109 protein-coding genes, 1 tRNA gene and 2 riboswitches (2 of these 112 only partly in view) are annotated in these 109,813 nt (G+C 65.7%); of the genes, 60 read left to right on the top strand and 50 right to left on the bottom strand.

The genetic code is table 11. From position 1 onward, the window contains the following. Both ACZ1A1_RS01640 and ACZ1A1_RS01635 read left to right on the top strand, forming a co-directional pair. A protein-coding gene (locus ACZ1A1_RS01640; RefSeq protein WP_463618486.1) for a copper resistance CopC/CopD family protein crosses the window boundary here: on the top strand, positions 1–1,199 show its 3' portion. Its footprint begins 400 nt before the window's first position; 1,199 of the gene's 1,599 nt are visible here — the last part of the coding sequence; its start codon lies off the left edge, out of view; it ends in the stop codon at positions 1,197–1,199. A 72-nt stretch (positions 1,200–1,271) separates the two neighbouring features. Next, positions 1,272–1,601 (top strand): hypothetical protein, encoded by a 330-nt coding sequence (locus ACZ1A1_RS01635; protein WP_409529963.1) that lies wholly within the window; start codon positions 1,272–1,274, stop codon positions 1,599–1,601. 21 nt (positions 1,602–1,622) lie between these two features. Here ACZ1A1_RS01635 and recX read toward each other — a convergent pair whose 3' ends face one another. Beyond that, positions 1,623–2,183 (bottom strand): recombination regulator RecX, encoded by a 561-nt coding sequence (gene recX / locus ACZ1A1_RS01630; protein ID WP_463618485.1) that lies wholly within the window; start codon positions 2,181–2,183, stop codon positions 1,623–1,625. A 295-nt stretch (positions 2,184–2,478) separates the two neighbouring features. Here recX and ACZ1A1_RS01625 point away from each other — a divergent pair, with 295 nt between their 5' ends. From ACZ1A1_RS01625 to ACZ1A1_RS01610, 4 genes are all read left to right on the top strand, one after another. Continuing rightward, the gene (locus tag ACZ1A1_RS01625; protein ID WP_313192058.1) at positions 2,479–3,306 is read left to right on the top strand and encodes a transporter substrate-binding domain-containing protein; all 828 of its coding nucleotides are present in this window, start codon (positions 2,479–2,481) and stop codon (positions 3,304–3,306) included. A 66-nt stretch (positions 3,307–3,372) separates the two neighbouring features. After that, positions 3,373–4,653: an NAD(P)/FAD-dependent oxidoreductase gene (locus ACZ1A1_RS01620; protein ID WP_463618483.1), complete on the top strand. Its 1,281-nt coding sequence runs from the start codon at positions 3,373–3,375 to the stop codon at positions 4,651–4,653. Between the two features lie 52 nt (positions 4,654–4,705). Further along, entirely contained in the window at positions 4,706–5,677 is a 972-nt protein-coding gene (locus ACZ1A1_RS01615) for an amino acid ABC transporter permease (RefSeq protein ID WP_119255429.1), read from the top strand. Continuing rightward, entirely contained in the window at positions 5,667–6,554 is an 888-nt protein-coding gene (locus ACZ1A1_RS01610) for a DMT family transporter (protein WP_463618482.1), read from the top strand. Before ACZ1A1_RS01615 ends, ACZ1A1_RS01610 begins: the two co-directional genes overlap by 11 nt. A gap of 3 nt (positions 6,555–6,557) precedes the next feature. On the opposite strand, the gene ACZ1A1_RS01605 is transcribed toward ACZ1A1_RS01610, so the two are convergent. Then, positions 6,558–7,385 carry a PfkB family carbohydrate kinase gene (locus ACZ1A1_RS01605; protein WP_463618481.1) on the bottom strand — a complete coding sequence of 276 codons (828 nt, stop codon included), beginning with the start codon at positions 7,383–7,385 and terminating at the stop codon, positions 6,558–6,560. 139 nt (positions 7,386–7,524) lie between these two features. Beyond that, entirely contained in the window at positions 7,525–8,538 is a 1,014-nt protein-coding gene (locus ACZ1A1_RS01600) for an SIS domain-containing protein (protein WP_463618480.1), read from the bottom strand. A 197-nt stretch (positions 8,539–8,735) separates the two neighbouring features. Between ACZ1A1_RS01600 and ACZ1A1_RS01595 the strand changes: the two genes are divergently transcribed. From ACZ1A1_RS01595 to fdhA, 13 genes are all read left to right on the top strand, one after another. Beyond that, on the top strand, positions 8,736–9,467 hold the full coding sequence (locus tag ACZ1A1_RS01595; RefSeq protein WP_463618479.1) for a GntR family transcriptional regulator: 732 nt from the start codon (positions 8,736–8,738) through the stop codon (positions 9,465–9,467). 105 nt (positions 9,468–9,572) lie between these two features. After that, positions 9,573–10,469, top strand: coding sequence for a CHAD domain-containing protein (locus ACZ1A1_RS01590; RefSeq protein ID WP_463618478.1), 897 nt, complete (start codon positions 9,573–9,575; stop codon positions 10,467–10,469). 132 nt (positions 10,470–10,601) lie between these two features. Then, the gene (locus tag ACZ1A1_RS01585; RefSeq protein ID WP_313192065.1) at positions 10,602–11,015 is read left to right on the top strand and encodes a Rid family detoxifying hydrolase; all 414 of its coding nucleotides are present in this window, start codon (positions 10,602–10,604) and stop codon (positions 11,013–11,015) included. Between the two features lie 3 nt (positions 11,016–11,018). After that, entirely contained in the window at positions 11,019–12,140 is a 1,122-nt protein-coding gene (locus ACZ1A1_RS01580; protein WP_463618476.1) for a PLP-dependent cysteine synthase family protein, read from the top strand. A 116-nt stretch (positions 12,141–12,256) separates the two neighbouring features. Continuing rightward, positions 12,257–13,486 carry an aromatic ring-hydroxylating oxygenase subunit alpha gene (locus tag ACZ1A1_RS01575; protein WP_463618475.1) on the top strand — a complete coding sequence of 410 codons (1,230 nt, stop codon included), beginning with the start codon at positions 12,257–12,259 and terminating at the stop codon, positions 13,484–13,486. A 175-nt stretch (positions 13,487–13,661) separates the two neighbouring features. Continuing rightward, complete coding sequence (locus ACZ1A1_RS01570) at positions 13,662–14,516, top strand: methylenetetrahydrofolate reductase (protein ID WP_463618473.1); 855 nt, start codon at positions 13,662–13,664, stop codon at positions 14,514–14,516. A gap of 85 nt (positions 14,517–14,601) precedes the next feature. Beyond that, a riboswitch (cobalamin riboswitch) is annotated at positions 14,602–14,816 on the top strand. A gap of 99 nt (positions 14,817–14,915) precedes the next feature. After that, positions 14,916–17,255, top strand: coding sequence for a 5-methyltetrahydropteroyltriglutamate--homocysteine S-methyltransferase (metE, locus tag ACZ1A1_RS01565; RefSeq protein WP_463618472.1), 2,340 nt, complete (start codon positions 14,916–14,918; stop codon positions 17,253–17,255). Continuing rightward, positions 17,252–18,070, top strand: coding sequence for an acyl-CoA thioesterase (locus ACZ1A1_RS01560; RefSeq protein WP_463618471.1), 819 nt, complete (start codon positions 17,252–17,254; stop codon positions 18,068–18,070). Before metE ends, ACZ1A1_RS01560 begins: the two co-directional genes overlap by 4 nt. Before the next feature lie 26 nt (positions 18,071–18,096). Continuing rightward, positions 18,097–18,313: riboswitch (cobalamin riboswitch) on the top strand. A gap of 245 nt (positions 18,314–18,558) precedes the next feature. After that, positions 18,559–18,780, top strand: a complete 222-nt coding sequence (nrdH, locus tag ACZ1A1_RS01555; protein WP_119254306.1) for a glutaredoxin-like protein NrdH — start codon at positions 18,559–18,561, stop codon at positions 18,778–18,780. Positions 18,781–18,790: 10 nt separating this feature from the next. Then, on the top strand, positions 18,791–19,189 hold the full coding sequence (nrdI, locus tag ACZ1A1_RS01550; protein ID WP_313192071.1) for a class Ib ribonucleoside-diphosphate reductase assembly flavoprotein NrdI: 399 nt from the start codon (positions 18,791–18,793) through the stop codon (positions 19,187–19,189). Beyond that, complete coding sequence (gene nrdE / locus ACZ1A1_RS01545) at positions 19,186–21,390, top strand: class 1b ribonucleoside-diphosphate reductase subunit alpha (RefSeq protein ID WP_463618470.1); 2,205 nt, start codon at positions 19,186–19,188, stop codon at positions 21,388–21,390. The genes nrdI and nrdE overlap by 4 nt, the downstream gene beginning before the upstream one ends. Positions 21,391–21,405: 15 nt before the next feature. After that, the gene (nrdF, locus tag ACZ1A1_RS01540) at positions 21,406–22,395 is read left to right on the top strand and encodes a class 1b ribonucleoside-diphosphate reductase subunit beta (RefSeq protein ID WP_463618469.1); all 990 of its coding nucleotides are present in this window, start codon (positions 21,406–21,408) and stop codon (positions 22,393–22,395) included. A 326-nt stretch (positions 22,396–22,721) separates the two neighbouring features. Then, complete coding sequence (gene fdhA, locus ACZ1A1_RS01535; protein WP_463618468.1) at positions 22,722–23,912, top strand: formaldehyde dehydrogenase, glutathione-independent; 1,191 nt, start codon at positions 22,722–22,724, stop codon at positions 23,910–23,912. A 46-nt stretch (positions 23,913–23,958) separates the two neighbouring features. Here the strand turns inward: fdhA and ACZ1A1_RS01530 are convergent, their stop codons facing one another. Then, the gene (locus ACZ1A1_RS01530) at positions 23,959–24,582 is read right to left on the bottom strand and encodes a histidine phosphatase family protein (protein ID WP_463618467.1); all 624 of its coding nucleotides are present in this window, start codon (positions 24,580–24,582) and stop codon (positions 23,959–23,961) included. 208 nt (positions 24,583–24,790) lie between these two features. Here ACZ1A1_RS01530 and ACZ1A1_RS01525 point away from each other — a divergent pair, with 208 nt between their 5' ends. The 3 genes from ACZ1A1_RS01525 to ACZ1A1_RS01515 all read left to right on the top strand — a co-directional run bounded on the left by ACZ1A1_RS01525 (position 24,791) and on the right by ACZ1A1_RS01515 (position 26,411). Further along, on the top strand, positions 24,791–25,000 hold the full coding sequence (locus ACZ1A1_RS01525; RefSeq protein ID WP_119254312.1) for a CbtB domain-containing protein: 210 nt from the start codon (positions 24,791–24,793) through the stop codon (positions 24,998–25,000). A 9-nt stretch (positions 25,001–25,009) separates the two neighbouring features. Then, complete coding sequence (locus tag ACZ1A1_RS01520) at positions 25,010–25,762, top strand: CbtA family protein (RefSeq protein ID WP_415214563.1); 753 nt, start codon at positions 25,010–25,012, stop codon at positions 25,760–25,762. 64 nt (positions 25,763–25,826) lie between these two features. Further along, the gene (locus ACZ1A1_RS01515) at positions 25,827–26,411 is read left to right on the top strand and encodes a hypothetical protein (protein WP_463618466.1); all 585 of its coding nucleotides are present in this window, start codon (positions 25,827–25,829) and stop codon (positions 26,409–26,411) included. On the opposite strand, the gene prmB is transcribed toward ACZ1A1_RS01515, so the two are convergent. Beyond that, positions 26,398–27,321, bottom strand: coding sequence for a 50S ribosomal protein L3 N(5)-glutamine methyltransferase (gene prmB, locus ACZ1A1_RS01510; protein ID WP_463618465.1), 924 nt, complete (start codon positions 27,319–27,321; stop codon positions 26,398–26,400). The two genes, ACZ1A1_RS01515 and prmB, sit on opposite strands and share 14 nt — an antisense overlap. Before the next feature lie 88 nt (positions 27,322–27,409). On the opposite strand from prmB, the gene ACZ1A1_RS01505 reads away from it, so the two are divergent. From ACZ1A1_RS01505 to ACZ1A1_RS01495, 3 genes are all read left to right on the top strand, one after another. Continuing rightward, a complete protein-coding gene (locus ACZ1A1_RS01505; RefSeq protein ID WP_463618464.1) occupies positions 27,410–28,219 on the top strand; it encodes a pseudouridine synthase in 810 nt (269 codons plus the stop codon). A gap of 124 nt (positions 28,220–28,343) precedes the next feature. After that, positions 28,344–29,621, top strand: coding sequence for an efflux RND transporter periplasmic adaptor subunit (locus ACZ1A1_RS01500; protein ID WP_463618463.1), 1,278 nt, complete (start codon positions 28,344–28,346; stop codon positions 29,619–29,621). A 9-nt stretch (positions 29,622–29,630) separates the two neighbouring features. Beyond that, on the top strand, positions 29,631–31,574 hold the full coding sequence (locus tag ACZ1A1_RS01495; protein WP_463618462.1) for a MacB family efflux pump subunit: 1,944 nt from the start codon (positions 29,631–29,633) through the stop codon (positions 31,572–31,574). Between the two features lie 3 nt (positions 31,575–31,577). Here ACZ1A1_RS01495 and ACZ1A1_RS01490 read toward each other — a convergent pair whose 3' ends face one another. From ACZ1A1_RS01490 to ACZ1A1_RS01460, 7 genes are all read right to left on the bottom strand, one after another. Then, positions 31,578–32,945 (bottom strand): FGGY-family carbohydrate kinase, encoded by a 1,368-nt coding sequence (locus tag ACZ1A1_RS01490; protein WP_463618461.1) that lies wholly within the window; start codon positions 32,943–32,945, stop codon positions 31,578–31,580. Further along, positions 32,942–33,256 (bottom strand): L-rhamnose mutarotase, encoded by a 315-nt coding sequence (gene rhaM / locus ACZ1A1_RS01485; RefSeq protein ID WP_463618460.1) that lies wholly within the window; start codon positions 33,254–33,256, stop codon positions 32,942–32,944. Before rhaM ends, ACZ1A1_RS01490 begins: the two co-directional genes overlap by 4 nt. After that, complete coding sequence (locus ACZ1A1_RS01480; RefSeq protein WP_463618459.1) at positions 33,256–34,260, bottom strand: ABC transporter permease; 1,005 nt, start codon at positions 34,258–34,260, stop codon at positions 33,256–33,258. Before ACZ1A1_RS01480 ends, rhaM begins: the two co-directional genes overlap by 1 nt. Beyond that, positions 34,257–35,246, bottom strand: coding sequence for an ABC transporter permease (locus ACZ1A1_RS01475; RefSeq protein WP_463618458.1), 990 nt, complete (start codon positions 35,244–35,246; stop codon positions 34,257–34,259). Before ACZ1A1_RS01475 ends, ACZ1A1_RS01480 begins: the two co-directional genes overlap by 4 nt. A 12-nt stretch (positions 35,247–35,258) precedes the next feature. Beyond that, complete coding sequence (locus tag ACZ1A1_RS01470) at positions 35,259–36,797, bottom strand: sugar ABC transporter ATP-binding protein (protein WP_463618457.1); 1,539 nt, start codon at positions 36,795–36,797, stop codon at positions 35,259–35,261. A gap of 219 nt (positions 36,798–37,016) precedes the next feature. Further along, positions 37,017–38,012, bottom strand: a complete 996-nt coding sequence (gene rhaS / locus ACZ1A1_RS01465; protein WP_463618456.1) for a rhamnose ABC transporter substrate-binding protein — start codon at positions 38,010–38,012, stop codon at positions 37,017–37,019. Positions 38,013–38,061: 49 nt separating this feature from the next. Beyond that, on the bottom strand, positions 38,062–38,874 hold the full coding sequence (locus ACZ1A1_RS01460) for a DeoR/GlpR family DNA-binding transcription regulator (RefSeq protein WP_119254323.1): 813 nt from the start codon (positions 38,872–38,874) through the stop codon (positions 38,062–38,064). A 201-nt stretch (positions 38,875–39,075) separates the two neighbouring features. Here ACZ1A1_RS01460 and ACZ1A1_RS01455 point away from each other — a divergent pair, with 201 nt between their 5' ends. The 4 genes from ACZ1A1_RS01455 (at position 39,076) to greA (ending at position 43,450) form a co-directional block, all read left to right on the top strand. Beyond that, entirely contained in the window at positions 39,076–41,172 is a 2,097-nt protein-coding gene (locus ACZ1A1_RS01455) for a bifunctional rhamnulose-1-phosphate aldolase/short-chain dehydrogenase (RefSeq protein WP_463618455.1), read from the top strand. A gap of 24 nt (positions 41,173–41,196) precedes the next feature. Next, positions 41,197–42,489 carry an L-rhamnose catabolism isomerase gene (gene rhaI / locus ACZ1A1_RS01450; RefSeq protein WP_463618454.1) on the top strand — a complete coding sequence of 431 codons (1,293 nt, stop codon included), beginning with the start codon at positions 41,197–41,199 and terminating at the stop codon, positions 42,487–42,489. A 167-nt stretch (positions 42,490–42,656) separates the two neighbouring features. Next, positions 42,657–42,866, top strand: a complete 210-nt coding sequence (locus tag ACZ1A1_RS01445; protein ID WP_119254326.1) for a hypothetical protein — start codon at positions 42,657–42,659, stop codon at positions 42,864–42,866. Between the two features lie 101 nt (positions 42,867–42,967). Continuing rightward, positions 42,968–43,450: a transcription elongation factor GreA gene (greA, locus tag ACZ1A1_RS01440; RefSeq protein ID WP_463618453.1), complete on the top strand. Its 483-nt coding sequence runs from the start codon at positions 42,968–42,970 to the stop codon at positions 43,448–43,450. Positions 43,451–43,543: 93 nt separating this feature from the next. Here greA and ACZ1A1_RS01435 read toward each other — a convergent pair whose 3' ends face one another. Continuing rightward, positions 43,544–44,782, bottom strand: a complete 1,239-nt coding sequence (locus ACZ1A1_RS01435; RefSeq protein WP_463618452.1) for a saccharopine dehydrogenase family protein — start codon at positions 44,780–44,782, stop codon at positions 43,544–43,546. Between the two features lie 36 nt (positions 44,783–44,818). Beyond that, complete coding sequence (locus tag ACZ1A1_RS01430; protein ID WP_463618451.1) at positions 44,819–45,919, bottom strand: carboxynorspermidine decarboxylase; 1,101 nt, start codon at positions 45,917–45,919, stop codon at positions 44,819–44,821. A 530-nt stretch (positions 45,920–46,449) separates the two neighbouring features. Here ACZ1A1_RS01430 and ACZ1A1_RS01425 point away from each other — a divergent pair. Together ACZ1A1_RS01425 and ACZ1A1_RS01420 are read left to right on the top strand one after the other, a co-directional pair. Further along, positions 46,450–48,723 (top strand): heavy metal translocating P-type ATPase, encoded by a 2,274-nt coding sequence (locus ACZ1A1_RS01425; protein WP_463618450.1) that lies wholly within the window; start codon positions 46,450–46,452, stop codon positions 48,721–48,723. Next, positions 48,720–49,286, top strand: coding sequence for an SCO family protein (locus tag ACZ1A1_RS01420; RefSeq protein ID WP_463618449.1), 567 nt, complete (start codon positions 48,720–48,722; stop codon positions 49,284–49,286). The genes ACZ1A1_RS01425 and ACZ1A1_RS01420 overlap by 4 nt, the downstream gene beginning before the upstream one ends. On the opposite strand, the gene ACZ1A1_RS01415 is transcribed toward ACZ1A1_RS01420, so the two are convergent. Next, positions 49,283–49,699 carry a MerR family transcriptional regulator gene (locus ACZ1A1_RS01415; protein ID WP_313192093.1) on the bottom strand — a complete coding sequence of 139 codons (417 nt, stop codon included), beginning with the start codon at positions 49,697–49,699 and terminating at the stop codon, positions 49,283–49,285. The two genes, ACZ1A1_RS01420 and ACZ1A1_RS01415, sit on opposite strands and share 4 nt — an antisense overlap. A gap of 340 nt (positions 49,700–50,039) precedes the next feature. Between ACZ1A1_RS01415 and ACZ1A1_RS01410 the strand changes: the two genes are divergently transcribed. The 3 genes from ACZ1A1_RS01410 to ACZ1A1_RS01400 all read left to right on the top strand — a co-directional run bounded on the left by ACZ1A1_RS01410 (position 50,040) and on the right by ACZ1A1_RS01400 (position 53,081). Beyond that, positions 50,040–51,083, top strand: a complete 1,044-nt coding sequence (locus ACZ1A1_RS01410; protein ID WP_463618448.1) for a hypothetical protein — start codon at positions 50,040–50,042, stop codon at positions 51,081–51,083. 14 nt (positions 51,084–51,097) lie between these two features. Next, positions 51,098–51,802, top strand: coding sequence for a L,D-transpeptidase (locus ACZ1A1_RS01405; protein WP_415214949.1), 705 nt, complete (start codon positions 51,098–51,100; stop codon positions 51,800–51,802). A gap of 85 nt (positions 51,803–51,887) precedes the next feature. Continuing rightward, the gene (locus ACZ1A1_RS01400) at positions 51,888–53,081 is read left to right on the top strand and encodes an amidohydrolase family protein (RefSeq protein WP_463618447.1); all 1,194 of its coding nucleotides are present in this window, start codon (positions 51,888–51,890) and stop codon (positions 53,079–53,081) included. Positions 53,082–53,269: 188 nt separating this feature from the next. Here ACZ1A1_RS01400 and ACZ1A1_RS01395 read toward each other — a convergent pair whose 3' ends face one another. Together ACZ1A1_RS01395 and ACZ1A1_RS01390 are read right to left on the bottom strand one after the other, a co-directional pair. Further along, positions 53,270–55,831 (bottom strand): GcvT family protein, encoded by a 2,562-nt coding sequence (locus ACZ1A1_RS01395; protein WP_463618446.1) that lies wholly within the window; start codon positions 55,829–55,831, stop codon positions 53,270–53,272. A 140-nt stretch (positions 55,832–55,971) separates the two neighbouring features. After that, positions 55,972–56,529, bottom strand: coding sequence for a helix-turn-helix domain-containing protein (locus ACZ1A1_RS01390; RefSeq protein ID WP_313192097.1), 558 nt, complete (start codon positions 56,527–56,529; stop codon positions 55,972–55,974). Positions 56,530–56,600: 71 nt separating this feature from the next. Here ACZ1A1_RS01390 and ACZ1A1_RS01385 point away from each other — a divergent pair, with 71 nt between their 5' ends. Both ACZ1A1_RS01385 and ACZ1A1_RS01380 read left to right on the top strand, forming a co-directional pair. Beyond that, positions 56,601–57,737 carry an aminotransferase gene (locus ACZ1A1_RS01385; protein WP_463618445.1) on the top strand — a complete coding sequence of 379 codons (1,137 nt, stop codon included), beginning with the start codon at positions 56,601–56,603 and terminating at the stop codon, positions 57,735–57,737. Between the two features lie 166 nt (positions 57,738–57,903). Next, positions 57,904–58,050, top strand: a complete 147-nt coding sequence (locus ACZ1A1_RS01380) for a DUF1127 domain-containing protein (protein WP_463618444.1) — start codon at positions 57,904–57,906, stop codon at positions 58,048–58,050. A 481-nt stretch (positions 58,051–58,531) separates the two neighbouring features. Here the strand turns inward: ACZ1A1_RS01380 and ACZ1A1_RS01375 are convergent, their stop codons facing one another. The 9 genes from ACZ1A1_RS01375 to ACZ1A1_RS01335 all read right to left on the bottom strand — a co-directional run bounded on the left by ACZ1A1_RS01375 (position 58,532) and on the right by ACZ1A1_RS01335 (position 66,712). Then, the gene (locus ACZ1A1_RS01375; protein WP_463618443.1) at positions 58,532–59,239 is read right to left on the bottom strand and encodes an AAA family ATPase; all 708 of its coding nucleotides are present in this window, start codon (positions 59,237–59,239) and stop codon (positions 58,532–58,534) included. Between the two features lie 106 nt (positions 59,240–59,345). Beyond that, complete coding sequence (locus ACZ1A1_RS01370) at positions 59,346–60,434, bottom strand: protein-glutamate methylesterase/protein-glutamine glutaminase (RefSeq protein WP_463618442.1); 1,089 nt, start codon at positions 60,432–60,434, stop codon at positions 59,346–59,348. Continuing rightward, positions 60,434–61,285, bottom strand: a complete 852-nt coding sequence (locus ACZ1A1_RS01365) for a CheR family methyltransferase (protein WP_463618441.1) — start codon at positions 61,283–61,285, stop codon at positions 60,434–60,436. Before ACZ1A1_RS01365 ends, ACZ1A1_RS01370 begins: the two co-directional genes overlap by 1 nt. A gap of 11 nt (positions 61,286–61,296) precedes the next feature. Further along, complete coding sequence (locus ACZ1A1_RS01360; RefSeq protein ID WP_463618440.1) at positions 61,297–61,791, bottom strand: chemotaxis protein CheW; 495 nt, start codon at positions 61,789–61,791, stop codon at positions 61,297–61,299. Positions 61,792–61,793: 2 nt separating this feature from the next. After that, positions 61,794–63,491, bottom strand: coding sequence for a methyl-accepting chemotaxis protein (locus ACZ1A1_RS01355; RefSeq protein ID WP_463618439.1), 1,698 nt, complete (start codon positions 63,489–63,491; stop codon positions 61,794–61,796). A gap of 17 nt (positions 63,492–63,508) precedes the next feature. After that, a complete protein-coding gene (locus ACZ1A1_RS01350) occupies positions 63,509–64,027 on the bottom strand; it encodes a chemotaxis protein CheW (RefSeq protein WP_463618438.1) in 519 nt (172 codons plus the stop codon). Continuing rightward, positions 64,024–66,021, bottom strand: a complete 1,998-nt coding sequence (locus ACZ1A1_RS01345; RefSeq protein WP_463618437.1) for a chemotaxis protein CheA — start codon at positions 66,019–66,021, stop codon at positions 64,024–64,026. The genes ACZ1A1_RS01350 and ACZ1A1_RS01345 overlap by 4 nt, the downstream gene beginning before the upstream one ends. After that, on the bottom strand, positions 66,018–66,386 hold the full coding sequence (locus tag ACZ1A1_RS01340) for a response regulator (RefSeq protein ID WP_234188031.1): 369 nt from the start codon (positions 66,384–66,386) through the stop codon (positions 66,018–66,020). Before ACZ1A1_RS01340 ends, ACZ1A1_RS01345 begins: the two co-directional genes overlap by 4 nt. After that, a complete protein-coding gene (locus tag ACZ1A1_RS01335) occupies positions 66,386–66,712 on the bottom strand; it encodes an STAS domain-containing protein (RefSeq protein ID WP_463618436.1) in 327 nt (108 codons plus the stop codon). The genes ACZ1A1_RS01340 and ACZ1A1_RS01335 overlap by 1 nt, the downstream gene beginning before the upstream one ends. Before the next feature lie 364 nt (positions 66,713–67,076). On the opposite strand from ACZ1A1_RS01335, the gene ACZ1A1_RS01330 reads away from it, so the two are divergent. The 4 genes from ACZ1A1_RS01330 (at position 67,077) to modC (ending at position 71,755) form a co-directional block, all read left to right on the top strand. After that, complete coding sequence (locus tag ACZ1A1_RS01330) at positions 67,077–68,801, top strand: type VII secretion target (protein WP_463618435.1); 1,725 nt, start codon at positions 67,077–67,079, stop codon at positions 68,799–68,801. Between the two features lie 170 nt (positions 68,802–68,971). After that, a complete protein-coding gene (modA, locus tag ACZ1A1_RS01325) occupies positions 68,972–69,745 on the top strand; it encodes a molybdate ABC transporter substrate-binding protein (protein ID WP_463618434.1) in 774 nt (257 codons plus the stop codon). Between the two features lie 238 nt (positions 69,746–69,983). Next, complete coding sequence (modB, locus tag ACZ1A1_RS01320) at positions 69,984–70,685, top strand: molybdate ABC transporter permease subunit (RefSeq protein ID WP_463618433.1); 702 nt, start codon at positions 69,984–69,986, stop codon at positions 70,683–70,685. Beyond that, positions 70,682–71,755, top strand: coding sequence for a molybdenum ABC transporter ATP-binding protein (gene modC, locus ACZ1A1_RS01315; RefSeq protein WP_463618432.1), 1,074 nt, complete (start codon positions 70,682–70,684; stop codon positions 71,753–71,755). The genes modB and modC overlap by 4 nt, the downstream gene beginning before the upstream one ends. A gap of 3 nt (positions 71,756–71,758) precedes the next feature. On the opposite strand, the gene ACZ1A1_RS01310 is transcribed toward modC, so the two are convergent. Continuing rightward, positions 71,759–72,118: a winged helix-turn-helix domain-containing protein gene (locus tag ACZ1A1_RS01310; RefSeq protein WP_203317962.1), complete on the bottom strand. Its 360-nt coding sequence runs from the start codon at positions 72,116–72,118 to the stop codon at positions 71,759–71,761. A 57-nt stretch (positions 72,119–72,175) separates the two neighbouring features. Then, positions 72,176–73,513: an omega-aminotransferase AptA gene (aptA, locus tag ACZ1A1_RS01305; RefSeq protein ID WP_203317963.1), complete on the bottom strand. Its 1,338-nt coding sequence runs from the start codon at positions 73,511–73,513 to the stop codon at positions 72,176–72,178. A 239-nt stretch (positions 73,514–73,752) separates the two neighbouring features. On the opposite strand from aptA, the gene ACZ1A1_RS01300 reads away from it, so the two are divergent. Continuing rightward, the gene (locus ACZ1A1_RS01300) at positions 73,753–74,301 is read left to right on the top strand and encodes a cupin domain-containing protein (RefSeq protein WP_463618431.1); all 549 of its coding nucleotides are present in this window, start codon (positions 73,753–73,755) and stop codon (positions 74,299–74,301) included. 45 nt (positions 74,302–74,346) lie between these two features. Here ACZ1A1_RS01300 and ACZ1A1_RS01295 read toward each other — a convergent pair whose 3' ends face one another. Continuing rightward, on the bottom strand, positions 74,347–74,529 hold the full coding sequence (locus ACZ1A1_RS01295; RefSeq protein ID WP_415214187.1) for a YegP family protein: 183 nt from the start codon (positions 74,527–74,529) through the stop codon (positions 74,347–74,349). A 137-nt stretch (positions 74,530–74,666) separates the two neighbouring features. Continuing rightward, positions 74,667–75,362 (bottom strand): hypothetical protein, encoded by a 696-nt coding sequence (locus ACZ1A1_RS01290; protein WP_463618430.1) that lies wholly within the window; start codon positions 75,360–75,362, stop codon positions 74,667–74,669. 18 nt (positions 75,363–75,380) lie between these two features. On the opposite strand from ACZ1A1_RS01290, the gene ACZ1A1_RS01285 reads away from it, so the two are divergent. After that, the gene (locus tag ACZ1A1_RS01285) at positions 75,381–76,241 is read left to right on the top strand and encodes a hypothetical protein (RefSeq protein ID WP_463618429.1); all 861 of its coding nucleotides are present in this window, start codon (positions 75,381–75,383) and stop codon (positions 76,239–76,241) included. Positions 76,242–76,373: 132 nt separating this feature from the next. Here ACZ1A1_RS01285 and ACZ1A1_RS01280 read toward each other — a convergent pair whose 3' ends face one another. The 6 genes from ACZ1A1_RS01280 to ACZ1A1_RS01255 all read right to left on the bottom strand — a co-directional run bounded on the left by ACZ1A1_RS01280 (position 76,374) and on the right by ACZ1A1_RS01255 (position 82,020). After that, positions 76,374–78,512, bottom strand: a complete 2,139-nt coding sequence (locus ACZ1A1_RS01280) for a TonB-dependent receptor plug domain-containing protein (protein ID WP_463618428.1) — start codon at positions 78,510–78,512, stop codon at positions 76,374–76,376. Between the two features lie 55 nt (positions 78,513–78,567). Next, on the bottom strand, positions 78,568–78,948 hold the full coding sequence (locus ACZ1A1_RS01275) for a hypothetical protein (RefSeq protein ID WP_463618427.1): 381 nt from the start codon (positions 78,946–78,948) through the stop codon (positions 78,568–78,570). After that, entirely contained in the window at positions 78,945–79,643 is a 699-nt protein-coding gene (locus ACZ1A1_RS01270) for an NAD(P)H-binding protein (protein WP_463618426.1), read from the bottom strand. The genes ACZ1A1_RS01275 and ACZ1A1_RS01270 overlap by 4 nt, the downstream gene beginning before the upstream one ends. Then, on the bottom strand, positions 79,636–80,169 hold the full coding sequence (hutX, locus tag ACZ1A1_RS01265) for a heme utilization cystosolic carrier protein HutX (RefSeq protein WP_463618425.1): 534 nt from the start codon (positions 80,167–80,169) through the stop codon (positions 79,636–79,638). The genes ACZ1A1_RS01270 and hutX overlap by 8 nt, the downstream gene beginning before the upstream one ends. Positions 80,170–80,197: 28 nt before the next feature. Then, a complete protein-coding gene (gene hutW / locus ACZ1A1_RS01260) occupies positions 80,198–81,547 on the bottom strand; it encodes a heme anaerobic degradation radical SAM methyltransferase ChuW/HutW (RefSeq protein ID WP_463618942.1) in 1,350 nt (449 codons plus the stop codon). 164 nt (positions 81,548–81,711) lie between these two features. Further along, positions 81,712–82,020 carry a TehB family protein gene (locus ACZ1A1_RS01255; protein ID WP_463618424.1) on the bottom strand — a complete coding sequence of 103 codons (309 nt, stop codon included), beginning with the start codon at positions 82,018–82,020 and terminating at the stop codon, positions 81,712–81,714. Between the two features lie 126 nt (positions 82,021–82,146). Here ACZ1A1_RS01255 and ACZ1A1_RS01250 point away from each other — a divergent pair, with 126 nt between their 5' ends. From ACZ1A1_RS01250 to nirK, 4 genes are all read left to right on the top strand, one after another. Beyond that, the gene (locus ACZ1A1_RS01250) at positions 82,147–82,350 is read left to right on the top strand and encodes a hypothetical protein (RefSeq protein WP_463618423.1); all 204 of its coding nucleotides are present in this window, start codon (positions 82,147–82,149) and stop codon (positions 82,348–82,350) included. A gap of 5 nt (positions 82,351–82,355) precedes the next feature. Further along, complete coding sequence (locus ACZ1A1_RS01245) at positions 82,356–82,565, top strand: hypothetical protein (protein WP_463618422.1); 210 nt, start codon at positions 82,356–82,358, stop codon at positions 82,563–82,565. A gap of 24 nt (positions 82,566–82,589) precedes the next feature. Further along, positions 82,590–83,216 (top strand): hypothetical protein, encoded by a 627-nt coding sequence (locus ACZ1A1_RS01240; protein ID WP_463618421.1) that lies wholly within the window; start codon positions 82,590–82,592, stop codon positions 83,214–83,216. Between the two features lie 116 nt (positions 83,217–83,332). Beyond that, the gene (gene nirK / locus ACZ1A1_RS01235) at positions 83,333–84,859 is read left to right on the top strand and encodes a copper-containing nitrite reductase (protein WP_463618420.1); all 1,527 of its coding nucleotides are present in this window, start codon (positions 83,333–83,335) and stop codon (positions 84,857–84,859) included. Positions 84,860–84,952: 93 nt separating this feature from the next. Here the strand turns inward: nirK and ACZ1A1_RS01230 are convergent, their stop codons facing one another. Next, positions 84,953–85,393 (bottom strand): CopD family copper resistance protein, encoded by a 441-nt coding sequence (locus tag ACZ1A1_RS01230; protein WP_463618419.1) that lies wholly within the window; start codon positions 85,391–85,393, stop codon positions 84,953–84,955. A gap of 23 nt (positions 85,394–85,416) precedes the next feature. Then, entirely contained in the window at positions 85,417–87,090 is a 1,674-nt protein-coding gene (gene ilvD / locus ACZ1A1_RS01225; protein ID WP_463618418.1) for a dihydroxy-acid dehydratase, read from the bottom strand. 141 nt (positions 87,091–87,231) lie between these two features. Between ilvD and ACZ1A1_RS01220 the strand changes: the two genes are divergently transcribed. The 3 genes from ACZ1A1_RS01220 to ACZ1A1_RS01210 all read left to right on the top strand — a co-directional run bounded on the left by ACZ1A1_RS01220 (position 87,232) and on the right by ACZ1A1_RS01210 (position 88,536). Beyond that, a complete protein-coding gene (locus ACZ1A1_RS01220) occupies positions 87,232–87,660 on the top strand; it encodes an RrF2 family transcriptional regulator (RefSeq protein ID WP_415214173.1) in 429 nt (142 codons plus the stop codon). Positions 87,661–87,708: 48 nt separating this feature from the next. After that, positions 87,709–88,179, top strand: a complete 471-nt coding sequence (locus ACZ1A1_RS01215) for an NUDIX hydrolase (RefSeq protein ID WP_463618417.1) — start codon at positions 87,709–87,711, stop codon at positions 88,177–88,179. A gap of 174 nt (positions 88,180–88,353) precedes the next feature. Continuing rightward, complete coding sequence (locus tag ACZ1A1_RS01210) at positions 88,354–88,536, top strand: hypothetical protein (protein WP_313192129.1); 183 nt, start codon at positions 88,354–88,356, stop codon at positions 88,534–88,536. 186 nt (positions 88,537–88,722) lie between these two features. Here the strand turns inward: ACZ1A1_RS01210 and ACZ1A1_RS01205 are convergent, their stop codons facing one another. From ACZ1A1_RS01205 to ACZ1A1_RS01180, 6 genes are all read right to left on the bottom strand, one after another. Beyond that, positions 88,723–89,268 carry a DUF6314 family protein gene (locus ACZ1A1_RS01205; RefSeq protein ID WP_463618416.1) on the bottom strand — a complete coding sequence of 182 codons (546 nt, stop codon included), beginning with the start codon at positions 89,266–89,268 and terminating at the stop codon, positions 88,723–88,725. A 105-nt stretch (positions 89,269–89,373) separates the two neighbouring features. Further along, positions 89,374–90,123, bottom strand: a complete 750-nt coding sequence (locus tag ACZ1A1_RS01200; protein WP_463618415.1) for an SDR family oxidoreductase — start codon at positions 90,121–90,123, stop codon at positions 89,374–89,376. 335 nt (positions 90,124–90,458) lie between these two features. Further along, the gene (locus tag ACZ1A1_RS01195) at positions 90,459–90,959 is read right to left on the bottom strand and encodes a hypothetical protein (RefSeq protein WP_463618941.1); all 501 of its coding nucleotides are present in this window, start codon (positions 90,957–90,959) and stop codon (positions 90,459–90,461) included. A gap of 71 nt (positions 90,960–91,030) precedes the next feature. Then, positions 91,031–91,606 carry a DUF308 domain-containing protein gene (locus tag ACZ1A1_RS01190; protein ID WP_463618414.1) on the bottom strand — a complete coding sequence of 192 codons (576 nt, stop codon included), beginning with the start codon at positions 91,604–91,606 and terminating at the stop codon, positions 91,031–91,033. 40 nt (positions 91,607–91,646) lie between these two features. Next, positions 91,647–92,024, bottom strand: a complete 378-nt coding sequence (locus tag ACZ1A1_RS01185; protein ID WP_463618413.1) for a hypothetical protein — start codon at positions 92,022–92,024, stop codon at positions 91,647–91,649. Between the two features lie 104 nt (positions 92,025–92,128). Further along, positions 92,129–92,710: a TetR/AcrR family transcriptional regulator gene (locus tag ACZ1A1_RS01180; protein ID WP_463618412.1), complete on the bottom strand. Its 582-nt coding sequence runs from the start codon at positions 92,708–92,710 to the stop codon at positions 92,129–92,131. 330 nt (positions 92,711–93,040) lie between these two features. On the opposite strand from ACZ1A1_RS01180, the gene ACZ1A1_RS01175 reads away from it, so the two are divergent. Further along, positions 93,041–93,946 (top strand): hypothetical protein, encoded by a 906-nt coding sequence (locus ACZ1A1_RS01175; protein WP_463618411.1) that lies wholly within the window; start codon positions 93,041–93,043, stop codon positions 93,944–93,946. A gap of 317 nt (positions 93,947–94,263) precedes the next feature. Here ACZ1A1_RS01175 and ACZ1A1_RS01170 read toward each other — a convergent pair. Continuing rightward, positions 94,264–94,337 (bottom strand) — tRNA-Gln (locus ACZ1A1_RS01170). 237 nt (positions 94,338–94,574) lie between these two features. On the opposite strand from ACZ1A1_RS01170, the gene ACZ1A1_RS01165 reads away from it, so the two are divergent. From ACZ1A1_RS01165 to ACZ1A1_RS01155, 3 genes are read left to right on the top strand one after another with little or no spacing between them, the layout of a single operon-like run. After that, positions 94,575–96,116 carry a Ppx/GppA phosphatase family protein gene (locus ACZ1A1_RS01165; protein WP_463618410.1) on the top strand — a complete coding sequence of 514 codons (1,542 nt, stop codon included), beginning with the start codon at positions 94,575–94,577 and terminating at the stop codon, positions 96,114–96,116. After that, a complete protein-coding gene (locus ACZ1A1_RS01160) occupies positions 96,113–96,844 on the top strand; it encodes an RlmE family RNA methyltransferase (RefSeq protein WP_463618409.1) in 732 nt (243 codons plus the stop codon). The genes ACZ1A1_RS01165 and ACZ1A1_RS01160 overlap by 4 nt, the downstream gene beginning before the upstream one ends. Beyond that, complete coding sequence (locus ACZ1A1_RS01155; protein WP_463618408.1) at positions 96,844–97,227, top strand: VOC family protein; 384 nt, start codon at positions 96,844–96,846, stop codon at positions 97,225–97,227. Before ACZ1A1_RS01160 ends, ACZ1A1_RS01155 begins: the two co-directional genes overlap by 1 nt. A gap of 192 nt (positions 97,228–97,419) precedes the next feature. Here the strand turns inward: ACZ1A1_RS01155 and ACZ1A1_RS01150 are convergent, their stop codons facing one another. Then, the gene (locus ACZ1A1_RS01150) at positions 97,420–98,829 is read right to left on the bottom strand and encodes a DHA2 family efflux MFS transporter permease subunit (protein ID WP_463618407.1); all 1,410 of its coding nucleotides are present in this window, start codon (positions 98,827–98,829) and stop codon (positions 97,420–97,422) included. A gap of 303 nt (positions 98,830–99,132) precedes the next feature. On the opposite strand from ACZ1A1_RS01150, the gene ACZ1A1_RS01145 reads away from it, so the two are divergent. The 5 genes from ACZ1A1_RS01145 to ACZ1A1_RS01125 all read left to right on the top strand — a co-directional run bounded on the left by ACZ1A1_RS01145 (position 99,133) and on the right by ACZ1A1_RS01125 (position 103,977). Further along, positions 99,133–100,125 carry an MBL fold metallo-hydrolase gene (locus ACZ1A1_RS01145; protein WP_463618406.1) on the top strand — a complete coding sequence of 331 codons (993 nt, stop codon included), beginning with the start codon at positions 99,133–99,135 and terminating at the stop codon, positions 100,123–100,125. Positions 100,126–100,494: 369 nt separating this feature from the next. Further along, positions 100,495–101,991 (top strand): IMP dehydrogenase, encoded by a 1,497-nt coding sequence (guaB, locus tag ACZ1A1_RS01140; protein WP_463618405.1) that lies wholly within the window; start codon positions 100,495–100,497, stop codon positions 101,989–101,991. A 144-nt stretch (positions 101,992–102,135) separates the two neighbouring features. Further along, positions 102,136–102,495 (top strand): hypothetical protein, encoded by a 360-nt coding sequence (locus ACZ1A1_RS01135; protein ID WP_313192142.1) that lies wholly within the window; start codon positions 102,136–102,138, stop codon positions 102,493–102,495. 103 nt (positions 102,496–102,598) lie between these two features. Continuing rightward, a complete protein-coding gene (locus ACZ1A1_RS01130; RefSeq protein WP_463618404.1) occupies positions 102,599–103,018 on the top strand; it encodes an MAPEG family protein in 420 nt (139 codons plus the stop codon). An 83-nt stretch (positions 103,019–103,101) separates the two neighbouring features. Beyond that, positions 103,102–103,977: a dienelactone hydrolase family protein gene (locus tag ACZ1A1_RS01125; RefSeq protein ID WP_463618403.1), complete on the top strand. Its 876-nt coding sequence runs from the start codon at positions 103,102–103,104 to the stop codon at positions 103,975–103,977. Here ACZ1A1_RS01125 and ACZ1A1_RS01120 read toward each other — a convergent pair. Together ACZ1A1_RS01120 and ACZ1A1_RS01115 are read right to left on the bottom strand one after the other, a co-directional pair. Continuing rightward, a complete protein-coding gene (locus ACZ1A1_RS01120; protein ID WP_463618401.1) occupies positions 103,974–104,546 on the bottom strand; it encodes a GNAT family N-acetyltransferase in 573 nt (190 codons plus the stop codon). The genes ACZ1A1_RS01125 and ACZ1A1_RS01120 overlap by 4 nt on opposite strands. Continuing rightward, positions 104,540–105,493, bottom strand: coding sequence for a LysR substrate-binding domain-containing protein (locus ACZ1A1_RS01115; RefSeq protein ID WP_119254401.1), 954 nt, complete (start codon positions 105,491–105,493; stop codon positions 104,540–104,542). Before ACZ1A1_RS01115 ends, ACZ1A1_RS01120 begins: the two co-directional genes overlap by 7 nt. A gap of 281 nt (positions 105,494–105,774) precedes the next feature. Between ACZ1A1_RS01115 and ACZ1A1_RS01110 the strand changes: the two genes are divergently transcribed. Beyond that, positions 105,775–106,065: a DUF1127 domain-containing protein gene (locus ACZ1A1_RS01110; protein ID WP_313192146.1), complete on the top strand. Its 291-nt coding sequence runs from the start codon at positions 105,775–105,777 to the stop codon at positions 106,063–106,065. Between the two features lie 264 nt (positions 106,066–106,329). After that, positions 106,330–108,582, top strand: coding sequence for a methyl-accepting chemotaxis protein (locus ACZ1A1_RS01105; protein WP_463618400.1), 2,253 nt, complete (start codon positions 106,330–106,332; stop codon positions 108,580–108,582). Positions 108,583–108,585: 3 nt separating this feature from the next. Here ACZ1A1_RS01105 and ACZ1A1_RS01100 read toward each other — a convergent pair whose 3' ends face one another. Both ACZ1A1_RS01100 and ACZ1A1_RS01095 read right to left on the bottom strand, forming a co-directional pair. Next, a complete protein-coding gene (locus tag ACZ1A1_RS01100; protein ID WP_313192148.1) occupies positions 108,586–109,428 on the bottom strand; it encodes a DUF937 domain-containing protein in 843 nt (280 codons plus the stop codon). 106 nt (positions 109,429–109,534) lie between these two features. Next, positions 109,535–109,813, bottom strand: the final stretch of a protein-coding gene (locus ACZ1A1_RS01095; protein ID WP_313192149.1) for a glutamate--cysteine ligase. The gene runs 1,095 nt beyond the window's last position; 279 of the gene's 1,374 nt are visible here — the last part of the coding sequence; the start codon falls outside the window, past its right edge — the gene reads right to left on this strand; it ends in the stop codon at positions 109,535–109,537.

The following is a 109,813-nucleotide window of genomic DNA, read 5'->3' as shown; positions in this document are numbered from 1 at the left end:
GCGTCGACCGGCTGGTCCGCGCGGCGCTCTGGCTGGCACGGACGGGGCTTTATATCGGCCTCTTCCTCGGCATCGGCAGCGCCTTTGTCATCCGCTGGCTGATCCCGGCGGGGCAGGGCGGACGGCGGATCGCCGGCGCGGCGATGGCGATCGGTCTTGCCGCGACGCTCGTCTCCGCCGGCCTGCAGGGGCTCGACGCCCTCGGCCGGCCGCTTTCGAATATCATCGACCCTTCCGTCTGGCGGGCCGGGCTGGGGACGAGCTTCGGCTGGACGGTCGCCGTCCTGAGCGCCGCCTTTCTCGTCGCGCTGGCGGCCTTGCGGTGGAATGCGGCCGGACGCGTGGTGTCGGCGGTCGCGCTCGTCGCCGGCAGCGCCGCCCTGGCGCTGAGCGGCCATGCAAGCGCGGCAAGCCCGCAATGGATGATGCGCCCCGCCGTGTTCCTGCACGCGCTGACGATCGCCCTCTGGGCCGGTTCTCTCGTTCCGCTCGTCTGCGCCTTGCGGGAAGGGGCCGATGCGGGGCGCAGGGCGCTGGACCGGTTTGCCCGGCTCGTTCCCTGTGTTGTGGCGGTGTTGGTCGTCGCGGGCGTCCTGCTCGCCGTCGTTCAGGTCGAGCATCCGGCGGCGCTTCTCTCCACCGCCTATGGCAAGGTGCTGCTCGTCAAGCTGGTGCTGGTGCTGGTGCTGTTCGCCATCGTGGCGATCAATCGTTGGGCCCTCACCGGGCCTGCCCATGCAGGGGAAGCGCGCGCGACGCGCCGGCTTTCCCGCATGGTCGTGCTGGAAACGCTGGTGGTGCTCGCGATCCTCGCGGTCGCGGCGACGTGGCGGTTCACGCCGCCGCCGCGCGCGCTTGCCGTTGCCGCCGCGCCGCCGGTCTCCATCCACATCCATTCGGCCAAGGCGATGGCGGAAGTGACGATCAATCCGGCGCGGGCCGGCCCCGTCGATGTCTCGGCCGTGATCCTTGCGCTGGACTTCTCCCCCATGGAGGCGAAGGAAGTGGCCTTCGTCTTCTCCAACCCGAATGCCGGCGTCGAGCCGCTGCGGCGCAAGGCGTCCCTCTCGCCCGATGGCCTGTGGCGCGCCGAGGCCACCGTCCTGCCGCTGCCGGGGCAATGGCGGCTGCGTGTGGATGTCCTGATCAGCGATTTCGAATTGGTGCGGCTGCAGGACGTCGTCGAGATCGCCCCATAGGCGTCGCTGCCTTCAAAATGTCAGGGCGCGGTCTTAAAGGCCGGGCGACCGGGTGGTCGCTCTGCCGCGGAGATGGCGATGTCTGCAAACAACAAGCGCTCCGGCGTTTCCCTTTCCCATCATATCCTGCCGACCTCGGGAACGATGATCGGCATATGCATGACCTTGATCGGCCTCGTGAAATTGACCGAGAATGGTGGCGGCATGAGCCATGTGGACGAATACGCCGCCCTTTCGGCGCTGGTCTTTCTCGCAAGCGCTGTGACGTCCTATCTCTCGCTGCGATACGAGGACAACGAGGCGCTCAGCCGCCGCCTCGAGAATTTTGCCGATCAATGTTTCTTGATCGGGCTGGTCGCCATCGTCATCATCGGCGTCCTCTTCGCCTATGCGGTCATCTGATGCGGGATGACCCGCGGCCGCTCAGGCCATGATGCCGCCGCCCGCGCCGAGCCTTTCCTCGGCCTCGTCCCGCGACATGGAAAGCACCTGCCGTGTGACGTCGAAGCCGAAGCCGCCGCGCGTGAAGGCCGAGAATTCCTTGGCTTTCCGCTTCTCGTCGAGCGCCACCTTGCGGAAGGGGCCGAAGGCGCGTTTGCGGGCAAGGATCAGCGCGGCAAGAAGATCGTCGATTTCGGCCGCCGCGGCCGCGGCGGTGTCGCCGGCGATGCCCTTCTGGGAAAGCTTGCGGGCGACGGCCCGCCGCGACCTGCCGCTCCGCATGCCCGAGCGGCTGGCCGCCTCGGCATAGGCCCGGTCGTCCAGCGCCTTGTTGTCATAGGCGAATTTCACCGCGAAATCCGCAAGCGCCCGGACCTGCCCGTCGCTGATGCCCTCGAACTTCTCGCGCGCCTTGCGGGCGATCGCGTCGAAGAGCTGCCTTTCCGTGTGCATGCGCCGCTCGATGCGGTAGATCGTCGAATTGCGCGCCCAGGAGAGCATGCGCGGGCTCGGCGCGTCGTCGGTGGTCGTCTCTTCCTGCAAAGTCAGCCTTGCCTGCCTGCCGTGATGAAGTTCGGAAATGCTTTTCCGCCCGTTTCGAAGACCACATGGCGGGCGTTTCGGCAAGCCGTCCGTGCAAATTCCTGCGGAGCTTGAGGGCCGGCATTTCCGTTGTCCGCCCGCAAGGCATCATCCCTCGCCGACATGCCTTCATCCGATTATTTCATGGCTGTCGCGCTCACCCCGCTTGACTCGGGGGAGGAGGTCTTGTCACACTCAGTTGTCAGACATCTTACATAAATGGGGATCCCGGCTGACGGATCACAAGGAGGACCACATGAAAAAGCTCTTCATGCGACTGGCCGTAGGCGCCGCATTCGTCGCAGCCGCCGTTTCGGCCCATGCCGGCCAGACCCTGGACCGGGTGATGGAAAAGAAGGCGATGGTCGTCGCCACCAACAGCGGCTGGCCGCCCCAGAGCTACCTCGACGACAACAACGAGATGGTCGGCTTCGACATCGACGTCTCCCGCGAGATCGCCAAGCGCCTCGGCGTCGAGGTGAGCTTCGAGACGCCCGACTGGCAGACGCTGACCGGCGGCCGCTGGCAGGGCCGCTACGATCTCGGCGTCGGCTCTGTGACGCCCACCAAGGCCCGCGCCCAGGTGATCGACTTCGTCGGCATCTACTACTACAGCCCCTATGTCTACGTCGTCCACAAGGACAGCGACGCCAAGACCGTCACGGACCTCAACGGCAAGGTCATCGGCGTCGAGACGGCGACGACCTCCGAGGACTTCATCAACCGCCGCCTCGAGATCGACGCGCCGGGCCTGCCGCCCATCGAGTACAAGCTCGAGCCGGGCGAGGTTCGCACCTTCGCCGATTCCATGCTGCCCTTCGACGACCTGCGCCTCGGCAACGGCGTGCGCCTCGATGCGGTGATCGCGCCGGAACAGACCGCCATGAACGCCATGAAGAACGGCTACCCGGTCAAGGTCCTCGAAGGCGAATATGCCTTCCGCGAGCCGCTCGTCGTGATCGCCGAGAAGGTCGATCCGGAATGGACCGCCAAGGTCGGCGGTATCATCGAGGAGATGAAGAAGGACGGCACGCTCTCGGCGCTCACCACCAAGTGGTACGGCAAGGACTACAGCGCCGACTGAGCGAACTGAACCGACGGCGCGGGCGGCATTCGCCCGCGCCCTTCATGCCTGAGGGGGAGCGTGATCATGGCCTATCCGGACACCTATTACAAAAGAACCATGGCGGACCAGACGGCGCGAACGGCCCTTTCGGGCACGGTCGAGTGCGACGTCGCGGTCGTCGGCGGCGGCCTTGCCGGCCTTTCCGCCGCGCTGCAGCTTGCCCGCGCCGGCAAGCGCGTCGTCGTGCTGGAGGCCGAAAGCGTCGGCTTCGGCGCCTCCGGCCGCAATGGCGGCTTCGTCAGCCCCGGCTATGCCACGGGCGGCGAGGAGATCGCCCGCGTCGCCGGCAAGGACAAGGCACGCCAGCTCCACCTGCTTTCCATGGAAGGCGTCGAGTTCATCCGCGACAATATAAGCACGCTCGGCATCGACGATGCCACGCCGCAGCCGGGCATCATGAGCGTGCTGCGCTATGACGACGGCGCCAGCCTCAAGGCCTATGCGCAGCAGTCCCTGAAGGAATACGACTACCGTCTGGAATACATGGACCGCGACGAAGTTCGCGCGGTGCTGAAGTCGGAGCGCTATTTCCAGGCGCTGCGCAATCCCAACGCCTTCCACATGCACCCGCTCAACTATCTGCGCGGCATCGCCCGCGAGATCGAGCACCTCGGCGGCCGCATCTGCGAGCAGTCGCCGGTGACGTCTTCCGATCTCGGCGGCGCGGAAAAGCGGCTGAAGACGGCCGGCGGCGAGGTCAGGGCGCGCGACGTGCTCTTCACGACGGGCGGCTATACGGGCGCGCTGAACGGGCGGCTGAAGCGTTCCTTCCTGCCGATCGCCACCTATGTCATGGTCAGCGAGGAGGCCCCGGAGCTGATCGCCTCGGCCATCGCGACTTCCAATGCCATCGGCGACAACCGCCGTGCGGGCGACTATTACCGCGTTGTCGACGACGGCCGCCGGCTGCTGTGGGGCGGCCGCATCACCACCCATGCGGCCTCGACGGCCGGCCTCGTGCGCGAGCTGCGCGCCGAGATGGTCGGCACCTATCCGCAGCTCGCCGGGCTGAAGACGGAGCTCGCCTGGTCGGGCCTCATGTCCTATGCGCGCCACCTCATGCCCCAGATCGGACGCATGGCCCCTGGCGTCTGGTACTGCACCGCCTTCGGCGGGCACGGCCTCAACACGACGGCGATCGGCGGCAAGGTTATCGCCGAGGGCATCCTCGGCGAAAGCGAACGCTACCGGCTCTACGAGCCTTTCGGCCTCGTCTGGGCCGGCGGGATCGCGGGCCTGGCGGTGGCGCAGCTCACCTACTGGAAGCTCCAGGCGCAGGACTGGTGGCGCGAGCGCGCCGCCTGAGGCAGATTGCGCAGACATGCGGAACTGAAAACGAAGCAGGAGAGGGCGGACCATGATCGGCCGACTGATACTTACCTATCCAGAAGCCTCGCGCAGGGCGGGCGGGCTGCTGATCCTCGCCATCGTCGTGGCGGTGCTCTATTCCCTCGGCATCAGCTCCGCCTGGATCGGCCATGTCCTGCCGTCCTCGGCAAACTGGCTCGGGGAAAACCCGACCGCCGGCCGGCTCGTCTCCGCCCTGCTGATCGCGCTCATCGTCGCGGCCAACTGGAAGGCGCTGCGCCAGCTCTCCCGGCGCCAGCAGGTGATCGGCGTCTGGATCGAGCTCTTCGCGCTCCTGATGCTGTTCTTCTATTCCTTCGATCTCTCCTTCGCCTTCATCGCCAAGAAGATCGGCTTCCTCATCACCCAGGGCGTGACGACGACGCTCTACATTTCCGCGATCTCCATCGTCATCGCCACGGTGATCGCGCTGGCGGGCGCCATCGCCAAGCTGTCGAGCAACGGCGTCATCTACGGTCTTGCGACCTTCTACACCTCGCTCTTCCGCGGCCTGCCGCTCCTGATGCAGATCTACATCATCTATCTCGGCCTGCCGCAGGTGGGCTATGTGATCAGCGCGGTGCCGGCCGGCATTCTCGCGCTGTCGCTCTGCTACGGCGCCTATATGACGGAAATCTTCCGCGCCGGTATCCAGAGCATCAATCGCGGCCAGACCGAGGGCGCGACGGCGCTCGGCCTCAGCCCGAGCCAGACCATGGCGCTCGTCATCCTGCCGCAGGCCATGCGGGTGATCATTCCGCCGACCGGCAACCAGTTCATCGCGATGCTGAAGGATTCCTCGCTCGTCTCCGTCGTCGGCGTCTGGGAAATCATGTATCTCGCCCGCACCCAGGGCCAGACCGAGTTCCGCCATATCGAGATGCTGATCACCGCCTCGATGATCTACTGGGTCCTGTCGATCTGCCTGGAATACGCCCAGTCCCGCATCGAGGAACGCTTCGGCCGCTTCAATGTCCGTTGACATTCCCGCGGGTGAAGGCGACGGCGCGCCTCTGGTGCCGTCGAACGGCCGCGGCGCGCTGCTCGTGCTCGCGGCCTTCGCCATATTCTCGGCGACCGATGCCATCGTGAAGATCATGGCCGTGGCGATCCCCGCGCCGCAGGTGACGTTCCTCGTCACCGCCGCGGCCCTCTTGCTGCTCCTTCTCCATGCGTTCGCCACCGGCCGCACGCGCCGCCTCGTGCCGCGCCAGCCGGCGCTCGCCTTCTGGCGGGCGCTCCTACTCGCGCTCGATACGCTGCTGATCCACTATTCCTTCGCGCGCCTGCCGCTGGCGGAAGCCTATCTCATCGCCTTCCTGACGCCGATCCTCGTCGCGGTGCTGGGTTTCTTCCTGCTGCGCGAACGGCTCTCCGCCATCGGCTGGGTCGGCGTGCTGGTCGGTTTCGCCGGCGTCGTGGTGGCGCTGAAGCCGGGCGTCGCGCCGCTCAATCTCGGCCATGCGGCAGCCTTCGGCTCGGCGGTTTTCTTTGCCTTCTCGCTGATCCTCCTGCGCCGCGCCAAGCTGGCCGAGACGGACGAGGCGCTCGTCGCCAGCGTGCTCGTGGTGATGACGCCCGTCGCCCTCGCCGTGGCGCTTGTCTCCGGCGGCCTGGTGGCGGTCGGCAGTCCGGCTCTCGCTTATGCCGCGGCCGGCGGCGCGATGATGCTGGGCGGCCATGCGCTGCTGGTGCGCGCCTTCCGCGTCGGCGAGGCCTCGGTGGTCGCGCCGTTCCAGTACAGCCAGATCATCTGGGGTTGCCTTTACGGCGTATTCCTCTTCGCGACGCCGGTGGAGATGCACACGCTCTTCGGCGCGGCGATCATCATCGTCTCGGGCTGGCTCGTCCTGAAATGACGGTCAGAACGGCTGCGGTTCCTGCGGGAACCCGCCGACATGGGTGCAGGTCAGCGCCGCCCGGTCGCGGCCGGCTGCAAGGCACGCGGCAAGCGGCAGGCCGCCGATGCGCGCGGCAAGAAAACCGGCGATGAAGCTGTCGCCCGCGCCGGTCGTGTCGACCACGTCGACCGTCCGGATGCCCGCCTCGACGCGGGTCCTGCCGTCGCTTGCGACTGAGCCCTTGCCGCCGCGGGTGACGACGGCGAGCGGCACGCCCTCGTCGAGAAGGCGCTTCAGCAGAGCTTCGCAAACGTCATCGTCGTCGCCTGCCGAGGCGAAGGCGATGGAAAGGCCACCGGTGCCGAGATTGGCCGGATCGGCATTGACGGAAATATCCTGCGAGACGCTGACGCCGGCTTCCGCAAGCGTCCGGCGGAGCGCCCCGCCATCGTCCATCCAGCCGATATGCACATGGTCCATTGTCTTGAGGGCGGCAATGTCGTCGGCATCCGGCCGGTAGCCGGCGCAGACCCCGAAATCCTCATGGACGAAGACGCGGTCGCCGGAGGCAAGGGTCTCGATATCCGTATAGGCCGTCACCCCGGGACGCACCTGAAGATGGGTGACGTCCACGCCGTTTTCCGAAAGGAGGCGCCGCGTATGCCGCCCGGCCTCGTCCGGCCCGACCGCGCCGAAATAGAAGGAGACCTGGTCGAGGCGGGCAAGCTGCACGGCGACATTCACCGCATTGCCGCCCACGAAGGACCGGCTGCCGGAGGCCTGCGGACCGGACGGGCGGAAGCGGTCGATGCAATTGTCGCCGACGGCGGCGAAGCGGAAGGTCGTCATGCTGGTCTCTTCCAGGGCAATGTCGGCAAAGGTGCGGCCGGAGCTTTCCCGAGATAGCGGGAAACGCCAGGGACGGCAAAGCCGCGAATGCGCTGTCCTGCATTCGCGGCTTCGGATGGCTGGGCGCCGGGCCGCTATATCAGTAGGCGACGCGCTTGTAGTAGCGGCGCGTGGTCAGCGGATGGTTGCGCATGACCTCCAGATGGGCGCTGATGCGCTCCAGGACGGTCGCGAGCAGCACCGGCGAGACGAGCCCGCGCACCTCGGGGGAGATGCCCGGCAGGTCGAATTCGGCGGTGTCGAGCACGGTCAGCTTGTCGGTATAGCCCGGCGCGAAGTTCTGCACGCGCTCGGCGAGCGGGCGCAGGGCATCCTCACCCTTGAAGAGGATGACGCTGACGCCCTTTTCCACCAGCTCCAGCGTGCCGTGGAAGAAGTCGGAGGCGTGCACGGGGCGGGTGCGGATCCACTGCATCTCTTCCAGGATGCACATGCCGTAGTAGAAGGCTTCCGGCCAGACATTCCCGGCGCCGGTGACGATGTGGTAGTCGGAGCCGGCCAGCACCTTCGCGAAGGCTTCCGCCTTCGGCTCGTAGGCGCGCTTCACCTCCAGCAGGAGTTCCGGCATGCGGGCGAGCTCGGCGACGATCTCGTCGTGGTTCTCGATCTCGCCGCGATGCTTCAGGATGGCGAGCGCGATGAAGAGGGATTGCAGGTAGAAGGATTCGCAAGACGTATCGTCCTCGGCGAAGTTCACGAAGACATGGTCCCCGCCCTTGCCGAGAGGCGTTTCCTCATGGCCGACCAGCGTGAGGACGGTCGCGCCGGTTTCCTTGAGCATGGCGAGAAGGGCGACGCTCTCCTTCGTCGTGCCGGAGAGCGAGGGCATGACGACGATCGACTTCTCCGTCAGGTTCGCCGAGCCGGTGAGGACGAGTTCCGCCGGCATGTCGATGAAGGCGGGAAAGCGCGAGCGGCGCTGCAGAAGCTGGGCCGCCGGCTGCATCAGGATCGCCGCGCCGCCGGTGCCGAGGAAGAAGATGTTCTCCGCACCCGCGGCAAGGCAGGACGCGATCACCGTCTCCAGCCGCTTCTGCAGCCCGACGGCGCCCGACTGGATGCGAAGGAACCTCTGTTCGTCAAAATTCAGCATGTCTGCCCCCCGAATAGGAATGAAAAATAGTTGTAAGACAACTGACATCGTGGAGAGATCGTGTCAAGCCGGGTCGCGGAGAGGAAATGCCGGAAGAGCGCCATATTGCGCAGGCATGCCGGCAAGAGCTTAGCGCTTGACCACCCAGGATTTGTCAGACAAGAAAAGCGAAGAACAATCAATCAACGAGGCATGCGGTGGACGAACCCCTTCGCGATTCGCGCACGCTCGCCGTCCAGCTCAGGGACCGGATCGCCGATCTCATCCGCGAGGAGGGGCTGAAGCCGGGTGACAAGCTGCCGACCGAGGCGCAGCTCACCCAGCGCTTCCACATTTCGCGGCCGGCGTTGCGCGAGGCGCTGAAGCTTCTCGAGCAGGACGACGTGATCTATGTCGAGCATGGCCGCGGCCGCTTCGTCTCGGCGCTCGCCGCCGTCCAGGTCGACCGGCCGATCACCGTCTTCGAGAGCGTCACCGACATGGCGCGCCATTACGGCTACCGCACGCTCAACAAGGTGCTTTCCATCGCCGAGGAAGCGCCGGACAAGCGGGTCGCCGAGAGCCTGCGGATCGGGCCGACCGACCGCGTGATCCGCATCGAGCGCATCCGCCTGCATGAAGACGAGCCGATCCTCTACTGCATCGACTACGTGCCGCGCAGCATCGTCGCCGGCCGCCTCTACGATATCGACTGGAGCGGTTCGCTGATGGCGCTTCTGGAAGAGCACGGCAACCGCCCGCGCATGTCGGCGGCGAGCGTTTCCTCCGTGATGCTGCCGGACGACGTGGTCGAGCGCCACGACCTGCGCGATTTCGGCCCGGCGCTGCTCATCACCGAGACCTGTTTCAACGCGGCGGGCGAGCCGGTGAACTATGCCATCGATTATCACCGCGGCAGCCATTTCTCGTTCAGCCTGACGCGGAAATGACGCCGGAGCCCGTACCGGCTCCGTGCGGATTTCGACTTTGCAGGGCATCCCGGCAGGAAACATGCTATCGGCGAAGCGAACCGATATTTGCCGAAAGACGCCCGCATGATCCTTCGTCTCGATCCTTCCATGCTGTCGGCCGCGCAGTTGCGCAGCGGCGCTGAAAAGGCGCTGGACGATATCGTCGTCCTCCTCACCGAGCAGCCGGGCGGCCTGCACCATGCCGTGCACGAGGCCCGGCGGGCCCTCAAGCGCCTTCGCGCCTTCCACCGCCTTTTCGCGGCGGGCGACCGTGCCTTCTTCCGCCACCAGAATGCGCGCCTGCGCGATGCCGCCCGCCTCCTCGCCGAAGGGCGCGAGGTCGTCGCGCTTGCCGAGACGGGGGAGTGGCTGGTGACGGAGGCGCGCAAGCCCCAGGAGGCGGCGCTCTTCAAGCGGGTGGCCGCTGTCCTCGCCGCCCGGCGCGAGGCCATGGATCAGGCCGCGCTCGAGGCCAATGTCGCGCAGGTCATCGCCGCCTGCCGCAAGATGCGGGGTGCCCTCACGGATTTCGACCTGCCGGACGGCCGGCGCAGGCTGGCGAAGATCGTCGCGCGTGGCTGGAAGCGCATTCTCACGCAGGGCAACGGGGTGGTTCTGTCGGTCGCCGGCGGCGGCAAGGGCTTTCACGAATTGCGCAAGAGCGCCCAGGCCCTCAATGCCTGCCTCATCCTCCTGAGGCCGCTGTGGCCGCAGGCGATGCTCGCCCGGCAGGAAATGCTGCGCCCGATCATCGCGGCGCTCGGCCGCGAAAACGACCTTGCCGGCCTCGCCTTGCTGATGGAGCGTTCCCCGCAGGATTTCGGCGAGCCCATCGAGCAGGTCGTCCTGCAGCGGCTCATCGCCCAGCGGCGCGAAGCTTTGCAGCGCACGGCCCTGCAGCAGGCCGAAAGCGTCTTCGCCGTCAATGCGAAAGAGGATGCGAATCGCATCGCGCTCCTCTGGGAAACGCTGTCCCGCTGAGGCGCGCCGGGCTGCATGTCGCGTGACGAAAGTGAATATTCCCGACCGCGGCATGCGCCTGCGGCGCGAACCTGTTATGGAAGGCTGCGCTTCGCGCATGAATTTCCATGGATGACCAGAACGGAGCTGACGATGGTTTCCACTTCCGACCCCAAGGCAGGCCTCAGCGCCGTGACCGCCGCCGATGCGCCGGCGGCCATCGGCCCCTATTCGCAGGCGATCGCCGTGAACGGCCTGCTCTTCGTCTCCGGCCAGCTGCCGATCGATCCGGCGACCGGCGCCTTCGCCTCCGACGATCCGGTCGAGCAGGCGCGGCAATGCCTGCGCAACATCGCCGCCATCGCCCGCGCCGCCGGCACGGATATCGCCCGCACCGTCAAGACCACCGTGCTCGTGCGCGACCTCTCGCGCTTTGCCGAGATCAACGCGGCCTATGGCGAGTTCTTCTCCGCCCCCTATCCGGCCCGCGCCACCTTCGAGGTCTCCGGCCTGCCGAAGGACGCGCAGGTGGAGATCGAGGCCGTCATCGCGCTCAAGGGGGAGTGAGGCATGAACAGTGCCGCAACCCCGCTTGGCCCGGAACCGGTCTCCTCGCTCGATTGCGCCGACCGCGCCTGGGCGCGCACGGCCATCGGCATCCTGGAGGGCGATGCCCGCCGCTCGGCCGACACCCACCTCGTCAATCCGGTCTTCAAGGGGCTGAAGGGCATCTCGGTCTATCTCAAGGACGAGAGCACCCATCCGACCGGCAGCCTGAAGCATAGGCTCGCCCGCTCGCTCTTCCTCTATGGCATCTGCAACGGCCGCATCTGCAAGGGCACCACGCTGGTCGAGGCCTCGTCGGGCTCGACGGCGGTTTCCGAGGCCTATTTCGCCAACCTGCTCGGCCTGCCTTTCATCGCCGTCATGCCGCGCAGCACCAGCCGCACGAAGATCGACGTCATCGAGCGCTTCGGCGGACGCTGTGCCTTCGTCGACATGCCGGGCGAAGTCTACGAGACGGCCGCGCGCATCGCGGCGGAGACGAAGGGCCACTATCTCGACCAGTTCACCAATGCCGAGCGCGCCACCGACTGGCGCGGCAACAACAACATCGCCGAGAGCATCTTCGGCCAGATGGAGCGGGAAGCCCATCCGGTGCCGGGCTGGGTGATCATGGGGGCGGGCACGGGCGGCACCTCGGCGACCATCGGACGCTATATCCGCTACCGCAACCTTGCCACGCGGCTTTGCGTGACGGATGTGGAGAACTCGGTGTTCTACGACGCCTGGAAGAGCGGCGACATGGAGACGACCTGCACGACGCCGTCCCGCATCGAGGGGGTCGGCCGGCCGCGCGTCGAGCCGTCCTTCATCCCGACGGTCATCGACCATATGATCAAGGTGCCGGACGCAGCCTCCATCGCCGCCGCGCACGTGCTCTCCGACCGGCTGTTCCGCCGCGTCGGCGCCTCGACGGGCACGAACTTCTTCGGCCTCATCTCGATTGCGGACAGCATGATGAAGGAAGGCCGCGAGGGCTCGCTGGTCACGCTGATCTGCGACAGTGGCGACCGCTATTCCGGGACGTATTTCAATGCGGACTGGCTGGCGCAGAACGGCATCGACATCGCCCCCTGGTGCAACGCCATCGAGACGTTCCTCGATACCGGTGTTCTCCAAGCGCCTTGAGGCCGGCAGGCCGCGTGATCGAACTTGTCGATTAATCGTGGCCTTCCCGCCATCTTGCCGGACTGAAGGCGCCCCGGAATACTGGTTCACCGAACAGCCTGATAGGGTCGACCAGTATGGGACACATTGCCGAAGCCGTCATCGACATCAACGCCGACCGCATCGATCGCCTCGTTGCGGAGCACCGGCCGGGGCACGGGCTTGCCCGCCCGTTCTACCATGACGCGGAAATCTACCAGCGCGACATGGAGCGGGTGTTCCGCCGCCACTGGCACTGTATCGCCCATGAGAGCGTGATCCCGAACGTCAACGATTTCGAGGTCTTCCGCATCGATTGCGAGCAGGTGATCGTCGCCCGCGCGGCCGACGGCTCCATCCATGCCATGCTCAATGTCTGTCGCCATCGCGGCGCGGAGGTCTGCACGAAGCAGAAGGGCAATGCCCGCGTCTTCGTCTGTCCCTACCATGCCTGGACCTACGGCAACGACGGCAGCCTCAAGGCGGCGCGCCTGATGCCGAAGGAGTTCGACCGCGACGAGCATGGCCTGCGCAAGATCCATGTCCGCGTCGTCGAGGGACTGATCTTCATCTGTTTCGCCGAGACGCCGCTCGATTTTTCCGAGGTCGAGAACCTGCTGCACGCCACCTGCGGCCAGTATGGCTGGGCGAGCGCCCGCGTCGCCCACCGCGAGAGCTATCCCGTCGCAGCCAACTGGAAGCTGGCGGTCGAGAACTATGTCGAATGCTACCATTGCGGTCCGGCGCATCCGGAATATTCCCAGACCCACGCGCTGGAGCAGCCGCTGCACATGATCGAGGCGCTGAACGAGGCGATGGAGGCCCGCACCTGCGCGCTCGGCATCGAGGTCGGCTCGGGCAATCACTGGCAGACCTCGCGCGAGGGCCGCGAGGCGATCCACGCCTTCCGCTATGCGCTCTATGACGGGGTGCAGAGCGGCAGCGAGGACGGCAAGGCGGTCGCTCCGCTGATGGGGCGCTTCAGCGACTTCGACGGGGGTGTGACCTCCATCCATCTCGGCGGCACGACCTTCCTCGTCTGCTATCCCGACCACGGCATGATCTACCGCTTCATCCCTAAATCGGCGGAGGCTTGCGAGATGGAGCTGATCTGGCTCGTCGACGGCAAGGCGGAGGCGGGCAGGGACTACGACCTCGCCAAGCTCACCTGGCTGTGGAAGGTGACGACCGAGGAGGACAAGGCGATCATCGAGCACACGGCGCGTGGGGTGCGCTCGCACTATTTCGTGCCCGGCCCCATTGCACCGATGGAGCACAACGAGCTGCGCTATATCGGCTGGTATCTCGACGAGATCGGCCGGGCCTGAAAGGCTGCGCCTTCTTGACACGATACGAGGCCCCGCCCCTGCGGCGGGGCCTTGCCGTTTCGGCCTTCCACGATACTTTTGCGCAAGCCGTCAAGCGTATGACGCGTTGGATGCTGCGCTTTCCGGAAAATGGCGCCATAGCAGGCCATTATCTTCAACTGGCATGAGCGTGAGAATGATCGGACAGGTGCGAACGGAAACGGGACGGCTTCCAGCCTCGATAGAAGCCCTGCCGAAACAGGTCCCGCCGGTCGCGGACCTCGTCACGCTTTTGCCGCGGGGCGTGCGCGTCTACCTGACGGATATCGGCGCGCCGGAGACCGAGGCGGAAACGCTGGCGGCCGCCCGCCGGCTGCATGAGGCCGGCTGCGTGCCGGTGCCGCATCTCGCCGCCCGGCGGATCGCCTCGCGGGATGCGCTGGAACGGCGCGTCGGCCGCCTCGCAGAGGAGGCGGGCGTCATGGACGTCCTGGTGGTCGGCGGCGGCATCACGCCGCCGGCCGGGCCCTTCTCGTCCTCGCTCGACGTTCTGGAAACGGGCATTCTCGACCGCTTCGGCATCCGCGATTTCGCCATTGCCGGCCATCCCGAGGGCAGCCCCGATTTCACCGACGCAGTCGCGCTGGAAGCGTTACGCCGCAAGCTGGATTTCGCCGAGCGGACGGATGCCCGCCTGCGCATCGTCACGCAGTTCGGCTTCGACGCGCAGAAGGCCATCGCCTGGGCGGACGGGCTGGTGCGCGCCGGCATCGACATCCCGATCCATCTCGGCGTCGCGGGACCGGCCAAGATCACGACGCTCATCAAATACGGAACCATGTGCGGGATCGGAAACTCCCTCTCCGTCCTGACCCGGCATGGCGGCGGGCTCATGGCGCTTGCCGCCGGCTATTCGCCGGAAACGGTCGTCGGCCCCGTCGAGGAGCGCTGGCGCGCGGCGACGCCGGGTCCCATCACTCAGATTCATGTCTTCCCCTTCGGCGGGCTGGACAAGTCGGCCGCATGGCTGCGCAAGCGCGGCTCCTGGTGACGTTCTGCGCCAGCCAAAGGCATCATTCGGGAAAATAAAGATATAAAGATTTCTTTATGTCTATTGACATTCCGCCCGTTCTCGGACGAAATCCCCCTGTCATGGTTCCCCGGCACAGGCTTGCCTGACCGAGGGCTAAGAGGGAATCCGGTGCGTCGATCCGTCGGCAATGCCGGAGCTGCCCCCGCAACTGTAAGCGGCGAGCCGTTGTCCACGATGTCACTGGGGCGAAATCCCTGGGAAGACGGGCAGCGGCGGCGACCCGTGAGCCAGGAGACCTGCCAAGACAAATAACGTCCACGGGCGGGGTGTCCCGGTGGTTGCTGCGACCCGCCCGACAGCGGCGGTCCTCGCACGCGTCCGCTTACCCATGCCCCCACGAACCAATGGGGTATGACAATGTCACATCGAACTCTGCCGGTCGCCACTCTCGGCTTCCCGCGCATCGGCCGCCACCGCGAGCTGAAATTCGCCCTCGAGGGCTACTGGTCCGGCAAGATCGCCGAAAGCGACCTCCTCGAAACGGCCGCAAGGCTGCGCGCCGAGAACTGGGCGCTCCAGCGTGACCGGGGGATCACGAAGATCCCTTCCAACGACTTCTCCCTCTACGACCACGTGCTCGACACCGCCGTCATGGTCGGCGCGATCCCGGCCGCCTATGGCTGGAAGGGCGGAGCGGTGCCGCTTTCCGTCTATTTCGCCATGGCGCGCGGCAGCGAGGGCGACAGCAATGCCGGCTGCGGCCATGCCCACCACGGCCACGGCGTCCCGGCGCTCGAAATGACCAAGTGGTTCGACACGAACTACCACTACATGGTGCCGGAAGTCTCGGAGGATCAGGTCTTCACGCTGACTTCGCAGAAGCCCGTCGATCATTTCCTGGAGGCGAGGGCGCTCGGCATCCACACAAGGCCCGTCGTGCTCGGCCCGGTCACCTTCCTGAAGCTCGCCAAGGCGCGGCCCTCGACGTTCAAGCCGCTCGACCTTCTTGAGAGGCTGCTTCCGGTCTACGAGGAGCTGCTCGGACGCCTCGCCGCCGCCGGTGCCGACTGGGTGCAGGTCGACGAGCCGATCCTCGCACTCGACCTCACCGAAGGCGAGCGCCACGCCCTTGCGGTCGCCTATGATCGCCTCGCCGAGGCGGCGCCAAGCCTGAAGATCCTGCTGGCGACCTATTTCGGTGCGCTCGGCGACAACCTTGCGGCTGCCGCCGCGCTGCCGGTCGCCGGTCTCCATGTCGACCTCGCGCGGGCGCCGGAACAGCTCGATGCGGTCGCCGGGGCCGTCCGTGTCGACCGGGTCCTCTCGCTCGGCGTCATCGACGGCCGCAACATCTGGCGCGCGGACCTCGCCGCCATCCTCGACCGGCTGGCGCCCGTCGTGAAGGCACGCGGCGCGGATGCCGTCGAGATCGCCGCCTCGTGCTCGCTGCTGCATGTGCCGATCGACCTCAAACTGGAAACGGCGCTGGACGCGGATCTTGCGACATGGCTTGCCTTCGCGATCCAGAAGCTCGGTGAGCTTTCGACCCTCGGAAGGGGGCTTGCCGAGGGTAGGGACGCCGTCCGCGAGGCCGTGGATGCCGCCTCCGCGGCCATCGCGGCTCGCGCCGCCTCGCCGAAGGTGACCGATCCGCGCGTGCAGGCCCGCATTGCCGGCATTGACGCGGGCATGAAGTCGCGCAAGAGCGGCTTCGAGGCGCGCCGCCGCCTGCAGGAAGGAGCGATCCGCCTGCCGCTCTTCCCCACCACGACGATCGGCTCCTTCCCGCAGACGAGCGAGGTCCGCAAGGCCCGTTCGGCCCACGCCAAGGGCGCGCTCAGCCACGGCGACTACGAGGCCTTCCTGGAGAAGGAGACGGAATCCGCCATTCGCTGGCAAGAGGAGATCGGCCTCGACGTGCTGGTGCATGGCGAATTCGAGCGCAACGACATGGTGCAGTATTTCGGCGAGCAGCTTTCCGGCTTCGCCTTCACGCAGCATGCCTGGGTGCAGAGCTACGGCTCGCGCTATGTCCGCCCGCCGATCATCTTCGGCGACGTCTCGCGGCCGAAGCCGATGACGGTGCGCTGGTGGCAGTATGCGCAGTCGCTCACCGAACGGCCCGTGAAGGGCATGCTCACGGGGCCGGTGACCATCCTCAACTGGTCCTTCGTGCGCGACGATATCCCGCGTAGCGAAGCGTGCCGCCAGATCGCGCTCGCGATCCGCGACGAGGTCGCCGACCTCGAAAAGGCCGGCGCGAAGATGATCCAGATCGACGAGGCCGCGCTGCGCGAGGGCCTGCCGCTCCGCCACAGGGACTGGCAACACTATCTCGACTGGGCCGTGGAAAGCTTCCGCCTTTGCTCCACCGGCGTTGCAAACGAGACGCAGATCCACACCCACATGTGCTACTCGGAGTTCAACGACATCATCTCGGCCATCGCCGCGATGGATGCGGATGTCATCTCCATCGAGACCTCGCGCTCGAAGATGGAGCTCCTGGATGCTTTCCGCAATTTCAGCTACCCCAACGAGATCGGCCCCGGCGTCTACGACATCCATTCGCCGCGCGTACCCGAGATCGGGGAGATGACGGACCTCCTGTCGCTTGCCCGCAAGCGCCTTCAGGACCGGCAATTGTGGGTCAATCCCGATTGCGGCCTCAAGACGCGCAAGTGGGAGGAGGTGCGGCCCGCCCTCGTCAACATGGTTGAGGCGGCCCGCCGGCTGCGCGCGCCGGCGGCGGCGCAATGAGCCCTGCCGCTGCAGGCATCGAGACGCCGGGAGCAATCCCGGCGTCTTCGAGCCGTCTGGTCGCGCTCGTCTTTCCGGGCGACACCAACCATCACGGCACGCTCTTCGGCGGCGCCGGCCTTGCCATGATGGATCGGGTCGCCTTCATCGCGGCGACGCGCCATGGGCGCGTGCCCTTCGTCACGGCCTCCTGCGAGCGCGTCGATTTCCAGGGGCCGGCCCGTGTCGGCGAGCTGGTCGAGCTCGTGGCGCGCGTTGCGCGTGTCGGCCGCAAGTCGATGGCGGTGGACGTGGAGATGATCGCCGAAGACCTGCTCGGCGGCGCCCGGCGGCTCTGCACGCGCGGTGCCTTCAACATGGTCGCGGTGCCCGAGGATAAGGCGCCCGGCTGGCGCCTGCCGCCGCTCGGCGACGCGCCCGCCGAACCGGCCGGCGGGCTGCGGGCGAGCGACATCGTCTTCGCCGACCAGGCCAACAGCTTCGGTCGCCTCTTCGGCGGCGAGGCGCTGGCGGCCATGACCAAGGCCGCCTTCGTCGCGGCCACGCGGCACAGCCGCCGCATCGCCGTGCTCGCCGCCTCCGAACGGGTGGATTTCCGCGCACCCGTCGCCGTCGGGTCCATCGTCGATACCGTCGCCGAGGTGGTGGAGGTCGGGCGAACCTCCATGACGGTCGCCGTCGAGCTCTGGTCGGAGGACCTGATGAGCGGCCGGCGTACGCTCACCGCGAGCGGCCGCTTCGTCATGGTCGCCGTCGACGGCAGCGACCGGCCGGTGCCGGTGGCGCGCAATGAAGCCGTGGAAAATCCATCATAGCCGTTGACGCATTTTTTACCTCGTCTACTATATCTTGTGTTCGAGGTTCCTTCGATTCGAAAGGATGGAAGGCTAAGACGGGAATCCGGGGTGGCCATGATGGCCGCGTCAATCCGGAGCTGCCCCCGCAACTGTAAGCGGCGAGCATTCGTTCGATGAGCCACTGGGGCGCAAATGCCTTGGGAAGGCGGACGGATGCCGCGACCCGCAAGCCAGGAGACCTGCCTCGAACATGAACGTCCACGGGCGGGGTGTCCGGATGGCGAGCGTTGGGTCGCGCAGAATGCCGCCCGCCGTCTCCCCCGATCCCCCGCGAAATGCCTCGGGGTGAAGTCATGTCGATCGTGTTGCCAGTCCATCCGCGCGAGTAGGCGGCGCCCCGCGTCCGGCCGTCCGTAGACGGCCGCCCTTATCACCGAGAACGTATCGAGCGGCCATCGGCGGATGGCCGGGCGATATCCCATGCCCGATCGAAAACGAGGAAAGCCATGTCCATCACCGTCTACTCCAAGCCCGCCTGCGTCCAGTGCACCGCGACCACCCGCGCGCTCGACCGCCAGGGCATCGACTACCACGTCGTCGACATTTCCGAGGACGCCGATGCCTATGCGCTCGTGCAGGGTCTCGGCTACCGTCAGGTCCCGGTCGTCATCGCCGGCGAGCAGCATTGGGCCGGCTTCCGCCCGGACATGATCAGCGCGCTCGCCTGAGGAGAAGGCGGTGGGGGACCTCGTCTATTTTTCCAGCCGGTCGGAGAACACCCGGCGCTTCGTGGAAAAGCTCGGGGTCGAGGCCCTGCGCCTGCCGCTCGACGCCGCCGGTGAAGCCCCGCAGGCCGACCGGCCCTTCGTGCTGGTTTCGCCGACCTATGGCGGGGGCGGGGAGAAGGGAGCGGTGCCCAAGCCCGTCATCCGCTTCCTCAACAATCCGCGCAACCGCAGCCTGATCCGCGGCGTCATCGCGGCGGGCAACACCAATTTCGGCGCCGGATATGCCGTCGCGGGAAACATCATCTCCGCGAAATGCGCGGTGCCGTTCCTCTACCGCTTCGAGCTGCTCGGCACGGATGAGGACGTCGACAATGTCAGACAGGGACTGGAACGATTTTGGACACGATGAACGCTTCGACGCCGCGGGATGCGAGCGAAAAACCGCCTCACGCTTTTTCTCATCCTGCGGGAGATAAGCCGGCGAAGGCTCCGGAGATCACGGCGCTGGATTACCACGCGCTGAACGCCATGCTGAACCTCTACGACGAGGAGGGGAAGATCCAGCTCGACAAGGACCGGCAGGCGGCCAAGCAGTATTTCCTCCAGCACGTCAACCAGAACACCGTCTTCTTCCATAATCTCAGGGAGAAGCTCGATTACCTCGTGACCGAGGGCTATTACGAGCAGGAGGTGCTGGACCAGTATTCCTTCAACTTCGTGCGCGACCTCTTCGACCACGCCTATGACAGGAAGTTCCGCTTCCCGACCTTCCTCGGCGCGTTCAAGTACTACACGTCCTATACGCTGAAGACTTTCGACGGAAAGCGCTATCTCGAACGCTACGAGGACCGCGTCTGCATGGTGGCGCTCACGCTGGCGCGCGGCAACGAGCAGCTTGCCCGCGACCTCGTCGACGAGATCATCTCCGGCCGTTTCCAGCCGGCGACGCCCACTTTCCTCAATGCCGGCAAGAAGCAGCGCGGCGAGCTCGTCTCCTGCTTCCTCCTGCGCGTCGAGGACAACATGGAGAGCATCGGCCGCTCGATCAATTCGGCCCTGCAGCTATCCAAGCGCGGCGGCGGCGTTGCGCTTTCGCTGACGAACCTGCGCGAGATGGGCGCCCCGATCAAGCAGATCGAGAACCAGTCGTCGGGCGTCATCCCGGTGATGAAGCTGCTTGAGGACAGTTTCTCCTACGCCAACCAGCTCGGCGCGCGGCAGGGGGCGGGGGCGGTCTACCTGCACGCCCACCACCCGGATATCATGCGCTTCCTCGACACCAAGCGCGAGAATGCCGACGAGAAGATCCGCATCAAGACGCTCTCGCTCGGCGTCGTCATCCCGGACATCACCTTCGAGCTCGCGAGGAACAACGAGGACATGTACCTCTTCTCGCCGCATGACGTGGAGCGCGTCTACGGCGTGCCCTTCACCGAGATCTCGGTGAGCGAGAAGTACCGCGAGATGGTCGAGGACGGCCGCATCAAGAAGAAGAAGATCAAGGCGCGCGACTTCTTCCAGATCATCGCCGAGATCCAGTTCGAGTCCGGCTATCCCTACATCATGTTCGAGGACACGGTGAACCGTGCGAACCCGATCGCCGGCCGTATCACCATGAGCAATCTCTGCTCGGAAATCCTCCAGGTGAGCGAGGCGAGCGAATTCAACGATGACCTCTCCTACGCCAAGATGGGCAAGGATATTTCCTGCAATCTCGGCTCGCTCAACATCGCCGCCGCGATGGACAGCTCCGATTTCGGCCGGACCATCGAGACCTCCATCCGCGCGCTGACCGCCGTTTCCGAGATGAGCCACATCTCCTCGGTCCCCTCGGTCGAGAAGGGCAATGACGACAGCCATGCCATCGGCCTCGGCCAGATGAACCTGCACGGCTATCTCGCCCGCGAGTGCATCTTCTACGGTTCGCAAGAGGGCGTCGATTTCACCAATATCTATTTCTACACCGTGACCTACCACGCCATCCGCGCCTCCAACCGGCTGGCGGTGGAAAAGGGCGTCAGCTTCAAGGGCTTCGAGAATTCGAAATACGCCTCCGGCGAATACTTCGACAAATATACCGAGGCCGAATGGTTGCCGGCGACGGAAAAGGTGAGGGCGATCTTCGAGGAGGCCGGCATCCATATCCCGACGCAGGAAGACTGGCTGGAACTGAAGACGGCCGTCATGGAAGGCGGGCTCTACAACCAGAACCTCCAGGCCGTGCCGCCGACCGGCTCGATCTCCTACATCAACCATTCGACCTCCTCGATCCATCCGATCGTCTCGAAGATCGAGATCCGGAAAGAGGGCAAGATCGGCCGCGTCTACTACCCGGCCGCCTTCATGACCAACGACAATCTCGACTACTACCAGGACGCCTACGAGATCGGCCCGGAGAAGATCATCGACACCTATGCGGCGGCCACCCAGCATGTCGACCAGGGTCTGTCGCTGACGCTGTTCTTCCGCGACACGGCGACGACGCGCGACATCAACCGGGCGCAGATCTACGCCTGGAAGAAAGGCATCAAGACCATCTACTACATCCGCCTTCGCCAGATGGCGCTGTCCGGCACGGAAGTGCAGGGCTGCGTCTCCTGCGCCCTCTGACCTTTGGGGACCAGAATGAACATCCAAGTGAAGACCAAGACCCCGAAGGCAGCGAGCGCCATCCGCGCCATCAACTGGAACCGCATCGAGGACGACAAGGACCTCGAGGTCTGGAACCGCCTGACCGGCAATTTCTGGCTGCCGGAAAAGGTGCCGCTCTCCAACGACATCCCCTCCTGGGCGACCCTGAAGCCGGAAGAGCAGAAGCTCACCATCCGCGTCTTCACCGGCCTCACCCTGCTCGACACGATCCAGAACGGCATCGGCGCGGTGCGGCTGATGGAGGATTCCGTCACGCCCCACGAGGAGGCGGTGCTCTCCAACATCTCCTTCATGGAGGCGGTGCATGCGCGCTCCTATTCCTCCATCTTCTCGACGCTGTGCCTGACGCCCGACGTCGACGACGCCTACCGCTGGTCGGAGGAGAACGAGTTCCTGCAAAGGAAGTCGGCGCTGATCATGGAGCAGTACGCCTCCGGTGATCCGTTGAAGAAGAAGATCGCATCCGTCTTCCTCGAAAGCTTCTTGTTCTATTCCGGCTTCTACCTGCCGATGTACTGGTCGAGCCGCGCCAAGCTCACCAACACCGCCGACATGATCCGCCTCATCATCCGCGACGAGGCCGTGCACGGCTATTACATCGGCTACAAGTTCCAGCGCGCGATAGAGCGGCTAAGCGCGGAGAAGCAGCAGGAGATCAAGGATTTCGCCTTCGACCTGCTGCTGGAACTCTACGACAACGAGACGCGCTATACCGAGGAGCTCTACGACGGCGTCGGTCTCACCGAGGACGTCAAGAAGTTCCTGCACTACAATGCCAACAAGGCGCTGATGAACCTCGGCTACGAGGCGCTTTTCCCGCCGGAAGCCTGCAAGGTGAACCCGGCCATCCTCTCGGCCCTCTCGCCGAACGCCGACGAGAACCATGACTTCTTCTCCGGCTCCGGCTCGTCCTACGTCATCGGCAAGGCGGTCGCGACCGAGGACGAGGACTGGGATTTCTGAGCCTTCCGGGAGCCTCTTCCTGCGCTATCGGAACGGCCCCGCCTTTGCGGGGCCGTTTCCGTTTTCGGGACATTGAAGCCGCCGCGGCGGCGTGTCGTTGCGGACACCGCTTATGTCGTATTCCCGAGCGTCATTTCGCCTGCCAAGTGGTTTGCTGCATGTGTTCAAGGTGCCGTCCCGCCCATGCCGGGACCGATCGTCGGAAATCCCGCACCCGCCTTGAAGCGTGAGGCCCGGCCGATGGCCCGGCTGCGCGGCGTAGAGAGCACATCCTGCCCGCGGAGGAGCGGGCCGGTACCGGCGTTTAACGAAAAGGAGGAGATGATATGAGCAGGAACAGAGGCGTCGTCTATTTGCGCCCCGGCAAGGTCGAGGTCCGCGACATCGACGATCCCAAGCTGGAGGCCCCGGATGGCCGCCGCATCGAGCACGGCGTGATCCTCAAGGTGATCTCCACGAATATCTGCGGCTCCGACCAGCACATGGTGCGCGGCCGCACGACGGCGATGCCGGGCCTCGTCCTCGGCCACGAGATCACCGGCGAGGTCATCGAGAAGGGCATCGACGTCGAGATGCTTCAGGTCGGCGACATCGTCTCCGTGCCCTTCAACGTCGCCTGTGGCCGCTGCCGCTGCTGCAAGTCGCAGGATACCGGCGTCTGCCTCACGGTGAACCCGTCGCGCGCCGGCGGCGCCTACGGCTATGTCGACATGGGTGGCTGGATCGGTGGGCAGGCGCGCTACGTCACGATCCCCTATGCCGACTTCAATCTCCTGAAGTTCCCCGACCGCGACAAGGCGATGTCGAAGATCCGCGACCTCACCATGCTCTCCGACATCCTGCCGACCGGCTTCCACGGCGCGGTGCGCGCGGGCGTCGGCGTCGGCTCGACGGTCTATGTGGCGGGTGCCGGCCCGGTCGGCCTTGCGGCCGCCGCGTCCGCGCGCATCCTCGGCGCGGCCGTGGTGATGATCGGCGACTTCAACAAGGATCGCCTGGCGCATGCCGCCAGGGTCGGCTTCGAGCCCATCGACCTTTCCAAGAGCGACAGGCTCGGCGACATGATCGCCGAGGTCGTCGGCACCAACGAGGTGGACAGCGCCATCGACGCCGTCGGCTTCGAGGCGCGCGGCCATTCGGGCGGCGAGCAGCCGGCCATCGTGCTCAACCAGATGATGGAGATCACCCGCGCCGCCGGCTCGATCGGCATTCCGGGCCTCTACGTCACCGAGGATCCGGGCGCGGTGGACAATGCGGCCAAGCACGGCAGCCTGTCGCTGCGCTTCGGTCTCGGCTGGGCGAAGGCGCAGTCCTTCCACACCGGCCAGACGCCGGTGCTGAAGTACAACCGCCAGCTCATGCAGGCCATCCTGCACGACCGCCTGCCCATCGCCGACATCGTCAATGCCAAGATCATCGCGCTCGACGACGCCGTCCAGGGCTACGAGAGCTTCGATCAGGGCGCGGCGACCAAGTTCGTCCTCGACCCGCACGGCGATCTCCTGAAGGCCGCCTGAGGCAGGGCCCTCGCGCCGGCCGGCTTCCGGCCGGCGCAAAGCATCATCATGGATCGCCTTCCGGCCCTGCGGGCGAGCCGAAGAACCGCAACGCCCAGCGACGGCCGTCGCTGGTGAGCGTCAGCATGCCGAGCGGCTCGACATCCGCCAGCCAGACGGCGGAGAGCGGCGCCCCGAGGATATGGGCGAGAACGATCTTGAGAATGAGGGCGTGGGTGACGGCGAGGCGATGCCCGCCCGCGCCGTGCTGTTTTTCCAGCCACGCCATGCAGCGCGCCCGCGTCTCCTCGAAGCTTTCCCCGCCATGCGGCGCTGCGGCCGGATCGGCCATCCAGTGCTGGAGCCCGGACGGGTCCTCGCCCGCGATATCCTCAAGGCTGCGGCCGCGCCATCGCCCGTGATCGATATCGCGTAGCGCCTCGCAGGGAACCGCCTTGACGGAAAAGAGCGTGGCCGTTTCGCGGGCCGCGATCTCGGGCGCGTGGAGCACCGCCGCATAGGCCGGCAGCCGCCGGGCGAGGCGCCCTGCTTTCCCGGCTTCCTTCGGCAGCAGCGGCTCGTCGGCGGAGAACCGGGAGAGGCGGTTGGCGGCGGTCGCGCCCCGGCAGAGCAGCGTGATGCGGCTTGCCCGCATGCGCCGGATGTCGGTTTCTTCCGTTCCTTCGCCCAAGATCGCCTGTTCCTCTCGGCAAGAATGAAGCCCTGCGGGACGGAACGTCGTTGACTCCCGCGAAACGCCCCTGATAGAATCCTATATCACCTTGGGAAGCCAGTGAAATTCTGGCGCGGTCGCGCCACTGTAATCGCCCCGGCGAAAGCCAGACCTTGAGGTGTATCCAGTTCTTGCCCACAAGCGAACGCGTATTCAGAGAGGGACCATGTCTGACATCACCTTGAGCGGCGGCACAGCCGTCACCCCCATTCCCGCCAGCCAGCTGTTTCCATGGGCGCTTTTCGGCGGCCTGCTGATGCTGCTCGCGCTCTACTTCGTCAGCACCGAGGAAGGCGCGGCCCGTCTTCTGTCCGGCCTCGAAGTCCACGAATTCGTGCACGACGGGCGCCATCTGCTCGGTTTCCCCTGCCATTGAGGTGTTGAAATGACTGGTCATCTTTTGCTGCGGGGCATGATCGCCGGCCTCGTCGCCGGTCTTGTCGCGTTCGGTTTTGCCCGGATCTACGGTGAACCCCAGGTCGATCGCGCCATCGCGTTCGAGGAACTGATGGCGGCGGCGGAAGCGCCGGCGGACGGCGCTGCCGAGGAACCCGAAGCGGTGAGCCGCGAGACGCAGGCCGGCCTCGGCCTCTTCACCGGCGTCGTCACCTATAGCGTGGCGATGGGCGGGATCTTCTCGCTGGTCTTCGCCGGCCTCTATGGCCGCGTCGGCCGCCTGAGCCCGCGTTCGCTGGCGCTGCTGCTCGGTTTTGCCGCCTTCGTCGCGCTCGTGGTCGTCCCCGACCTCAAATATCCGCCCAACCCGCCGGCCGTCGGCGATCCCGAAACCATCGGCGTGAGGACCGGGCTGTTCTTCGTCACGCTCGCCGCCTCGATCTTCGCGCTGGCGCTGGCCGTCGCCTTCGCCCGCCGGCTCGGCGAGCATCTGGGCCGCTGGAACGGCGCGATCGTCGCGGGCGTCGCCTATGTGGTGTTCCTGACCATCGTCTTCCGCCTGCTTCCGGCGATCAACGAGGTTCCGGAGAACTTCCCGGCAACGGCGCTCTACGACTTCCGCCTGGCGACGATCTGCCTGCAGGTCACGCTCTGGACGGTCCTGTCGCTGGTCTTCGGCTATCTCGCCGAGAAGAGCCTCGTGCGCTCGGGCAATTACCGCGCGGTTCCGGCCGGCCTTTGATCGTTTGAACACGGGAATGCCGCGGCCTCCGCGGCATTCTCCAAGACGAGGGGAGGCCACCGCCTTGCGCCCGCTCCTTCTCCTGCTGTTCCTGGCCGTCCTCGGCGCCGAGGCGCATGCCCATGGCCGGCGTCCATCCTCTTCCGATATCACCGGCCTTGCCATTCCGAGCATGTCCCATGGCGCCCTCCTGGTGCTGCAGGATCATTTCGGCGCGATCCTCGCCCTCTCGGACCGGGCGAAGGAATCCGATCCCGTCTTCCGCAAGCTGAAGAACTATACCCGCATCCAGAACTACTATTGTCTCTGGGGAATGGCGCCCCGGGCGGTGGCGGACGAGGAGAGCCCGTTCAACGAGTGCTCCCACGCCTATCTGTCGGGCGCGCGGATGCTGCTTCTCCACATGCGCGACATGCCGAGCGTTTCCACGCCGGCGGGCGAGCTGGTCTCCCGCATCGATGCCGAGATGGTCGAGCGCGGCAGCGCCCTTGTCCAGTGCGCCTATTCCGAAGAGCCGTTTTATACCGGCGACTTCATCACGCCGCATTGGGAGAACGTGGCCGGGCATCGCCCGACCCTGTTCGCGGCCCTTTCGCCCGTCCTCGCGGTGTTGGGTCTTGTCGCCGGGCGGCGGGTCATTCGCCGCTGACGCCCAGCGCCTCGGCGGAAATCCAGAAGACGGCATCCTGGGATTCGGCCGTTTCCAGCCAGACGAAATCGAGATGCGGGAACTCCTCCTCGAGGATTTCCCGGCCCGAGCCGATCTCGCAGATCATGCCGCCCTCGGGGTTGAGGTAGCCGGGCGCGTCCATGAGGATGCGGCGGACGAGGTCGAGCCCGTCCTCGCCGCCGTCATGCGCCATCTCCGGTTCGGCGCGGAATTCCGGCGGATAGCCGTCCAGCGCCTCATGGTCGACATAGGGCGGATTGGTGATGATGAGGTCGTAGCGGCGGCCGGTGAGCGGCGCGAAAAGGTCGCCCTCGAAGAGGTTCACCTGCCCGGCGACATCGTGTTCGGCCACGTTCAGTTCGGCGACCTCCAGCGCATCGGCCGAAAGGTCCACCGCATCCACCTCGGCCTGCGGGAAGAATTTCGCGGCAAGGACGGCAAGGCAGCCGGAGCCGGTGCAGATATCGACGACGCTTGCGACGGCCATCGGGTCCGGCAGGAAGGACGAGCCGTGTTCGCCGAGATATTCGCTGAAGAGGATTTCGCCGATATGCGAGCGCGGCACGATGACCCGCTCGTCGACATGGAAGCGCACGCCCTGGATGTAGGCGCGGCCCGTGAGATAGGAGGAGGGTTTGCGGGTGGTGACGCGCGCCTCGATGCGCTCGGCGAGAAGGCGGCGCTCGGCCGGCAGCAGGCGGGCGTCGAGGAAGGGATCGAGCGCGTCGATCGGCAGGTCCAGCGAATCGAGCAGCAGGAAGGCCGCGTCGTCGCCGGCCGTCGTCGTGCCGTGGCCGTAGCTGAGGTCGGCGGCGTTGAAACGGGAGATCGCATAGCGCCAATAATCGCGCAGCGTCACGAGTTCGTGGGTAATGTCGTCCTTTGTCAACGGCGTCTCACTTCGGGCTTTGCGGATTTGGCTGGACGACCCCGGCTTTAGAATGGCAAGAGCCTTTGGGTCAACCAAGGACGGCGAGATGAAGGGCACCCGCAAGGCGCAGAAACCGAAAACCGGCCGTGAAGGCGGCCAGCCCGCGGGCGGAAAGCGGGTGACGCTGCCGCGCGCCCTCTCCAAGCTCGGCTTCTGCTCGCGCACGCAGGCCGAAGCGCTGGTTCGCGAGGGACGGGTGACGGTCGGCGGCCGCGTGACGACCGATACCGAGACCTGGGTCGACCTTTCCGAGGCGGTGATCGCGGTGGACGGCATGCGCGTCGCCGCCGAGGAGCGCGTCTACCTGATGCTGAACAAGCCGCGCGGCCTCGTCACCACGCGGCATGATCCGGAGGGCCGGCCGACGGTCTTCGATTGCCTGAAGCATCTCGACCACGCGCATCTCTCCCCCGTCGGCCGCCTCGACAAGGCGAGCGAGGGGCTTTTGCTCTTCACCAACGATACGGAATTCGCCCAGGCGCTGCTCGACCCCGAAACCCATGTCGCCAAGACCTATCACGTCCAGATGGACCGCAAGGCCGACCGGGAGGTGCTCGACGCCATGATGCGCGGCGTCAGCCATGACGGTGACCTGTTGTGCGCCACGAAGGTGCGGACCGTGCGCGAAGGCGAGAAGAATTCCTGGATCGAGGTGGTGCTCGACGAGGGCAAGAACCGCCAGATCCGCCGCATGCTGGAGGCGCTGGGCATCGAATGCCTGCGGCTCCTGCGCGTCTCCATCGGCGATCTTGCGCTCGGCGATCTGGAGAAGGGGGCGGTGCGAATGCTGACGGAGGAGGAGGTGGCAAGCCTGCGCCGGCGCATCGCGGCAAGGCGGGCCGGCAGGCCCGGATAACATGAGCCTTTCGGCGAACATTACGGAAATATAATGATCCCAAGGGCTTCTCCTCGGGGCCTTCCGGTGCCACATGTCGATGAAAGGGACTTAAGAGGCATGGCCTCGACATGTGGGAATGCCGATGACCAAGACCGCACGACCGAAGACGGATGAGAAGGCCGCCGACGAGAGCGGCCGCACGAATGTCACCTTCATGCCGGGCGCGACCCCGCCCGCGCGCCGCAAGCGCCGCTCGCGCGCCTGGGTCTGGCTGCCGGTCATCGCCATTCTCGCCGGTGCCGGCTATTACGGCTGGCGCGCCTATGCGCCGGCAGAGACGACGACCGCGATCATCACCCAGCCTGTCACGCGCGGCGATATCGAGAATGCGGTGACGGCGGTCGGCACGCTGGAGGCGGTGAAGTCCGTCGATGCCGGCGCGCAGGTGTCCGGCCAGCTCAAGGCCCTGCATATCGCCATCGGCGATGCCGTCGAGAAGGACCAGCTTCTCGCCGAGATCGATCCGGCGACCATCGAGAACCGCATGGAGATCAACCGCGCGGAACTCGTCAATCTCCAGGCGCAGCTCGTTTCCAAGAAGGCGCAGCTCGAATTCAAGCAGGCCAATATCGCCCGCCAGCGCAGCCTCGTGGCCGGCAATGCGGCCGCCAGGCAGGCGCTCGACCAGGCCGTGGCCGACCTTGCCGCGGCGGAAGCGGACGTCAACGCCACCGAGGCGCAGATCCGCAAGCAGCAGGCGACGCTGGCCGGCGACGAGGTCGATCTCGGCTACACCAAGATCTACGCGCCGATGGCGGGCACCGTCATCGCCAATCCGGTCAAGGAGGGCCAGACGCTGAACTCGGTCCAGACCGCACCCACCATCGTCACCATCGCCGACCTTTCCACCATGACCGTGCGCGCCGAGGTTTCCGAGGCCGATGTCGGCCGCCTCAAGGTGGGCATGGAGGCCTATTTCACGCTGCTCGGCCAGCCGGGCAAGCGTTTTACCGGCAAGCTCCGCCAGATCGAGCCGTCCCCGACCGTCGAGAACAATGTCGTGCTCTACAACGCCCTGTTCGACGTGCCGAACCCGGAGGGCGAGTTGATGATGTCGATGAGCGCGCAGGTCTTCTTCGTGCAGGCCGCGGCGCGCGACGTTTTGGTCGTGCCGGCCGGTGCAGTGTCGATGAAGCGCCCCGAGGGCGGCGGCAAGCCGAAGGCGGAGGTGACGGTCGTCACCGCCTCCGGCAAGCAGGAAGTGCGCGCGGTCGAAACGGGCATCCGCAACCGCGTCAGCGTCGAGGTGAAGAGCGGCCTTGCCGAGGGCGACAAGGTGGTTGTCAGCGCGGGCGGCGGCAATGCCTCGGGCGGCGACCGGAACTCGCGGCGCGGCATGCGCATGCCGCCGATGTTCTGAGGTGCGGCCATGACGGCGCTCATCTCGCTTCGGGACGTCACCAAGACCTTCCACAACGGCGACTTCGCCGTTGAGGTCCTGCACGGCATCACGCTTGATATCGAGGCGGGGGAGTTCGTGGCGATCATCGGCCAGTCCGGCTCGGGCAAGTCGACGCTGATGAACATCCTCGGCTGCCTCGACCAGCCGACGTCGGGCGACTATCTCATCGATGGCGAGCCGGTCGCCGGCTTCGAGAGCGACGAGCTTGCGGCGCTGCGCCGCCGCACCTTCGGCTTCGTCTTCCAGAGCTACAATCTCATCCCGACGGCGAGCGCCCGCGAGAATGTCGAGGTGCCGGCGATCTATGCCGGCCTTCCGGCGCGCGACCGGCAGGAGCGGGCCGAAGCGCTGCTCGGCTCGCTGAAGCTCGGCGACCGGCTCGACCACCGCCCGAACCAGCTTTCCGGTGGCCAGCAGCAGCGCGTCTCCATCGCCCGCGCGCTGATGAACGGCGGCCGCGTCATCCTCGCCGACGAGCCGACCGGCGCGCTCGACAGCCAGAGCGGCGAGGAGGTCATGGCCCTCCTGCGCCGGATGCACGAGGACGGCCACACGATCATCCTCATCACCCACTCGCGCGAGGTGGCGGAGGCGGCCGACCGGCTGATCGAGATCCGCGACGGCCGCATCATCTCCGACCGCGCCCGCAAGACCCGCCCCTCCGCGGAAGCCGCCGCCGGCCTGCAGAAGGCCGTGCAGGAGGGCTCCGCGGCCATCGCCGACATTTCGGAGGCGATCAAGATGGCCTTCCGGGCGCTCCACGCCAATCTCTTCCGCACGGTTCTGACGCTGCTCGGCATCGTCATCGGCGTCGGCTCCGTGGTGGCGATGCTGGCCATTGGCACGGGCGCGCAGAACTCCGTGCTCGACCGCATTTCCTCGATGGGCTCGGACCTCCTGCTGGTGCGCCCGAGCATGGCGAATTTTCGCGGCGCTGGCGGCAGCTTTCCCGTGACGCTCGTTCCCTCGGATGCCGACGCGATCCTCGAACTGCCGAACGTCGCCTTCGCCGTGCCGGAAATGACGAGCTCCGTGACGGTGCGCTACGGCAATATCGATTACCAGACGACCGCCAACGGCACGGTGCCGGCCTTCCCGCGCGCGAAATCCTGGAGCATCGCCTCGGGCGAGTTCATCAACCAGGACGACATGGACACCTATGCGCCGGTCGTCGTGCTCGGCCAGACGGTGGCGAAAACCCTGTTTCCGGCCGGCGGCAGCCCGCTCGGCCAGTATGTCCTCGTCAACAAGATCCCCTTCCAGGTGATCGGCGTGATGGCCGAGATGGGCGCGAGCGCCGGCGGCAACGACCAGGACGACGTGATGCTCGTGCCGCTTTCCACCGGCAGCATGCGGCTCTTCGGCCAGCGCAACGTGCGCACCATCACCGTTCAGGTCGAGGACGCCTCGGCCATCGACCTGACGCAGGATGCCATCCAGTCGCTGCTGAACGAGCGGCACAAGGCCGAGGATACGCAGATCACCAACATGTCCTCGGTGCGCGAGGCCTTCACCGAGACGTCGAACACGATGAAGCTCTTCCTCGGCTCCGTCGCGGCCATCTCGCTGCTCGTCGGCGGCATCGGGGTGATGAACATCATGCTGGTGAGCGTGCGCGAGCGCACCCGCGAGATCGGCGTGCGCATGGCGACCGGCGCAAGGCGGCGCGATATCCTCTTGCAATTCCTCATCGAGGCGCTCGTGGTATCGGCGATCGGCGGGGCCATCGGCGTCGTCCTGGGGCTCTCCATCGGCGGGCTCGCCAAGGCCTTCGGCATGCCGGTCAGCTTCACCGCAGGTCCCGTGGCGCTCGCCTTCGCCTGTTCGTTCCTGACGGGTCTCGTCTTCGGCTACCTGCCGGCGCGCAACGCCTCGCATCTCCAGCCGGCCGTCGCGCTCAGCGCCGATTGAGGCTTAGCCGACCGCCGCAAGCCAGGCCGCGCGATAGGCCGCCAGCCCGGGCACGGCCGAAGGCTCCACTCGTGTCTCCGGTGTTGCGACCGGCGCGATGCCGGTGAGCAGCGAAGCACCCTGGCTGGTGCCGGTGGAGCCCGGAACGGCGATAGCCGGGCGGCCGGTCAATGCGGCCAAAAGAGTGAGGTAGAGCCGGTTCGCCGCAAATGGCCCCTCGACAATCGTCGGCCCCTTGGCGCCGATCAGGCCAAGGCAGGCCTCGTTCATCAGGGCGAGGTAGAGGCAGGCGGCGGCATGGTGCTCGGCGGCGCTCGCGCCCTCCGCATTCAGCCATCGCCTTTGATGGCCGGGGAAGGGCCCGGAGCCCGGCGCGACATTCGGCGTGAGCATCAGCTCCCTTTCGATCACCGCGGGCAGGGCCGCACGGATATCCTCATCCGCCACGCTGCCGATTTCCGCGGAGAGGATTTCGAACTCCCGCCCGCCCATGAAGCGGGAGGAGGGCACGGCGCGGCCATAGGCATCGACATTGGCGAGCGTGTCGCGCGCCGGATCGAGATGCTCCAGATCGCCGCCGACCGCGAAGTTGATTACCCATGTGCCGGTCGAGACCACCGCGAAGGGCGCCTCGCGCGCCACCAGATGCGGCAGCAGCGAGGCATTGGAATCGTGGATGCCGCAATAGACGGGGACCGAGACGCCGATGTCTTCGGCAATGTCCGGCAGGAGGGAGCCGAGGGCATCGAAGGCCGGCCGGATCGCCGCCATCAGCGGGCGGATGGCGAGCGTGTCGACCAGCGACGAATAGGCGCCGGCCTGCGGGTTCCAGAGGTCTGTGTGGCAGCCGAGCGAGGTCACCTCGTTCGCCGCGATGCCGGTCAGCCGGGCCGCCCAGTATTGCGGGTAGGTGACGATGGTCGTCACCTTGGCGAAGGCGTCCGGAAACACGGTCTTCTGGTAATGCAGCTGCGCCCCGACATTGAGGCCCATCGACAGGCGCGGCGAGCGCGTCTCCGCGAAGGGCGGACGAAGCGCATCATAGGAGTCCCGGATCGCCTGCGGGTATTCGTGCTCGTAGTCGAGCACCGGCATGGCGAGATTGCCGTCGATATCGAGCAGCGCTGCCGAGGCACCGTGCGTCGTGATCGAGATGGCGTCGAAACCGGTTTCCTTGGCGAAGCGGCGGTAGGCGTCGAGCGTGAACGCCCAGAGTGCTTCCACGTCGTAATGCGGGTAGGGGCCGTCCTTCAGGACGGCGTTGGCCATCCGGGCGGCGGCGATTTCCGCGCCCGTCGCGGCGTCGAGGACGACGACCTTGGCATTGGTCTTGCCGATATCGAGAACGGCGATGCGGCGATAGGCGCTCATGGCATATGGAAGACGGGAACGAGGTCGCTCTGGACGGGGGAATTGTCCGGGTTGGTCTCCATGATATCGGCCATGTGCGCCCACCAGCGCTTCATCACGGGATGCTCGGGCAGGGCCGCCATGGCATGATCTTCCGGCCGGGTGAGGATGCCGAAGAGGATGTTCGTCTCCGGGTCGAGATAGATCGAATAGTCGGACGCGCCTGCCTCATGCAGCAGGGCAACCAGTTCCGGCCAGATCTCGTCATGGCGCTTCCTGTATTCCGCCGCCATGCCGGGATGGAGCTTCATCTTGAAGGCGTGCCGTTTCATCAGGCTTTCCTTGCATGCTTGATCCGGCGTGCGACGATCGGCAGGGCGATGGTGACGATGAGCAGCAGGCCGATGAAGATGGACATGACGATGCCGGGCACATTGAGGAGGCCGAGTCCGAAGGTGACGAGGCCCATGACGAAGGCGGCGATGACGACGCCGGCAATCGTGCCCGCCCCGCCGAGGATCGAGACCCCGCCGAGCACGACCATGGTCACGATTTCCAGCTCCCACCCCTGCGCGATGGAGGGCCGGGTGGAGCCGAGGCGTGAGGTGAGGCAGACGGCGGCGATGCCGCTCATCAGGCCTGTCAGCAGGAAAAGGATGAACTTCACCCGGTCGACCGGAATGCCGGAGAAGCGTGCGGCCATGGCATTGTTGCCGATGACGTAGACGTGGCGGCCGAAATTCGTCCGGTGCAGCAGTACGCCGAAGACCACGGCCATGACGAGGAAGAGCACGAATTCGAAGGAGAAGACCCAGACGACGTAGCCTTGGCCGAACCAGGCGAAGTCGGCGGGATATTTGCCGTAGGCCTGATCGCCGAGGACGATATAGGAGATGCCGCGAAAGAGGCTCATCGTTCCGATGGTGACGACGATGGACGGCAGCTTGAGGCCGGCGACGAGCAGGCCGTTGAACGCGCCGCAGGCAAGGCCGGTGCCGATGCCGATCATGACGAGGCCGGGCGTGCCGACGCCCATCTGCACCGCCGCGCCCATGGCGGTCGAGGCGAGCGCGATGATCGCGGCGACGGAAAGGTCGATTTCCCCGGCGATGATCAGCAGCGCCATGGCGAAGGCGACCAGCGCCTTTTCCGTGAAGTTGAACGTCGCGTCCGAGAGGTTCCAGGCATCGAGGAAATAAGGCGAGGCCAGCGAATTGGCGGTGAAGATGAGGACGGCCACGCAGAAGAGCAGCACTTCCCAGCTTGCCAGCAGCCGCTTCATCGGCGTGCCGAGCCGGTCGGGGATCTGGCGGCGGATGGTAGTCTCGGTGTTCATGCCAGCGTCTCCTTGGCGGCACGGTCGCGCAGGATGATGCGGCCCTTCTTCTTCTCGGCGCGGGCGTTGAAGACGACGGCGAGGATGATGACGACGCCCGAAATGGCCATCTGCGCGAAGGGCGAAATGCCGATGACGGGCAACGCGTTCTTGATGACGCCGAGGAAGAGCGCTCCGAGCACGGTGCCGATCACGCTGCCGATCCCGCCGGCAATCGAGATGCCGCCGATGACGCAGGCCGCGACGCTGTCCAGCTCGAAGCCGGCGGCGATGTCGACATAGGCGACAGCATAGCGCGACACCCAGAGATAGCCGGAAAGGCCGGCGAGCGCGCCGGACAGCACGAAGGCGAGGAAGCGCGAGCGGCCGACATCGATGCCGGCATAGATGGCGGCCGTGGGGTTGCCGCCCGAGGCATAGGCGGCACGGCCGAAGGGCGTGCGCGTCAGCACGAACCACATCATCAGCACGATGGCGATGGCGAGCCAGGAGAGGATCGGCAGGCCGAGCACGAGAAAGCGCGGCAGGTTGAGGAAATCGGGCGTCATCTGGTGGGCATTCACCCAGCTGCCGCCCGACAGAACGAAGGCCATGCCGCGATAGATGGTAAGCGTGCCGAGCGTCACGACGATGGGCGGGATCTGCAAGAGCCAGACGAGGAAGCCGTTGATCGCGCCGAGCGCCGCGCCGATGCCAACGGCGAGCAAGATGAGCAGCGCCAGCGGCAGGCCGGGATAGGCCGCATCCAGCATCGCGACCGCCATGCCGGTGAAGGCGAGGTTCGCCGCGACCGAGAGGTCGATGGATTTCGTCAGGATCACCGTCATCTGGCCGAGCGCGAGGATGATGAGGATCGACGTATCGTTGAAGATATTGGCGAGATTGGCGAGGGAGGCGAAGCCGGCCGCGCGCGTCGCGAAGCCGGCGATCATCACGAGGATGATCAGGGCCAGCAGGAGTTCACGGTTCTTGAGAAGACGCTGCATGCTCATTCGCCCTTACGCATTGCCGGTCGCCGCGCGCACCAGCGTTTCCGCCGTCAGCCCGTCGCGGTCGTACAGGCCGGCCATAAGCCCCTCGCGCATCACCATCACGCGGTCCGACATGCCGAGGATCTCAGGCAGTTCGGAGGAGATCATGACGATGGAGAGGCCCTCGCCGGCAAGTTCCGAGATGAAGGCGTGCACCGCAGCCTTGGAGCCGATATCGATGCCCTTGGTCGGCTCGTCAAGGATAATGACCTTCGGCTTCGTGGCGAGCCACTTGCCGATGACGACCTTCTGCTGGTTGCCGCCCGAAAGCGTGCCGACCGGCACGGAGAGCGCGGCGGCGCGCAGGTCCAGCCGCTCGGCATATTTGCGCGCCAGCGAAAACTCGTTGATCGCCTTCAGGAAACCGCGCGTCGAGGTGCGGGCGAGCGAGGGCAGCGACATGTTCTGGTAGATCGGCATGTCCAGCGCGAGGCCGTGGCGGCCGCGCTCCTCCGGCACATAGACGACGCCGGCGGCAATCGCGTCGGCGGACGAGCGGATGGCGATCTCGCGTCCGTCGAGGAAGGTCTTTCCCGAGGCGGGCACGGTCATGCCGAACAGCGACTGGCAGAGTTCCGAGCGTCCCGCGCCGATGAGGCCGTAGACGCCGAGAATCTCGCCGCGCCTGAGCTCGAAGGAGATGTCGCGGAATTCCGTGTCGTGACAATAGCCCTCGACCCTGAACACGGTCTCGCCGATGGCGACCTTGCCCTTTGGGAAGACGTCATGCACGTCGCGGCCGACCATCAGCCGCACGATCTCCTCCTGCGGCGTCTCGCTCAGCCGGCCGGCGCCCACCATGCGCCCGTCGCGGAAGACGGCGTAGCTGTCGGCGATCTCGTAGAGCTCGTCGAACTTGTGGCTGATGAAGAGGATGGCCTTGCCCTGCTTCTTCAGGTTCCCGACGATGCGAAAGAGGTCGTCGATCTCCTTGCGCGAGAGCGCGGCCGTCGGCTCGTCCATGATGACGATGCGCGCCTCGACGGAGAGCGCCCGGGCGATCGCCACCAGATGCCGCTGGGCGATCGAGAGGTCCTTCAGCTTGATCGTCGGGTCGATATTGCTTTCGAGCTGGTGCATCAGCGCGCGGGCGCGCTCGTTGATGGTCTTCCAGTCGATGAGGCCGAAGCGCGTGCGCGGCGCATGGCCAAGGAAGATGTTTTCCGCGACCGTCAGCTCGTCGAAGAGCACGGTCTCCTGATGGATGGCGGTGACGCCGGCGTCGATGGCGGCCTGCGCATTGGCGAAGGTCACGGGCTGGCCGTCCATGACGATCTCGCCCTCGTTCGGGCGATAGATGCCGGTGAGGATCTTCACCAGAGTCGATTTGCCCGCGCCGTTCTCGCCGATCAGCGCCGTCACCTCGCCGGGATAGAGCGCGATATCGACGCCGTCGAGCGCCTTTACGCCGGGGAATATCTGCGAGATGCTGCGCATCTCCAGAATGGGGGACTTTGTGCTTTTGGACATCGAGCCGGCATCGGACTGTTGTGTGGCGGCGAGCATGTTCGGTTCACCTTGAAGGCCCTCTCCAGCGAAGGGCCGGGCAATTGCGTTGGACGCACGGCGTCTCGGTTTTCCTTCTCCCCTCGGGGAGAAGGTGGCCCGAAGGGTCGGATGAGGGGGAGGGACGGTCGCTTTCGCCTCCGGCGTCCCCCTCATCCCGCTGCCGCGACCTTCTCCCCGCCGGGGAGAAGGAGGACAGCAGCATCGTCTTGCTCCGGATCAGAAGATCTTCGCGAATTCCTCGACGTTCGAGGCGTCGTAGACGAAGGGATCGGCCATGGCGGCCTCGCCGTTGTCGCCGACCTTGATCTTGCCCATGCGGCCGGCTTCGATTTCCGAACCCGGCGCGCCGTCCGTGTCGCCCTTGACGAGGTGGTAGGCGATCTGGGTGGCGGAATAGCCGAGGTCGATCGGGTTCCAGATGGCGAATTCCTTGGTCGCGCCCGATTTGATGGCGCCGGCCATCTCGGAGGGAAGGCCAAGGCCGGTCACATAGACCTCGCCGATCTTGCCGGCATCCTTGACGGCCTGCGAGGCGGCGAGGACGCCGACCGTCGTCGGGGCGACGATGACCTTGACGTTCGGCTGCGAGGTCAGGAGGCCGTTGGCTTCGCGGTAGGACTTGTCGGCAAGGTCGTCGCCGTAGACGGTGGTGACGAGGTTGAGGCCCGGGAAGTCGCCGATCTGCTTCTTCATTTCCTCGATCCAGGTGTTCTGGTTGGTCGAGGTCGTCGTCGCCGAGAGGATCGCGAAGTCACCCTTGCCATCCGGCAGGTGGTCCTTGGCGAGCTGCAGGCACATCTTGCCGATCAGCTCGTTGGACGACGGGTTGAGGTGCATGATGCGGCCTTCCGGTGCCACGCCCGAATCCCAGGAGATGACCTTGATGCCGCGCTGCTGGGCTTTCTTGAGGGCCGGGACGACGGCGTCCGGGTCGTTCGCGGAGATCGCGATGGCGTCGACGCCCTGGGCGATCAGCGAGTTGATGACCTCGATCTGGCCTTCGGCCGTCGTCGTGGTCGGGCCGGTATAGATGATCTCGACGCCGCCGAGTTCCTTGGCGGCTTCCTCGGCGCCCTTGTTGGCGGCCTCGAAGAAGCCGTTGCCGAGCGACTTGACGAGCAAGGCGATCTTCATGTCCGCGGCATTGGCCGTGGACACCATGGCGGCAAGCGCGAGCGTCGCGCCGGCGAGCAGTTTCGTGGTCAGTTTCATGGTCTTCCTCCCAATGTTGAAACGTTCACTCCTCCCGGCCGCCCGCTTGTCAGGCCGCCGAGGTGGAATCCTCCTTCTCGGTCGAAGCCATCGGCTTGACCGTGATGAGCCTTATGCCGGCATGGGCGACCATGGCGGCCGCCTCGTCCGAAATCCTGTCGTCGGTGATGATCGTGGTGACATTCTCCAGCGGGCACAGAATGAGGCTGGAGCGCCGCTCGAACTTGCTGGAATCGACCATCACGATCAATTCCTCCGCCTGCCGCATCAGCTTCTGCTCGCTCTGGATGACCAGCGCGTCTGCCTCCATGATGCCGAGCGCATTGACGCCCTGTGCTCCGATGAACATGCGCCGCGCATAGAAATTGCGGATCGCGTCATTGTCGAAGGGCGAGAGAATGAGGCTCTGGTCGCGGTAGATCGCGCCACCCGGAACGCTCACCGTGCATTTGGAATGCTTCACCAGATGCTCGGCGATGGCGAAGGAATTGGTCATGACCTGCAGGCGGCGGGCCGACATGAAATGCACCATCTGGAACGTCGTGGTGCCGCCGTTGATGATGATCGAGTCGCCTTCCTCGCAGAGCTCCACCGCGCGGCGGGCGATTGCGCGCTTGCGATCGATGTTGATCGATTCGGACACCTTGAACGGACGCGCCGCCAGATTGCCGAGTTGCGGCGGATGCACGGCCTCGGCGCCGCCGCGCACGCGGCGCAGCTTGCCCTGAACATGCAAGGCGGCGATGTCGCGGCGGATCGTGGCTTCGGATGCCTCGGTCAGTTCGGCGATATCCTGCACCGTCACGACGGGCTTTTCCTGGATAGCGCTCAGAATGATGCGATGGCGTTCGCGTTCGTGCATGGGGTCCTCCTCAGTATGATTTATTCGCATTCGTTTTAGTCTGTCAATCAGAAACGATCAAAAAAGATCATATTGCACTGCACAATGATCTTTAGTGATCAAAAATGATTGACATTGCGAGCCAAGGTGCGCCATAGCTCTGGCAAAGGAGACGGGACGCCGCGCTGGCATCCCGTGATTGGACAGACCAGGGAGGATGTCATGACGGGCCAGCCCCGCCTTCTCGAAAACCGTTGGGACGACGCCCATGCCGCAAGGCTCGACGAGCCCGGCAAGCTGCTCTACCGCTCCAATCTCCTCGGCGCCGACAAGCGCATCACCAATTACGGCGGCGGCAACACCTCGGCCAAGGTGCTGGAAACCGATCCGCTGACGGGCGAGAAGGTCCGTGTCATGTGGGTGAAGGGCTCCGGCGGCGACGTCGGCACGATCAAGCTCGACGGTTTCGCGACCCTCTACATGGAAAAGCTCGAAGCGCTGAAGGGCATCTACAAGGGCGTCGAGGACGAGGACCGCATGGTCGGCTTCCTGCCGCACTGCACCTTCAACCTCAACCCGCGCGCCGCCTCCATCGACACGCCGCTGCACGGCTTCGTGCCGTTCGCGCATGTCGACCACATGCATCCCGACGCGATCATCGCCATCGCCGCCTCGAAGAATTCGAAGGCGCTGACGGCGCAGATATTCGGCGAGGAGATCGGCTGGCTGCCCTGGCGCCGCCCCGGCTTCCAGCTTGGCCTCGACCTCGAAGCCTTCGTGAAGGCGAACCCGAAGGCCAAGGGCGTGGTTCTCGAAAGCCACGGGCTCTTCACCTGGGCGGACGATGCCAAGGATTGCTACCTGCTGACGCTCGACATCATCAACCGGGCGATCGAATGGTTCGCGAAGGAGACGGAAGGCAAGACGATCTTCGGCGGCGCCGTCGCAAAAAGCCTCGGTGAAGCCGAGCGCCGCGCCGTTGCCGCAAAGCTGATGCCGGAAATCCGCGGCCGCATCGGCAAGGGCGAGCGCAAGCTCGGCCATTTCGACGACCAGGCCGCCGTGCTCGAATTCGTCAATTCGAGGGACCTGAAGCCGCTCGGCGCGCTCGGCACCTCCTGCCCGGACCATTTCCTGCGTACCAAGATCCGGCCGCTCATCGTCGACTTCGACCCGGCAAAACCGGATGCCGACGCCGTGATCGCCGGTCTCGACAAGGCTCTGGAGGATTATCGCGCCGACTACGCCCGCTACTATGAAGCCTGCAAGCGCGGCAATTCGCCGGCCATGCGCGACCCGAACCCGGTCATCTTCCTCGTTCCCGGCGTCGGCATGCTGTCCTTCGCCAAGGACAAGGCGACCGCGCGCATCGCCGGCGAATTCTACGTCAACGCCATCAACGTGATGCGCGGCGCCTCGACGGTTTCCGAATACCAGGGCCTGCCGGAGCAGGAAGCCTTCGACATCGAATACTGGCTGCTGGAGGAAGCAAAGCTCCAGCGCATGCCCAAGCCGAAGAGCCTTGCCGGCCGCGTCGCCTTCGTGACGGGCGGCGCCGGCGGCATCGGCCGCGCGACGGCCGAGCGGCTGGCGGGCGAGGGCGCCTGCGTGGTGCTGGCCGATATCGACGCCGATGCGCTTGAACAGGTCGGCGCGGACTTCGCCAAGAAATACAGTGGTGACGTCGTGCGCACCGTCACGCTCAACGTGACGGACGAGGCGGGCGTCATTTCCGCCTTCGCGGAGGCCTGCGTCGAATTCGGCGGCGTCGATATCCTCGTCTCCAATGCCGGCATCGCCTCCTCCGCGCCGGTCGAAAGCACGGAGCTTTCGATGTGGAACAAGAACATCGAAATCCTTGCGACCGGTTACTTCCTCGTCTCGCGCGAGGCGTTCCGCCTCTTCCGCCGACAGAATATCGGCGGCAATGTGGTCTTCGTCGCCTCCAAGAACGGCCTTGCCTCCTCGCCGAACGCCTCGGCCTATTGCACGGCCAAGGCCGCCGAGATCCACCTTGCGCGCTGCCTTGCGCTCGAAGGCGCGGAGGCGGGCATCCGCGTGAACACGGTCAACCCCGATGCGGTGCTGCGCGGCTCCAAGATCTGGGGCGGCGAGTGGCGCGAGCAGCGCGCGGCCTCCTCGAAGATCGAGGTGAGCGAACTGGAGGAGCATTACCGCAAGCGCTCGATGCTCAAGCTCAACGTCTTCCCGGAGGACATCGCCGAGGCGATCTATTTCCTCGCATCGGACCTTTCGGCAAAGTCGACGGGCAACATCATCAACGTGGATGCCGGCAACGCGCAGAGTTTCCCGCGCTAATGCGCGTGGATCAGGGAGGACGGAATGGCTGAATTCAGGATCGCGCAGGATGTCGTCGCGCGGGAAAACGACAGGCGCGCCCAGGCGCTGAAGGAAGACTACGAGGCGCTCGGCGCGAACCTCGCCCGCCGTGGCATCGACATCGAGGCGGTCACGGCCAAGGTCGAACAGTTCTTCGTCGCCGTCCCCTCCTGGGGCGTCGGCGCGGGCGGCACGCGCTTCGCGCGCTTTCCCGGCACCGGCGAGCCGCGCGGCATCTTCGACAAGCTGGACGACTGCGCCGTCATCCAGCAGCTGACGCGCGCCACGCCCAATGTCTCGCTGCATATCCCGTGGGACAAGGCCGATCCGAAGGAACTGAAGGCCAGGGGCGATGCGCTCGGCCTCGGCTTCGACGCGATGAACTCCAACACCTTCTCCGATGCGCCCGGCCAGAAACATTCCTACAAATACGGCTCGCTCAGCCATACGGACGCGGCGACACGCGCCCAGGCGGTCGAGCACAATCTGGAATGCATCGAGATCGGCAAGGCCATCGGCTCCAAGGCGCTGACGGTCTGGGTCGGCGACGGATCCAACTTCCCCGGCCAGAGCAACTTCACCAAGTCGTTCGAGCGCTACCTTGCCGCCATGGCGGAGATCTACAAGGGCCTGCCGGATGACTGGAAGCTCTTCTCCGAGCACAAGATGTACGAGCCGGCCTTCTATTCGACGGTCGTGCAGGACTGGGGCACCAATTATCTGATCGCCCAGACGCTCGGCCCCAAGGCCCAGTGCCTCGTCGATCTCGGCCATCACGCGCCGAACACCAATATCGAGATGATCGTCGCCCGGCTCATCCAGTTCGGCAAGCTCGGCGGCTTCCACTTCAACGATTCCAAATACGGCGACGACGACCTCGATGCCGGCGCCATCGAGCCCTATCGCCTGTTCCTCGTCTTCAACGAGCTGGTGGATGCGGAGGCGCGCGGCGTCAAGGGCTTCCACCCGGCGCACATGATCGACCAGTCGCACAATGTCACCGACCCGATCGAAAGCCTGATCAACAGCGCAAACGAAATCCGTCGCGCCTACGCGCAGGCGCTCCTCGTCGACCGCACGGCGCTGTCCGGCTACCAGGACGACAACGACGCCCTGATGGCGACGGAAACGCTGAAGCGCGCCTACCGCACCGATGTGGAGCCGATCCTCGCCGAGGCCCGCCGCCGCACGGGCGGTGCCGTCGACCCCGTCGCGACCTATCGCGCCAGCGGTTACCGCGCCAGGGTCGCCGCCGAGCGACCCGCCTCCGTCGCGGGCGGCGGCGGCATCATCTGAGTCTATCGGGCTTCCCCCAAATCCTCTCGACCCCGGCGAATGTGGTTTTCGCCGGGGATTTTTTGCGCGCGGAATTCCGTCGTCTGTACGCTTTCGCACAAAGTTCAGATGGCCTGGAACTTCCGGTGACGTTGCGTGTTCGATTCCTGCCGTGAAGGGAGGGCGAAATGAACGAACAGACCGATATCCAATTGCATTTCGACGTTCTCAGTTGCCGTGCGCTGGTGTGCTGCGAGGGCAAGGACTATGTGCTGCCGGATGCCTATCCGACCCGCGAGGCGGCCGAGGCGGCGGCGAAGAAGTTCGCCTGGGAAAAGCTCGGCGCGCAGAAGCGTCGCGGCCGCAAGCCGTCCGACCTTGCCATCTGGCTGCGGTAGCTTTCGCGCGCGAATGTCAGTAAGGATAGGCTTTTGAGCAATTCCTGCAGCCGCCAGGCAATTTGGCGGCCCGGATCGCACAGCCAGAACGGAGTTCGCGCGTGAGCGTTGCATTCGTCAAGGAAGAGAGCGCGGAGACGGCAGCGGAAACCCAGCTGCCGGACCGCCCCGTTTCGCCGCATCCCAATCTCGTGACGGAGACAGGCCTGAAGGCGCTCGAGCGCCAGCTTCAGGAGGCGAAGGAGGCCTATGAGGCCGCCAACGCGGTCGAGGACATCAACGAGCGCCGCCGCCAGCTGGCCGGACCGGTGCGCGACCTGCGCTATCTTTCCGAGCGGCTGCGCACCGCCCAGCTCGTTCCGGCTCCTGCGACGAACGACGCCGTCGCCTTCGGCAGCACCGTCACCTTCAACCGGGACGACGGCCGCGTGCAGACCTACCGCATCGTCGGCGAGGACGAGGCCGACCCCAAGGCAGGGTCGATCTCCTACGTCTCCCCCGTCGCGCACCTCCTCATGGGCAAGGCGGTCGGCGACGTGGTGACGATGGGCGGGCAGGAACTGGAGATCGAGAAGATCGCCTGATTGGCAATAGCCGTCATGAAAAAAGGCCGGCATCGCGCCGGCCTTTCCGTTTCGGGAGCCTTGCCCATGCCGTCCACGGCATGGGCATCGGGTTCAGAAGCTGACGGCGCGGTCGCCGTCCTCGTCCTGGATGCGGGTCGGCAGGCCGATGCGGTTCAGGAGGTTGATGAAGGGCTTCGGCGGCAGTTCTTCCACGTTCGCCATCTTCTTCACGTCCCATTCGCCGGTAGCGATGAGCATCGCGGCGGCGACCGGGGGGACGCCGGCGGTGTAGGAGATGCCTTGGCTGCCGACTTCCTCATAGGCTTCCTTGTGGTCGGCCACGTTGTAGATGAAGACGGTCTTTTCCTTGCCGTCCTTCAGGCCCTTCACGTAGTCGCCGATGCAGGTCTTGCCCTCGTAGCCGGGGGCGAGCGAGGCGGGATCGGGCAGCACGGCCTTGACGACCTTGAGCGGCACGACTTCCTGGCCTTCGGCCGTCTTGACCGGCTGCTCGGAGAGGAGGCCGAGGTTCTTCAAGACGGTGAAGACGTTGATGTAGTGATCGCCGAAGCCCATCCAGAAGCGCACATTCGCGCCGTCCATGTTCTTGGCGAGCGAATGCACCTCGTCATGGCCGCACAGATAGGCGCGGCGCGTGCCGACGACCGGCAGGTCGTAGTCCTTGCCGATCTCGAACATCTTGTTGGTCTGCCACTGGCCGTTCTGCCAGGAATAGACGACGCCGGTGAATTCACGGAAGTTGATTTCCGGGTCGAAGTTCGTGGCGAAGTACTTGCCGTGGCTGCCGGCATTGATGTCGACGATGTCGACATCCGTCACCTTGTCGAGATATTCGTCCTTGGCGAGCTTGGCATAGGCGTTGACGACGCCCGGGTCGAAGCCGGCGCCGAGGATGGCGGTGATGCCCTTCTCCTCGCATTCGGCCGCACGCTTCCACTCGTAGTTGCCGTACCACGGCGGCGTCTCGCAGATCTTGCCCGGCTCCTCGTGAATGGCGGTGTCGATATAGGCGACGCCCGTGTCCATGCAGGCGCGCAGCACCGACATGTTGAGGAAGGCGGTGCCGACATTGATGACGATCTCAGACTTCGTCGACGTGATGAGCGCCTTGGTGGCCTCGATGTCGAGCGCGTCGAGGGCGTGGCCTTCAAGGACGCCCGGCTGTTTCATCGCCTTCTTCTCATGAACGGACGCGATGATCTTGTCGCACTTCGCCCTGGTGCGCGAAGCGATGTGGATGTCGCCGAGCACGTCGTTGTTCTGGGCGCATTTGTGCGCCACGACCTGTGCAACGCCGCCGGCGCCGATGATGAGCACGTTCTTCTTCATGTCCCGGAATAGCTCCTTCTGGGTTGATGAGGGGATTTAGGAAAGGCTTGCTTCGTAGTCCGCGTAGTCGAATTCGCGGACGGTGCGGATGGTGCCATCCAGCCCGCGGATGGCGATGGCCGGCATTTTCACGCCGTTGAACCAGTTCTTCTTGACCATGGTGTAGCCGGCGGCGTCCTGGATGGAGATGCGGTCGCCGACCTTCAGTTCCTGCTCGAAATTGAACTCGCCGAAGATGTCGCCGGCAAGGCAGGACTTGCCAGTGACCATGTAGCGGTGCGGCCCGGTGTTCGGGGAAAGCTTGGCGTTCTCGCGGTAGATCAGCAGGTCCAGCATGTGCGCCTCGATGGATGAGTCCACGATGGCGAGGTCCTTGCCATTGTTGAGCGTGTCGAGCACGGTCACCTCAAGCGTGGTGGACCTGGTGATCGAGGCTTCGCCGGGTTCCAGGTAGACCTGCACGCCGTATTCGCCCGCAAAGCGCTTCAGCCGTTCGGCGAACCTCTCCAGCGGGTAGTCCGCGCCCGTGAAGTGGATGCCGCCGCCGAGGCTCACCCATTCGGCCTTCTTCAGGAGCGGGGCGAACTTCTCCTCGATGGTGCCGAGCATGCGGTCGAAGAGCTCGAAATCGCCGTTCTCGCAATTGTTGTGGATCATGAAGCCCGAGATGCGGTCCATGACCGGCTCGACCTTTTTCACGTCCCATTCGCCGAGGCGCGAGAAGGGGCGGGCGGGGTCGGCGAGGTCGAAGCTGGAGGAGGAGATGCCGGGGTTGAGGCGCAGGCCGCGCACGATGCCGGCGGCCTTGTCGGAGAAGCGGTCGAGCTGGCTGACAGAGTTGAAGATGATCTTGTCGGCGTGGCTGATGACCTCGTCGATCTCGTAGTCCGCATAGGCGACGGAATAGGCGTGCGTCTCCTTGCCGAAGCGCTCGTGGCCGAGGCGCACCTCGTTGAGCGAGGAGGAGGTCGTGCCGTCCATGTAGTCCCGCATGAAATCGAAGACCGACCAGGTGGCGAAGCACTTCAGCGCCAAGAGCGCCTTGGCGCCGGAAATCTCGCGAAGCAGGGCGATCTTCTCCATGTTGGCGAGAAGCTTCGACTTGTCGATCAGGTAATAGGGCGTGTTGAGGGACATGGGGAACCTGTCTTCTTGCGGTGGAACGCGCGCTGGCCGGTGCCGGAACGCGATGGAACAGCGGCTCGCGGAGGCGTCAGCCTCCCGCTCCGCTGGAACTTACGGGAAGGAACCGTCTGTTACGGTATCGTCGTGCGGACACGGCGATGTGACAGCGCCTTGGCGCTGTTCGCCCGGTCGGCATATCGCGTGAAATGGAGGACGGGCAGGCGCGGTGTCTTCACCGGCCGCACGGGGCCGGAGGGCGTAACGGCGTCAAAGCCAGACCGTGCCGCGATGGCACGCATCGTAAAGCGTTCTTCCGTTCGGGGGGCATCTACCGAGCCCATCCCCGATTGGAAGAGGGCGTCGCAAGACATGGCGTCCTCCCCAACCAGCAGATGAAACCTGCAATAAGTGGGGCGCTCTCTAGCACAGGCGCGCCGGAGATTTCAATGCGGTACTTGGATGGAAATTTTCGGCATCGGCTCTTGCACCTCTAGTCGCTAGAGGTCGTAGAACATCCTCACGAGACGAAAGAGGATGATGCGATGTCGGATGTGAAAGAGACGCGGTTCCGGGTGGAGGGCATGGATTGCGCCTCCTGCGCCAGCAAGATCGACACGGCGGTGCGCCGCATGCCGGGCGTTGCGGACGTCTCCGTTTCCGTCACCGCCGGCACGATGCGCGTGCAGCACGATATGACGAGCGATCTCGACGCCATCCGCCGCAAGGTTTCCGGCCTCGGCTACACGGTGATGCCGGGCGCGGCTGTTGCGGCGGAAAAGCCTGCCGGTAAACACGAACACGGCCCCGGCAGCAGCCACGACCATGACCATGGGCCCCGCGATGATCACGCGCATGGGCACGATCATGACCACGCCGGCCACGACCACGGTGACAAGCCGAAGGCTGCGGCCATCGAAGGGCTGCACGGTCACGATCACGCCCCCTCGGAGGGCCCGTGGTGGAAGGGCAGGAAGGGCCGCCTCACCATCCTCGCCGGCGCGGCGCTGGTCATCGCCTATGGCGTCGGTCATCTCTTCCCCTCCATCGCGACCTATGCCTTCGTCGTCGCCATGGCCGTCGGCCTCGTGCCGATCGCCCGGCGCGCCATCATGGCCGCGCTCGCCGGCACGCCCTTTTCCATCGAGATGCTGATGACCATCGCCGCCGTCGGCGCGGTGATCATCAATGCGACGGAGGAGGCGGCGGCCGTCGTCTTCCTCTTCCTCGTCGGCGAACTGCTGGAAGGCGTCGCCGCCGGCAAGGCGCGCGACAGCATCCGCTCGCTCTCCGCCCTCGTGCCGAAGACGGCACTGCTGGAAGAAGGGGAGGGCCGCATGAAGGAAGTACCGGCGGAATCGCTCGCCGTCGGTGCGGTCATCCTCGTGCGCCCGGGCGACCGCATCTCTGCCGACGGCACGATCGTCGATGGCGAGAGCGCCATCGACGAAGCCCCTGTCACCGGCGAGAGCACGCCCGTGCGCAAGGAGACCGGCGACACGGTCTTTGCCGGTACGGTCAACGGCGATGCGGCCCTGCGCGTCCGGGTCACCGCCGCGGCGGCCGACAACACCATCGCCCGCGTCATCAAGCTGGTCGAGGAGGCGCAGGAATCGAAGGCGCCGACCGAGCGCTTCATCGACCGCTTCTCCAAATACTACACGCCCGGCGTGGTTGCCGTCGCCGCGCTTGTCGCGATCATCCCGCCGCTCCTTTTCGGCGGCGTCTGGAGCGAATGGGTCTACAAGGGCCTCGCCGTCCTCCTGATCGGCTGCCCCTGCGCGCTGGTCATCTCGACGCCCGCCGCCATCGCCGCCGCGCTTTCGGCCGGCGCGCGGCGCGGCCTGCTCATGAAGGGCGGCGCGGTGCTGGAGGGCCTCGGCAAGCTCACCGCCATCGCCTTCGACAAGACCGGCACGCTCACCGAGGGCAAGCCGAAGGTCACGGACGTGGTCGCCTTCGTGCAGCCGGCCGAAGAGGTGCTGCGCCTCGCGGCCGCACTGGAAGCCGGCTCCAGCCATCCGCTGGCGCTTGCCATTCTCGGCAAGGCCGCAGAGGACGGCATCGTCCTTCCGGCCGCTGGCGGTTCGCGTGCGCTGGGCGGCAAGGGTGTCACCGCCACCGTCGAAGGCAGGGATATCTTCCTCGGTTCGCCGAAGGCCGCCGCCGAGCGGGTCATCATTTCCGAAGAGGTGCAGGCCGCCACTACGGCGCTCAACGACGACGGCAAGACCGTCTCCATGCTGATCGTCGACGGTGTTCTCGCCGGGGCCATCGCCATGCGCGACGAGCCGCGCGCCGATGCTGCTGCCGGCCTGAAGACCCTGCGCGATGCCGGCATCAAGACGATCATGCTGACCGGCGACAATGCCCGCACGGCGAAAGCCGTCGGCGCCGAACTCGGCATCGAGGTGCGCGCCGAGCTGATGCCCGAGGACAAGCAGCGCATCGTCGGCGAGCTTCAGCGCGACGGCTTCGTCGTCGGCAAGATCGGCGACGGCATCAACGACGCCCCGGCGCTTGCCGCCGCCAATGTCGGCATCGCCATGGGCGGCGGCACGGACGTGGCGCTGGAAACGGCGGACGCCGCCATCCTGCACGGCCGCGTCGGCGACGTCGCGCTGATGACGGACCTCTCGAAGCGCACCATGCGCAACATCACACAGAACATCGTCATCGCGCTCGGCCTCAAGGGCGTCTTCCTGGTCACCACCATCGTCGGCATCACCGGCCTCTGGCCGGCGATCCTCGCCGATACCGGCGCCACCGTGCTCGTCACGATGAACGCCCTGCGCCTCCTGAGGCCCATCAAGGGATGAGGCGCAGGACATTCTTCGGCCTTTCCATCGGAGCCGCGATCATTGGAGCGACGGCTGCGGCCCTCATGCCGCGCGTTGGCCGGCCGAAACAACGCGCCTTCACCCTGCAGACGGTCGACGGAAACTCCTTCCGCTCGGCCGATCTTGCAGGAAATCCCTATCTCGTCTTCTTCGGCTTCACCCATTGCCCGGATGTCTGCCCCACCACGCTCTTCGAGCTGACGGCGCTCCTGAAGGATATCGGCCCGGCGGCGGATCGCATCACGCTGCTCTTCGTGTCCATCGACCCCGAGCGTGACACGGCGGCCCTCCTGAAGCTCTACATGACCGCCTTCGATCCGCGGATCATCGCGCTGCGCGGCGACGCCTTGCAGATGAAGGCGGCGGCGGATGCGTTCTCGGCCTTCTACCGGAAGGTGCCGACCGCCTCCGACAGCTACACGATGGAGCACACGGCCGGGCTCTTCCTCGTCCGCGCGGACGGGCGCCTGCAAGGCATGCTCGACATGCATGAGCCGCGCGAAACCCGATTGCAGAAACTGAGGCTGCTTGCCGCGTCCTAGTCGTGATCGTCGGCGCAGAGGTCGTGATTGGCCAGCGCGCGGATGACGTAGCAGTCGCTGATCTGGTCGGAATGGTTGTGGCTGGTGATGCGCTGCAGTTCGGCCTCCAGCTTCTGGAGGCGGGCGATCTTGCGCCGGACGGTCGCAAGCTGCTCGGCGGCGATGCGGTCGGCGTCGCGGCAGGGGCGCTCGGGATGCTGGCTGAGCTCGATCAGCTCGCGGATCGCATCGATGGTGAGGCCGAGGTCGCGCGCATGGCGGATGAAGGCGAGCCGGTCGCGCTCCTCGCTGGAATAGCGCCGCTGGTTGCCTTCCGACCGTTCGGCATGGGAAAGCAGGCCCATCTGCTCATAGTAGCGGATGGTCGGAACCTTGACGCCCGTTTCCCTGGAAAGATCGCCGATCGTCAGCATGGCCTTGGCCTCATGAAGTGAATCTTGCCAAGAGATGTGCCGTGGGGTCCGGCAAATCAAGTTTTCTCCCGGCGGGCCGATGACGATATTTTGTTCGCGTCGTGATTGTCGGCCGAAAGAAAGCCGCAAAGCTGGTCTTGAAGCAAAGGCGGCCTGGGGGTTTAAGCTCGGCCAGGCTGAAAGCCCCAGATTCGGGGCGAAGAACCGGGGCATGACGCCGCGTCCGGGCCGATGCAGGCCACAAGATTAACGAAGTTCTAAGCAATCGCTTGGACTCTGGTATCGAGATGCGCCGCGCCCGATGCGGCGTGCCACGAATCCCGAACAACGAAAACGACCCATGTTTGCGCTTCGCCACCGCCCTTCCCGTGAGACCTCCCGTTCGCGTCTTTCGCTCTTCGCCCGGCTTGCCGCCGCCGCTGTGGCCGGCGGGCTGCTTGCCGGCTGCATGGCGATGGACGTCGCCTCGCTCGCCGAGGCGCCCAAGCTGTCCAGCAAGGTGAAGGCCGAGATGGCGGCGAGGAAGATGAAGCCGGAGAGCCCCGTGCTCGTGCGCATCTTCAAGCAGGAAAGCGAGCTGGAGGTCTGGAAGGTCGATGCGAGCGGCAGATATGCGCTCTTCAAGACCTATCCGATGTGCCGCTGGTCCGGCAAGCTCGGCCCGAAGACGAAGAGCGGCGACCGCCAGGCGCCGGAGGGTTTTTACCATGTTTCCGCGGGCATGCTGAACCCGAACTCGCAATATTACGTCTCGTTCAACCTCGGCTATCCGAACAGGCTGGAATCGGCGCTCGGCTATTCGGGCGAGGCGCTGATGGTGCATGGCGCCTGCTCCTCCTCCGGCTGCTATGCCATGACCGACCAGGGCGTCGGCGAGATCTACGCCATCGTGCAGAAGGCGCTGGAGAGTGGGCAGGACCGCTTCCAGGTACAGGCCTATCCCTTCCGCATGACCACGGAGAACATGGCCAAGCACAAGGGCGACCCGAACATGCCCTTCTGGCGCACGCTGAAGGAAGGCTACGACGCCTTCGCCTTCACCAAGCGCCAGCCGAAGGTCTCCATTTGCGGCGGCCGCTACGTCTTCAACAAGGAATTCGTCGATGGCGAGCCGTCCGATCCGCTGGCGGCATGCCCGGCGACGGTCGACGGCGCACCGTCCGACGTGATGGCGAAGATCGGCGCGGAACAAAGGAAGCTGGATGCGGCTTTCGTGAACGCCACACCGGTTTCGAGCTTCGCCTATGTGGACGGCGGGATGCATCCGAGCTTCCGCTCGCTCCTGAAGCAGCAGGGTGCGAAGGGCATGGCCGCCCGCATCTCGCGCACGAAATACCCGGTCAGCCGGCCCGAAGCCGCGCTGGCCGACCCCTATGACGATTGATGTGAGGATCTCCGTTGACTGGTGAAAGCGTTACCCGCCGGTCCTTCCTGCTCGGCAGCGCTGGACTTGCAACCACGATCCTGGCCGGCTGCACGACGCCGGTGCGCGAAAGGGTCGCCATCGAGCCCGAGCCGGTCGATACCAGCATCTACGCCGCCATGTACGGGCCGAAGCCCGACGAGCAGTTCCCGCTGCCGGCCATTCCCTACCAGAAGATCGATCCGCGCTTCTATCGCCAGATGGTGCCGAACCCCACCGGCGAGCGCCCCGGCGTGATCGTCGTCGATACCGCGAACCATTTCCTCTACCTCACCTACGAGGACGGGCAGGCCATGCGCTACGGCGTCGGCCTCGGCCGCGCCGGTTTCGAATGGGCCGGCCGCGGCGTCATCCAGTACAAGCGCGAATGGCCGCGCTGGACGCCGCCGGACGAGATGATCGGCCGCCAGCCGGAGCTGGAGCCCTACAGCTCCCGCAACGGCGGCATGGAGCCCGGCCTCAAGAACCCGCTCGGCGCCCGCGCGCTCTATATCTTCCGCGACGGCGAGGATACGCTCTACCGCATCCACGGCTCGCCGGAATGGTGGACCATCGGCAAGTCCGTCTCGTCCGGCTGCGTGCGCATGATGAACCAGGATGTCGTCGACCTTTACAATCGCGTGCAGAACGGAACGCCCATCGTGGTGCTCGGTTCGCCGGCCGTTGCCGCTGCCTATTGACTGTATACGATTTTCGCGTCTTATTGTGTGCAATAAGGTTTGCCTCCTTGCGGGCAGGCCCGGTCGCGCATGATGGAGACGCGAGATGACGGAAACCCTTTTCACCAATGCGAGGCTGGCCGAGGGTTCGCTGAAGGATATCGGCGTCGTGCACGGGCGCGTCGTCTCGATAGCGCCGGCTGGCGCGAAGTCGGACGCGGCGCGGAGGATCGACATTGCCGGCGGGCTGCTGGTGCCGGCCTTCGTCGAGGGCCATATCCATCTCGATACGAGCTTCTACGGCGACAGGTGGTTTCCCCACAAACCCTGCACCAACGGCTTCGACGTGCATGAGCGCGTCGCCTTCCAGGCCGAGAACATGGCGCGGGCCGCGCCGATGGACGAGCGCACCCGCAACCAGCTCGAACTTTGCGTCGCCAACGGCTCGCTCCAGATGCGCAGCCATGTCATGGTCGACGGCTCCGTCGGGCTGAAGTCGCTGGAGACGATCCTGAAGGTCCGCGAGGAATATCGCGGCATCATCGACATCCAGCTCGTCGCCTTCCCGCAGAGCGGCATCCTGAAAAGCCCCGGCACGCCGGAGCTTCTGGACGAGGCCATCGCCATGGGCGCCGATCTCGTCGGCGGCCTCGATCCGGCGAGCTTCGACCGTGATCTTCAGGGCCATCTGGACGTCGTCTTCGGCGTCGCGGAAAAGCATGGCGTCGGGGTCGATATCCATCTCCACGATTTCGGCACGCTCGGCGTCTTCACGGTGGAGGAGATCTGCGCGCGCACGGTGGCACTCGGCATGCAGCACAAGGTCGCGATCAGCCACGCCTACGGCCTCGGCAATCTCGACCGGGACGCCGCTCGCCGCATCGGCGCGAGGATCGCGGCCGCCGGCGTCTCCATCATGACCAACGCCCCCGGCGACCATGCCTTCCCGCCGGTCGCGCTGTTGCGCGGCGAGGGCGTCAACGTCTTTGCCGGCAGCGACAATATCCGCGATTCCTGGTGGCCCTATGGCGATGGCGACATGCTCGGCCGCGCCATGATGATCGGCTACCGTTCCGGCTTCTACACGGACGATGAGCTCGCCGCCGCCTTCGACGTCGTCACCACCGCGGGCGCCAAGGCCCTCGGCCTCGAAGGCTACGGCATCGCGCTGGGCGCCAAGGCCGACTTCGTGACGCTCGCCGCCGAACATGTGCCGGAAGCGGTGGTGGCGGTGCCGAAGGGCCGGCGGGTCTTCAAGGAAGGTCGGCTCGTGGCGGAGAACGGGGCGGTGGTGCGATAACCTCTCCTCCGTCATGGTCGGGCCTGACCCGATCATCCACGCTCCGGGTACGGCATGGAGCCTCGGCTCAAGGCCGAGGGTAACGAAGGAGAGGGCGTGCTTGAAGTAATCGGGCGGCGAATGCCTTCGCAAAGAAAAAGGGCGTGCCGGCTTCCACCGGCACGCCCTTTCGTCTGGTCCGAACCCGCTTACGTGCGCGGCTTCAGGTTCTCGGGATCGTATAGCGGCTTGTAGCCGATGCTCACCACCTCGACCGGGTAGCGCTCGTCGAAATATTCGATGGCGAGCTTGCGGCCTTCCTGGCAATAGGCGTGCGGCAGGTAGGCGAGGGCGATGTTCTTGCCGATGGTCGGGCCGAAGGCGATGGAGGTCGTGTAGGAGCGGCGGCCGAGTTCGTCGACCAGCACCTCGCCGGTGGCGGGATCGACGACCGGCAGGTTGCCGAGCGGGTAGCGCTTGACGCCGTTGCTGTCCGTGTTCTCGGTCATGACGAGCGTGCAGAGCATGGCGGGCTGGTGGTCGCGCGCCTTGTATTCCAGATGCTTCGCCTTGCCGCGGAAATCGGCTTCCTTGACCTTCGGACGGGCAAGGTCGGCCTCGATGAGGTTGTACTGGGTGAGAAGGTCGGCGTTCTGGAGGCGCAGGCTCTTTTCCATGCGGCGCGAGTTGGCATAGGTCTCGACGCCCACCGCCATGACGCCGGTGGAGCGTAGCGCATCCCAGACGGCAAGGCCGTCCTCGTACTTCATGTGCAGTTCCCAGCCCTGCTCGCCGACATAGGAGATGCGGAAGGCGGTGACCGGCTTGCCGGCGATCTCGATCTGCTTGATGGCCGCGAAGGGGAAGTTCTCGACGTTGAGGCCGTCCGGATCGGCGACCACCTTCTTCAGGTTCTCGCGGGCATTCGGCCCCCAGATGCCGATGGTGATGTACTTCTCCGACGTGTCGGTGATGGTGACGTCGAGGCCGCGATCCTCGGCGACGCGCTTCATGTAGTGGAAGTCGCGCGGGCCGGCATCGGCGCCGTTGACGAGGCGGCAGCGGTCGGCCATGCGGAAGACCGTGAAGTCGGCGCGCACCATGCCCTCGTCGTCGAGGAAGTGGGTATAGATGCCCTTGCCGATATTGCCGTCGCCGCCGATCTTGGCCGCGCAGAGCCATTCGAGCAGCTCGACATGGTCCGGGCCTTCGATGTCGACCATGTGGAAGTGCGAGAGGTTGATGATGCCGCAATCCTCGCTCAGCGCCAGGTGCTCGGCATTGGAGACGCGCCAGAAGTGGCGGCTGTCCCATTCGTTCTCGCGTACCGGCACGCGGTCGCCGTATTTTTCCAGAAGGTGCTCGTTGGCCTTATAGCCGTGCGCGCGCTCCCAGCCGCCGAGTTCCATGAAGTAGCCGCCGAGCTCCACCTCGCGCTCGTAGAAGGGCGAGCGCTTGACGCCGCGGCCCGAGGCATAGGGCTCGCGGTTGTGCACGGCCGGGAAGTAGATCTTCTGGGCGGCCTCGTAGGTGCGGCCCTCGATGAACTTCTCTTCCAGCTGGTGCGGGTAGAAGCGCGAATAGTCGATGGAGTTGTGGTCGATCTCGGTGCGGCCGTCCGTCATCCAGTCGGCGATCAGCTTGCCGTAGCCGGGGCCGTCCTTGACCCAGATGGCGACGCAGTACCACAGGCCCCGCACCTTCTGGCTCTCGCCGCAGGACGGGCCGCCGGCGGCGGAGACCTGCAGCAGGCCATTGAAGGAGTGGCCTTCATTGTAGCCGAGTTCGCCGAGGATCGGCGTCAGTTCCATGGCCTTTTCAAGCGGCTCGAGGATCTGCTCCATGTCGAGGTCGCGCTGCGAGGGCGACAGGCGCGCCTCGTGCTTTTCGAGGATGTCGCGCGGATGGCAGAGGCGCGGGTTGGTGGTCTCGTAATAGCCCCATTCGATCTGGCCGCCCTCGGTGGTCTTCGGGTCGCCCGTGTCGCGCATATAGGCGGAGTTGCCCTGGTCGCGCAGAAGCGGGAAGCCGATCTCCTTGCCGGTGCCCTCGAACTCGTTATACGGGCCGAAGAAGGTCAGCGGATGGTCGACCGGCATGACCGGCAGGTCCTCGCCGACCATCTCGGCGATCAGGCGGCCCCAGATGCCGGCGCAGACGATGACATGGTCGGCCATGATCGTGCCGCGATGGGTGACGACACCCTTGATGCGGCCCTTCTCGACGATGAGCGCGGTGGCCGGCGTGTTGCCGTAGACCTGCAGCTTGCCGGACTTCTCGGCGGCATCGACCAGCTTGCCGGCGACCGTCTGAGAGCGCGGGATGACGAGGCCGGCATCGGGATCGAACAGGCCGCCCTGCACCTGGTCCTCCTCGATCAGCGGGAACATCTGCTTGATCTCGGAGGGCGAGACCGAGCGGGCGCGCGTACCGAAGGCCCGCGCGGAGGAAAGCTTGCGCTTGATCTCCTCCATCCAGGCATCGTCGCCGGTGCGGGCAACTTCAAGGCCGCCGATGCGCGCGTAATGGCCCATCTTCTCGTAGAAATCGATGGAATACTGGGTCGTCCAGACCGAGAGGTAGTCGTGGCTGGTCGTGTAGCAGAAGTCCGAGGCATGCGCCGTCGAACCGATGTCCGTCGGAATGCCCGACTTGTCGATGCCCACGATATCGTCCCAGCCGCGCTCGATGAGATGATGGGCGATGGACGCGCCCACGATGCCACCCAAACCGATGATGACGACCTTCGCCTGTTGCGGAAACTCTGCCATGCTCATAGACCCCGATGAGAAATTGGGGACGATCTTAGGGCCTCGTCCGGTGTCGTTGCAGCCTGTCTGCGACTCGCCAGCGACCAGTTCCGACAGTCGCCAAATGCAGCACCCCCAAGCCGCGCGGCACCGGCCGGGATTCAGGCGATCACGTTGCGCACGAAGCGCACGGGCGTGTCGCCGGGATTGGCATAGGCATAGCTGCGGTCCGTGCGGTAGACGGCGAAGCTGCCGGCCGGATGATCCTTCGCCGCGCCGGAAAGCGTGAGCCGGAGCGTTCCCTCGGTGACGAACACCATCTCGTGCCAACCCTCCGGGTCCGGCTCGGCCTCGTAGTGCTCGCCGGGACCGAGCGACCAGAGCCACATCTGCGCCTCGACCGTCGCCGGCGCGGAGCCGAGCAGGACGGCGGTGCTTTCGGCATGTTTCCCCCGCCACGTCACCTCGTTGATCTCGGCGGATGGCGCACGCGCCGGGTCGCGCACCAGATCGACGAAGCCGACGCCCATCGCGGCCGCCAGCTTGTCGAGGCTCGAAAGGCTGATATTGGCATCGCCCCCTTCGAGCGCCACGATCATGCGGCGGCTGATGCCGGAGGCTTCCGCCAGGGCCGCCTGGCTGAGGCCCGCCGCCTGCCTGAGCCGGCGCAGGTTGCCCGAGACATGGGCGAGGACGTCACTGCGTTCTTGACTGTGCAATATACTGCTCTATCGTTCGTGTCGAAGGGCTGCTGCCCGCATTGCGCTTTCTAACTCGAAAGGCCCCGGTCATGAAGATACGCGATTTCGGTGTCGAGATATGGATGAACCGCTATGAGAACCATTGCGAGCTCAATCTTGCGGAAACCTGCGTCGAATCGCTGACGGTCGCCGAGCTGCTCGACATGGCCGGCAAGCGCGACGACATCCTGTCCGAGCTGCTGCCGATGAAGCTCACCTATGGCGCGATCGAGGGCAGCGACCGGCTGCGCGGGCTGATTGCCGGCCTCTACGAGACGCAGGCGATCGAGAATGTCGTCGTTACCCACGGCGCGATCGGCGCCAATGCACTGGTGCACGAGACGCTGGTGGAGCCCGGCGACCGCGTCGTCTCGGTCCTGCCCACCTACCAGCAGCACTATTCGATCCCCGAAAGCTTCGGGGCGGATGTCGGCATCCTCAAGCTGACGCCCGGGCACGGCTTCCTGCCGGACCTTGCCGAGCTGCGCCGCCTCGCCACGCCCGGCACGAAGCTCATCTGCCTCAACAACCCCAACAATCCGACCGGTTCGCTGATGGACCGCGATTTCCTGCTCCAGGTCGTCGAGATCGCGCGCGGCTGCGGCGCCTGGATCCTCTGCGACGAGGTCTATCGCGGCACGGACCAGGAAGGCGACGGCATGACGGCCTCCATCGCCGATCTCTATGAAAAGGGCATCAGCACCGGCAGCATGTCGAAGACCTATTCGCTGGCCGGCCTGCGCCTCGGCTGGATCGCCGGGCCGAAGGCGCTGCTTCACAAGGTCTCCATCCACCGCGACTACAACACGATCAGCGTCGGCATGCTGGACGACCATTTCGCCGCCATCGCCCTGGAAAACCGCGACAGGATCCTCGCCCGCAGCCACGAGATCACCCGGCGCAACCTTGCCATCCTTGCCGAATGGGTGGAGGGCGAGCCGCTGATTTCCTGGGTGAAGCCGAAATCCGGCACGACCGCGCTCCTGAAATACGACCTTCCGCTCACCTCCGAGGCTTTCTGCACCAGACTGCTGGAGCGCACCGGCGTCATGCTGACGCCCGGCAGCGCCATGGACATGGAAGGCTATCTTCGCATCGGTTACGCCAATGGCGAGGCCATCCTGCGCGAAGGCCTGAAGCGCTTCACCGCCTTCCTTCGCGAGGAGCAGGCCGCGCGCGCCGCTTAGCCATCTGCTTCGTTAATGAAAGCTTACTCACCCATGCATCCATTGCATGGGTGACGTGCCAGCTTCGCGCTGTTCCGCAGCGCAGCATGGCGCTATAACGCGGCCATCGAAAGACGCGGCGCCACGGACTGGTGCCGAACAGAGAACCCTCGGAAAGGGGATCATCATGAACATGGCACGTTCCTTCAACAATTGGCGCAAGTACCGTCAGACCATCAACGAACTCGACCGCATGTCCGCTCGCGAACTGCGCGACCTCGGCATCGAGCGTTCCGAAATCAAGTCTGTCGCCCGCGCTGCCGTCGGCTTCTGACCGACGCGCGCCGCAAGGCGGAATTTCGAAGACGCCCGCCCCTCCGGCGGGCGTTTTTGCATGTGCGAACGAATCGCCCCGGCGAGGCTTAATTCAACGGAATTGAGATATACGTTACGCGCATAACGCATAGCTGCATTGCAAAACAATGCCTATGAAATGATCAGGAATCGGATATAGTCACACTTATCGAAGCAACGTACCTCCTCCCACGAAGCTTCGATGGATGCAGAAGGCCTACTCCTCCTCCCAAGGCCGACTGCGGGAATGACGACACTCCTCCTCCCAGTCGTCATTCGGTTCTATCGGAAAGCCTGCCGCACCTCCTCCCGCGGCAGGCTTTTCCGCTTCTGGACCTTTGTTTTCTCAAAAGAGCAGATCGAGCGATGGCGGGCCGGGCTTGACCGGTGTGCTATCACGATAGGCCAACGTCATGTCTGAGCATGACGGCGGGGAGAGTCATGAAATTGCAATCGGCGCTTCAGGCGACGTTACGAAGGCCCGGAATGCCGGCATGTCGCGCGGCGGGAATCTGCTGCAGCACTTCCAGCGCCAGCGCGCGGGCGTTTTCCTGGGCCTTGTCGAGATTGCTGACGCGGCGCGCATCCATCGAATAGAGCGTGCCGCCGCAGCCGAACATGTCGCGGAAGGCGGAGCGTTCGATGATGGGCGTCTCAAGGAGGTGCACGCGGCGGGCGGCGAGCAGGTCCTTGACGGCGTTCATCGCGCGCGTCGTCACCATCGAGTTGACGCGCGTCAGCACGACGGAGTGGCGGATGCGGATATCGGCCTTGTCCTCGAGATATTGCAGGAGCTCGATGACATTGGCGCCGCCCTGGGCATCCATGGCCGAGCCCTGCACGGGGATCAGCACATAGTCGGCATGGCCGACCGCCTTGGCGAGCAGCGAGGAGCGCGAGCCGGGCAGGTCGATCAGCACGAAATCGGCGCGGGCCTTCTCCTCGGCAAGCTGCCGGTCGATCGAGTTCATGGTGACGTAGGGCACCACGGTCAGGCGGTTGCCGAGCAGGCTTTCCGATGTCTCGTGCCAGCGGGTGATCCAGTGCTGCGGATCGGCGTCGAGCACCGAGACGCTGAAGCCGAGGCGGGCAAGCTCTGTGGCGAGCAGCAGCACCGCTGTCGTCTTGCCGGCGCCGCCCTTGGTATTGGCGAAGGTGATGACGGGCATGGGCCTCTCCGGATCGGTTCCTTGAGCCGGTCATCGCTCGGGCACGCACCTTCGCATGGTGCTTCGCCACTCTCGCCCATCATGGTTAATGGCGGATGAAAATGCCCTATCTGCGCCGGTCCGCCGCGAGGATTTCGCGGGCGATCTGGTCGAGCGGCAGGACCCTGTCGACCCCGCCATGGGCGATCGCCTCCTTCGGCATGCCGAAGACGATGGAGGACGCCTCGTCCTGCGCAACGGTATAGGCGCCCGCCTGGTGCATCTCGGCCATGCCGCGCGCGCCGTCGTCGCCCATGCCGGTCATGATGACGCCCATGGCGTTGGCGCCCGCCGCGCGGGCCGCCGAGCGGAAGAGCACGTCGACGGACGGCCGGTGGCGGGAGACGAGGGGGCCTTCGCGCACCGCGACATGGTAGCGCGCACCCTGCCGCTCCAGCATCATGTGGCGGTCGCCGGGGGCGATCAGCACATGGCCGCGCAGCACGGGATCGCCATGCACCGCCTCCTTGACCTCCACCTCGCAAAGGCTGTTCAGCCGCTTGGCGAAGGCGGCGGTGAATTTTTCCGGCATGTGCTGGACGATGACGATGCCCGGCGAATTTGCCGGCAGCTGTTCGAGCAGCACGCGCAGCGCCTCCGTGCCGCCGGTCGAGGCGCCGATGCAGGCCACCATTTCCGTCGTCTTGGCCATGGCCCGGCCGGAGGGTGGCGGCAGCACGGCATCGGCGGTGAGCTTGGCCGTGGGGCCGCTTGCCGCGGCGCTGCGCCGGTTCGTGCCGAGCCGGGCGACGGCCGCGCCCTTGACCGCCTCGCGGATGCGCGTGCCGGATTCGGCAAGATGGTCGGCCGCGCCGATCTTCGGCTTGAGGATGATGTCGACGGCACCGGCCTCCAGCGCCTGCATCAGCGTCTCGGAGCCCTCTTCCGTCAGCGAGGAGCACATGACGACGGGGATCGGCCGCTGCGACATGATCTTGCGCAGGAAGGTGATGCCGTCCATGCGCGGCATTTCCACGTCGAGCGTGATGACGTCGGGCAGCTCCTCCTGGATCTTCTTCGCCGCCATGAAGGGGTCGGATGCGGCCCCCATCACCTCGATCTCGGGGTCCTCTTCTAGCACACGGGTCAGCGCCTGGCGCACGCTCGCCGAGTCGTCGATGATGAGAACGCGGATTTTCTTGGCCGGAAGGGGCATCAGATCTTCTTGAAAACCGTGTTGGCGACCTGGCGCACCGGCAGGGGAATGCCGGTGACCGTTTCGGAATGGCCCACATAGAGGAAACCGCCGGGCACCAGGCAGTCGCAAAGCCGTGTCAGCACCTTCGCCTGCGTCGGCTTGTCGAAGTAGATCAGCACGTTGCGGCAGAAGATCATGTGCATCGGCTCGCCCACCTTGTAGGCGTTGTCCATGAGGTTCATGCGGGCAAAGCCGATGGTCGAGCGCAGGCGCGGATGGATGCGCACCTCGCCGCGCGCGGCATCGCGCGAGACCATCACGTGGCGCCGCTGGAGATCGGCCGGCACGGGCTGGACCATGTCGCGCGGATAGACGCCGCGGCGGGCGGCGGCCAGCACGTCGGTCGAAAGGTCCGTCGCGAGGATGCGGTAGTCGATGCCAGGCGTGCTTTCGGCAAAATCCTGCATGACCATCGCCATCGTATAGGGCTCGGCGCCGATCGAGCAGGCGGCGCTCCACAGGCGCAGCCGCTTGTGCCCGGCCGCGACCAGCTCCGGCAGGCCGGCCCGCTCCATGAATTCGAAATGCTTCGGCTCGCGGAAGAAGTCCGTCTTGTTGGTCGTCACCGCGTCGATCAGGAAGATCGCTTCCTTCTCGATGCCGCCATGCTTGAAGAGATAGTCGCAATAGGCGTTGAAGCTGGGGATGCCGGTGGCCCGCAGGCGCCGCCGCAGGCGGCCCTCCAGCATCGTCAGCTTGGTGATCGGCATCTTGATGCCGCTGTAGTCGTAGATATAGCGCGACAGGGCCTCGAAATTCCGGCTGCTCAAGCCGTCTTCGCCCGCCTGCGCCCGCACTGCTGCTCCCACGCCCGTCTCCCTTATGCCGTCGCGGCGAGGCGGTTCGCCGTTCCCATCATCGCCACTTCCGCGCCGGAGAAGAGGCGGGCGAGATCGACGATGACGACGAAGCCGCCGTCGCGGCGCACGACGCCGGCAATGTAATCGGAGGGCCAGCGCACGCCGATGTCCGGCGCGCCCTCGATCTCCTCGTCGCGGAAGGGAATGACCTCGTAGACGCGGTCGGCGACGAGGCCGAGCGTCAGGGTCTTCTCGCCGATCGGCACGTCGAGCACGAGGGCGCGCGTGTGCGGCGTCCTCTCCGTCTTCGTCATGCCGAGACGCAGACGAAGATCGATGACCGGCACGCCCTGGCCGCGCACGTCCCGGAGCCCCAGCAAGTAGTCCGGCCCATGCGGGATCCTGAAGGCCTCCTCATGGTCGAGGATTTCCCGGACCACCGAGACGGGGACCGCGAAGACCTCGTTGTCGAGGGAGAAGGTGACGTACTGGGATTCCGAGGACGTGCCGGCCATGATCAAGCGCTTTCTCTGAAGTCCGCGTCGTCGGCATCCGGGCCGCCCATCGACATGTCGAGGGAAAAGCCGTTGCCGCGCGCCGCCTTGGCGCTTGCCGGCGCGGGGCGATGGACAGGGCTCGCAGCCGGACGCTTGGCGGCGGGAGCGGCCATCTTCGCGGCGGTCGCCCGCAGCCGGTCGGCATGGTTCGGTTCCTTGCGGGCGGCACTGTCGACGCGGAAGAAGGCGATGGAGGTCTGCAGTTCCTCGGCCTGGGCGGCGAGCTCCTCCGAGGTGCCGGACATCTCTTCCGACGCACCGGCATTCTGCTGCGTCACCTTGTCGAGCTGCTGGATCGCCTCGTTGATCTGCGAGGCGCCGATATCCTGCTCGCGGCAGGCGGCGGAGATCTCGGAGACCAGCTCGGCGGTCTTGCGGATATCGGGCACCAGCCGGTTCAGCATGTCGCCGGCCTCGGTGGCGACGGAGACGGTCTGGCCGGACAGCGTGCTGATCTCGGCCGCCGCCGCCTGGCTGCGCTCGGCGAGCTTGCGCACTTCCGAGGCGACGACGGCAAAGCCCTTGCCGTGCTCGCCGGCGCGGGCGGCTTCCACCGCGGCGTTGAGGGCGAGAAGGTCCGTCTGGCGGGCGATTTCCTGCACGATGGAGATCTTCTCCGCGATGGTGCGCATGGCGCCGACGGCGCGGCCGACCGCTTCGCCGGAAGCTTCCGCGTCCTTCGCGGACTGGCGGGCGATCTTCTCGGTCTGGGCGGCGTTGTCGGCGTTCTGCTTGATGTTGGCGGCCATCTCTTCCATCGAGGCGGAGGCCTCTTCGGCGGAGGAAGCCTGCTCGGTCGCGCCCTGCGAGAGCTGTTCGGAGCTGGAGGAGAGTTCCTGGCTGCCGGACGAGACGTTCTCGGAGGCGGAAAGCGCATCGGCCACGACGCCGCGCAGGCGCTCGATCATCGTGTTGACATGGCCGAGCATGTCGCCGATCTCGTCCTTCGTGGTGATGTCGGCAAAGCGGGTAAGGTCGCCGTCGGCGACGGCCTGTACGGCGCTCGACGCACGGCCGAGGCCGCGGTTGATCGACAGCACGATCCAGATGGCCGCAAGCACCGCGATGAGGACCGCGATGGCGGCGGCCGTGACCATGAGCGTGCGGGTGCTCTGGTACTGCGCCTCGGCCGCGACTTCCGCTTCGTCGAGGCGGCTGTCTTCCAGCTTGACCACCTCGTCGAGCAGCTTGTCGATCTCGTTGGTCACGGCGCGGGCGTCGTTGTTCGAAAGGCGCGTCGCGCCGTCCATGTCGCCGGCGAGCGCCAGGGCGCGGATGCGGTCGTCATTGCGGCGGAAGTCGGCGGTGAAGGAGGAGAGCTTGTCCCACATCACCTTGCCCTGTTCCGTCGCCTTGGCGAGGATCTGCCCCAAGGTCGCGTCGAATTCCTTGCGTGCCTCGTCGCTGAGGCCGATATAGCGGTTGGTCTCGGTGGTGCTTGCGGAAGACAGCATGTTCTTCTGCTGGCGGATCTGCTGGAGTTGCAGGTTGTTCAGCGACTGGGTGAGCTTCAGGCGCTCGGCCGGGCCGTTCAGCACGTCGCTGAGCGTCGTATTGAGGCCGCCGAGGCTCATGATGCCGTAGCCCGCGGTGCCGACGAGCACCGCGATCATGAACCCGAATGTCAGGAACAGCTTGAGTTTGATGGTGAAGCGCATGGGTCTCTCCTGGGTGCCTAGTTCGGCGTTTGCGCCGTGCCGGAGCGTTCCTTCCGGGCGGAAAAGATCGCGTGCAGGTTTGGAACGATGATGAATTCGCCGCCCCGCTTGACGAGGCAGTTGATGTAGTCGGGACGCCAGCGCATGCCGACGCTCGGCGGCGGCTCGCTGGCGACCTTCGGAAGGGTCGTGACTTCGTTGACCTTGTCGGTGCGGATGCCGACCAGCGTCGGCTCGTCGTCGAGGTCGAGCTCGATGACGACGATGCGGCTGTCGATGGTGGTTTCCGTCGCGTCCATGCCGAAGGCAAGGCGGATGTCGGCGAGGGGGATCACCTTGCCGCGGAAGTTGATGACGCTGGAAACGAAGGGCTTGCTGCCGGGAACGTGGGTTTCCGGCAGAAGGTCGAGGATCTCCTGCACGACCGTCGCCTCGATGGCGAAGGTCTCGCCGTTGAGGTTGAAGGTGAGGACGGAAAGGTCCTCCTGCGCGCCCCAGATCGTGTCGTGGTCGAGTCTCCGTGCCGCTTCGCTCATCCTGCCGCCCGCATTTGCGCCTCCTGGTGCTGTCCGGCCGCGACCAGGTGGGTGACGTCGAGGATCAGCGCAACGCTGCCGTCCCCGAGGATGGTCGCGCCCGAGAAGGTGGCGACGTCATGGTGCAGCTTGGACATGGATTTGATGACCGTCTGGTGGTCGCCGATGATCTGGTCGACGACGAGGCCGACACGCTCGGAGCCGGTCGAGATGACGACGACCTTCTGGTGCGGATCGGGCTGGGTGCCGGTGCGGAAGAGTTCGCGCAGGCGCAGGAACGGCACGAGGCTGTCGCGCAGCGAGATGAAGGAGCGCCCGCGCGAGCGCAGGTCGTCTTCCAGCGAGAGCTCCAGGCACTCCTCGACCGCCGAGAGCGGGATGACGTAGCAGCCCTCTCCGACGCGCACGAGCAGGCCGTCGATGATGGCGAGCGTCAGCGGGATGCGCAGCGAAACTTCCGAACCGTCGCCCGGCTTGCTGGCGATGTCGATCGCCCCGCGCAGCGCTTCCACCGTCTTCTTCACCACATCCATGCCGACGCCGCGGCCGGAAAGGTTGGTGACCTGCTGGGCGGTGGAGAAGCCCGGCTGGAAGATGAGCTGCAGCAGCTCCGGGTCGGAGAGCGCCTGGCCCGGCTGGATGAGGCCCGAGGCCTCGGCCTTGGCGCGCACGCGCTCGCGGTTGATGCCGCGGCCGTCGTCCTTGATGGTGATGATGACCTCGCCGCCCGTCTGGTGGGCCGAGAGGAGCACCTTGCCCTTCGCGTCCTTGCCGGCGGCGATGCGCTCCTCGGGCTTTTCGAGGCCGTGGTCGATGGAGTTACGCACGAGATGGACGAGCGGATCGGCGAGGCGGTCGATGACCGTCTTGTCGACCTCGGTGCTCTCGCCCTCGGTGATGAGCTCGATTTCCTTGCCGGTCTCGCGCGACAGGTCGTGCACGAGGCGGCGGAAGCGGCTGAAGAGGCTGGCGACCGGCATCATGCGCAGCACCATCATCGTGTCGCGCAATTCGCCGGAAAGGCGCTCGATCTCCTCCGAGACGGAGCGAAGGCCAAGGTCGGCCGCCGCGCCCGCAAGCTGGGTTAGGCGGGACTGGGCGATGACGAGCTCGCCGACGCGGTCCATCATCTCGTCGAGCCGCTCGGCGGGGACGCGGACGTTCTCGGCGGACTTCGCCTGCCTGGAATCGTTGGTCGCCTGTACCGCCGGCGCTTCCCGCTCCGTCACCACCACCGCCTTCGGCAGGGGAGCGGCCTCGGGTGTTGCGGCCGGACTCTCGACGGCGATCTCGGTGATCTCCAGCTCCATGTCGTCCATGACGAAGATGAAGACGTCCTCGATGTCGCTGCGCGGCTTGTCGGTCTTCAGCGTCACGTCCCAGGAAAGGTGGATGTCGCGCGGGTCGAGCTCGGCAAGTTCGGGCACCTTCGCCGCATCGGCGACGATCCGGCATTCGCCGAGGTCGCGCATCTCGTCGAGCAGGCCGAGCGGATTGGTGCCGTTCGCCATGGCGTTGACCGGCAGGTTGAAGCGGATGCGCCATTCGCGCATGCCGCCGGGTGCTTCGGTCACCGGAGCGGCAGCGGTGGCGACGCTTGCCGCGGAGGCGGGCGAGCCCGCGCCGTTGACGGCGCGGTGAAGGTTGTCGAGGAGGCTCGCGCTCATCGCGTCATGGTCGCCATTCGGCGTTTCGAGCAGGGCGCGCATGTGGTCCTGCGCGGACAGCACCGCCGAGACCAGCTCGTGCGTTGCCGGCACGTCGCCCTTGCGCACGCGGTCGAAGGCGGTCTCGCAATGGTGCGTGAAGGCGGCCAGCGCCTCGAAGCCGAACATCGCGCCCGACCCCTTCAATGTGTGCAGGCCCCGGAAGACCGCGTCGATCTGGTCGCGGTCGTCGAGGCTGCGGGTGAGGTCCAGGAGGCCGGACTCGATCAGTTCCAGCAGTTCGGCCGCTTCTGTCCGGAAGACTGAGATCGGGTCCGGGTTGCTCATTTTCCGAGGACCTTCCGGGCGATCTTGACGAGGCTTTCCGGATCGAACGGCTTGGTGAGCCAGCCGGTGGCGCCGGCGGCCTTGGCCTGCGCCTTCAGTTCGCCGTCGGATTCGGTGGTGAGGAAGATGACCGGCACGCCGGTATGCGCGGGCAGCTTGCGCAGCTCGCGGATCATCGTCAGGCCGTCCATGTTCGGCATGTTGAGGTCGGTGACCACGAGATCGTATTCACCTTCCTTCAGCTTGTTGAGGCCGTCGAGCCCGTCGACCGCCTCGGTCACGGTGTAGCCGGCATTGCTGAGGGTGACGCGTGTCGTCAGCCGGATGCTGGCGGAATCGTCCACGGTCAAGATTTTCGCGGTCATCAATTCTTCTCCTGATGCAGCCAGAAATGCGCGGCGTCCGGCGTCATCTCGTCGAGAAAGCCGCCGCGCTTCAGTACGTCGTAAAGGTCCCCCGCCGCCGGCCGTGCAAGTAGAAGCCGGCCCGCACGGGACTCGGCATGCTTGCGCGCCGCCGTGACGAGCTGGACGAAGCTGAGGTCGACCTGCGCCTCCTCGTCGATACCAAGTATCGCCGCCGGATTATTGTCCAGATGGTCCAGGATAAGCTCCTGAACCGCCAATATGTTCTTGATGGTAAGCGTCGTCGGCAAGGTTAACGGCGCGTCACCGGGCAGGGTGGAGGACATGGAGGCCCCGATAAACGTTTCTGAAGGGAGTATTTCCCGCGCCAGAATTCCCAGATACGCTTAATGAACCGTAAAGCGCGGTTGCCAAATTCATCTAATGGTAGTCGAAAAGGGAAAAATACGCCGGCTCACCCAAAGGTAGTTTAACGGTATAACTTGTTGAAAAATATAACACATAAATATAATTAGACATTAGTGATATTATTTATAAATCCCTAATTCTTGGGATGGGTGCAGCCTCGGGTAGTGGCGCGAAAAACGGGCTTTTGAAGGCCGATTCTACTCCATGAGGATATGCGAATTTACTGCGCGTTACCTTGTTCGCCCTAGGGTCGGGCCAGGTTTCTTGAAAGTGGGGTATGGCGTGTCAGGAACAGCGAGCGCAGTCCGCATTGAGCGGCAGACGGCCGAGGCGGAACTCGTCTTTCGTCTCGAGGGGGCCCGTTCCCGCATCGAACAGCGCTTCCTCGACGGCGGCGTCGTGCTGCTCGCCGTCCTCGACGTGCTCAACCGTCTGGTGGCGTCGCTGGAGAACCTGTCGCAATCGCTCGACGACGAGGCCGCTGAGGCGACGATCGGCCGGCTGGTCGCGACGGTCGACCAGCTCACCGCCCTGCCGGCCATCGAGGAGACCCGCCAGCAGCGCCTTGCCGGCGTCGCGGTGACGGAGAAGTCGCTCGGCACCCATATCGCGGACATGCAGGAGACGCTGCGCTACCTGCGCACCTTCGCCACCACCGCCAAGATCACCGGCGCCGCCATCCCGGACTTTTCGGGCTTCGCGGAAGAGATCCTCGAGCGCATCCATTTCGGCACGGGAGAGGTCAATGCGCTCGGCGCCCGGATCGGCACGCTCGGCGGCGTGATCGATGCCGCGTCCGCCGGGGGCGGGGAGGCGCTGGAGCGCTTCCGCCGCAGCGTGCCGGACATTGCCGGCAACCTCTCGCGCAACGCGGCGGACCTCACCGCCCAGCGCCGCCATCTCTCGCAGCTTGCCGGCAAGGTCGGCAGCTCCGCGCGCCTCGTGCAGACGAAGGTCGCGACGACGCTCTCCTCCATGCAGATCGGCGACATCACCCGCCAGCGCATCGAGCATTGCCAGTCCGCCTTCACCTTCCTGGAGGAATATCTCGCTTCCGCGGCGCTGGACGGCGAGGCGGGCGGCCGGCTCACGGCGCTCGTGCGCCACCTGGTGCGCGATCAGCTCGTCGAGATCGCCCGCGACTTCGAGCGCGAATGCCGGACCGTCGTCGGCACGATCCGCAGCTTCGGCGCGGATATCGATGCCCTGATGGCGCTTTACGGCGACATGGATGCCGGTGACGGCCATTCCGCCGACCGGGCCATGCGCATGCTGGAAGCCGATATCGATGCCGCCCGCGCTGTGGTGCGCGATATCGAGCAGGCGGCCGGCAAGGCCAATGCGCTCGGTTCGAGCACGGTCGAGACCGTTCAGGAACTGCTGAAGGGCGTGAGGACCATCCAGCTCGTTCGCACCGACATCCATTACATGGCGCTCAACACCAATCTGCGCTGCAGCAAGCTCGGCGAGGAGGGGCGCGCGATCAACGTGGTGACGGCGGAACTGCGCAGCTTTTCCGCCCAGCTCGACGAGACCGCCGAGCGCATCCTCGCCGCCCTGCAATCGCTGGAGGGCGATGCCGGCAAGCTCGGGGCGGCCGGCAATGCCGCCGATGGCTCCCTCGATGCCCGGCTTGAGGAGGTGCTGGACCATATCCGCCGCGCGGGCGACCGCATGGAGGAGGACATGTCGGCCCTGCGCGATTGCAGCGCCGACATCTCCGCCAAGGCTGGCCGCACCATCGCCGATCTCGACTTCAACGCCGAACTCGGCGACGTGCTGGCCGATTGCGCCGCGAGCGTCGGCGACCTGATCGGCCCCGTCCTGCCGGACACCGCCGGCCTCGAGGAGGCGCTCGCCGACCTTGGCGGCCGGATCGCGCGGACCTACACGATGGTTTCCGAACGCGAGGTCCACGCCCGGGTCTTCGGCACGGTAGTGGAGATGCCCGCCGCGCCCGCCGCCGCCCGGAGCGACGAGGACCTCTTCGACGACGCGCTGTTCTGAGCCCCTCGTTCCCGCATTGTCGATACCCTGCGATCGGCCGGTCATTCCGGCCGTTTTGCCATAGGTTATTTCACTGTATTTTTGAAAATATAGCGCTGGCCAAGCCGGAAACATCGATATATCCAAGGGGATATGACGTTGCCGCAAGGGCAGGAAAAGGGAGAACAGGAATGAACCGTCGTCTGCTTCTGAAACTGGTCGTCGCCGCCTTCGCGGCCATGCCGCTCGCCCTGCCGGCCGCCGCCGCGGAGAAGGTCACCGTCTTTGCCGCCGCCAGCCTCAAGAACGCGCTCGATGCCGCCAATGCTGCTTGGCAGAAGGAAACCGGCAACGAGACGGCCGTCTCCTATGCCGCAAGCTCGGCGCTCGCCAAGCAGATCGAGGCGGCTGCGCCCGCCGATCTCTTCATCTCGGCGGACCTTGCCTGGATGGACTACGTCGCCGAGAAGAAGCTGATCAAGGACGACACCCGTTCCAACCTTCTCGGCAACCGCATCGTGCTCGTCGCGCCGAAGGACAATGCCTCGACCGTCGAGATCAAGGAAGGCTTCGACCTTGCCGGCCTCGTCGGCGACGGCAAGCTCGCCATGGGCGCGGTGGACAGCGTGCCGGCCGGCAAATACGGCAAGGCGGCGCTCGAAAAGCTCGGCGTCTGGACCTCCGTCGAAGGCAAGGTGGCGGGCGCGGAAAGCGTGCGCGCCGCGCTCGCGCTCGTCTCGCGCGGTGAAGCGCCCTACGGCATCGTCTACGAGACGGATGCCGCCGCGGATCCGGGCGTCGCCGTCGTCGGCACCTTCCCGGAAGACAGCCATCCGCCGATCATCTATCCGGTCGCCATCCTTTCGGAATCGCAGAGCCCGGCCGCCGGCGCCTATCTCGATTTCCTGAAGTCCGACAAGGCCGCCCCCTTCTTCACCGAGCAGGGCTTCACCATCCTGAAATAGGACGAGGCTCGCGAATATCGATCGCTTCGTGTAAGCGCAGGATGGCGCAGCCCCTCATCCCGCTGCCGCGACCTTCTCCCCGCAAGCGGGGAGAACGGATTTGTGGCGGGGGCGTGCCCGATCGGGTATTCGGGAAAACAGTGCGGCATCCCCTTCTCCCCGCTTGCGGGGAGAAGGTGCCGGCAGGCGGATGAGGGGCTGTCTGGCTCGGCTTCCGCCGCCATCTTGAGGAATAAGTGTGGACTGGTTGGCCCTGAGCTCCGAGGAATGGACGGCGATCCGGCTGAGCCTCAGGGTCTCGACCGTCGCGGTGCTCGTCAGCCTGCCGCTCGGCATTCTCGTCGCGCTGGCGCTGGCGCGCGGTCGCTTCTGGGGCAAGTCGCTTCTGAACGGCATCGTTCACCTGCCACTGATCCTGCCGCCGGTCGTCACCGGCTTCATCCTGCTCATCCTGTTCGGCCGGCGCGGGCCCATCGGCTCGGTGCTCGCCGAATGGTTCGGCATCGTGCTCTCCTTCCGCTGGACCGGTGCGGCGCTTGCCTGCGGCGTCATGGGCTTTCCGCTCATGGTGCGCTCCATCCGCCTTTCCATCGAGGCGGTGGACCGCAAGCTGGAGGAAGCGGCCGGCACGCTCGGCGCCAGCCCCGCCTGGGTTTTCCTCACCATCACCCTGCCGCTCATCCTGCCCGGCGTCATCGCCGGCATGATCCTCGCCTTCGCCAAGGCCATGGGCGAGTTCGGCGCGACCATCACCTTCGTCTCGAACATTCCCGGCGAGACACAGACGCTCTCGGCCGCCATCTATACCTTCACCCAGGTGCCGGGCGGCGATGCCGGCGCCATGCGCCTCACCGTCGTCGCCATCGCCATTTCCATGGTCGCGCTACTCGCTTCTGAAATCCTCGCCCAGCGCCTCGGCCGCAAGGTGAACCTCGAATGAGCCTCGTCGTCGAAGCACGCCACCGGCTCGGCACCTTCACCCTCGACGCCGCCTTCACTTCCGATGGCGGGGTCACGGCGCTCTTCGGCCGTTCCGGCTCGGGCAAGACCTCGCTCATCCGCATCATCGCCGGCCTGACGCGCCCGGCGGAAGGCGTCGTGCGCCTCGGCGACGACGTGCTGGTCGATACGGCGCGCGGCGTCTTCGTGCCGCCGCATCGCCGCCGCTTCGGCTATGTCTTCCAGGAGGCGCGGCTCTTCCCGCACCTGACCGTCCGGCAGAACCTCAATTACGGCCGCTGGTTCTCGCCGAAGGGCACGCGCCCGGAAAGCCCGGACCGCGTCGTCGGCCTGCTCGGCATCGGCGATCTCCTCGACCGCCAGCCGGCCAACCTTTCCGGCGGCGAGAAGCAGCGCGTCGCCATCGGCCGCGCGCTGCTTGCTTCCCCGCGCCTCCTGCTGATGGACGAGCCGCTTGCCGCGCTCGACGAGGAGCGCAAGGCGGAGATCCTGCCCTATCTGGAGCGCCTGCGCGACGAGGCAGGCATTCCCATCGTCTATGTCAGCCATTCCGTCGCCGAGGTCGCGCGGCTTGCCGACCGGGTCGTGCTGATGGTGGATGGCCGCGTCGAGGCGGTCGGGCCGGCCTCCGACGTGCTCGGCGGCCCGCGCCTTGCCTCCGCCGCCGACCGCCGCGAGGCGGGCAGCGTGCTGTCCGGCCGCGTCGAGGCGCGCGATGCGGCGCATGGCCTTGCCACCATCCGCCTCGACGGCGGTGCGGCGATCCTCGTGCCCGGCGCCGCCGTTTCGCCCGGCGAGGCGGTGCGCCTGCGCATCCCGGCGCGCGACGTCATGGTGGCGACGGTACGGCCGGAGGGCCTTTCCGCGCTCAACATCCTCGAAGGCACGGTGGAGACCATCGAACCGGACGGCGAGGGCATGGCGAGCCTGCGCATCGCCTGCGGCGGCGATCACGTCCGCGCCCGCATCACCGCGTTCTCCGTCGAACGGCTCGGCCTTGCGCCCGGCCTGCCGGTGCATGCCGTCATCAAGACGGTGGCGCTGGAATAGGGATCAGTCTGCGAGGTTCGCGACCAGCCAGCCGATCTCCTCGGCAAGCGCCACGCGCGCCTTCTCCTCCATGGCATGGTAATGCGCGATCAGCGCCTCGCCGAAGGGCGTCAGCACCGCGCCGCCGCCCTGCTTGCCGCCGCGCTGCGATTCCACCACCGGCTGGCGAAACAGCCGGTTCATCTCGTCGACCAGCAGCCAGGCGCGGCGATAGGACATGTCCATCGCCCGTCCGCCCGCCGAGATCGAGCCCGTTTCCCTTATATGCGAGAGAAGCTCGATCTTGCCGCGGCCAATGCGCCCTTCCGGCTCGAGCTGGATCCGGAAGATGATCTTCGGTTCGGTCTTGGCGACTGCTGACATGAAACTGGCCCGTATGGATACGGGCCAGTTATAACAGCGTTTTCCGCGGATTAAAGCTCAGGCTGCCCGCTTGAGGGCATCGCCGAGGATCGAGACGATGTCCTCGAAATGCTTCTTCTCGGCGATCAGCGGCGGCGAGAAGGCGATGATATCGCCGGTGACGCGGATCAGCAGGCCCTTCTCGAAGCAGTCGACGAAGACGTCATAGGCGCGCGCGCCCGGTGCGCCGTCACGCGGGGCAAGCTCGATGCCGGCGATGAGGCCGATGGTGCGGATGTCGATGACGTGCGGCAGGCCCTTCAGCGAATGCATCGCCGCGTGCCATTCGTCCTGCAGCTCGGCGCCGCGGGTGAAGAGGCCCTCGTCGCGGTAGATGTCGAGCGTCGCGATGCCCGCCGCGCAGGCGGCCGGATGGCCGGAATAGGTGTAGCCGTGGAAAAGCTCGATGGCGTTTTCCGGCCCATGCATCAGCGCGTCGTGCACCTTGCGGCTGGCGAAGACCGCGCCCATCGGGATCGCGCCGTTGGTAAGGCCCTTGGCGGTGGTCACGAGGTCCGGCGTCACGCCGAAATAGTCGGTGGCGAAGGCGGCGCCGAGGCGGCCGAAGCCGGTGATCACCTCATCGAAGATCAGGAGGATGCCGTGCCTGTCGCAGATCGCGCGCAGCTTTTCGAGATAGCCCTTCGGCGGGATGAGGACGCCCGTGGAACCGGCGACGGGCTCCACGATGCAGGCCGCGATGGTTTCCGCGCCATGCAGGGCGACGAGCCGTTCGAGGTCGTCGGCCAGTTCCGCGCCATGCTCCGGCTGGCCCTTCACATAGGCATTCTTGGAGAGGTCGTGCGTGTGGCGCAGGTGATCCGAGCCGGCAAGCTGCGGGAAGACGCGGCGGTTGTTGACGATGCCGCCGACCGAGATGCCGCCGAAGCCGACGCCGTGATAGCCGCGCTCGCGGCCGATGAGGCGCGTGCGCGTGCCCTGGCCGATGGCGCGCTGGTAGGCGATGGCGATCTTCAGCGCCGTATCGACCGATTCGGAGCCCGAGCCGGTGTAGAACACGCGGTCGAGCTTGGCGCCCTCGGGCCCGGGTGCGATTTCGGCAAGGCGCTCGGCGAAGTCGAAGGCGATCGGATGGCCCATCTGGAAGGATGGCGCGAAATCCATCTGCGTGAGCTGGCGCTCGACGGCGGCGGCGATCTGCCGGCGGCCATGGCCGGCGTTGCAGCACCACAGGCCCGCGGTGCCGTCGAGGACCGTGCGGCCGTCGGTGCTGGTGTAATACATGCCCTCGGCGCTCGCGAGCAGGCGCGGCGCGGCCTTGAACTGGCGGTTGGCGGTAAACGGCATCCAGTAGCTGTCGAGCACCGGTGCGTTGGGTTTGTTGTGAACGTTCATGGCAGATCTCCTCCCAAGGCAATTCCGGCAAAAGTGCGTAGCGGCTTTGCGTCCGGAATTGCGAAAAACGAAAAGGGTAGAGCGTTTTCGCGAGAAAGCGGAAATGCTCTGGCTGAGGGATTGACGCCATGATTTGCCATGCCGAACAAGTCCTTTTCTGGTTGACGTCAAACGATTGAAAATAAAGGATGGAGGAGCAGCAGTTTTCGCTATTTCGAACATCTGAAACAGGAAGTGCCATGTCGGTCGATATCGGAGGCAGGCTGCGCCATCTGCGCATGGCCCACAATCTCTCTCAGCGGGAACTGGCCAAGCGCGCCGGCGTCACCAATTCGACCATCTCGCTGATCGAATCGAATGCCTCGAACCCGTCGGTCGGCGCCCTCAAGCGCATCCTCGACGGCATCCCGATCGGCCTTGCGGAATTCTTCGCCTTCGAGCCAGACCGCCCGCGAAAGGCGTTCTACCGGGCGGACGAGCTGACGGAGATCGGCAAGGGCGGCATTTCCTATCGCCAGGTCGGCGACAACCTCTTCGGCCGCAGCCTGCAGATCCTGAAGGAATGCTACCAGCCCGGCGCCGATACCGGAAAGGTGCCGCTGGTGCATGAGGGGGAGGAGGGCGGCATCGTGCTGTCCGGCCGCCTCGAAGTGACGGTCGACGACGAGCGCCGCATCCTCGGCCCCGGCGATGCCTACTATTTCGAAAGCCGCCGCCCGCACCGCTTCCGCTGCGTCGGCCCGGTGCCCTGCGAGGTCATCAGCGCCTGCACCCCGCCGACCTTCTGAAAGAAGAAAGCCCGCCGGGGGCGGGCTTTCGGGAAATACGGCGGATCAGGCCTGGCTATTGTCCTCGACCGGTGCGTCGGGGCCGTTCTTCTTGATCGAATCAATGGCGTTCTGCGCGCTGGCCTTGCTGGAATAGCCTTCCGTCGAGAACATGATCTCGCTGTTGTACTTGAAGCGAACGCGGAATTCGCCGGCCTTGTCCTTGTAGATTTCGAACTTGTGCGCCATGGGCTTCCTTTTCCCCGAATGTGAATCAGACGGGCTGACCGTGCCAGCGGCAACGGGCACTGACAAGAGCGGTGGTTGAAAAGTCCGCAGCAAATTGAAAGCGCCGGTTGGCGGGGCAGGCACGCTATTGACGAGCGTCAGGGCCTGTGCGCCGGCTCGTCGTCCGCCGGGTGCCCGCCCATTCCAAGGCCGCCGCCCATGCCGCCTCCGCCTCCCATACCCATGCCGCCACCGCCACCGCCGCTGCGCGCACCTTCCTTGCCGCGCTCCGCCTTGCCCCGGCTGCTGCTGCCAGACGGGCGGGCCGGGCCTTGCCTCGGAATGGCAAGGTCCGCGGGAACCGGATCGAGATCGAGGGCGCCGCGAATGAAGGCGCGAAGGGAGACGACGAGGTCGTGGGTGTGCACCGGCCGGCCGGCGACCAGCTCCCGCACCGCCTTTTCCGCGAGCCGGACCTGCTCCTCGGTGCCGAGCAGCATGATGTCGGAAAGCGCCGCCTCCACATCGTCCCGGATGCGGCGGCTGCGCTCGGAGCTGGCAGAAAGATCGACGTCGCCTTCGACCGTTGCCTGCGGCTCCGCCCTCTGGCGCAGGTCGCGCAAATGGGTGGGATCGACCGCGAGATTGCCGGTGAAGGAGCCGCCGAGCGTCTTGTAGGCCGCGATCAGGGTGCGCAGGCGCTCGTTGATCTGCCGGTTCGCCCGCTCCCGCCGCTGCTGGATCGTCACCATCATGACAAGGCGGATGCCGATGCTGATGAGCGTGAACAGCGCCAGGCCGATCAGCGTGACGAGAAGGCTGTGCCAGGAAGTGAAATCGAGATTGCGCAGCACGTTGCAGGAATCCTTGAAATGGGGGCGGACGAGCCGAATCTGTCCTGCCGCCGAGGATTGCGCAATGCCGGTATCGAAAATACCGTCGCCGGGCCGCTTCGGGTACGGCGCGGCATGGCTGACGAGGCGGCAGGAAGCGGGCTATCTCGTTCTTTTTATCGGCCAGGCAAATCCGAATTTGCCGACGTAATATTTCTCATGAAGAAAGTCGAGGTCGGCTTCCCAGTCGCGAATGGCGTCGTCCAGGCTGGTGTTGCGACGGCGCTTGAAGCTTCTGGCTCGCGCGGCGAGCGTTTCCGCCAGCTTCTGAAGGCGCTGGGCCGAACCCGGGCTGCCCCACTGCGCCAGATAGTCCCTGTCGAAGACCGGCGGGAGGCTTCCGGAGAAGACGCGATCGAGGATCGCATGCCGGACGCCGGGCGGTTCTCCCTTCTCGCGCCCGACATGATATTCGAGATAGGCGAGCATGCCGGAGGTCGTGTCATCGCGCTCCCCGACCGTTATGACGCGCCGGCCGAAGGACGTTTCCGTGTTCGGCCATTGGAAATACTCGTCGTCGGAGAGGCCGGCGGATGCCCCCCGCTTTTCCCATTCGGCCTCGATCCGTTCGATAAAGCGCTCCAGAAGGAGGACATCGTCGGGGTCGGCCTTTGCGATAAGACGCACGGCATTCAGCCAGATTCCGCGAAGGTCGGATACTTTTCTATCGGGCAGCGTCGGCGTGAGGGATGCGATCCGGCGCGCAATGTCGCTGCCGCCGGCCTTGGCCTTCTCTCCACCCGGCCGATCAGGTGCCATATCTTCCAACCCTCGAAAACCGCCATCATCTCATTGCCGATCACCATCGCCGTGGCACTCTGGAACGATCGGGACGTGTGAGAATAGACCGTCTTCCGGGCGCCGGTGTCAACCTCGGCCATCCAGCGCAGCCGGGGCGGGTGCCGAATGCCGGGAAAAGGGACCGGGATGGGACGGCCCCGCAAATACGGGCCCGGCGTATATCCGGCGGGATCAGAACTTCACGCGGGCGCTGACCTCGATACTGCGCCTGACGCCGGGCAGTTCCCCGAAGGTCGGGCGGTATTCCTTGTCGAGGATGTTGTTGAAGCTCACCGAGAGGCTGAGGCGGTTGTCTTCGCCGTAGCTGCCGCCGAAGGCCAGGTTGAGCGTGCCCCAGCCGGGCAGCGTTTCCGTCACGAGGCTCGCGCCGTCGAGATAGGTCTGCCGGCTGCCGGTGGAGCCGCGCAGGAAGAGGTCGGCCCAGAAGGGTTTCTCCCACAGTTCCCCCTCGTATTTCACGCCGATGCGGCCCGAAAGCGCTGGCGTATCGCTGTTGAAGGTCGAGTAGCTGGCATATTCCAGCTCCCGTCGGATCCAGCTTCCGCCGACATAGGGCGAAAAGCCGGATGCAAGCTCGTATTCGGCGAGGAATTCCAGGCCATATGTCGTCGCGCTATCCGCGTTGACATAGAGGGAGGACGTGCCCGTCGTCAGGCAATAGGCGGTGACGGTCACGCAGGGCGTGGTGGTGATGTAGTCCTTCGCCTTCGTGTAGAAGGCGCCCACGTCCAGCGCGAGGCCGGCATCCTCGTAGCGTGCGCCTACCTCGAAATTGCGCGCGAGTTCGGCCGTCAGGTCGGGATTGCCGTAGATCGTGCCCTGGCCGCCGGCGGTGGTCGAGCTGAAGAGCTGGAGCAGCGTCGGGGAGATATAGCCTTCCGAATAGCCCGCGCGCAGCACGAGGCTGTCGGTCGGCTCGAAGGTGAGGCCGAGCGAGGAGAGAAGGCGCGTATCGTCCGTTCCCTCGAAGCCGGCGCGCGCGGCGACCGTCGTTTCGTCGAGCCCGGTCCGCGTGTGGTTCAGCCTCAGGCCCGTGGTCAGCTTCACGGCGTCGGTGAGGCTCCATTCGTCCTGGGCATAGAGGGAGACCGTGTCGATATGCGCCTTGTCCCGGGAGGACGATTTCGTCGTTGTGGGGAAGGGCCCGAAGCCGGTCATCGTCGTGGTCGAGGTCTTGCCCGTCACCAGATTGTCGGAAAGATACTGCGCGCCGACGATCGTCTGGTGCCCTTCCAGGAGGCTGAGGTCGACCTGGGCGTTCACGCCGTAGTCGGTAATGCGGTCGTCGGAGGTGGAAATGACGTCGACGGTGCGCGTCGGGGTCATCCTCACGCTCACCTGGTTCTCGAAGAGCCGGTCGATCGTCTGGTAGTAGAGATCGACATGGACCTTGCGCACGATATCGCTGATGTCGTCGCCGTCATAATAGAGGCCGACCTTGCGGCGGTCGCGCTGCGGCAGGTCGATCTTGAAGCGCTCGACCCCGGCAAGCGAGCCGGGCGGCCCCGGCCAGCCCTCGCTTTCGAGGAAATGCTGCTCGTATTTCAGGGCGAGGTAGTGATTGTCCGCCTCGCCGAAGCGATAGCCGAGATGGGCATAGAGGTTCTTGTTGTTGAAGGCGGTGTCGTCGAGCTTTCCGGTTGCCGAATATCGGCCCTTCGGCACGCGCCGGTCGCCGTGCCGGTCGGCCGTGGCGGAGAGGCGGTAGTCGAAGCCGTCCTTGCTGCCCGAGACGGCCGCCCAGCTCTGCCATCCGCCGGAGCCAGAATAGTAGCTGCCACCGCCTTCGACCTCGACCGGCTTGTCCGCGCCCTTCTTTGTGATGATGTTGACGACGCCGCCGATGGCCTTCGCGCCGTAGAGCACGGAGGAGGGACCCTTGACCACCTCGATCCGCTCGACGGTGGCGGGGTCGACCAGCAGCGGCGTGCCGTAGGTGCTGTGGTCGGTGATCTCCTGGCCGTCGACGAGGATGGTCACGCGGCGCGAGCTTTCCCCGCGGATACGCAGCCGCTTCATGCCGGCGACCGATTCATCGGCGATGTCGACGCCGGGCACGTCGCGCAGGAGTTCCGCGATGCTGTCTGCGGAGCGCTTTTCGATATCCTCCTTCGTGATCACCGCGACCGAGCGCGGATTGTCTTTGACGGCCGTTTCTGTCCGCGTGCCGACGACGGTCACCGTGTCCAGCCAGGTGCCTCCCGCCTCCTGAGCCAGCGCCGGCTGCAGCGCCAGCGCCAGCGGCGAAGCGGACAGCAGCAGCACCGCCAGCGGGCGATGCCAGTCCCCGGCCATTGAAATCCCTCTCATGAATGTCTCTCCAGATCGCAGGCGCCGTCCGGTGCCCGGTTGCCTCTTTCGGCGGTCAATCCCCGCCGCCCGTCATGTCCTGGGTCGACGTGGTGCAGTAGCGAGCCTGCCCGGCCGATCCCTCCGCCTGCTTCAGTGCAGAACGACATTCCGCCTCGCTCGCCAGCTTGCGCACGCTCGCCCGTTCGCCCGTAAGGGTGACGAGGAACGTGTGGCGCGGCGCATCGACGGGCGGATCGTGGTCGAAGCCGTCGAAGGTGGCGGTGCTGGCGAAGCAGCCGGCTTCTTTCAGCCCGGCCGTGCCGCTTTCAAGGATCGGGCGGATGCGCCCGAGGCGCTGCTCGCATTCCTGCGGCGTGTCGGTGCCGACGAAGCTGGCGGAATAGCCGCCGCCCGGAAGCAGCATAAGGATGATCATGAGGGTGCCGGTATTCACGTGCGGAAATCCTGTTCTGCGAGAGGGAAGGGAGGACGGACGTTCACGCTGTTCATCCGTTCCGCATCGACGGCGGCGAAGGCATGGCGGACGGTGGCGGCATCGCGCAGCGCCCGGAACACCAGCCGGGCGACATCCGCCCTGTGGATCGAGCCATGGATCTGCGGGTCCTCGGAAAGAAGGCCGCGTCCGGTCGCGGGCTCGGAGAGGAGGCCGCCGGGCCGGATGATCGTCCAGGCAAGGCCGCTCGATCTCAGCCGCTCTTCCGCGAGCGTCTTGGCGTCGACCGCCGCGCCGAAGGCCGCGATGGCCCGCGCCGAGCGGAAGGGCGCCATTTCCCCGCAGCCGATGGAGGTCACGAGGAGGAGGTGCCTTGCCCGCCCCGTCGCCACGGCCGCGTCGATGACGTTGATATTGCCCTCGTCATCGGCCCGGCGTCCGTCGCCCGCCTGTCCGCCAAGCGTCGAGACGATGTCGAAGTCGCCGCCGATCCGGGCAAGGGCGCCGGTCACGTCCTGCCGCGACAGGGCATCGGCGCGCAGGATGGCCGCTCCGGTTTCGTCCAGCGCGGCGATGTCCGATTGCGGGCGCACCGGCGCGATGACGTGCCGGCCGGCGGCGCATTCCAGCCGCGCCAGTTCCAGCCCGACGCCGCGGCTCGCGCCGAAGATCACGAGCGGCCGCATGTCAGGCATTGCCGGCCGTCTCCGCAAACAGCGTTTCCAGCCGGTGGAAGCGCTCGACCTGGCCGGCCTTCAGCCTGCGTGCCTCGTCGCGCCCGACATAGATCTTGAAGATCGTCTCACCCTCGGCATTGAAGAACTGCACCGACATCGTCTCCATGCCCATGAAGGGGCGGCGGACGAGGAAGATGGACCTGCAATTGTCGGGACGCAGGTGGCCGGACAGGCCGCTGCCGCCGCCCTGGAGATTGTACATGCCGTGGCCGATCCTGCCCGTCGGCATGGGGCCGCAGACCTCGACGACGGCGTCCTTGGTGTGGACGATGAAGGTGATGTCGCCCCATTCGGCGATGTCGGTCAGCACGTCGACGAAGCGGCTGCCGTCGATGCGGGTCACGCCGTTGCCGGGAACGCATTCGATGACGGTCTGGACGGGTACGGCGAATTCGGCGGCAAGCGATTCCAGGATGCCGTCGGGCTTCTCGGCGATGGCCTGCCGGATCCGCTCGATCTTTTCCGCGTGGTTGAGATGCTGCATGGGACGCTCCTTTCAGATGCGCGTTCGTTCAGGCGGCGTCCACGGCGGACAGAAGCCTGGTTTCGAGGATGTCGTGGAAGGCGGAGATCAGGTTGGCGTACCAGAAGCGCCCCGCGACGGTGAGGTCGACAATGCCGTCGGAAAAGGCAAGCAGGCCGGCCGCTTCCCATTGTGCGACGAGGGGCGCCAGGAATGCCGTCGTTCCCTCGCCGGCGATGGCTTCGAGCGCGGCCATGTCGAGGCGGCCGGCCTCGAAGCCCGCCGTGACGAGGTTGCGCAGCGGCTGGAGCCCATCGGCCATCGCGAGGAGGCCGATTGGCTTGCGGCCGGCGCGAACGCTCTCGGCATAGTGCGTGAGGTCGCCGGCGATGCCGTAGCTGGCCCGGCCGATGGAGCCGCCCGCGCCCGCGCCGAAGGCGAGGCAATCGGCCCCTTCCTTGATGAGGAGATTGTAGAGGTTCCGCTCGCGCGTGGTGCGGGCCCAGTGGTTGTTGCTGATCTGCCGCCAGTTCCGGCGCCGGAAGAAATCCGCGCCGGTGTCGTAGAACGCGCCGATCTCCGCAAGGCCGGGCGTGGCGGGGAATTTTCCGGCGGCGATCGCCGTTGCGAGCGGCGTGCCGGGGATGAGGTTCAGGCCGTAGAGGTCTATCCCGTCGGGGCCGAGCGCCGCCGCCGTTTCGAGGTCCTGCCGCCAGATGTCCGGCGTCTGGCCGGGCAATCCGTAGAGAAGGTCGATCACCAGGGCCGCGCGGTCCCGGTCGCGCAGGGCCTCAAGAAAGCGGATCGCCTCCTCGCGGCTGGCGCGGCGGCCCTGCCGGCGGCGGACGGCGGTATCGAAGCTCTGGACGCCGATGGAAAAGCGGTTCGCGCCCGCCTCCAGGCAGGCATCGATCTTCTCCGCGTCGAAATGGATGATGCGCCCCTCGACGGTGATCTCGCAATCGGCGGCAAGCGGAAGCGCCGCGCTGACCGTGGCGATGATGCGGGAAAGCTCCTGTGCGCTCAGGGCCGTCGGCGTGCCGCCGCCGAGATAGACGGCATGGATCGGGCTTTTCTGCAGGGCGGGCGCCGCGGCGTCACGCCGGATCTCCTCGATGACGAGGTCGGCATAAGTGGCCCCCGCATCGGGAACATAGGCATTGCGGTAGAACCCGCAGAAGAGGCAATGATTGGCGCAGAAGGGAACATGGATATAGGCGAGGCGCTTGCCGGGCGGGGCAGGCGCCGACAGCAGCCCCTGCCATGCAGGCTGGATGTCGGCGGATGGAAGGCGCTGCCTTCCCCTGAACGGCATGACCGCGCTCCGGCGGGAAAATGCATTGCGCAGCGGATTCGAGCCGTCTTCATTGGCGAAATACCGCGAGAATTCGCCACCCATCATCGACCCGCCAGCCTCACCCGTTGCTCAAAACTTGAGCAGACCTTACGGGAGGGAAAACATGAGTAATTTGTTCCAGATCAAATTACTGGAGTTATTTTATCATGTTTGTTTGCGACGAAGAGCCGTCGCAAGGCGGCGCAAAATGCCGTCTGCGGATGCCGTCAGGGCGCGCCGCTTTCCGTCTTCCTGTAGAACTCGACGAAGATCCGCCCCGGTGCCGTGAAGGCGACGCGATGAGGGGCCTCGGCCTCGATCACGATCGTCTCGCCGGCCCGCGCGCGCTGCTCGCCCTCATGAGGCGGTTCGAGCCGGTAGAGGACTTCGCCCTCCATGACATGCAGCAGCGCCCATGTGCCAGCCTTCGTCGTATGGGCGGATTGCAGGCGGGCGGGCAGCGTCTCCGGGGTGAAGTCCGGGGAGCGGCCATACGCCTCGAAACCTTCGGGCATCCGCGCCGGGATGGTTGCCATCTGTTCCTCCATGCGAAACGGGCGGCCTGCCTGCAAAAGGAAATGCGGGGCCGCAGGCGCGACAAAATAGTCCTTGTCCCCGCATCTTAAAAGATACATTCTGAATATATCTTTATGGAGGGTGACATGCCCCGGGAAAGCGAAATCGCCGGAATGCGGGAAGGAGCAGGCTCCTTCGACCGCGCGGAATGCCTCGAAGTCATGTTCGCCGTCACCAGCCAGGGGCTTTGCAATTGCCCGGCCTGGTTCGTCACGGCGTTCGAGGATCGTGAGCGGGCAGGCCATGGGCGTCAGGACAATGGTGAAGATACCGCGGGCAAGAGGGAGTAAGCGTCATGTCACGCGATTTCGAGGATCGCGCCGGTCTCGAAGCGCTTGTGCGGGACGATTACGAGCGCTGTCATCCGGGAGAGACATTCGACGACCTGCGCCGGCGCGCTTCCTTTTCCAAGGAGGACCGCTGCCTCTACAGGGACTGGCTTGCGGTCGCGGCGGCGCGGGCGGCCGCGCTTTCGAAGGCCGAAAACCGGATCGCCGCCGAATGAGCCGGAGCGGCTAAGGAGACAGGCATGGACTTTCCCGATTTCTTCGACCGGGTGCCCGCCATCACGGTGCGCGAGCCCTTGGCGGCCCTGCTCGGTGCATCGGCGAGCGGCACCATCACCTATTGCTATGCCGATGCGGTGAAGCTCGCCGGGCATTCCTGCCCGACGGTCGCGGGTGCCTATCTCATGATCCGCAAGGGTCTTGCCCGGCTCTATGGCGACGACCTGCCCGAACGCGGCAATATCGAAGTCCATATGCGCGATGCGCGCGACGAGGGCACGACCGGCGTCGTCGCGGCGATCGCGACGCTGCTGACCGGAGCCGCACCCGAGACCGGCTTCGGCGGCATCGGAATGAACCATCGCTTCGCACGCCGTGATCTCCTGTGCTTCGATGCGCCCATCGATGGTCGCATGGCGCTCCGCCGGCGCGATACCGGCAGCGGCGTCGTTCTCGATCTCGATACCGCTCCGGTGCCGCCGGCGGCCCGGATGCAAACGCTCCTTCCGAAGATCGTGGCAGGATCGGCGGACGAAGACGATGAGGCCCTGTTCGCGGCGCTCTGGCAGGAGCGGGTAGAGCGCATGCTTGTGGACCATGCCGACGATCCGAAGCTCGTCCATGTCCGCCCATGGCAGATGACCGGCTAGCACCGGTCGCCGGACCGGCTCCTCCATTCTTGACATCTCGCAAATCCAGCGCCGCGCAACCGTGCTAGACCGGTCGCTGTCACGGAGCGTGAATTCCCAGGGAGAGGGGAGACGTCATGGCATATCCGGTTTTACTCGTCCTCACGATTTTTGCAGCAGCCCTTTCGGCCCATGTGATCGCCGCCCGGCGAACGGGACGCATCATTGCGGCGGCATTCGGCCTGTCCGCCATGGCCTTCCTCGCGGTGCCTGCGGCGGCGCAAACCCACGATCACGGCGCCCAGCCGGCAAGCGGGCAGGCGGGGGACGCGGCCGGCGAGGATGCCGGCCAGCAGCGGGCCGATCCGGCGCTCGGCACGAGCTATCACAGCGCCACCACCTTCACCCTCAGGACCGGGATCGCGGCCGGCCGCATGGTCTATATCGGCGTCGGCGGCGACATCGACGGGCAGGTCAATCCCGAGCTGATGGTGCACGAGGGCGAGATCGTGCAGATCAACCTCATCAACGGCGAGGGCGCCGAGCACGACGTGGTCATCGACCAGTACGCAGCGCGCTCCTCCGTCGTCGTCGGCAAGAACGCCTCGTCCACCTTCTCCTTTACGGCGAACAAGGTGGGCGAATTCGCCTATTTCTGCTCGATTGCCGGCCACAGGCTCGCCGGCATGGAAGGCCTCCTGCGCGTCATGCCCGGCGCCCGCGAGACGATGGACATGGATGCGGCCGACATCGTGCACGATCCCGGCGACCTGCCGGGCCCCATCGGCTCACGGCCGGCGCAGGTGGTGCGCGTCGATTTCGAGACGGTCGAGCTGAAGGGCCGGCTCGACGACGGCACGACCTATGTCTACTGGACGTTCAACGGCAAGGTGCCGGGGCCGTTCGTGCGGGTCCGCGTCGGCGACACCGTCGAGGTCCATCTGAAGAACGCTGCCGACAGCGTGATGATGCATTCGGTCGACTTCCATGCGGCGACCGGCCCCGGCGGCGGGGCGGACTTCACCCAGACGGCGCCGGGCGAGGAGAGCATCGTCACCTTCCAGGCGCTGAAACCGGGCATCTATGTCTATCATTGCGCCACGCCCAGCGTCGCGCACCACATCACCAGCGGCATGTACGGCCTGATCCTGGTCGAGCCGGAAGGCGGATTGCCGCAGGTCGACCGCGAGTTCTACGTCATGCAGGGCGAGCTCTACACGGTCGAGCCCTTCGGTACGAAGGGCGACATGGAGATGGACTACGACAAGCTGTCCTCCGAACGGCCGGAATATTTCTTCTTCAACGGGGCCGTCGGGGCGCTGACGAAATCCCATCCGCTCTATGCCAATGCCGGCGACACGGTGCGCATCTTCTTCGGCGTGGGCGGGCCGAACTATACCTCGTCCTTCCATGTCATCGGCGAGATCTTCGATCACGTCTATGCGTTTGGCAGCGTGACCACGCCGCCGACGACGAACGTGCAGACCGTCACCGTCCCGCCGGGCGGGGCCACCATCGTCGATTTCAAGATCGACCGCGGCGGGCACTATGTGCTGGTCGATCACGCCTTGTCGCGCGCCGAGCGCGGGCTTGCGGGCTATCTCATCGTCGACGGTCCGGAGAGCGATGCCATCATGCATGCCGGCCCCGCCGATCAGAAATAGAGCCGGAACGGCGGCATCCCCGCGGGAGTTTCCCGCGGGGATGCTAACCGGTTCCTGCACCTCCGCCGCCGGCCTTCCGCCCGTGCACGGCGCTCACCAGCTTATGTAGAACATCCCCTTCGCCAGGAAGACGATCAGGCATATCTGGCAGAAGACGCTAAGGTGGATGAACTTGAAGTGCCGCGATCTCAGCTTGCCGCGCGCGCTGAGCGTGATGGCGGTGATGAAGTGCCCGAGGACGCTGAGCGCGAGCAGGATCTTCAGCGCGAGAAGCGTCGCGAAGCTGCTGGCGAAGGGATGGGCGAGGTCGTCGCGATATTGCCAGGCCATGAGGATGCCGGCGGAATAGAGGATCGCGATGACGAACGGCATCAGGCGGCGCGCGCGCCGGGCGATCGCGGTTTCCACGGTCCGCATGGCCTCGCGTCCCACCGGCTTGCGGATGCCTTCGAGGATGAGGACCTCGAAGAAGACGGTGCCGGCGAACATGATGGCGGCGAAAAGGTGCAATGTGACGAGGGCGAAGTGGCTCATGAGCGACGGATTCCCCTGTATTCCTATCCAGTGACCGCGCCTTCGTCGGCCGGGCGGGCAAGGGCGGCGAACTTGGCGAGCACGCCGCGGCGATAGCGCGGCTCCGGCTGCTTCCAGGCGGCGCGGCGGCGGGCGATCTCGTCTTCCGCGACATCGAGCTGGAGCAGCCGCCGGTGCGCGTCGATGGTCACGATGTCGCCCTCCTCGACGAGGGCGATCGTGCCGCCGACAAAGGCTTCCGGCGCGACATGGCCGACGACCATGCCCCAGGTGCCGCCGGAGAAGCGGCCGTCGGTGATGAGGCCGACGCTCTCGCCGAGGCCGCGGCCGACCAGCGCGGCGGTCGGCGCCAGCATTTCCGGCATGCCCGGCCCGCCCTTGGGGCCGAGATAGCGCAGCACCACCACGTCGCCGGGCCGGATGCGGTCGGCGAGGATCGCCTCCATGGCGGAGGCCTCGTCGTCGAAGACGCGCGCGGGGCCGGAGATGATGGGGCTCTTCAGGCCGGTGATCTTGGCGACCGCGCCTTTTTCGGCGAGGTTGCCCTTGAGGATGGCGAGATGCCCCTCGTGATAGAGCGGCCGCGTCATCGGCATGATGACGTCCTGTTCGTCGCGGGGTTCGGAGGGCACGTCGGCGAGTTCCTCGGCGAGCGTGCGTCCGGTGATCGTCAGGCAGTCGCCATGGAGAAGCCCGGCCTCGAGCAGGATCCCGAGCACCTGCGGCACGCCGCCGGCTGCGTGCAGGTCCACCGCCATGTAGCGTCCGGAAGGCTTCAGGTCGCACAGCACCGGCACCTTGCGGCGCACCCGCTCGAAATCGTCGAGCGTCCAGTCGATTTCCGCCGCATGGGCGATGGCGAGGTAGTGCAGGACCGCATTGGTGGAGCCGCCGAGCGCCATGATCAGCGCCACCGCGTTCTCGATCGACCGGCGCGTGACGATGTCGCGCGGGCGGATGTTGCGCTTGACCGCCTCCACGAGGACCCGGCCGGATTGCGCGGCGCTCTCGATCTTCTCGTGGTCCGGGCTCGCCATGGTCGAGGAATGGAGAAGCGACATGCCGAGCGCCTCGAAGGAGGAGCTCATCGTGTTGGCGGTATACATGCCGCCGCACGAGCCGGTGGAGGGACAGGCGTGCCGCTCGATCCCCTCGAAATCCTCCTCGCTCATCGTGCCGGCCATGAAGGCGCCGACCGCCTCGAAGGCCGAGACGATGGAGAGGTCCTCGCCTTTCCACCTGCCGGGCTTGATGGTGCCGCCATAGACGTAGATGGCCGGCGCATTGGCGCGCAGGATGCCGATCATGCCGCCCGGCATGTTCTTGTCGCAGCCGCCGAGCACCAGCACGCCGTCCATCCACTGGCCCTGCACCGAGGTCTCGACGCAATCGGCGATCACCTCGCGCGAGACGAGCGAATATTTCATGCCTTCCGTGCCCATCGACATGCCGTCGGAGATCGTCGGCGTGCCGAAGGTCTGCGGATTGGCGCCGGCTTGCGTGATGGCGAGCGCCGCGGCATCGGCGAGCGGCTGGAGACCGGCATTGCAGGGGGTAATGGTGGAATGGCCGTTGGCGATGCCGATCATCGGCTTGTCGAAATCGGCCTTCTCGTAGCCGAGCGCGTAATACATCGCCCGGTTGGGCGAGCGGGCGATCCCTTGCGTGATGTGTTTCGAGCGTTCGTTGAAGGGCATGGAAACCTCGCGGGAAGATGGATGGTTTCATGGACGCGCTGCCGGCGTCGCCTTGTCATTTCGGTATAAAGATATATTTTAAATATATGTATTCTCCCGCCCGGAGGAATGCAATGGCGAAAGACCAGGAGAGCCCGCCGGATGCGACTGACCAATTTTTCCGACTACGCGCTGCGGGTCCTGATGTTCGCGGCCGAGCGGGGCGACCGGCTGATCACCATCGAGGAGACCGCCACGCTGCACGGGATTTCGCGCGCTCATCTGATGAAGATCGTCAACCAGCTTACCCGGACCGGCTTCCTGAAGGCGGTTCGCGGCCGGTCCGGCGGGCTGACGCTTGCCAAGGCCCCCGAAGAGATCAATCTCGGCGACGTGCTGCGCGTGACGGAGCCGGATTTCACGCTGGTGGAGTGCTTCGCCGCCGACGGCCGCTGCCTGCTGACACCGCGCTGTCGCCTGCGCGGTGTGCTTAACGAGGCGCTCGCCGCATTCAGCCTCACCGTCGAGCGCTATACGCTGGCAGATCTCATCCTGAGGCCTTTGGAACTGGGCACTCAGCCGGCTGCGTGACACTCGGCATCGGCATGCAGGATCGCGGGACGAGAGGAGGATATCGACATGGCGGCTCGCAGCGCCGGCCTTCTCATCTATCGGCACGAGGCGGATGAACCCCGGATATTGCTCGTCCATCCCGGCGGGCCGTTCTGGGCGAAGAAGGATGAAGCCGCCTGGTCGATCCCGAAGGGGCTGATCGAAGCTGGAGAGGATGAGCTCGCCGCGGCTATCAGGGAAACCGAAGAGGAACTCGGTGTTGCTGTCCGGGGTGCGTTCTCGCGGCTGGGGGAATTCCGTCAGTCGGGCGGCAAGACGATCGTCGTGTGGTGCGGGAGGGCCGAGCCTTCTTTGAATATCGACGCGATCAGGAGCAACGATTTCGAAATGGAATGGCCGCCGAAATCGGGGCACCGCCGGAAATTCCCGGAGGTCGACAAGGCGGGCTGGTTCACCTTGGCCGAGGCCCGGGTGAAGATGCACAAGGGCCAGCAGCAGATGCTCGCTGCTTTCCTTGACCTGCCAAGTGAGGATTAAGACGCTTGACGATGCCCCCCTGTGCGTCGGATGCAACGTCTCGCTCGCGGACCATGTGCCGTCCATTTCGGCGAGCAATCGGGTGCTCGTTCGCCATCGTCTTCGTCTGCTCGCGGCTCTCTTGTTGCGCGCTGCAAAATTACTATATTGCGTCGCAGCAACAGGAGAAGACGCATGACGATCAATATCAAGAATCCGATTGCCGAACTGCGGACGACGACGGGTTACACCGTCGAGCAGTTGTCACTGATTTCCGGCCTCACGGAATTGGAGATTGCGAAACTGGAGAGCGGCGAACTGGTCGATCCGGCGAAGCTCGCAAGGCTGCAGGCTGTCGGCCGCAGCAAGCACACCTGAATGTTCCTCTGATGTCGCATGTCTCCTGCGGTGCCGCGCAGGATGACGATGAAAGCGGTACATCCTCTACGATACCGGTCACATACCGTTTCGTTACGTCCTGGATTTCCACTCATGGCACCGTCGGCCTCATATCTGAGGCCGCGGATCAGCCCTCGTGCTTCCGCGACCTGATGGCGCTTTGGCCTAACGGCTTGCCGTCGATAGGGCGCCATCCGGCAGCCGTTCAAAGCGGGTGAGGCTGATGTAGCGTTTCCGTGGTCCCCGGACGCGCCAGAATTCCACCCAGAAATCCGGACGGACGAACAGGAAGCGGCCCGCGTAAAGATCGTCGCCGCAATGGTGTTCGACCCGCTGGCTCGCAAGCTCGTCGAATGTCGCGAAAGGCCGGCCGTCGGAGAAGAACACTTCGGTCGCAGACCCGCTTCGCTGCAACCTGTATCTGCGGACAGCGGGCAGGGCGCGCCCGTCCGCTACGACCTCCCCCTGCTCGACGAACGTATCCCCGGTGATGGTCGCCATCCCTTCGAATACGATCCGTTGCCCGGCCATGTGATCGACGACCTTGCGCCGAACGCGCCAGACCCCGGCAGGGAAAAAGGATGCCGCTTCTACGGGATGTGAAACCAAACGACGAGCCTGCTCTTTCGAACGCATTCTGATGACGGTGAGCGCCGTTATATCCGCTAATTCCGCGGCGTTGTACCGGGATTCTCCGATGCGAATGCGCATTCGATACGTCTATCCGCTTCCGGACACGCAGATTCAGCACTGGAGCCGGCGCCCGCGCCGTCTTCATCTGCGTGCCGTATGAGCAGGAATTGCGATGACGCCTGATCAGGCAGGATTCATGGCGGCGAAAGTGCTGTCGTAAGTCCCGTCCCGTTCAGCCCAGCGGCGCGCCTGGTCGCGTTCAAGAAGCAACTCGCCGCGTGGGTGATTGCCCTGCTCCAGCATCGTCATCACTTCCGCGATATAGGAATCCAGAGGCATCGCGCGAGGGTCGGCAGCCTGCGCGGTGCCGGTCAGCTCCGTCCGGACATAGGGCGGCGACAATTCGAGGACTTCGACCGACAGGTTGCGAAGCTGGTGACGCAGCGATACCAGCCATGAATGCAGGAACGCCTTGCTCGCGCAATAGGTGGCGAAGTCGGCGCGCGGCACGAAGGCGAGCGCGGAACCTGTCGCCATGATGGTCGCGTTGCGCTGCTCCCTCAATACCGGCAGGAAGGCTGCGGTCACCCGTAGCACCCCGAGGATATTGGTCTGCACGATCGCCTCGGCCCCGGCCGCAGTCCAATTCCCGGAAGCGATGTCCTCGGCTCGGGAAATCCCGGCATTGGCGATCAGCACGTTGAGATCGGGGAAACGCGTGCGGACATCGCTTGCCAGGCGCGCCAGGGAGTGGGGATCGTCCAGGTCGAGATGCATCCCGACGATGCCGGGGCGACCGGCCACAATATTATCGAGCAGGTTCCGCCGCCGCCCCGTGACGATGACGCGATTGCCGCGATCGTGAAAAGCTTCGGCCAGCGCGCGCCCAATCCCGCTCGTGCCGCCGGTGACAAGGATGGTGTTGTCGGTCATTCTCATAGCTGTAACCCTTCCAAGGTCTCGTTTCAGGAAAGGCTGCGGCGTGATCGTCGTCGCCCACGCGTCACTCGACAGAAGACCGTGATCTGGCGGTCTTCGAAGAGATCGGCTCCGGGTGACGAAAGAAATGCATGCCGCGCGCCTTCGAAATCGAGTTCTCCCTGCTGGGACCTTCTCGACAAAGGACGCGTTGGATGACGGTAACGCCTACGGCAGCGCGCTTTGCAACGCTGCAATCGAACACCTAGTCGAGCCGGGGTCCGCAGTCAACTTCGTTGCCCGGGCGCATGGCGCTCGGAGGCTGCCAAGGTCTTGAACTTGGCGAAAGCTCAGCATTTCCTATCGATGGTCTCGAACGTCGCGTGCCGGCGCAAATGGACGATCTGGGCGGTCATGCCGATGATCAGAAGGACGAGAAGACCGGCCTGGGCACCGAGGAGAAGCGGCGCGTTCAGATCGGTAACGAAGGGATGGCCGTCCGGAACACGGCGCAGGATTTCGGTGACGGTGGGCAACATCAGCAGAAATGCCGTGAGGCTCAGGAGGATTGTTTCGAGATACCTGCCCGCACGCCCGAAGCTGGAAATACGACCGATGCCGTATCCGGCGAGCAGCAGCATGATCGTCACCACGCTGATCACGTAGCTTACCGGCTGGTGCGCGACGAGGAACACAGTCGCCGCGCCGATCAGCATCGAGACGAAATAAGCCGTGCCGGGTGCTGATCGGGGGACGATCCGCCCGTGGCGGGCAAACATGTAGATGGCCAGCGGAATGGCGGGCAGGCTGCCGAGCGTATGCACCCAGCCGGGCGGCGAGATTCCGAACATCTTGGTCTCCATGTGTTTTCGTGGTGTGAAGTCGACGAAAGGCCGGTCGGTTCGGCGATGGCTGGAGCGGACTAGGCAGCCTTCACCCTCGATTGGCTTACGGTCAGCCAAATGGCTGAAACCAGAAAATAGAAAGCGCCGAAGCCGGCATAGCCTGCGATATCGGCGATGGCGAACGATGCCGGTGTCTGCGCCTGCGCGATGAAGAATGCGCCGGCGACAGCCGATTGACCGCCGCTCAGGATCATCGCCCATTGGCCTCCGCTCGTTTTCCAGCGGCGGATCGCGGTTGCAAGTTGCAGCAGGCCGGAAAAGATCGCCCAGGCGCCGAAAACATCGAGAACCCGGTTCATGTCCATCGCCAGCGCCAGGACGACCGCAAGGGAGACGATCAGGCTGACGGCGACGTTGAACGCCTGTGTCGGATTGGCGGCAAGCCCGCCGTTGCGGGAAGCATCGACATAGTTGGCGGCGGCGTCCCAGACAGGGTAGCCGACAAGCAGGACGGCGGCGATGGACGAGGAGTGCCGGCCGGCAGTCAGCGCGGCCACGACCCAGACAACGGAAAAAGCCGCGCGAGCGAAGTAATACGGCTTCAGCCACCTGTCCTGGCCATGCGAAGCAACGTCACCTTGATAGCTGTTCATTGGATATCCTTTCAGGAAGATGGGGCGATGCTGTCGGCGATCAGAGATAGCCGGCGCGTTTGCCAAAGAGGGATGTCTCGTCCCGATTGCCGTCATCGATCCGCTCGCTTTCCCCGGAGAGGCGGGAATAGGTGCAGGTCTCGGCTACCGAGGAATGCGCGGCTTCGGCGGGGCGAGAAATGCTCGCGTCATTTCGGGCGAGCGGCAGGCTTCGAGGACGGTATTCGTCTGGATCGAACCGCTCGGCGCGCCTTTTCGCCAGCGCCGCCGTGATGGCCGACTGTCTGCGGGCGATCCACGTGTTCTGCGGGTCGGATGTTATCGAGGTGGTGTGGCAGATATCGGCGGCGGACGATGCCGACGTTCGCGCAACAGCCGAAATTCGCCCGACCCTTCCTGTTCCTTGCGAGCAGCTCATCCTTAGTCTCTCCTCATGTTTGTTGACTACCTACTAATTGGTAGATTTGCGGTGCGTAATCGATGACATCCCATCAGATGCGCCTTAGCCGTCCGACATCGGATTCACGCCGGCTTCAGCCTCTGCAGGGTCGGGCCAAGAATGATGGCGAAGACATCGGGCGTCCCATATGCGCGCGCCGACAGCATTGCGCCATGAATAGTGGCCATGAACGCTTCCGCCTCCACGCGCGGGGCACCGGAAATATTCAGCGACCCTTGCTGCTGGCCGCGCTCCATGACGGACGCCAGCCAGGCCGAGAGAGAGCGGAAGAATGCCCGCACCTCGACGGCGACCCCCTCCGGAAGCGCCGGAAGCTCGCTGGCCAGCAGGGCGCAGACGCAGAACGGGAAGCTGGCATCTTCGATGCACCTCGCCCAATGGCCCGCATAGGTCTGGATGAGTTCGAGCGGTTCGGGCACATTGCCCTCGAGCTCGGCCATGCTGGCTTCGGCGCTCTCGCGGTAACGCAGCACAAGCGTCCGGACCAGATCCACCTTGCTCGGAAAATGATGGTGAATGCTCGCCTTGCGTATCCCCACCACGGCCGCGATATCCGCATAGCTGAATCCGTTATAGCCACCCGCAACGATCAGCTTTTGCGCCGAGGCCAGTATCTCTTCGGAGGTCGTTGAAAGATTGCTCATGATGCATGCCTACCTTCTAGTAGGAAGATAGTCAACCCCCTCTAGAAGGAAGCGTCAATCCGGCGGGTGAGCGATCAGGCATGGCTGGACCGGACAAACTCCACGGCCTTTCGCCAGTGTCCTTCCGTGACAATGTCTGAAGACGCAAGAAACTGTTTATGGGCGAGGCCGGGAACAATGCGCCAAAGGAGACGTTGGAGGTCCGCGCGAGAGTCGCGTTCACGATATTAGGGAGATTTTACAATGGGTCGCGGTATTCTTCTTTGGCTCCTGGGCATTCCTCTGCCGATCGTAATCCTGCTTGTCCTGTTCATGCGCTAGGAGGCCGTGATGGCTATTTACTCGACGGGCGTTTCCGATGTCGGCATCGAATCCAACGTTCCCGCCCTGGCATGGGGGCCGGTCATCGGCGGGGCGACCGCGGCATCCGCGGCAAGCCTTATCCTCCTCCTTCTCGGCTCGGGCGTCGGGCTTACGATGGTCTCGCCCTGGTCGGGAGAGAGCGCCTCGTTCACCACGGTCAGCGTGACGGCCGCCATCTGGTTCGTCATCGTGCAGTGGCTCTCCTCGGCGCTCGGCGGCTATCTCACCGGGCGGCTGCGCACGAAATGGGCCGGCGTCCATACCGATGAGGTTTTCTTCCGGGATACCGCGCATGGCTTCCTGAGCTGGGCGCTCGCGACCATCGTCGTGGCCGGGCTTGCAGGCTCGGCCTTTACCTCGCTCGTGGGAAGCGGCGTGCAGGCGGCGTCCTCCGTCGCGACGACGGCGAGCGTAGGGGCGGCCGCGACGGCTGCCACAGCCGCAGGCAGCGAATCCCCCGATCTTGCGACCGGATACTTCACGGACCTGCTGCTTCGCCCGCAGGACGCCACGTCAAGGGCGCAGTCGGACGACAAGGCAGCCACCGCCGAGGTCTCGCGTATCCTGATGCAGGGGGCAGCCAAGGGCGAGGTCCCTGAAGCCGATCGCGCCTATATCTCGACCATCGTCGCTTCCCGCGCCGGTATTCCCCAGGAAGAAGCCCGCGCGCGCGTTGACCAGGTCCTGCAGCAGATCGAGGACGCGAAGAACGCAGCCCTGCAGGCCGCCGACGAGGCCCGCAAGTCCGCGGCCACGGTCGCATTGCTCGGCGCCCTGTCACTGCTAGTCGGCGCCTTCGTCGCCTCCGCTGCCGCCGCCCTCGGTGGCCGTCAACGTGACGATGAAGAAGCGGCACTGCTTCTGCGGGAATAAGCACCAGTCTCTCGATCGTTCTACGTCGAGTAACCGTCTCCTTGGGGCTGCGCCTAATTTGATGCGCAGCCTCAAGGGTTTGACGTATTTTGCCCTAGATGTTTGCCGCGCCGCTGCTGATCATATTTCCTCAAGGCGCTCGGTTAAGCGAATCTAATGACATCTGCGGCCCCACGGTTATCGCGCCATCTTCATGCTGCATGAATTTGCCGAGCGTGGAGAGAAGTAGCGGGAATCAAAGCAATAGCGCGCAAAAAGAACGCTGATATTTCGAGCGTCCTCACGGGAACAACCTGCTGCTATCTTTTGGGGGGAATTGGCTGGGGAACCTGGATTCGAACCAAGATTAACGGAGTCAGAGTCCGTCGTTCTACCGTTGAACTATTCCCCAGCATGGCTGGTTCCGGCGTGGCCGGTGCCTGTGAGGCGGGCTTATAAACAAAAGGTGGCGCGTTGCAAATGGTTTTTTTGGAAAAAATCGCGACCTGCTGTCCGGCGTGCACTGTTACCGCCGCGTCATAAAAAGAATTTGGCGAACGGGCCGGGCGCTGGTAATGTCGCGCCAACGAAGATCGAGAGAGCGCCTGCTTGCAGCTTCAAGGCTTTGCGCGGCGCCATAGGCAGTACAGTGAACGACCCCGACAGCGGCGAAAAGCCGTCCGTTTCCGGGGCGCGAGATGCGGGCAATGCGGGGCGGCCGAAGCGGTCGCGCCGCCGCAAGGGAAAGCAGAAGGGCGCCGTGAGTCCCTCTGCCGTTTCCCCGTCCGCAGGCCAGGCGGCCGGTTCGTCCGCGCCCGCCGAGCGCCCCCAGGCCGTGACAAGCGGCAACAATGCGCGCCGGAACAAGCGTCGCAGGCACGGCAGGAATCCGGGCGGCGAGAATGTGCGCCCGCTCGCGCCCGTCGGCCAACGCGAAGCCCCCCAGCAGGATCAGGCGGATAACCGCAAGCCGCGCCGCAAGCATCGCGGGCGGAAGTCCGCGGCGCGTCCGGCACCGGCCGCCGCCGAAGCCGGCGTGCTCCTGCCGCCGATCGAGGCCGGCGCCGTGCCGCGCCCGCCGCAGCACGTTGCCGAACCCCGGCGCGAGGCCGCCCCGCCGCATCGTTCGGCCGAGCGCGAGCATCACGACGCGCCGCTCTACGCCGCGCTCGACCTCGGCACCAACAATTGCCGCCTTCTCATCGCCCAGCCGACGCGGCCCGGCCAGTTCCGCGTGGTGGATGCCTTTTCGCGGATCGTGCGTCTCGGCGAGGGGCTTGCGGCGAGCGGCCGGCTTTCCGACGAGGCGATGGACCGCTCCGTCGAGGCGTTGAAGATCTGCGCGGCCAAGCTGAAGAACCGCAATATCCGCCGCAGCCGCCTCATCGCCACCGAGGCCTGCCGCGCGGCCGATAACGGCGAGGTCTTCCTGGAGCGCGTGCGCGGGGAAACGGGGCTCGAACTCGAGATCATCAACCGGGAGACGGAAGCGCGGCTTGCGGTCTCCGGCTGCTCCTCGCTGGTCGGGCGCGAGGCGAAATCCGTCGTGCTCTTCGACATCGGCGGGGGGTCCTCGGAAATCGCGGTCATCCGCATCGGCGACAACCGCTCCAGCCGGCTTGCCAACCACATCACCCACTGGACCTCGCTGCCGGTGGGCGTCGTCACGCTTTCCGAGCGCCATGGCGGTCGCGACGTGACGCCGGAGAGCTTCGCGGGCATGGTCTCGGAAGTCGAGGGCATGCTGGCGAATTTCGACTGCCCGGGCGAGAGCGTCCATGCGCCGGAGGATTTCCACCTCATCGGCACCTCCGGCACGGTGACGACGCTGGCGGGCGTGCATCTCGACCTGCCGCGCTACGACCGCCGCCGGGTCGATGGCGTGTGGCTTTCGGACGACGAGGTCACGGCCATGCAGGCGCGGCTTCTGTCCTGGGACTTTTCCGCCCGCGCGGCCAATCCCTGCATCGGGCCGGACCGGGCGGATCTCGTGCTCGCCGGCTGCGCCATCCTGGAGGCGATCCGCAAGCGCTGGCCCTCGCGCCGCATGCGTGTTGCCGACCGCGGCTTGCGCGAGGGGCTCCTCACCGACATGATGGCGGATGACGGCGTCTGGCGCCGCGGCCGCCATCGCCGCAACCAGCGTGGAGGCCACCGCAATCCGGCAAAGCCCGAAGGACAGGCGTCATGACCAAGCCCCCCATCGGCGGCAACCGCACCGGCCGCAAGCTTGGCCAGAAGGTCAAGAAGACGAAGCTCAAGGCCTCCTCGCGCCGCTGGCTCGAGCGCCATATCAACGATCCCTATGTGCAGCGCGCCAAGCTCGAAGGCTATCGCGCGCGCGCGGCCTTCAAGCTGCTGGAGATCGACGAGAAGCACAACATCCTTGCCGGCGCCAGGCGCATCATCGACCTTGGCGCGGCGCCCGGAAGCTGGTCGCAGATCGCCGCCAAGGTGACGGATTCGACGGATGCGGACCCGCGCGTCGCGGCCATCGACTTCCTGGAGATGGACCCGCTGCCGGGCGTCACCATCCTCCAGATGGACTTCCTCGATCCGGAGGCGCCGCAGAAGCTCATCGAGGCGGTCGGCGGCACGCCGAACCTCGTCATCTCCGACATGGCGGCGCCCACCACCGGCCACCGCCAGACGGACCACCTGCGCACCATGCATCTGTGCGAGGTCGCCGCGCATTTCGCCATCGAGGTGCTGGCGGAAGGCGGGCATTTCCTGGCAAAGACCTTCCAGGGCGGCACGGAACGCGACCTCCTCAACATGCTCAAGCAGAATTTCAGGCAGGTCATCCATGTGAAGCCGGGCGCCTCGCGCGCGGAATCGGTGGAAATGTTCCTGCTCGCCAAGGGCTTCAAGGGCCGCAAGGCGCGCGACGAGGCGACCGAGGCCAGCGAGGAAGCCTGATGCTTCTCTATACGACGGTCGGCACCAACGACCTTGCCCGCGCCGGCCGCTTCTACGATGCGATCCTGCTGCCTCTCGGCTATTCGAGGCAGAAGGAAGCGGCGGGCGAGATCGGCTATGCGGCGGACAACGACGTGCGCTGCCGTTTCTGGGTGGTCGAGCCCTTCAACCGCGAGCCGGCGACCTTCGGCAATGGCGTGACGATCGCGCTCGTCGCCCCGAGCCGGGCCGCCGTCGATGCCTTCCATGCCGCGGCGCTTGCGGCGGGCGGTACGGACGAGGGCGCGCCGGGCCTGCGGCCGTTCCATGCCAGCTTCTATGCCGCCTTCGTGCGCGACCATGACGGCAACAAGCTGGCGGCTGTCTGCGAAAAGCCGGAATGAATTGATTGCTTGAGAGGGGGCGCCCCTCATCCCCCTGCCGGGAACTTCTCCCCGCAGGCGGGGAGAAGGGGATGTCGCACCGTTTTTCCCCAAGGCTCAAGATGCAGGAAAACCATGCGCCCAGCGCTCCTCGCCCCGCTTGCGGGGAGAGGATGCCGGCAGGCAGGTGAGGGGCTTATCCTCCGCGCCTCGTCATTTCACCGTCACCGCTTCCTCCTCCCGGCCCGCCATGCGGTGGCCCGAGACGGTCGAGCCCGCGTTCTTCGCCATGGCGATGAAGGGGATGACGGCGGCAAGCGTCAGCACCGAAATCACCATGAAGGCGATCTGGAAGTCGCGCAGCTCCAGCGGCGAGCCGGTCAGCGTCGTTTCTATCTCGAGGATCGCACCGGCGACGGCGACGCCGAGCGCCAGGCTGATCTGCTGGAGCACCGCACTCATCGAGGTCGCCTTGCTGGCGTCGACATCGGGAATGTCGGCGAAGGAGAGCGCGTTCACGCTGGTGAAGAAGAAGGATCGGGCAAAGCCGGCGATGAGCAGCACGCCGGCCATGAACCAGAAGGGCGTTCCCGGCGTGAAGAGGCCGTTGACGAAGGTCAGCGCCGCGCCGCAGATGCTGGCGACGATCAGCGTCGTGCGGAAGCCGGCAAGCGTGAGCACGCGCCTTGCGACGAACTTGGTGGTGATCGCCCCGATAGCGCCGGTGAAGGTGACGAGGCCGGACTGGAAGGGCGAAAGCCCGAAGCCGACCTGCAGCATCAGCGGCATCAGGAACGGCACCGCGCCGACGGAGATGCGGAACAGCGTGCCGCCGATGGAGGCGGCGCGGAAGGCGCTGTCGCGGAAGAGTTTCAGGTCGAGCAGCGGCGTCGGGTGGCGCCGCGCATGGCGGACGTAGAGCACGCCGCACAGAAGGCCGACGGCTGTGGCGACGATGCCGATGATCGGCGGCAGGGCGGGCAGGCTGACGACGGAGAGGCCGAACATCGTGCCCGAGGCGGCGACGGCGCTGAGGAAGAAACCCGTCCAGTCGAGCGGCGGCGGGGCGGCGGCGCGGATCTCCGGCAGGTAGATGCCCGAGAGGACATAGCCGACGATGCCGACCGGCACGTTGATGAGGAAGATCCAGTGCCAGGAGAAATAGGTGGTGATGAAGCCGCCGAGCGGCGGTCCGGCGAGCGGGCCGACCAGCGCGGGGATCGTCAGCAGCGCCATCGCCGAGACGAGCTCGGAGCGCGAGGTGCTGCGCACCAGCACGAGGCGCGCGACGGGCGTCATCATCGCCCCGCCCATGCCCTGCAGGAAGCGGGCGACGACGAAGGCGACGAGGCTGTTCGCCGCCGCGCAGAAAATCGAGCCGGCGACGAAGACGAGGATGGCGCAGCGGAAGATGCGCTTTGCCCCGAACCGGTCCGCCATCCAGCCGCTCAGCGGGATGAAGGTGGCGAGCGACACCATGTAGGAGGTCAGCGCCAGCTTCAGCGTGATCGGCCCGACGCCGAGATCGGCGGCGATGGCCGGCAGCGAGGTGGCGATGACGGTGGAGTCCATCTGCTCCATGAAGAGCGCGACGGCGAGAATGAGGGGAACGATACGGTTCATCGGCAGATCGCGATACTGGTTCTGGAGCAATTCCAGCAGAAATGTGAAGCGGTTTTGCGTCCGCAATTGTGAGAAAAATAAGATGGGCGCTTTTTGCGAAATGGCAGGAAGCGGAAGGCGCTTGCGCGGGCACCGTCTTCTGCGCCCGTTGCCGGCATCTGTCAAATCTCGGCGGCCTCTCCTGCCCATCACAACCCCGTGATGGGGCGGGACTGCATCGTGACCGCGCCCTAGATCGGGCCATGGCATCCTGCCGCCGGGGCAACCCCCGAGCCCAGGCAACACTTGACCGGAGACGATACCATGGGAGACCCTTCGACGATCTCGCGCCGATCCTTGTTTCTCGCCGCCGGCGTCGGCACATTGGCGGCGCCCCTGGTGCTGAACCGCGCCGCCCTTGCCCAGACCGAGACGGACGCGACCGACATGAGAGTGAGCCCCATCGAAACGCGCAGCATGAAGCTCGGCAGCTTCCGCATCCTTACCGTGCGCGACGGCATCCGCCCTTCGGGCGCGCCGAGCGAGACCTATGGCATCGGCCAGCCCGCCGAGGCCGTCGCTGCCCTGCTCACGGAGAATTTCCTGCCCGCCGACACCTTCGTGAACAGCTTCACGCCGACGCTCGTCGATACGGGCTCGGAGGTCGTGCTGTTCGACACCGGCATGGGCGAGGGCGGGCGCAGCGCCGGCATGGGCCGGCTGCTGGAAGGGCTGAAATATGCCGGTTATACGCCGGACCAGATCTCCGTCGTCGTCCTCACCCACATGCACGGCGACCATATCGGCGGGCTGATGGAAGGTGGCAAGCCGGCCTTTCCCAATGCCCGCTACGTCACCGGCCGCACGGAATACGATTTCTGGGTCAATCCCGAGCGCATGGGAACGCCCGCCGAGCAGGGCCACCAGGGCGTGCTCGCCAAGGTCCAGCCGCTGGCCGAAAAGCTCACCTTCATCGAGAACGAGGGTGAGGTGGTGCCCGGCATTACCGGGCTCGACGCCTTCGGCCACTCGCCCGGCCACATGATCTTCCGCGTCGAATCGGAGGGCAGGGCGCTGATGCTGACGGCCGACACGGCGAACCATTTCGTGCTCTCGCTGCAGCGGCCGGACTGGGAGGTGCGCTTCGACATGGACAAGGCCGCGGCGGCGGCGACCCGCAAGCGTGTCTTCGACATGATCGCGACCGACAGGCTCCCCTTCATCGGCTACCACATGCCCTTCCCGGCCGCCGGCTTCGTGGAAAAGGCGGGCGAGGGCTATCGCTTCGTGCCGGTGAGCTATCAGTTCGACGTTTGAGATGTCGACCGCGGTGGTGGGCCACGGATGTCTCCGGCTTGAGCGGTGGAGGCAAAAGCCCCTCATCCCGCTGCCGCGACCTTCTCCCCGCAAGCGGGGAGAAGGGACTTGGGGCAATGCCGTGCAACATCTGCCTTCGCCCCGCTTGCGGGGAGAAGGTGCCGGCAGGCGGATGAGGGGCGGCGGCCCTGCGGCGCCTGTTCAGAAGCAAGCCCCGAAAGCGATTGCCGGCTTTTTGCTATTCCCAATCCGTCATGAACGTGTTACCAGCCCTCGCCAACTTCCAAGAATTTCTTGCAAGCGACCGAGGTGGACAACTCCCAATGTCCTCCCTGGGCAGCCTGCTATTACACTGAAGGAACTTGGCCTATGGCGCGCATCATTGAAACGGCAACCGGTCTCGAAGCCCTGACCTTCGACGACGTTCTCCTGCAGCCCGGTCACTCCGAGGTCATGCCGGGCCAGACGAACATCGCGACCCGCATCGCCAACGATTTCGAGCTGAATCTGCCTATCCTCTCCTCCGCGATGGACACGGTCACGGAAGGCCGCCTTGCCATCGCGATGGCCCAGGCCGGCGGCCTCGGCGTCATCCACCGCAACCTGACGCCCGCCGAGCAGGCCGAGGAAGTCCGCCAGGTCAAGAAGTTCGAGAGCGGCATGGTCGTCAACCCGGTGACGATCGGCCCCGACGCCACGCTCGCCGACGCGCTGTCGCTGATGAAGGTGCACGGCATTTCCGGCATCCCCGTCGTCGAGAACGGCGGCAACGGCAAGGCCGGCCGCCTCGTCGGTATCCTGACGAACCGCGACGTGCGCTTCGCCTCCGACCCGACCCAGAAGATCTACGAGCTGATGACCCGTGAGAACCTCATCACGGTGAAGGAGAGTGTCGACCAGCAGGAAGCCAAGCGCCTGCTGCACCGCCACCGCATCGAGAAGCTGCTGGTGATCGACGGCGACGGCCGCTGCGTCGGCCTCATCACCGTGAAGGATATCGAGAAGTCGCAGCTCAACCCCAATGCCTCCAAGGATGCGCAGGGCCGCCTTCGCGCCGCCGCCGCCATCTCCGTCGGCGATGACGGCTTCGAGCGCGCCGAGCGCCTCATCGATGCCGGCGTCGACCTCATCGTCGTCGATACGGCGCACGGCCATTCGCAGCGCGTGCTCGATGCGGTGACCCGCGTGAAGAAGCTGTCGAACTCGGTCCGCGTCATGGCCGGCAACGTTGCGACGGCCGACGGCACCCGGGCGCTCATCGACGCGGGCGCGGATGCAGTCAAGGTCGGCATCGGCCCGGGCTCGATCTGCACCACCCGCATCGTCGCCGGCGTCGGCGTGCCGCAGCTCGCCGCCATCATGTCCTCCGTCGAGGCGGCACAGGCCGCGGACATTCCGGTCATTGCCGACGGTGGCATCAAGTTCTCGGGCGACCTTGCCAAGGCGATCGCCGCCGGCGCTTCCGCCGTCATGGTCGGCTCGCTGCTCGCCGGTACGGACGAGAGCCCGGGCGAGGTGTTCCTCTACCAGGGCCGCTCCTTCAAGGCCTATCGCGGCATGGGCTCCGTCGGGGCGATGGCGCGCGGCTCGGCCGACCGCTACTTCCAGGCGGAAGTGCGCGACACGCTGAAGCTCGTGCCGGAAGGCATCGAGGGCCAGGTGCCCTACAAGGGCCCGGTCTCGGGCGTGCTGCACCAGCTCGCCGGCGGTCTCAAGGCCTCCATGGGCTATGTCGGCGGCAAGGACATCAAGGAATACCAGGAGCGCGCCACCTTCGTGCGCATCTCCGGCGCGGGCCTGCGCGAAAGCCACGCCCATGACGTGACGATCACCCGCGAAAGCCCGAACTATCCGGGCGCCGTCTGACCGGCCGATCCTGACACGACCTTTGCGGAATGCCCGGCTTTTGCCGGGCATTTTCGTTTGGCGGGGCGCCACGCCCTTTTCGTTTTTCCGTTCATCTGCATAAGATGAAATGCCGGCAATCTCGCCGGCTATCGGGGGAACTTCATGAAGACGATTTTGGCTGGCGCCCTGTTGGGCCTGGGTCTCGTCGCGCCTGCGCAGGCGCAGACCGTCAATGCCGGCACCTACACCGTTGAGGGCACCAATCTCGATGGTTCGGCCTATGGCGGCACGGCGACCATCGAGCTGACCAGCGAGACGACCTGCTCGATCGAATGGCACACCGGCTCGACCACGTCGAACGGCATCTGCATGCTCTACGACAATGCCTTCGCGGCCGCCTATGTGCTGGGCGATGCCGTCGGCCTCATCGTCTACGAGGTCAAGGGCGACGGGTCGCTGGAAGGGGCCTGGACGATCAGCGGCAAGGACGGCTCGGGCAGCGAAACGCTGACGCCGCAATAGGAGAGTGCCTTTTCCTTCGGCTTGCGGCAGGGCAGCCTTTAAGGTTGAGGCTTTCGCCGGAAACACTTATGCAGGTGGCTGAAACGCAAGCCGAAGGTTCCCCATGTCTCCCACGGAAGCCACGATCTGGCCGATGATTGCGCATGCCGCGCTCATCTTCGGCCTCTATATCCTGCTCTCGACCCGCCGCGTCGGCGCTGTCAGGGATGGCCGTGCCAAGCCCGAACAGTTCCGCGAGAACCGGGACGAACCGGCCGAAAGCCTCGTCGTCAAGAACGCCATCGCCAACCAGTTCGAGCTGCCGGTGCTGTTCTATGCGGTGAGCATCCTTCTCTATCTCGTCGATGCCGACAATCCGGTGACGGTCGCCGGCGGCTGGCTCTTCGTGGTGCTGCGCTACGCGCATGCCTATGTGCATGTCACCTCGAACCGCCTGCGCTACCGCCGCCCGCTGTTCATCGCCAGCCTGCTGGTCGCGATGATGCTCTGGCTCTGGCTCGCCGTCTGGCTGGCGCTCACCTGATCCGCCGGTAACGCAGATGTGTTGGGCGTGCGGGCGCGCGCGGCCTATCTTGTCCTTCTGGCCGACAAACCGGAGGATCCGCCATGGACAGGACGCAGATCACGCAGGCGATGATCGACGCCTATGACGAATACACCCACCTGACGCTCGACCGCCGCCGCTTCATGGAGCGGCTGACGGCGCTTGCGGGCTCCGGCGCCGCGGCGGCCGCCATCGCGCCGCTGCTTGCCGCCAATTCCGCGAGCGCCGAGATGATCGCCTCCGACGACGAGCGCCTTTCGGCGAAGGATGTCGTCTATGGCGGCAGCTCGGGCGAGATGAAGGGCTATCTCGTGCGCCCGAAGGCGGCAACGGGGCCGCTCGGCGCCGTCATCGTCATCCACGAGAACCGCGGCCTCAATCCGCATACTCGCGACGTCGCGCGGCGCATGGCGCTGGAAGGTTTCATCGCGCTCGCCCCTGATTTCCTCTCGCCCTCGGGCGGCACGCCGGAGGACGAGGACCACGCACGCGACATGATCGGCAAGCTCGATCCGGCAGCCACGGCCGCCAATGCGGAGGCGAGCCTGCAGTTCCTGGCAAAGCTCGACGGGGCTAACGGCAAGGTCGGCGCCATCGGCTTCTGCTGGGGCGGCGGCCTCGTCAACCGCTTCGCGACGGCATCGCCGGAGCTGAAGGCCGCCGTCGCCTATTACGGCGCGCAGCCGCCGGCCGAGGCGGTGCCGAACATCAAGGCGGCCCTGCTGCTGCACTATGCCGGCCTCGACGAGCGCATCAATGCCGGCATCGACGCCTATCGCAAGGCGCTGGAGGCGAACGGCAAGACCTTCGAGATCCACGTCTATGACGGCGTCAACCATGCCTTCAACAACGACACCTCCGTCGCCCGCTACGACAAGGCCGCCGCCGACCTTGCCTGGCAGCGCACGGTGGCGTTCCTGAAGAAGTATCTTGGCTAGTCCTTGATCGTCAGCCGCATGGCGCAGCGCGTGTCGCGCGGCAGGCCGTGTTCGGATTCCTCGTCGAGCACCGCGTCGAGGCGCGCCGGAAGCGCCGCCTCGTCGAGCGTCTCGAAGCCCAGCCGCTCGTAGAACGGGCAGTTCCACGGGATGGTGCGGAAGGTCGTCAGCGTCACGGCCGCAAGGCTGCGTTCCGCCGCCTGCTCGACGGCGTGGCGGATCAGCCGGCGGCCGATGCCGAAGCCCTGATGCAGGTGATCGACGGAAATCTCCCAGATGTGCAGTTCGGGCCCGACGGCCTCGGCGCTGAGGAAGCCGACGGGCTGGTCGCCGTCGGCGGCCGCGACCCAGTTGGTGCCCTTGCCGATGAGGTCGTGGTGCCGCTCGGCGCTTTGCACGTCGCCAACCGCCAGCCAGGAGAAAGCCTCGATGAGGCGGAAGGCCTGCGCGGCCGACCGCTCGATCCGGCACAGCGTCTCGATTTCGTCTTCGCGGGCAGGCCGGACCGTCACCCTGGACGGCCCGGCCTTGCCTGCGGGAATGCCGTCCAGAGGAATGAGCGTCACCATCCCGGCAGGATCTGTCCCGGCCTCAGCCGCGCGAGGCGCGGAAAGACCTTCACTTCCGCTTCCGGCAGGTCATCGGCCGCCGTCAGCGGCGTGATGTTGTCGAGACAGGCGGTGATGTGGCTGGTGATGGCGTTGGAGAGCGAGGGCGAAAGGCCCGGCCGCCGCATGATGCCAATCTGCACGGGCGCGAGCGGCGGGAAGCCGTCCGCCTGCGTCAGCACCTTCATGCCGGGGCGCAGCGCCGATTCCGGCAGAACCGAAACCGCCATGCCCGCCATGACGGCGGCGGCGACGACGGTGGAGGACCAGCTCGTGAACAGCACCTGGTAGTCGCGCCCGACCGAATCGAGCGCGGCGCAGGCGATCTGCCGCCACTGGCAGTCCCGCCGGCCGACGGCGAGCGGCACCGGCGCGTTCTCCGGCAGCGGATGGTTGGCCGACATCACCCAGCAGAGCGGCTCCGTCCGCACCACGTCGGACTGGCGCTGGCGCGGATTGTGCGTGACGAGCGCGATGTCGAGCTCGCCCTTGGCCATCTTCTCGGCAAGGTCGACGGAGGGCTCGCACACGATATAGAGCTCGACATTCGGATGCGTCTTGGCAAAGCGCATGATGATCTCGGGCATGTAGCGGTCGGCATAGTCGTCCGGCGTGCCGATGCGCAGCATGCCCTCGAGGCGGTTGTCGTCGAAGGCGGCGATGGCCTCGTTGTTGAGGCGCAGCATCCGGCGGGCGAAGTTGAGCAGGCGCTCGCCCTCGGCCGTCAGCCTGTTGCCGCGCCCGTCCTTCATGAAAAGCTGCTTGCCGATGCGCTCTTCGAGCCGCCGCATCTGCATGGACACGGCCGACTGGGTCTTGAAGACACGATCGGCCGCCCGCGTGAAACTTCCGGTATCCGCGATCGCAACGAAGGTCTGGAGCTGGTCGATGTCTAACGGAGCGGACATAACGGTACTCATAAGATTGTTTGATTGATAGTATTAGAAACATTCGTTGGACTGATCAATGTCTTTCTGCGAAAAAGCAATTGTCGAACGATGGCTTGTCCGCCAGCCATTGCCGACAGGATCTGCCGCTTCGCCCGGACCTTTCGGCCGGCGGCTCTTCTTGCAGTCCAGTTCCCCTCACCGTCACCCGCATCCTGCGGGCGGCGAACGATCACAGGTGCCGCGCGGGCCCCATCGAAGGACGATGGTGCGCGGAGCCGGAAAGGAGAAATGCCATGCGCATGATCGACCGCAGAATGGAAATCGAGGCCCCGGCAACCCGTCGCCAGGTCCCGGACCTGCTTGTCCATATCCGCAACGCCGCCGCCAGATTTGCCCGCGCCTGGCAGAATCGCCGCGCGATCAACCGGCTGAGCGAGCTCGACGACCACCAGCTTCTCGACATGGGGCTGTGCCGCAGCGACGTCCAGGCCGTCCGTTCGGCCTCCTTCTTCTCCGATGCCGGCCTGCATCTGACGATCGTGGCGCGCGAGCGTGCCCGCCGTCATGTGCGCCAGGGTCGCTCGGACTGATTTCCTCCGGCGCCGTCCCGCCCTCCCGGACGGTTCCCGACTTCCCCGCAGGGTGAGAGCCAATAACCCTGCCGCTTGCCCGGCGTGCGACTCCCAAGGTCCGCGTCGGGCTTTTTCCAGGGCTATTTCCCGAAAATCCGCTTTACCTTAGGTAAACCACCCTCGGCTACCGTTGCCATGGCAGCCGCGGAGCCGTTCCGCGGGCATGACGCCGTCTGCCTTCCGGATGAGCCGGACCCAGCTCTAGCCCTCGGACGGATCGCCATGCGCATTTCGCGTAAACTGCCCCTTGCCGCTGCCGTGCTCACGCTTCTTTCCATCGGCGCCGCCAGCGCCGTATCGCTGATCGTCAGTGCGGAGACCGTGACCCGGCAGGTGATGCAGAAGCTGGAGGCGACCGCCGACGGACGCCGCAACGAGGCGCGGACCTATCTGGAGGGCATGAAGCTCGACCTCATCAGCCTTTCCACCGCCATGCCGACCACCCAGGCCTTCTACGGTTTCGCCGGCGCCTGGGGCGCGCTCGGCAAGGATCCGGCGAAGGAACTGCACGACCGCTACATCGCCCACAACCCGAACCCGCCGGCCGAGCGCTACCTGTTCGACACGGCGAAGAAGGACAATTTCGACCGCTCGCACAAGCAGTACCACGTCGCCTTCCGCAAGCATCTGGAATCGCAGGGCTATGCCGACCTCTACATGATCGATCCGAAGGGCAACGTGCTCTATTCCGTCGCGAAGGCGGAGGATTTCGGCACGAACCTCATCGACGGCCCCTACAGGGACAGCGGGCTCGCCGCAGCCTTCAAGGATGCGATGGCGCTCAAGGACGCGGGGACGATCGTCTTTTCCGACTTTTCCGAATATGCCGCGCTCGGCGGCGCGCCGGCGGCCTTTCTGGCCGCGCCCATCACCATGAACGGCCGCACGCTCGGCATCATGGCGATCCGCGTGCCGAACGCCAAGATCGACGCCATCTTCGGCAACAGCAAGGGCCTCGGCGAGACCGGCGAGACGGTGCTGGTGCGCGCCGACGGCACGGTGCTGACCGATTCCGCCCGCACGCCGGAGCCCGATGCGCTGAAGGTCCGCCTCGACATCGCCAACCTGCCCGTCGGCAGCGAGGCCTATGGCATCATCGCCGACGCGGCCGGTACCGAGCTCTATGCCGCCGGATCGCCGCTATCCTTCGGCGGGGCGGACTGGTCCGTCATCGCCAAGATCACCCGGGCGGAAGCGACGGCGGGCCTGATGCGCGGCACGCTGATCGTGCTCGGCCTGACCGCCGCGATCATCGGTCTCGCCATCCTCGCGGCGACGATCTTCTCGCGCGCGCTGACCCGGCCGATCCACCAGCTCGTCGAGGCGATGACCGCGCTTGCCGCCGGCAATACCGATATCGCGCTTCCGAAGGAAAACCGCGCCGACGAGATCGGCGACATGGTGCGCTCGGTTGCCGTCTTCCGTACCGCCGCGCTGGAAAAGGCGGCGCTGGAGCGTTCCAGCACCGAGGCGCGCGACCACGCCGCCCGCGAGCAGCAGGCGCAGGAAGCCGCCAAGGCCGCGCAGCAGCGCCAGGTGCAGGAGGCCGTCGGTACGCTCGGCACCGCGCTGGAGCGCCTTTCGGCCGGTGACCTTTCCACCGTCATCGGCCATGCCTTCGCCGACGGGCTCGATGAGTTGCGCGTCGACTTCAACACCTCCGTCCGGCGCCTTGCCGAAACCATCGCCGCCGTTTCCAGCAATGCGCGCTCGATCGACGGCAAGGTCGCCCATGTCGATGCCGCCGCCCGCGACATCGCCGAGCGCACCGAAAGCCAGGTGGCGGCGCTGGAGCGCACGACCGAGGCCGTCGGCCAGATGATGGAAGCGATCCGCAACTCCACCGCCCGGGCCGGCGAGGCTTCCCGCATGGCGACGGAGGCCAAGGCCAGCACCGACCAGTCGAGCGGCGTCGTCTCCGACGCGGTCGCGGCCATGGAGCGCATCGAGGGCGCCTCGCGCGAGATTTCCAGCATCATCAACGTCATCGACGAGATCGCCTTCCAGACCAATCTGCTTGCCCTGAATGCCGGCGTCGAGGCCGCCCGCGCCGGAGATGCCGGCAAGGGCTTTGCCGTCGTCGCACAGGAGGTTCGCGAACTTGCCCAGCGCTCGGCGAATGCCGCAAAGGACATCAAGGCGCTGATCACCAAGTCCGGCGTCGAGGTGGCGAAGGGCGTCGATCTCGTGCAGCAGACGGGCGAGGCGCTTTCCGGCATTGCCGGGCAGGTCGCCCGCATCAACGACCATATCCATTCGATCGCCGCGGCCGCCAACCAGCAGTCTTCCAGCCTCGGCGATATCAGCCGGTCGATGTCCGAGATGGAGCAGGTGACGGCGCAGAACCGTCAGGCCGTCTCGCAGACGGCGGCCGGCATGTCCGGGCTTGCGGGTGATACGCGCTCGCTCGCGGCGATCGTCGAACGCTTCAACGTGCCGGTCGAGGCGGAGAGGGACCGCGCGGCGGCGGCCTGATCGTCAGGCCTTCTTGCCGCCGTCCGGCTCCATGCCGCCGCGCATGGTCTCGAAGATCGTCTCGATGTTGCGCTGGTAGTCCTTCTGCATCTCCAGTCCGGTGTCGAACATCGTGTTGACGAGGCTCTTCAGCGAATCGGCAGGCGAGGCTTCCGGCGCGCTCGGCTTTTCGGCCGCCGGCTGGCCGGCCATGCCCGCCATCATGTCCTGGAAGGCTTTCGCGAAGGGGTTGTCGGTGAAGGGATTGGCCGGCGCTTCCTTCCTGCCGCCGAAGAAGTCTTGCGCGGCCTGCACAAAGGGATTGTCGGCGAAGGGGTTCGCCGGTTCCGGCTTCTTCGCAAGGCCCGTCGCCTCGGCCCATTGCTGCATCATGTCGGCAAAGGGATTGGCGGAAGCCTTGCCGGCATCCGCGCCGGGGAAGAAGGGCGCGAGCGACTGCTTGAAGATCCCGCCCATCAGCGTGCTCGCCATGACGGGCAGCATCTGCTTGTATATCTCCTGGCCGATGCCGGTCATCTGCGCGGCCTGCGCGGCGATGGCGCGGGAGACCTCCTTGCTGCCGAAGAGATGGCCGAGAATGCCGTTGCCCTCGGCAAGGCCCTGCGGCGTGAAGGCCTTGCTCATGTCCTCGAAATACTTGGCATGCTCGCCCGTCGTCAGCGCCTTCATGAAGGCGGCGAGGTCGTAGGGGCTGGCGGCGTTGCGCTTGAAGCCCTCGGAAAAGGCCGGCATCAGCGCGGCGACGGCCTTGACGGCCTGCTCCTGCGCCAGCCCGAACTGCCGCGCCATCAGGTCGACGGCATGGCCGTTCTGCGCCTGCATCATCATGTCGTAGAGCGAAAGCATGGCAGACCCTTTCCCGCCGGCAGGCCCACTGGCAGGCCCAACACCAAGCATGTGCCTGCACTATAACGGGAATTTCGGCCGCGCAAACAGCTTTCTTGGGCCGGGCTCAGTACTGGTATTCGGAAAAGACCGGCTCGACGGACCCGTTCCAGCGGCCGTTGTAGAGCGCCAGCATGTCTTCCGCGAGCGTCGCCTTCTTGGCCAGCACCTCATCGAGCGGGGCGAGGAAGATCGTCTCGTCCACGCCGTCGCCATTGGTGCGGGCGCGGGCGGCAAGGCCCTGGCGGGAGATCGACACGACCTCGCGGGCGACGTCGAGCAGCGGCTTGCCGCGGAAATCGGCCTTGAGGCCCTCGGCCGGCACGGCATTGCGCAGCGCCGTGAC

Source organism: Shinella sp. R2-11 (assembly GCF_055330205.1).
Note: the sequence above shows the minus strand (reverse complement) of the source record. Positions and strands in the feature narration are given on the sequence as shown.

Excerpts from the sequence above, each read along its gene's own strand:
- ACZ1A1_RS01635 (WP_409529963.1), top strand. The coding sequence starts at position 1,272 with ATGGCGATGTCTGCAAACAACAAGCGCTCCGGCGTTTCCCTTTCCCAT.
- ACZ1A1_RS01625 (WP_313192058.1), top strand. The coding sequence starts at position 2,479 with ATGAAAAAGCTCTTCATGCGACTGGCCGTAGGCGCCGCATTCGTCGCA.
- ACZ1A1_RS01620 (WP_463618483.1), top strand. The coding sequence starts at position 3,373 with ATGGCCTATCCGGACACCTATTACAAAAGAACCATGGCGGACCAGACG.
- ACZ1A1_RS01615 (WP_119255429.1), top strand. The coding sequence starts at position 4,706 with ATGATCGGCCGACTGATACTTACCTATCCAGAAGCCTCGCGCAGGGCG.
- ACZ1A1_RS01610 (WP_463618482.1), top strand. The coding sequence starts at position 5,667 with ATGTCCGTTGACATTCCCGCGGGTGAAGGCGACGGCGCGCCTCTGGTG.
- ACZ1A1_RS01605 (WP_463618481.1), bottom strand. The coding sequence starts at position 7,385 with ATGACGACCTTCCGCTTCGCCGCCGTCGGCGACAATTGCATCGACCGC.
- ACZ1A1_RS01600 (WP_463618480.1), bottom strand. The coding sequence starts at position 8,538 with ATGCTGAATTTTGACGAACAGAGGTTCCTTCGCATCCAGTCGGGCGCC.
- ACZ1A1_RS01590 (WP_463618478.1), top strand. The coding sequence starts at position 9,573 with ATGATCCTTCGTCTCGATCCTTCCATGCTGTCGGCCGCGCAGTTGCGC.
- ACZ1A1_RS01585 (WP_313192065.1), top strand. The coding sequence starts at position 10,602 with ATGGTTTCCACTTCCGACCCCAAGGCAGGCCTCAGCGCCGTGACCGCC.
- ACZ1A1_RS01580 (WP_463618476.1), top strand. The coding sequence starts at position 11,019 with ATGAACAGTGCCGCAACCCCGCTTGGCCCGGAACCGGTCTCCTCGCTC.
- ACZ1A1_RS01575 (WP_463618475.1), top strand. The coding sequence starts at position 12,257 with ATGGGACACATTGCCGAAGCCGTCATCGACATCAACGCCGACCGCATC.
- ACZ1A1_RS01570 (WP_463618473.1), top strand. The coding sequence starts at position 13,662 with ATGATCGGACAGGTGCGAACGGAAACGGGACGGCTTCCAGCCTCGATA.
- metE (WP_463618472.1), top strand. The coding sequence starts at position 14,916 with ATGTCACATCGAACTCTGCCGGTCGCCACTCTCGGCTTCCCGCGCATC.
- ACZ1A1_RS01560 (WP_463618471.1), top strand. The coding sequence starts at position 17,252 with ATGAGCCCTGCCGCTGCAGGCATCGAGACGCCGGGAGCAATCCCGGCG.
- nrdH (WP_119254306.1), top strand. The coding sequence starts at position 18,559 with ATGTCCATCACCGTCTACTCCAAGCCCGCCTGCGTCCAGTGCACCGCG.
- nrdE (WP_463618470.1), top strand. The coding sequence starts at position 19,186 with ATGAACGCTTCGACGCCGCGGGATGCGAGCGAAAAACCGCCTCACGCT.
- nrdF (WP_463618469.1), top strand. The coding sequence starts at position 21,406 with ATGAACATCCAAGTGAAGACCAAGACCCCGAAGGCAGCGAGCGCCATC.
- fdhA (WP_463618468.1), top strand. The coding sequence starts at position 22,722 with ATGAGCAGGAACAGAGGCGTCGTCTATTTGCGCCCCGGCAAGGTCGAG.
- ACZ1A1_RS01525 (WP_119254312.1), top strand. The coding sequence starts at position 24,791 with ATGTCTGACATCACCTTGAGCGGCGGCACAGCCGTCACCCCCATTCCC.
- ACZ1A1_RS01520 (WP_415214563.1), top strand. The coding sequence starts at position 25,010 with ATGACTGGTCATCTTTTGCTGCGGGGCATGATCGCCGGCCTCGTCGCC.
- ACZ1A1_RS01505 (WP_463618464.1), top strand. The coding sequence starts at position 27,410 with ATGAAGGGCACCCGCAAGGCGCAGAAACCGAAAACCGGCCGTGAAGGC.
- ACZ1A1_RS01500 (WP_463618463.1), top strand. The coding sequence starts at position 28,344 with ATGACCAAGACCGCACGACCGAAGACGGATGAGAAGGCCGCCGACGAG.
- ACZ1A1_RS01495 (WP_463618462.1), top strand. The coding sequence starts at position 29,631 with ATGACGGCGCTCATCTCGCTTCGGGACGTCACCAAGACCTTCCACAAC.
- ACZ1A1_RS01490 (WP_463618461.1), bottom strand. The coding sequence starts at position 32,945 with ATGAGCGCCTATCGCCGCATCGCCGTTCTCGATATCGGCAAGACCAAT.
- rhaM (WP_463618460.1), bottom strand. The coding sequence starts at position 33,256 with ATGAAACGGCACGCCTTCAAGATGAAGCTCCATCCCGGCATGGCGGCG.
- ACZ1A1_RS01480 (WP_463618459.1), bottom strand. The coding sequence starts at position 34,260 with ATGAACACCGAGACTACCATCCGCCGCCAGATCCCCGACCGGCTCGGC.
- ACZ1A1_RS01475 (WP_463618458.1), bottom strand. The coding sequence starts at position 35,246 with ATGCAGCGTCTTCTCAAGAACCGTGAACTCCTGCTGGCCCTGATCATC.
- ACZ1A1_RS01470 (WP_463618457.1), bottom strand. The coding sequence starts at position 36,797 with ATGCTCGCCGCCACACAACAGTCCGATGCCGGCTCGATGTCCAAAAGC.
- rhaS (WP_463618456.1), bottom strand. The coding sequence starts at position 38,012 with ATGAAACTGACCACGAAACTGCTCGCCGGCGCGACGCTCGCGCTTGCC.
- ACZ1A1_RS01460 (WP_119254323.1), bottom strand. The coding sequence starts at position 38,874 with ATGCACGAACGCGAACGCCATCGCATCATTCTGAGCGCTATCCAGGAA.
- ACZ1A1_RS01455 (WP_463618455.1), top strand. The coding sequence starts at position 39,076 with ATGACGGGCCAGCCCCGCCTTCTCGAAAACCGTTGGGACGACGCCCAT.
- rhaI (WP_463618454.1), top strand. The coding sequence starts at position 41,197 with ATGGCTGAATTCAGGATCGCGCAGGATGTCGTCGCGCGGGAAAACGAC.
- ACZ1A1_RS01445 (WP_119254326.1), top strand. The coding sequence starts at position 42,657 with ATGAACGAACAGACCGATATCCAATTGCATTTCGACGTTCTCAGTTGC.
- ACZ1A1_RS01435 (WP_463618452.1), bottom strand. The coding sequence starts at position 44,782 with ATGAAGAAGAACGTGCTCATCATCGGCGCCGGCGGCGTTGCACAGGTC.
- ACZ1A1_RS01430 (WP_463618451.1), bottom strand. The coding sequence starts at position 45,919 with ATGTCCCTCAACACGCCCTATTACCTGATCGACAAGTCGAAGCTTCTC.
- ACZ1A1_RS01425 (WP_463618450.1), top strand. The coding sequence starts at position 46,450 with ATGTCGGATGTGAAAGAGACGCGGTTCCGGGTGGAGGGCATGGATTGC.
- ACZ1A1_RS01420 (WP_463618449.1), top strand. The coding sequence starts at position 48,720 with ATGAGGCGCAGGACATTCTTCGGCCTTTCCATCGGAGCCGCGATCATT.
- ACZ1A1_RS01415 (WP_313192093.1), bottom strand. The coding sequence starts at position 49,699 with ATGCTGACGATCGGCGATCTTTCCAGGGAAACGGGCGTCAAGGTTCCG.
- ACZ1A1_RS01410 (WP_463618448.1), top strand. The coding sequence starts at position 50,040 with ATGTTTGCGCTTCGCCACCGCCCTTCCCGTGAGACCTCCCGTTCGCGT.
- ACZ1A1_RS01400 (WP_463618447.1), top strand. The coding sequence starts at position 51,888 with ATGACGGAAACCCTTTTCACCAATGCGAGGCTGGCCGAGGGTTCGCTG.
- ACZ1A1_RS01395 (WP_463618446.1), bottom strand. The coding sequence starts at position 55,831 with ATGGCAGAGTTTCCGCAACAGGCGAAGGTCGTCATCATCGGTTTGGGT.
- ACZ1A1_RS01385 (WP_463618445.1), top strand. The coding sequence starts at position 56,601 with ATGAAGATACGCGATTTCGGTGTCGAGATATGGATGAACCGCTATGAG.
- ACZ1A1_RS01380 (WP_463618444.1), top strand. The coding sequence starts at position 57,904 with ATGAACATGGCACGTTCCTTCAACAATTGGCGCAAGTACCGTCAGACC.
- ACZ1A1_RS01375 (WP_463618443.1), bottom strand. The coding sequence starts at position 59,239 with ATGCCCGTCATCACCTTCGCCAATACCAAGGGCGGCGCCGGCAAGACG.
- ACZ1A1_RS01370 (WP_463618442.1), bottom strand. The coding sequence starts at position 60,434 with ATGCCCCTTCCGGCCAAGAAAATCCGCGTTCTCATCATCGACGACTCG.
- ACZ1A1_RS01360 (WP_463618440.1), bottom strand. The coding sequence starts at position 61,791 with ATGGCCGGCACGTCCTCGGAATCCCAGTACGTCACCTTCTCCCTCGAC.
- ACZ1A1_RS01355 (WP_463618439.1), bottom strand. The coding sequence starts at position 63,491 with ATGCGCTTCACCATCAAACTCAAGCTGTTCCTGACATTCGGGTTCATG.
- ACZ1A1_RS01350 (WP_463618438.1), bottom strand. The coding sequence starts at position 64,027 with ATGAGCGAAGCGGCACGGAGACTCGACCACGACACGATCTGGGGCGCG.
- ACZ1A1_RS01345 (WP_463618437.1), bottom strand. The coding sequence starts at position 66,021 with ATGAGCAACCCGGACCCGATCTCAGTCTTCCGGACAGAAGCGGCCGAA.
- ACZ1A1_RS01340 (WP_234188031.1), bottom strand. The coding sequence starts at position 66,386 with ATGACCGCGAAAATCTTGACCGTGGACGATTCCGCCAGCATCCGGCTG.
- ACZ1A1_RS01335 (WP_463618436.1), bottom strand. The coding sequence starts at position 66,712 with ATGTCCTCCACCCTGCCCGGTGACGCGCCGTTAACCTTGCCGACGACG.
- modA (WP_463618434.1), top strand. The coding sequence starts at position 68,972 with ATGAACCGTCGTCTGCTTCTGAAACTGGTCGTCGCCGCCTTCGCGGCC.
- modC (WP_463618432.1), top strand. The coding sequence starts at position 70,682 with ATGAGCCTCGTCGTCGAAGCACGCCACCGGCTCGGCACCTTCACCCTC.
- ACZ1A1_RS01310 (WP_203317962.1), bottom strand. The coding sequence starts at position 72,118 with ATGTCAGCAGTCGCCAAGACCGAACCGAAGATCATCTTCCGGATCCAG.
- aptA (WP_203317963.1), bottom strand. The coding sequence starts at position 73,513 with ATGAACGTTCACAACAAACCCAACGCACCGGTGCTCGACAGCTACTGG.
- ACZ1A1_RS01300 (WP_463618431.1), top strand. The coding sequence starts at position 73,753 with ATGTCGGTCGATATCGGAGGCAGGCTGCGCCATCTGCGCATGGCCCAC.
- ACZ1A1_RS01295 (WP_415214187.1), bottom strand. The coding sequence starts at position 74,529 with ATGGCGCACAAGTTCGAAATCTACAAGGACAAGGCCGGCGAATTCCGC.
- ACZ1A1_RS01285 (WP_463618429.1), top strand. The coding sequence starts at position 75,381 with ATGGGGGCGGACGAGCCGAATCTGTCCTGCCGCCGAGGATTGCGCAAT.
- ACZ1A1_RS01280 (WP_463618428.1), bottom strand. The coding sequence starts at position 78,512 with ATGAGAGGGATTTCAATGGCCGGGGACTGGCATCGCCCGCTGGCGGTG.
- ACZ1A1_RS01270 (WP_463618426.1), bottom strand. The coding sequence starts at position 79,643 with ATGCCTGACATGCGGCCGCTCGTGATCTTCGGCGCGAGCCGCGGCGTC.
- hutX (WP_463618425.1), bottom strand. The coding sequence starts at position 80,169 with ATGCAGCATCTCAACCACGCGGAAAAGATCGAGCGGATCCGGCAGGCC.
- hutW (WP_463618942.1), bottom strand. The coding sequence starts at position 81,547 with ATGGGTGGCGAATTCTCGCGGTATTTCGCCAATGAAGACGGCTCGAAT.
- ACZ1A1_RS01255 (WP_463618424.1), bottom strand. The coding sequence starts at position 82,020 with ATGGCAACCATCCCGGCGCGGATGCCCGAAGGTTTCGAGGCGTATGGC.
- ACZ1A1_RS01250 (WP_463618423.1), top strand. The coding sequence starts at position 82,147 with ATGCCCCGGGAAAGCGAAATCGCCGGAATGCGGGAAGGAGCAGGCTCC.
- ACZ1A1_RS01245 (WP_463618422.1), top strand. The coding sequence starts at position 82,356 with ATGTCACGCGATTTCGAGGATCGCGCCGGTCTCGAAGCGCTTGTGCGG.
- ACZ1A1_RS01240 (WP_463618421.1), top strand. The coding sequence starts at position 82,590 with ATGGACTTTCCCGATTTCTTCGACCGGGTGCCCGCCATCACGGTGCGC.
- nirK (WP_463618420.1), top strand. The coding sequence starts at position 83,333 with ATGGCATATCCGGTTTTACTCGTCCTCACGATTTTTGCAGCAGCCCTT.
- ACZ1A1_RS01230 (WP_463618419.1), bottom strand. The coding sequence starts at position 85,393 with ATGAGCCACTTCGCCCTCGTCACATTGCACCTTTTCGCCGCCATCATG.
- ilvD (WP_463618418.1), bottom strand. The coding sequence starts at position 87,090 with ATGCCCTTCAACGAACGCTCGAAACACATCACGCAAGGGATCGCCCGC.
- ACZ1A1_RS01220 (WP_415214173.1), top strand. The coding sequence starts at position 87,232 with ATGCGACTGACCAATTTTTCCGACTACGCGCTGCGGGTCCTGATGTTC.
- ACZ1A1_RS01215 (WP_463618417.1), top strand. The coding sequence starts at position 87,709 with ATGGCGGCTCGCAGCGCCGGCCTTCTCATCTATCGGCACGAGGCGGAT.
- ACZ1A1_RS01210 (WP_313192129.1), top strand. The coding sequence starts at position 88,354 with ATGACGATCAATATCAAGAATCCGATTGCCGAACTGCGGACGACGACG.
- ACZ1A1_RS01205 (WP_463618416.1), bottom strand. The coding sequence starts at position 89,268 with ATGCGCATTCGCATCGGAGAATCCCGGTACAACGCCGCGGAATTAGCG.
- ACZ1A1_RS01200 (WP_463618415.1), bottom strand. The coding sequence starts at position 90,123 with ATGACCGACAACACCATCCTTGTCACCGGCGGCACGAGCGGGATTGGG.
- ACZ1A1_RS01195 (WP_463618941.1), bottom strand. The coding sequence starts at position 90,959 with ATGTTCGGAATCTCGCCGCCCGGCTGGGTGCATACGCTCGGCAGCCTG.
- ACZ1A1_RS01190 (WP_463618414.1), bottom strand. The coding sequence starts at position 91,606 with ATGAACAGCTATCAAGGTGACGTTGCTTCGCATGGCCAGGACAGGTGG.
- ACZ1A1_RS01185 (WP_463618413.1), bottom strand. The coding sequence starts at position 92,024 with ATGAGCTGCTCGCAAGGAACAGGAAGGGTCGGGCGAATTTCGGCTGTT.
- ACZ1A1_RS01180 (WP_463618412.1), bottom strand. The coding sequence starts at position 92,710 with ATGAGCAATCTTTCAACGACCTCCGAAGAGATACTGGCCTCGGCGCAA.
- ACZ1A1_RS01175 (WP_463618411.1), top strand. The coding sequence starts at position 93,041 with ATGGCTATTTACTCGACGGGCGTTTCCGATGTCGGCATCGAATCCAAC.
- ACZ1A1_RS01160 (WP_463618409.1), top strand. The coding sequence starts at position 96,113 with ATGACCAAGCCCCCCATCGGCGGCAACCGCACCGGCCGCAAGCTTGGC.
- ACZ1A1_RS01155 (WP_463618408.1), top strand. The coding sequence starts at position 96,844 with ATGCTTCTCTATACGACGGTCGGCACCAACGACCTTGCCCGCGCCGGC.
- ACZ1A1_RS01150 (WP_463618407.1), bottom strand. The coding sequence starts at position 98,829 with ATGAACCGTATCGTTCCCCTCATTCTCGCCGTCGCGCTCTTCATGGAG.
- ACZ1A1_RS01145 (WP_463618406.1), top strand. The coding sequence starts at position 99,133 with ATGGGAGACCCTTCGACGATCTCGCGCCGATCCTTGTTTCTCGCCGCC.
- guaB (WP_463618405.1), top strand. The coding sequence starts at position 100,495 with ATGGCGCGCATCATTGAAACGGCAACCGGTCTCGAAGCCCTGACCTTC.
- ACZ1A1_RS01135 (WP_313192142.1), top strand. The coding sequence starts at position 102,136 with ATGAAGACGATTTTGGCTGGCGCCCTGTTGGGCCTGGGTCTCGTCGCG.
- ACZ1A1_RS01130 (WP_463618404.1), top strand. The coding sequence starts at position 102,599 with ATGTCTCCCACGGAAGCCACGATCTGGCCGATGATTGCGCATGCCGCG.
- ACZ1A1_RS01125 (WP_463618403.1), top strand. The coding sequence starts at position 103,102 with ATGGACAGGACGCAGATCACGCAGGCGATGATCGACGCCTATGACGAA.
- ACZ1A1_RS01120 (WP_463618401.1), bottom strand. The coding sequence starts at position 104,546 with ATGGTGACGCTCATTCCTCTGGACGGCATTCCCGCAGGCAAGGCCGGG.
- ACZ1A1_RS01115 (WP_119254401.1), bottom strand. The coding sequence starts at position 105,493 with ATGTCCGCTCCGTTAGACATCGACCAGCTCCAGACCTTCGTTGCGATC.
- ACZ1A1_RS01110 (WP_313192146.1), top strand. The coding sequence starts at position 105,775 with ATGATCGACCGCAGAATGGAAATCGAGGCCCCGGCAACCCGTCGCCAG.
- ACZ1A1_RS01105 (WP_463618400.1), top strand. The coding sequence starts at position 106,330 with ATGCGCATTTCGCGTAAACTGCCCCTTGCCGCTGCCGTGCTCACGCTT.
- ACZ1A1_RS01100 (WP_313192148.1), bottom strand. The coding sequence starts at position 109,428 with ATGCTTTCGCTCTACGACATGATGATGCAGGCGCAGAACGGCCATGCC.